At 68.1% G+C, this 115343-nt stretch carries 88 protein-coding genes (2 of these 88 cut by a window edge); 50 read left to right on the top strand and 38 right to left on the bottom strand.

Annotated features, from left to right (window positions below):
* On the top strand, positions 1-371 hold the end of the coding sequence (locus AC1RQG_RS15795) for a GGDEF domain-containing protein (protein WP_493132962.1). It extends 706 nt beyond the left edge of the window; 371 of the gene's 1077 nt are visible here — the last part of the coding sequence; its start codon lies beyond the left edge, outside the window; the stop codon is at positions 369-371.
* Between the two features lie 21 nt (positions 372-392).
* On the opposite strand, the gene AC1RQG_RS15790 is transcribed toward AC1RQG_RS15795, so the two are convergent.
* The 13 genes from AC1RQG_RS15790 to AC1RQG_RS15730 all read right to left on the bottom strand — a co-directional run bounded on the left by AC1RQG_RS15790 (position 393) and on the right by AC1RQG_RS15730 (position 19356).
* Positions 393-1310: a diguanylate cyclase gene (locus AC1RQG_RS15790; RefSeq protein ID WP_493132961.1), complete on the bottom strand. Its 918-nt coding sequence runs from the start codon at positions 1308-1310 to the stop codon at positions 393-395.
* On the bottom strand, positions 1291-5268 hold the full coding sequence (locus AC1RQG_RS15785; protein WP_493132960.1) for a PAS domain S-box protein: 3978 nt from the start codon (positions 5266-5268) through the stop codon (positions 1291-1293). The genes AC1RQG_RS15790 and AC1RQG_RS15785 overlap by 20 nt, the downstream gene beginning before the upstream one ends.
* A gap of 133 nt (positions 5269-5401) precedes the next feature.
* Positions 5402-6031 carry an Hpt domain-containing protein gene (locus AC1RQG_RS15780; RefSeq protein ID WP_493132959.1) on the bottom strand — a complete coding sequence of 210 codons (630 nt, stop codon included), beginning with the start codon at positions 6029-6031 and terminating at the stop codon, positions 5402-5404.
* 13 nt (positions 6032-6044) lie between these two features.
* The gene (locus AC1RQG_RS15775; protein ID WP_493132958.1) at positions 6045-6980 is read right to left on the bottom strand and encodes a diguanylate cyclase domain-containing protein; all 936 of its coding nucleotides are present in this window, start codon (positions 6978-6980) and stop codon (positions 6045-6047) included.
* The gene (locus tag AC1RQG_RS15770; protein WP_493132957.1) at positions 6977-10621 is read right to left on the bottom strand and encodes a response regulator; all 3645 of its coding nucleotides are present in this window, start codon (positions 10619-10621) and stop codon (positions 6977-6979) included. The genes AC1RQG_RS15775 and AC1RQG_RS15770 overlap by 4 nt, the downstream gene beginning before the upstream one ends.
* Entirely contained in the window at positions 10618-12009 is a 1392-nt protein-coding gene (locus tag AC1RQG_RS15765; RefSeq protein WP_493132956.1) for an oxygenase MpaB family protein, read from the bottom strand. Before AC1RQG_RS15765 ends, AC1RQG_RS15770 begins: the two co-directional genes overlap by 4 nt.
* Positions 12006-12854, bottom strand: a complete 849-nt coding sequence (locus AC1RQG_RS15760; protein WP_493132955.1) for a carotenoid biosynthesis protein — start codon at positions 12852-12854, stop codon at positions 12006-12008. Before AC1RQG_RS15760 ends, AC1RQG_RS15765 begins: the two co-directional genes overlap by 4 nt.
* Before the next feature lie 105 nt (positions 12855-12959).
* Positions 12960-15215 carry a TonB-dependent receptor gene (locus tag AC1RQG_RS15755; RefSeq protein ID WP_493132954.1) on the bottom strand — a complete coding sequence of 752 codons (2256 nt, stop codon included), beginning with the start codon at positions 15213-15215 and terminating at the stop codon, positions 12960-12962.
* A 216-nt stretch (positions 15216-15431) separates the two neighbouring features.
* A complete protein-coding gene (locus tag AC1RQG_RS15750; protein WP_493132953.1) occupies positions 15432-16283 on the bottom strand; it encodes a hypothetical protein in 852 nt (283 codons plus the stop codon).
* Between the two features lie 28 nt (positions 16284-16311).
* Entirely contained in the window at positions 16312-16716 is a 405-nt protein-coding gene (locus AC1RQG_RS15745; protein WP_493132952.1) for a type II toxin-antitoxin system VapC family toxin, read from the bottom strand.
* A complete protein-coding gene (locus tag AC1RQG_RS15740; protein ID WP_493132951.1) occupies positions 16716-16952 on the bottom strand; it encodes an antitoxin in 237 nt (78 codons plus the stop codon). The genes AC1RQG_RS15745 and AC1RQG_RS15740 overlap by 1 nt, the downstream gene beginning before the upstream one ends.
* A 143-nt stretch (positions 16953-17095) precedes the next feature.
* Positions 17096-18289: an E22 family MetX-like putative esterase gene (locus tag AC1RQG_RS15735; protein WP_493132950.1), complete on the bottom strand. Its 1194-nt coding sequence runs from the start codon at positions 18287-18289 to the stop codon at positions 17096-17098.
* Between the two features lie 80 nt (positions 18290-18369).
* Entirely contained in the window at positions 18370-19356 is a 987-nt protein-coding gene (locus tag AC1RQG_RS15730; RefSeq protein ID WP_493132949.1) for a porin, read from the bottom strand.
* On the opposite strand from AC1RQG_RS15730, the gene fabG reads away from it, so the two are divergent.
* Together fabG and AC1RQG_RS15720 are read left to right on the top strand one after the other, a co-directional pair.
* The gene (gene fabG / locus AC1RQG_RS15725; protein ID WP_493132948.1) at positions 19355-20092 is read left to right on the top strand and encodes a 3-oxoacyl-ACP reductase FabG; all 738 of its coding nucleotides are present in this window, start codon (positions 19355-19357) and stop codon (positions 20090-20092) included. The two genes, AC1RQG_RS15730 and fabG, sit on opposite strands and share 2 nt — an antisense overlap.
* A gap of 39 nt (positions 20093-20131) precedes the next feature.
* Positions 20132-21610 (top strand): AMP-binding protein, encoded by a 1479-nt coding sequence (locus AC1RQG_RS15720; RefSeq protein ID WP_493132947.1) that lies wholly within the window; start codon positions 20132-20134, stop codon positions 21608-21610.
* 18 nt (positions 21611-21628) lie between these two features.
* Here the strand turns inward: AC1RQG_RS15720 and AC1RQG_RS15715 are convergent, their stop codons facing one another.
* On the bottom strand, positions 21629-22576 hold the full coding sequence (locus AC1RQG_RS15715; protein ID WP_493132946.1) for a LysR family transcriptional regulator: 948 nt from the start codon (positions 22574-22576) through the stop codon (positions 21629-21631).
* A 133-nt stretch (positions 22577-22709) separates the two neighbouring features.
* Between AC1RQG_RS15715 and AC1RQG_RS15710 the strand changes: the two genes are divergently transcribed.
* The 8 genes from AC1RQG_RS15710 (at position 22710) to AC1RQG_RS15675 (ending at position 35769) form a co-directional block, all read left to right on the top strand.
* On the top strand, positions 22710-24350 hold the full coding sequence (locus tag AC1RQG_RS15710) for a GMC family oxidoreductase (RefSeq protein ID WP_493132945.1): 1641 nt from the start codon (positions 22710-22712) through the stop codon (positions 24348-24350).
* A gap of 28 nt (positions 24351-24378) precedes the next feature.
* Positions 24379-26331, top strand: a complete 1953-nt coding sequence (locus AC1RQG_RS15705) for an alkyl/aryl-sulfatase (RefSeq protein WP_493132944.1) — start codon at positions 24379-24381, stop codon at positions 26329-26331.
* 68 nt (positions 26332-26399) lie between these two features.
* Positions 26400-28391, top strand: coding sequence for a DUF1302 domain-containing protein (locus AC1RQG_RS15700; protein WP_493132943.1), 1992 nt, complete (start codon positions 26400-26402; stop codon positions 28389-28391).
* Positions 28392-28401: 10 nt separating this feature from the next.
* Positions 28402-29742, top strand: coding sequence for a DUF1329 domain-containing protein (locus tag AC1RQG_RS15695; RefSeq protein ID WP_493132942.1), 1341 nt, complete (start codon positions 28402-28404; stop codon positions 29740-29742).
* A gap of 134 nt (positions 29743-29876) precedes the next feature.
* Positions 29877-31040 (top strand): WD40/YVTN/BNR-like repeat-containing protein, encoded by a 1164-nt coding sequence (locus tag AC1RQG_RS15690; RefSeq protein WP_493132941.1) that lies wholly within the window; start codon positions 29877-29879, stop codon positions 31038-31040.
* A 5-nt stretch (positions 31041-31045) separates the two neighbouring features.
* Positions 31046-33460 (top strand): efflux RND transporter permease subunit, encoded by a 2415-nt coding sequence (locus AC1RQG_RS15685; protein WP_493132940.1) that lies wholly within the window; start codon positions 31046-31048, stop codon positions 33458-33460.
* Positions 33453-33677, top strand: coding sequence for a hypothetical protein (locus tag AC1RQG_RS15680; protein ID WP_493132939.1), 225 nt, complete (start codon positions 33453-33455; stop codon positions 33675-33677). The genes AC1RQG_RS15685 and AC1RQG_RS15680 overlap by 8 nt, the downstream gene beginning before the upstream one ends.
* 379 nt (positions 33678-34056) lie before the next feature.
* A complete protein-coding gene (locus tag AC1RQG_RS15675; RefSeq protein ID WP_493132938.1) occupies positions 34057-35769 on the top strand; it encodes an AMP-binding protein in 1713 nt (570 codons plus the stop codon).
* 75 nt (positions 35770-35844) lie between these two features.
* Here the strand turns inward: AC1RQG_RS15675 and AC1RQG_RS15670 are convergent, their stop codons facing one another.
* Positions 35845-37206, bottom strand: coding sequence for an amino acid permease (locus tag AC1RQG_RS15670; RefSeq protein ID WP_493132937.1), 1362 nt, complete (start codon positions 37204-37206; stop codon positions 35845-35847).
* Positions 37207-37452: 246 nt separating this feature from the next.
* Here AC1RQG_RS15670 and AC1RQG_RS15665 point away from each other — a divergent pair, with 246 nt between their 5' ends.
* On the top strand, positions 37453-39525 hold the full coding sequence (locus AC1RQG_RS15665) for a sensor histidine kinase (RefSeq protein WP_493132936.1): 2073 nt from the start codon (positions 37453-37455) through the stop codon (positions 39523-39525).
* 27 nt (positions 39526-39552) lie between these two features.
* Here AC1RQG_RS15665 and AC1RQG_RS15660 read toward each other — a convergent pair whose 3' ends face one another.
* Positions 39553-40260, bottom strand: coding sequence for a glutathione S-transferase C-terminal domain-containing protein (locus tag AC1RQG_RS15660; protein WP_493132935.1), 708 nt, complete (start codon positions 40258-40260; stop codon positions 39553-39555).
* A gap of 176 nt (positions 40261-40436) precedes the next feature.
* On the opposite strand from AC1RQG_RS15660, the gene AC1RQG_RS15655 reads away from it, so the two are divergent.
* Positions 40437-41210 carry a hypothetical protein gene (locus AC1RQG_RS15655; RefSeq protein WP_493132934.1) on the top strand — a complete coding sequence of 258 codons (774 nt, stop codon included), beginning with the start codon at positions 40437-40439 and terminating at the stop codon, positions 41208-41210.
* Between the two features lie 51 nt (positions 41211-41261).
* Positions 41262-42035 (top strand): hypothetical protein, encoded by a 774-nt coding sequence (locus tag AC1RQG_RS15650; RefSeq protein WP_493132933.1) that lies wholly within the window; start codon positions 41262-41264, stop codon positions 42033-42035.
* A gap of 15 nt (positions 42036-42050) precedes the next feature.
* Here AC1RQG_RS15650 and AC1RQG_RS15645 read toward each other — a convergent pair whose 3' ends face one another.
* From AC1RQG_RS15645 to AC1RQG_RS15620, 6 genes are all read right to left on the bottom strand, one after another.
* Positions 42051-43400, bottom strand: coding sequence for a carbohydrate porin (locus AC1RQG_RS15645; protein ID WP_493132932.1), 1350 nt, complete (start codon positions 43398-43400; stop codon positions 42051-42053).
* Between the two features lie 18 nt (positions 43401-43418).
* On the bottom strand, positions 43419-44735 hold the full coding sequence (locus tag AC1RQG_RS15640; protein ID WP_493132931.1) for an NRAMP family divalent metal transporter: 1317 nt from the start codon (positions 44733-44735) through the stop codon (positions 43419-43421).
* Between the two features lie 438 nt (positions 44736-45173).
* Entirely contained in the window at positions 45174-48854 is a 3681-nt protein-coding gene (locus AC1RQG_RS15635; RefSeq protein WP_493132975.1) for a DUF748 domain-containing protein, read from the bottom strand.
* A 90-nt stretch (positions 48855-48944) separates the two neighbouring features.
* Complete coding sequence (locus tag AC1RQG_RS15630) at positions 48945-50792, bottom strand: DUF885 domain-containing protein (RefSeq protein ID WP_493132930.1); 1848 nt, start codon at positions 50790-50792, stop codon at positions 48945-48947.
* A 136-nt stretch (positions 50793-50928) separates the two neighbouring features.
* Positions 50929-51591 carry a dienelactone hydrolase family protein gene (locus AC1RQG_RS15625; protein ID WP_493132929.1) on the bottom strand — a complete coding sequence of 221 codons (663 nt, stop codon included), beginning with the start codon at positions 51589-51591 and terminating at the stop codon, positions 50929-50931.
* A complete protein-coding gene (locus tag AC1RQG_RS15620) occupies positions 51572-52249 on the bottom strand; it encodes a phosphoribosyltransferase (protein WP_493132928.1) in 678 nt (225 codons plus the stop codon). The genes AC1RQG_RS15625 and AC1RQG_RS15620 overlap by 20 nt, the downstream gene beginning before the upstream one ends.
* Positions 52250-52544: 295 nt before the next feature.
* On the opposite strand from AC1RQG_RS15620, the gene acsA reads away from it, so the two are divergent.
* From acsA to AC1RQG_RS15580, 8 genes are all read left to right on the top strand, one after another.
* The gene (acsA, locus tag AC1RQG_RS15615) at positions 52545-54311 is read left to right on the top strand and encodes an acetate--CoA ligase (RefSeq protein WP_493132927.1); all 1767 of its coding nucleotides are present in this window, start codon (positions 52545-52547) and stop codon (positions 54309-54311) included.
* The gene (gene pdhA / locus AC1RQG_RS15610; protein WP_493132926.1) at positions 54308-55288 is read left to right on the top strand and encodes a pyruvate dehydrogenase (acetyl-transferring) E1 component subunit alpha; all 981 of its coding nucleotides are present in this window, start codon (positions 54308-54310) and stop codon (positions 55286-55288) included. The genes acsA and pdhA overlap by 4 nt, the downstream gene beginning before the upstream one ends.
* On the top strand, positions 55285-56268 hold the full coding sequence (locus AC1RQG_RS15605; protein ID WP_493132925.1) for an alpha-ketoacid dehydrogenase subunit beta: 984 nt from the start codon (positions 55285-55287) through the stop codon (positions 56266-56268). Before pdhA ends, AC1RQG_RS15605 begins: the two co-directional genes overlap by 4 nt.
* Positions 56265-57497, top strand: coding sequence for a dihydrolipoamide acetyltransferase family protein (locus AC1RQG_RS15600; RefSeq protein ID WP_493132924.1), 1233 nt, complete (start codon positions 56265-56267; stop codon positions 57495-57497). Before AC1RQG_RS15605 ends, AC1RQG_RS15600 begins: the two co-directional genes overlap by 4 nt.
* 14 nt (positions 57498-57511) lie before the next feature.
* A complete protein-coding gene (locus AC1RQG_RS15595) occupies positions 57512-57757 on the top strand; it encodes an acyl carrier protein (RefSeq protein WP_493132923.1) in 246 nt (81 codons plus the stop codon).
* 108 nt (positions 57758-57865) lie between these two features.
* Complete coding sequence (locus tag AC1RQG_RS15590; protein WP_493132922.1) at positions 57866-59371, top strand: efflux transporter outer membrane subunit; 1506 nt, start codon at positions 57866-57868, stop codon at positions 59369-59371.
* Between the two features lie 30 nt (positions 59372-59401).
* Positions 59402-60541 carry an efflux RND transporter periplasmic adaptor subunit gene (locus tag AC1RQG_RS15585; protein WP_493132921.1) on the top strand — a complete coding sequence of 380 codons (1140 nt, stop codon included), beginning with the start codon at positions 59402-59404 and terminating at the stop codon, positions 60539-60541.
* Between the two features lie 10 nt (positions 60542-60551).
* Entirely contained in the window at positions 60552-63638 is a 3087-nt protein-coding gene (locus tag AC1RQG_RS15580; protein ID WP_493132920.1) for an efflux RND transporter permease subunit, read from the top strand.
* Positions 63639-63764: 126 nt separating this feature from the next.
* Here AC1RQG_RS15580 and AC1RQG_RS15575 read toward each other — a convergent pair whose 3' ends face one another.
* Positions 63765-65210, bottom strand: coding sequence for a wax ester/triacylglycerol synthase family O-acyltransferase (locus AC1RQG_RS15575; RefSeq protein WP_493132919.1), 1446 nt, complete (start codon positions 65208-65210; stop codon positions 63765-63767).
* 84 nt (positions 65211-65294) lie between these two features.
* A complete protein-coding gene (locus AC1RQG_RS15570) occupies positions 65295-66851 on the bottom strand; it encodes a fatty acyl-CoA reductase (RefSeq protein WP_493132918.1) in 1557 nt (518 codons plus the stop codon).
* Between the two features lie 547 nt (positions 66852-67398).
* Between AC1RQG_RS15570 and AC1RQG_RS15565 the strand changes: the two genes are divergently transcribed.
* Positions 67399-69588 (top strand): putative bifunctional diguanylate cyclase/phosphodiesterase, encoded by a 2190-nt coding sequence (locus AC1RQG_RS15565; RefSeq protein WP_493132917.1) that lies wholly within the window; start codon positions 67399-67401, stop codon positions 69586-69588.
* Between the two features lie 37 nt (positions 69589-69625).
* Here AC1RQG_RS15565 and AC1RQG_RS15560 read toward each other — a convergent pair whose 3' ends face one another.
* On the bottom strand, positions 69626-72343 hold the full coding sequence (locus AC1RQG_RS15560; protein ID WP_493132916.1) for a winged helix-turn-helix domain-containing protein: 2718 nt from the start codon (positions 72341-72343) through the stop codon (positions 69626-69628).
* A gap of 138 nt (positions 72344-72481) precedes the next feature.
* Here AC1RQG_RS15560 and AC1RQG_RS15555 point away from each other — a divergent pair, with 138 nt between their 5' ends.
* From AC1RQG_RS15555 to AC1RQG_RS15515, 9 genes are all read left to right on the top strand, one after another.
* The gene (locus AC1RQG_RS15555) at positions 72482-73618 is read left to right on the top strand and encodes an acyl-CoA dehydrogenase family protein (RefSeq protein WP_493132915.1); all 1137 of its coding nucleotides are present in this window, start codon (positions 72482-72484) and stop codon (positions 73616-73618) included.
* Positions 73619-73640: 22 nt separating this feature from the next.
* The gene (locus AC1RQG_RS15550; protein WP_493132914.1) at positions 73641-74846 is read left to right on the top strand and encodes an acetyl-CoA C-acetyltransferase; all 1206 of its coding nucleotides are present in this window, start codon (positions 73641-73643) and stop codon (positions 74844-74846) included.
* A 10-nt stretch (positions 74847-74856) separates the two neighbouring features.
* The gene (locus AC1RQG_RS15545; RefSeq protein WP_493132913.1) at positions 74857-76980 is read left to right on the top strand and encodes a 3-hydroxyacyl-CoA dehydrogenase NAD-binding domain-containing protein; all 2124 of its coding nucleotides are present in this window, start codon (positions 74857-74859) and stop codon (positions 76978-76980) included.
* 276 nt (positions 76981-77256) lie between these two features.
* A complete protein-coding gene (locus AC1RQG_RS15540) occupies positions 77257-78126 on the top strand; it encodes a beta-keto acid cleavage family enzyme (protein WP_493132912.1) in 870 nt (289 codons plus the stop codon).
* Positions 78127-78147: 21 nt separating this feature from the next.
* Positions 78148-79002 (top strand): SDR family oxidoreductase, encoded by an 855-nt coding sequence (locus AC1RQG_RS15535; RefSeq protein ID WP_493132911.1) that lies wholly within the window; start codon positions 78148-78150, stop codon positions 79000-79002.
* Between the two features lie 54 nt (positions 79003-79056).
* Positions 79057-80226: an acyl-CoA dehydrogenase family protein gene (locus AC1RQG_RS15530; RefSeq protein ID WP_493132910.1), complete on the top strand. Its 1170-nt coding sequence runs from the start codon at positions 79057-79059 to the stop codon at positions 80224-80226.
* A gap of 1 nt (position 80227) precedes the next feature.
* Positions 80228-81853, top strand: coding sequence for an acyl-CoA carboxylase subunit beta (locus tag AC1RQG_RS15525; RefSeq protein WP_493132909.1), 1626 nt, complete (start codon positions 80228-80230; stop codon positions 81851-81853).
* Between the two features lie 9 nt (positions 81854-81862).
* Positions 81863-82705: an enoyl-CoA hydratase/isomerase family protein gene (locus AC1RQG_RS15520; protein ID WP_493132908.1), complete on the top strand. Its 843-nt coding sequence runs from the start codon at positions 81863-81865 to the stop codon at positions 82703-82705.
* Positions 82695-84722: an acetyl/propionyl/methylcrotonyl-CoA carboxylase subunit alpha gene (locus AC1RQG_RS15515; protein WP_493132974.1), complete on the top strand. Its 2028-nt coding sequence runs from the start codon at positions 82695-82697 to the stop codon at positions 84720-84722. Before AC1RQG_RS15520 ends, AC1RQG_RS15515 begins: the two co-directional genes overlap by 11 nt.
* Before the next feature lie 65 nt (positions 84723-84787).
* On the opposite strand, the gene AC1RQG_RS15510 is transcribed toward AC1RQG_RS15515, so the two are convergent.
* Positions 84788-85669 carry a LysR substrate-binding domain-containing protein gene (locus AC1RQG_RS15510; protein ID WP_493132907.1) on the bottom strand — a complete coding sequence of 294 codons (882 nt, stop codon included), beginning with the start codon at positions 85667-85669 and terminating at the stop codon, positions 84788-84790.
* A 105-nt stretch (positions 85670-85774) separates the two neighbouring features.
* On the opposite strand from AC1RQG_RS15510, the gene AC1RQG_RS15505 reads away from it, so the two are divergent.
* From AC1RQG_RS15505 to AC1RQG_RS15480, 6 genes are all read left to right on the top strand, one after another.
* Complete coding sequence (locus AC1RQG_RS15505) at positions 85775-86086, top strand: carboxymuconolactone decarboxylase family protein (protein ID WP_493132906.1); 312 nt, start codon at positions 85775-85777, stop codon at positions 86084-86086.
* Positions 86087-86097: 11 nt separating this feature from the next.
* The gene (locus AC1RQG_RS15500) at positions 86098-86517 is read left to right on the top strand and encodes a tautomerase family protein (protein WP_493132905.1); all 420 of its coding nucleotides are present in this window, start codon (positions 86098-86100) and stop codon (positions 86515-86517) included.
* Positions 86514-87068, top strand: a complete 555-nt coding sequence (locus AC1RQG_RS15495) for a DUF4865 family protein (protein ID WP_493132904.1) — start codon at positions 86514-86516, stop codon at positions 87066-87068. Before AC1RQG_RS15500 ends, AC1RQG_RS15495 begins: the two co-directional genes overlap by 4 nt.
* A gap of 109 nt (positions 87069-87177) precedes the next feature.
* On the top strand, positions 87178-88035 hold the full coding sequence (locus tag AC1RQG_RS15490; RefSeq protein ID WP_493132903.1) for a FecR family protein: 858 nt from the start codon (positions 87178-87180) through the stop codon (positions 88033-88035).
* 41 nt (positions 88036-88076) lie between these two features.
* The gene (locus AC1RQG_RS15485; RefSeq protein ID WP_493132901.1) at positions 88077-88955 is read left to right on the top strand and encodes a c-type heme family protein; all 879 of its coding nucleotides are present in this window, start codon (positions 88077-88079) and stop codon (positions 88953-88955) included.
* A gap of 15 nt (positions 88956-88970) precedes the next feature.
* Positions 88971-90455 (top strand): serine/threonine-protein kinase, encoded by a 1485-nt coding sequence (locus AC1RQG_RS15480; RefSeq protein WP_493132898.1) that lies wholly within the window; start codon positions 88971-88973, stop codon positions 90453-90455.
* On the opposite strand, the gene AC1RQG_RS15475 is transcribed toward AC1RQG_RS15480, so the two are convergent.
* Together AC1RQG_RS15475 and AC1RQG_RS15470 are read right to left on the bottom strand one after the other, a co-directional pair.
* Positions 90436-90858, bottom strand: a complete 423-nt coding sequence (locus tag AC1RQG_RS15475) for a VOC family protein (RefSeq protein ID WP_493132896.1) — start codon at positions 90856-90858, stop codon at positions 90436-90438. The two genes, AC1RQG_RS15480 and AC1RQG_RS15475, sit on opposite strands and share 20 nt — an antisense overlap.
* A 24-nt stretch (positions 90859-90882) precedes the next feature.
* The gene (locus AC1RQG_RS15470; protein ID WP_493132894.1) at positions 90883-91230 is read right to left on the bottom strand and encodes a GFA family protein; all 348 of its coding nucleotides are present in this window, start codon (positions 91228-91230) and stop codon (positions 90883-90885) included.
* Between the two features lie 214 nt (positions 91231-91444).
* On the opposite strand from AC1RQG_RS15470, the gene AC1RQG_RS15465 reads away from it, so the two are divergent.
* Positions 91445-92125, top strand: a complete 681-nt coding sequence (locus tag AC1RQG_RS15465) for a Crp/Fnr family transcriptional regulator (RefSeq protein WP_493132892.1) — start codon at positions 91445-91447, stop codon at positions 92123-92125.
* Between the two features lie 24 nt (positions 92126-92149).
* Here AC1RQG_RS15465 and AC1RQG_RS15460 read toward each other — a convergent pair whose 3' ends face one another.
* On the bottom strand, positions 92150-92611 hold the full coding sequence (locus tag AC1RQG_RS15460; RefSeq protein WP_493132890.1) for a hemerythrin domain-containing protein: 462 nt from the start codon (positions 92609-92611) through the stop codon (positions 92150-92152).
* Between the two features lie 115 nt (positions 92612-92726).
* On the bottom strand, positions 92727-93890 hold the full coding sequence (locus AC1RQG_RS15455) for an acyl-CoA dehydrogenase family protein (protein ID WP_493132887.1): 1164 nt from the start codon (positions 93888-93890) through the stop codon (positions 92727-92729).
* A gap of 201 nt (positions 93891-94091) precedes the next feature.
* On the opposite strand from AC1RQG_RS15455, the gene AC1RQG_RS15450 reads away from it, so the two are divergent.
* Positions 94092-94751 carry a TetR/AcrR family transcriptional regulator gene (locus AC1RQG_RS15450; RefSeq protein WP_493132885.1) on the top strand — a complete coding sequence of 220 codons (660 nt, stop codon included), beginning with the start codon at positions 94092-94094 and terminating at the stop codon, positions 94749-94751.
* Here the strand turns inward: AC1RQG_RS15450 and AC1RQG_RS15445 are convergent.
* Complete coding sequence (locus AC1RQG_RS15445; protein WP_493132883.1) at positions 94741-96189, bottom strand: coniferyl aldehyde dehydrogenase; 1449 nt, start codon at positions 96187-96189, stop codon at positions 94741-94743. The two genes, AC1RQG_RS15450 and AC1RQG_RS15445, sit on opposite strands and share 11 nt — an antisense overlap.
* Before the next feature lie 24 nt (positions 96190-96213).
* Positions 96214-97830 (bottom strand): AMP-binding protein, encoded by a 1617-nt coding sequence (locus tag AC1RQG_RS15440; protein WP_493132880.1) that lies wholly within the window; start codon positions 97828-97830, stop codon positions 96214-96216.
* Positions 97831-97968: 138 nt separating this feature from the next.
* Between AC1RQG_RS15440 and AC1RQG_RS15435 the strand changes: the two genes are divergently transcribed.
* The 3 genes from AC1RQG_RS15435 to AC1RQG_RS15425 all read left to right on the top strand — a co-directional run bounded on the left by AC1RQG_RS15435 (position 97969) and on the right by AC1RQG_RS15425 (position 102204).
* On the top strand, positions 97969-99054 hold the full coding sequence (locus tag AC1RQG_RS15435; protein WP_493132878.1) for a helix-turn-helix transcriptional regulator: 1086 nt from the start codon (positions 97969-97971) through the stop codon (positions 99052-99054).
* A gap of 304 nt (positions 99055-99358) precedes the next feature.
* Positions 99359-100714, top strand: a complete 1356-nt coding sequence (locus AC1RQG_RS15430) for a nucleobase:cation symporter-2 family protein (protein WP_493132875.1) — start codon at positions 99359-99361, stop codon at positions 100712-100714.
* Between the two features lie 125 nt (positions 100715-100839).
* Positions 100840-102204: an 8-oxoguanine deaminase gene (locus AC1RQG_RS15425; protein WP_493132873.1), complete on the top strand. Its 1365-nt coding sequence runs from the start codon at positions 100840-100842 to the stop codon at positions 102202-102204.
* 31 nt (positions 102205-102235) lie between these two features.
* On the opposite strand, the gene AC1RQG_RS15420 is transcribed toward AC1RQG_RS15425, so the two are convergent.
* The 6 genes from AC1RQG_RS15420 to AC1RQG_RS15395 form a co-directional block, all read right to left on the bottom strand.
* Positions 102236-102976, bottom strand: a complete 741-nt coding sequence (locus AC1RQG_RS15420; protein ID WP_493132870.1) for a GntR family transcriptional regulator — start codon at positions 102974-102976, stop codon at positions 102236-102238.
* Between the two features lie 20 nt (positions 102977-102996).
* A complete protein-coding gene (locus tag AC1RQG_RS15415) occupies positions 102997-103326 on the bottom strand; it encodes a DUF2288 domain-containing protein (protein WP_493132868.1) in 330 nt (109 codons plus the stop codon).
* A 102-nt stretch (positions 103327-103428) separates the two neighbouring features.
* Complete coding sequence (locus AC1RQG_RS15410; RefSeq protein WP_493132866.1) at positions 103429-104148, bottom strand: RES family NAD+ phosphorylase; 720 nt, start codon at positions 104146-104148, stop codon at positions 103429-103431.
* Entirely contained in the window at positions 104149-104586 is a 438-nt protein-coding gene (locus tag AC1RQG_RS15405; RefSeq protein ID WP_493132863.1) for an antitoxin Xre-like helix-turn-helix domain-containing protein, read from the bottom strand.
* Positions 104587-104723: 137 nt separating this feature from the next.
* The gene (recJ, locus tag AC1RQG_RS15400; protein ID WP_493132861.1) at positions 104724-106418 is read right to left on the bottom strand and encodes a single-stranded-DNA-specific exonuclease RecJ; all 1695 of its coding nucleotides are present in this window, start codon (positions 106416-106418) and stop codon (positions 104724-104726) included.
* Positions 106415-107470 (bottom strand): hypothetical protein, encoded by a 1056-nt coding sequence (locus tag AC1RQG_RS15395; RefSeq protein WP_493132858.1) that lies wholly within the window; start codon positions 107468-107470, stop codon positions 106415-106417. Before AC1RQG_RS15395 ends, recJ begins: the two co-directional genes overlap by 4 nt.
* Before the next feature lie 253 nt (positions 107471-107723).
* Here AC1RQG_RS15395 and AC1RQG_RS15390 point away from each other — a divergent pair, with 253 nt between their 5' ends.
* From AC1RQG_RS15390 to dcd, 7 genes are all read left to right on the top strand, one after another.
* On the top strand, positions 107724-108446 hold the full coding sequence (locus AC1RQG_RS15390) for an FxDxF family PEP-CTERM protein (protein ID WP_493132856.1): 723 nt from the start codon (positions 107724-107726) through the stop codon (positions 108444-108446).
* Between the two features lie 144 nt (positions 108447-108590).
* Complete coding sequence (locus tag AC1RQG_RS15385) at positions 108591-109856, top strand: lipoprotein-releasing ABC transporter permease subunit (protein WP_493132854.1); 1266 nt, start codon at positions 108591-108593, stop codon at positions 109854-109856.
* Positions 109849-110556, top strand: a complete 708-nt coding sequence (gene lolD, locus AC1RQG_RS15380; RefSeq protein ID WP_493132851.1) for a lipoprotein-releasing ABC transporter ATP-binding protein LolD — start codon at positions 109849-109851, stop codon at positions 110554-110556. Before AC1RQG_RS15385 ends, lolD begins: the two co-directional genes overlap by 8 nt.
* 2 nt (positions 110557-110558) lie before the next feature.
* Entirely contained in the window at positions 110559-111356 is a 798-nt protein-coding gene (locus tag AC1RQG_RS15375) for a TatD family hydrolase (protein ID WP_493132848.1), read from the top strand.
* Positions 111357-111462: 106 nt separating this feature from the next.
* A complete protein-coding gene (locus tag AC1RQG_RS15370) occupies positions 111463-113916 on the top strand; it encodes a DNA internalization-related competence protein ComEC/Rec2 (RefSeq protein ID WP_493132846.1) in 2454 nt (817 codons plus the stop codon).
* Positions 113917-114034: 118 nt separating this feature from the next.
* On the top strand, positions 114035-114874 hold the full coding sequence (locus AC1RQG_RS15365; RefSeq protein ID WP_493132844.1) for an alpha/beta fold hydrolase: 840 nt from the start codon (positions 114035-114037) through the stop codon (positions 114872-114874).
* 107 nt (positions 114875-114981) lie between these two features.
* A protein-coding gene (dcd, locus tag AC1RQG_RS15360; protein WP_493132842.1) for a dCTP deaminase crosses the window boundary here: on the top strand, positions 114982-115343 show its 5' portion. Its footprint extends 205 nt past the window's final position; only the first 362 of its 567 coding nucleotides appear in the window; its start codon is at positions 114982-114984; its stop codon lies off the right edge, out of view.

Genomic DNA, 115343 nt, shown 5'->3' with positions numbered 1-115343 from the left:
ACGAGATCCTGCTGTTGACGGCGCGCCTGCTGGAAGGCGCGTTCCGCCGCTCCGACCTGCTGTACCGCTACGGCGGCGAGGAATTCATCGTGATCGTGGCCGCCCACGACGTGGCCACGGCCACCCAGATCTTCGAGCGGGCGCGCCAGGCCGTGGCCCATTTCATCTTCCCCCAGGTGGGGCGGCTGTCGATCAGCGGTGGCTTCAGCATGGCCGACCCCACGGTGCTGCCGCAGACCATCATCAACCGCGCCGACCGCGCCCTGTACGAGGCCAAGGCCGATGGCCGCAACCGCATCTATTTCTACGATGAGCTGATCCGCAGCGGCCGCCTCGAGGAAGTGCGCTCGGGCACCATCGACCTGTTCTGAGCGCGCCGCGCAGGCCGGCCCTCAGCTGGCCAGGCGGCAGCGGTCGCGTCCCTCGTTCTTGGCCAGGTACAGGGCCTGGTCGGCCAGCAGCAGCAAGGCGGTGCTGTCGCCGTCGGGGACGGGCCGCAGCACGGCCACCCCCACGCTGATGGTGACGTGGGCGGCGACCGGGCTGTCCGCGTGCGCGATGGCCAGCGCCGCCACGGCCCGCCGCAGTTCCTCGGCGATGGCCAGCGCGCCCGCTTCGTCCGTGTCCGGCAGCATGCAGGCGAACTCCTCGCCGCCGTAGCGGGCCACCAGGTCGTAGGGCCGCTTCAGGTGCTCCTTGAGCGTGAGCGCGACCCGCTTCAGGCATTCGTCGCCGGCCTGGTGGCCGTAGTGGTCGTTGTAGCGCTTGAAGAAATCGACGTCGATCATCAGCATGGCCAGCGGCTCGCCGCTGCGCCCGCAGCGCCGGAACTCGGCGCTCAATGTGTCGTCGAACAGGCGCCGGTTGGCCACGCCCGTCAGACCGTCGGCGAACGCCATCGCCTGCAGCGCGTCCATGTGCAGCTTGAACTGGAGGTGGGCCAGCACCCGGTTGCGCAGCGTGAGCGGGTTGACGGGCTTGGACACGAAATCGGCCCCGCCCGCGCTCCAGCAGGCATTCTCCTCCTCGGCCAGGGTGCCGGCCGTGACGAAGATGACGGGGATGGCCCGCGTGTCCTGGTCCTGCTTGAGGCGGCGGCACACGGCCAGGCCGTCCATGCCCGGCATCACCACGTCCAGCAGGATCAGGTCCGGCTTGTTGTTGCGGCAGAATTCGAGCGCCTGTTCGCCGCTGGTGGCGGCGAACACCTCGAATTCCCCGGCCAGCACGGCGTGCAGCATGCGGATGTTGATCGGCTGGTCGTCGACCACCAGCACCCGGCCGCGGCGTTCAGGGGAGAGCTTGTGCATGGTCACTTTCCTGCCTTCCAGATTGAGGGGTGGGTTCCAGCCGCTGCGCGATGGCCTGGCAGATGGCGGCCGCCCGCGCCAGGTCGAAGCTTTCCATGGCCGCCTCCAGGCTGGCCGCTTCCGGCTCCAGGGCGGCCCGCTGCTCGCGCAGCAGGCGCTCGAACAGCGGCAGCGCGTCCAGACTGGAGGCCTCGAGCAGGCGCCGCAGCCGGCCCAGCTCCCGCGGCAGGGCGCCGGCGTCGGCGCGGGCGCCATCGTCGGCCGCGCCCGTGAAGGCGGCCAGGTGCTGGGCCATGCCGGTCGCCAGTTCGGCGGCGGCCGAGGCGGCGCGCCTGGCTTCGGCGATCAGCCGGGCGTGCTCCATCTGCCATTCCATCGGGCCGGCCTGGCTGCGCAGCAGCAGTTCCATCGACTGGGCCAGCGCCGCCAGCGGATCCGCGCCGACGGTGGCGGCCAGGCCCTTGAGGCTGTGCAGCTGGCGCGCCGCCGCGCCTATGGTGGCGGAGCTGTCCAGCGTTTCGGGCACCTGGGCCGCCAGCGGGCCGCAGTCGGCGGCGAAGCGTTGCAGCGCGCGCTGGTAGACGGAGGCGTTGCCGTTGAAGCGCGCCAGCGCGGCCGCACCGTTGATGCCCAGCGCCGGCGGCACGTGCAGCGGCGCCAGCGCGGCCGGCGTGGCGTGGGCGGCGTCGGCGCCGGCGGCGGTGCGGCCCGTGTGGTGGGCGATCACGGCCAGCAGGCGGGGCAGGTCGAAGGGCTTGCCCACGTGGTCGTTCATGCCGGCCTCGAACGCCAGCTCGCGGTCCGACTGCATGGCGTTGGCCGTCATGGCGATGATCGGCAGTCGGGCCATGCCCGGCTGGGCGCGGATCCGGCGCGTGGCCTCGTAGCCGTCCATGCGCGGCATTTGCACATCCATCAGTACGCAGTCGTAGCGCGGGCCGGCCGCCAGCGCTTCGAGCGCGGCCTGCCCATGGTCGGCCACGTCCACGGTGGCGCCGGCGTGGCGCAGCAGTTCGCCGGCCACCTGCTGGTTGATGAGGTTGTCCTCGACCAGCAGCAGGCGCAGGCCGGCCAGCGGGGCGGTCGCGGCGGCCCCGGCGTCGGCGTCGGCGTCGGCGCCGGCGGCCGTGGCCGTGGCCGTGGCCGTGGCCGGCGTACCGGCCGGCGCGCCCAGTGCCGGGGCCGGGGCCGCGCCCCGTTGCAGCGGCAGCACGAAGCTGAAGGTGCTGCCGGCGCCGGGCGTGCTTTCCACGGCGAGCGTGCCGCCCATCATCTGCACCAGCCGGCGGCAGATGGCCAGGCCCAGCCCGGAGCCGCCGTAGCGGCGCGCGGTGGACGCCTCGGCCTGCGAGAAGCCGTCGAAGATGTGCTCGAACTGCTCGGGCGCGATGCCGATGCCGGTGTCGCGCACGGCGAAGCGCAGCGCCAGCGGGGCCGGCCGGTCGGTGCCGGCCACGCCGGCCAGCTCGCCGCCGCCGTCCCCGGGCGCGGGCGCGGACGGCGCGGCCAGCACCGCGACCGAGATCGCCACTTCGCCCTCGTGGGTGAATTTGATGGCGTTGCCGCCCAGGTTGAGCAGCACCTGGCGCAGCCGCAGCGCGTCGCCCACCACCCACGGCGGCAGGTCGTCGGCCAGCTCGTAATGCAGCGCGATGGCGCGCGGGCCCACGTTGGCGCTGAGGATGATGTCGACCTCGTGCAGCAGCTCGCGGATGCTGAACGTGTGCGGGTCGAGTGCCAGCTTGCCCGCCTCCACGCGCGAGAAGTCGAGGATGTCGTTGAGGATGCCCAGCAGGGCGCGGCCGGCCCCCTCGCACTTGTCCGTGTAGTCGCGCTGGCGCGCGTCCAGCGTGGTTTGCTTGAGCAGGGCCAGCATGCCCAGCACGGCGTTCAGCGGCGAGCGGATCTCGTGGCTCATGTTGGCCAGGAACTCCGACTTGGCCCGGCTGGCCGCGTCGGCCGCCGCCATGGCGGCCCGCAAGGCCTGTTCCGCCTCGTGCTCGGGCGTGATGTCGCGGTTGATGCCCAGCACCCGCACCACGTGGCCCTGGCGGTCCCGTTCCTGCGACGTGACGGCCTGCATGTGGCGCAGCGTGCCGTCCCGGCAGACGATGCGGAAGGTGGTGTGCTGGCGCGCCGTGCCGGCGGCGGTGGCGCGCAGGCCGGCCAGCACGCGCAGCCGGTCCTCCGGGTGCAGGCGCTCCTGCCACGGCGCGTAGAACGGGCCGCCGCGCTCCTGCTCGGGCACGTCGTAGAAGTCGAACATGCGCTCGTTCCATTCCGCCGCGCCGCTGCCCGGCTCCCAGGTCCAGATCCCCAGTTCGGCCACGCGCGAGGCGTTCAGCAGCTGGTCGCGCGCGGCCACCAGCGTGCGCCGGTCCTGCTCGCGCGCGGAGATGTCGGAGGCCATGCCGAGGAAGCCGATGATGGCGCCGCTGTCCTCGCGCAGCGCGCTCACCGACAGCAGGGCGGGGAAGGTGCTGCCATCCTTGCGCACATAGGTGTAGGCGCACTCGTTGTGCATGCCCAGCCTGGCCTTGGCCACGAACACCTCGAAGCCGGGCGCGATCTCGCGCCCCAGTTCCTGCGACAGGGCGGCGGCGCGGGCCGCCACCTCGCCGTGCTCGTGCAGCATCTCCGGGGTGCGCTTGCCCAGCAGTTCGGCCGCCTCGTAGCCCAGCATGCGCTCGGCGGCCGGATTGAACAGGCGGATGACGCCGTCCGTGTCGGTGGCGATGATGGAGTACGAGGCGTGGGCCAGGATGGCGCGCTGCAGGATGGTGACCGACTCGATCTGGCGCGTGCGTTCGCGCACCTGCTGTTCCAGCGACACGTTCAGTTCCTTGATGCGGGCGGTGGCGGCGGCCCGGTATTCGTCCAGCCGGCGGCGCTGGCGCCGCAGCGTGTAGCCGGCGCCGCCCACCACCAGGCCGCCGCACAGCATGGCCGCCAGCAGCATGAGCTGGGCCATGCGGCCGGCCCCGATGGCGGGGGCCAGCGGGGCGGCCAGGGTCAGCGTGAGGTCGCGTTCCGGGTGGCGCGGGTCGATGCCGACGCGGCGCGCGGCTACGAGGACCGGGCCGTCCGGCCCGTCGTAGCGGGCCAGCGGCGCACGCGTGCCGTCGTCGCGCAGACGGAATTCATCCTGCCAGCGCAGCGGCCGGCCCCGTTCGAAGCCGAAGGCGCGGCCCGGCTGCGGATGCAGCAGGAAGTCGCCGCGGCCATTGGTCAGGTAGGCGTTCAGGTCCGGCGGCAGGTTGGCGGCCGGCGGCGTCAGGATGGCGCGCGCGTCGTAGTCGATGACGATCACGGCGAATTGCCGGTTCCGTTCGTCCAGCACGGCGGTGGCGGCCAGCAGGACGGGCGTGGCCGGCGTGGCGGTGCGCCCGCCGTCCCGTTCGTAGCCGATGTCGGACACGTAGACCTGGCCCGGGGCCAGGCGCAGCGCCGCTTGCACGTGGGGTTCCTGCGCCGCCTGGCGCAACTGGCCGGGGTCGGCCGCGGCGATGGCCGCGCCGCTGCGGTTGATGCGCACCAGCTCGCGGCCCTGGCCGTCGAGGCTGATCAGGCTGACCTGCAGGATGTCGGGATTGGTGGCGGTGTAGGCCTTGAAGATGCTCGTCAGACGCCGTTGCCACAGTCCCATGGTCGTGGCATCCGGCGCGTCGTAGCCGCCGTTGGCGGCGGCGCGCGCGATGCCGCCCAGCGGCGGCAGGCTGGACAGGAACAGGGCGTCCCGCTCCAGCGTGCCGATCTGCTGCGCCAGCAGGTTGGCGTTGGCGGCGCTGCGGCCCAGCAGGCGGCTCTCCAGGCCGGCGATGGCGCGCTGCTCCTCGCGCTGGCCGACCCACCAGGTGGCCGCGCCCAGCGCGCCGGCCAGCAGCAGCGCCGCGCCGGCCCGGCGCCAGGTGGCGTACCGCTTGAGGTAGGGCGCGATCGCGCTGGTCTTGTCCCGCATTGTCTTTTTCTAAATGGGCCCGCAAGGGCGCGCGCCTCCGGCCCGCCGCCCGGGCGGGATCTTGAATTGTACCGCCTCGTATAGGACAACTGGCGAAAAAAGTGGCGCCGCGGTGACGGCGCGGGGGCATTTTTCAGTCCAGCGCGACGCCCAGCCGTTCGGCCTGCAGCGCCGCCTGTTCCGTCTCCAGATCGTCGAACTGCTGGCGGATCGACGCCAGCAGGGCGCTGTGGGCGCTGCCGGCCAGCAGGCCGTCGAGCTGGTCGAGCAGGGCGGCGGCCGCATAGTCGCCGTCGCGCAGCAGCGGCGCCAGATGCCGCGCCAGCCGGGCCGCCGCCGCGCGCCGCGCCGGGTCGGCGTCGGCCGACGGCGCGGCGCTCGGCGTGGCCCGCGGGTCCGGCACGGGCGCGTCCGGCGTCAAGTCACGCACGGCGGCCAGCGCCGCTTCGAGTTCGGCGCCGAAGGCGCGGATCCGGGCGGTCAGGGGGGCCGGGTCGCCCGCGCGCAGCGCCTGCTCGAGGGCGGCGGCGGCGGCGCCCAGGCGGTAGGCGCCCAGCAGCGTGGCCGCGCCCTTGATGCGGTGCGCGGCCTGCCCCAGCGCGGCCAGCTCGCCGGCCGCCAGCTGGGCGTCGAGCTGCGGCGCCAGGTCGCCGTAGGCGTGCGCGAACGCGCGCGCGGCGCTCAGCAGCAACGGGCGCTGCACGCCGTTGCGGGCACTGGCGTCCTCGAGGTCCAGGATGGGCGGGACGGCGTCGTCGTTCATGGCCCCCACCGTCTCAACCATGCTCCGGGGGCGTGGCCGGCTCGGCGCGCCAGATGATGCGGTTGCGGCCGGCCTGCTTGGCCTGGTACAGGTGGCGGTCGACCGCCGCCAGCAGGTCCTGCGCGCTCTCGCCGTCGGCCTGGCGCAAGGTGGCGCCGCCGGCGCTGAGGGTGAGCAGCGGGGCGGCGCTGGAGGCGGCGTGGGCGATGGCCAGTTGCGCCACGTCGGCGCACACGGCCTGCACCAGTTGCAGGGCCTGCGGCGCGTCCGTGTCGGGCATCAGCAGCACCAGTTCCTCGCCGCCGTAGCGGGCCGCCAGATCGGCCGGACGGCGCATGTGGCCGGCGGCCGCCCGCGCCACGGCGCGCAGCGCGCGGTCGCCGGCCGGGTGGCCGTAATGGTCGTTGTATTGCTTGAAGCAGTCGATGTCGAGCATGGCCAGCGACAGCGGCCGGCCGTGGCGCTGGGTGCGCAGCCACTCGTTGGCGTACACCTCGTCGTAGCGGCGGCGGTTGGCCAGTTCCGTCAGGCCGTCCACGTGGGCCAGGTGTTCCAGCATGCGCCGCTGGCGCACCATCTGCAGGTGCAGGGCCACGCGCGCCAGCACCACGGTGGCGTTGAACGGCTTGGCGATGTAGTCGGCCACGCCCATCTTGAGGCCGTTGGCCTCGTCCTCGGGCCGGTCCAGGCCGGAGATGAAGATGACGGCGATGCCGGCCGTCTGCGGGTCGGCCCGCAACTGGCGCAGCACTTCGTAGCCGTCCATGTCGGGCATCATCACGTCGAGCAGGATCAGGTCGGGCGCGTGGCGCGTGGCCCGCTCCAGGGCCTGGGCGCCGTTTTTGGCCAGCAGCACCGTGTAGTCGGGCTTGAGCAGCTCGGCCAGCACCTGGCGGTTGATGGCGTCGTCGTCGGCCACCAGTACTTTTTGCATTCCGGACAAATTCATGCGCTCATTTCCAAATTCAGATTCAGGGCGCGCGCCAATTCGGCCAGCGGTGCCAATGCGACATCATATTCGATCTCGTCCACCGCTTGCTGGATTGCCGCCAGCAGGGCGCCGTGGCGGGCCGCGCCGGGCAGGGCCTGCAGCGCGTGCACGGCGTCCTCGGCGCGCGCGTCGTCGTGGCGCAGGAACGTCTCAAGCTGGCGGATCAGGGGCCCGGCGCCGGGCATGTCGGGCTCCGGCGCATGGGCGGCGGCCGTGGGCGGGACGGGCGTCGCGGCTGGCCCCGCGGGCGCGGCCGACGGCGTCCGGACGGTGGCCAGGCCGGCCAGCACGATGTCGAGCGTGTCCGCCAGTTCCGAGGCCAGCGCCGCGCAGCGCTCGTGCTGGCCCGAGCGCAGCGCCTGTTCGACGGCGTTGGCCTGGGCCGACAGCTCGGCCGCGCCCAGGTAGGCCGCGCTCGACTTGAGGGTGTGGGCCAGGCTTTGCAGGGCCGTGTGGTGGCCGGCCCGCAGCGCCTCGCGCACCACCTGCGGCCCGCCCTGGTACTCCAGCAGGAAGCTGGCGATGCGCTTGTGCAGGCGCTGGCGCTGCTGGCACGCGCTGTCGAGCGCCTGTTGCCAGATGATGCCGGGCACGGGCGGCAGCGGTTCCCGCGCGTGCGCGCCGCCGCCGCTGGCCGGGCCGGGCGTGGCCGGCGGCTGGCGGCCGGCCAGCCGTGCCGGGTCTATCCACTTGTGCAGGGCGCGGAACAGCAGTTCCGGGTTGATCGGCTTGGTCACATGGTCGTTCATGCCGGCCGCCAGGCTCTTCTCGCGGTCGCCCGCCATGGCGTGCGCCGTCATGGCGATGATCGGCAGGTCGCGCAGGCCGGGCAGGGCGCGGATCTGCAGGGTGGCCGTCAGTCCGTCCACCTCCTGCATCTGGATATCCATCAGCACCAGGTCGTAGTCGCGCTGCTGCACCATGCGCACCGCCTCGCCGCCGTGCACGGCCACATCGACCTCGACGCGCGCCATGGCGAGGAAGTCCTGCGCCACTTCGCGGTTGTTGGCGTTGTCGTCCACCAGCAGGATGCGGGCGCCGGACAGGCGCGCCAGGTCGGGCGCGCCCATGCCGGGGCCGGCGGGGTTGCCGGGGCCGGCCAGGTCGGGGCGCAGCACCTGCAGCAGGCTGTGATAGAGCAGGGCCGGGCCGACCGGCTTGGTGAGGAAGCCGTGCAGCTGGAACTGGCCCTCCTGCTGCTGCACCGTCTCGCGGGTGCAGGCGCTGACCATGAGGATGGCCGGCGGCGCGGCCAGGCGTGGATCGGCGTGGATGCGGCGTATGGTCTCCACCCCGTCCCAGCCCGGCATCATGTAGTCCATCAGCACCACCTGGTAGGGCGCGCCCTCGTCGGCGGCGCGCGCCAGCAGGTACAGCGATTCCTCGCCGGAGCTGGCGCCATGGGCCGTGACCCCGTACGAGGCCAGCATCTCGACCAGCGCCTCGCGCGCCGTGGCGCTGTCGTCCACCACCATCACGCGCACCTGGCGCAGGGCCTCGGCCGGCGGCGCCACGGGGGCGCTGGCCGGATCGGCCACCCCCAGCGCGACGGTGAAGCTGAAGCGGCTGCCCACGCCGGGCGTGCTGCTGACGCGGATGGCGCCGCCCATCAGCTCGACCAGCTGCTTGGAGATGGACAGGCCCAGGCCCGTGCCGCCGTAGCGGCGCGTGATGGAGCCGTCGGCCTGGCTGAACGACTGGAACAGGCGCACCAGCTGTTCCTCGTTCATGCCGATGCCCGTGTCGCTGACGCTGAAGCGCAGCGTCACCTGCTCGCCCTTGCGCTCGGCCACGTCGACCGCCACCACGATCTCGCCGCGGTCGGTGAACTTGACGGCGTTGTTGGTCAGGTTGATGAGGATCTGGCCGACCCGCAGCGGGTCGCCCACCAGCCGCGCCGGCACGCCGCGCTCGACGCGGAACACCAGCTCCACGCGCCGGTCGTCGGTCTTGATGGCCGTCAGGCTGGCCAGGTGTTCGAGCAGGTCGTCGAGCGCGAACGGCACCGATTCGAGCGTCAGCTTGCCGGCCTCGATCTTGGAGAAGTCGAGGATGTCGTTGATGATGCCCAGCAGGTGCTGGCCGGCGCCCTCGATCTTGCTCACGTAATTGCGCAGCCGCGGGCTCGGTTCGGTCATCATGGCCAGCTGGCTCATGCCGATGATGGCGTTGAGCGGGGTGCGGATCTCGTGGCTCATGTTGGCCAGGAAGTCCGATTTCATGCGCGTGGCCGCCTCGGCCCGCAGCATGGCGCTCTGCATGGCCTTGGTGCGCAGGCCGAGGATGCGCATGAACACCAGCATGTCGAACATGTTGCCGAACTGGAGCGCGTGCATGGTCCAGAAATTGGCGGCCACGGCGCCGTTGATGACGCGCGACAGCAGCACCGAGGACATGAAGCTGACGGCCCAGCCGATCAGGAAGTAGATGCCGACGGCGTCGCCGCGGCGCGCGCGCAGGAAGGCGCCGGGCAGGCCGAGCAGCATCGGCATCAGGCCCAGCGTGCTGACGATGGCCACCAGCGTCTGCACGCCGATCAGGTCGGTGGCGTAGGCGGCGGCGCTGAGCACGGCCAGCGCGGCGCCGGCGTGCATCAGGCGGCTGAACACGCGGTCCATGCCGGGGCGGGCCAGCGCCTGCTCCACGAACAGGTAGGCGCCGCACGAGGCCATCAGCGCGAACAGGCCGCCGGCGTGCATGGTCATCCACGCCTGGTTGCCCCACAGGTATTGGGTGCCCAGGCCGAAGAACTCGACCGAGAACATGGTGGTGCCGGCTGTGAGCAGCGCGTATTTGCCGAACAGCGGTTCGCGCAGGTTGAGCCACTGGGCCAGGCTGTAGAGCAGCAGGCACAGGCTCAGGCCGATCAGCAAGCCTTGCAGCATCTGCTCGTTGAGGGCGGCCGCGTGGAAGGCGGCCGGGGTGGACAGGCGGATCGGCAGGATCATCGAACCCGTGTTCTGCACCCGCAGCCACAGCACCTGGCCGGCGCCGGGCGCCAGCTTGAGGGCCACGGCCGGGGCCCGTCCGCGCGCGCCGGCCTGGGAACGCGGCAGCAGGTTGCCCATGGCCGCGTGGCGCACGATGGCGCCGTTGGCGCTCACGTAGACGTCGACCCGGTTGAGGGCCGCGTAGTCGATGTTGAGGATCCAGTCGCCGTCGCCGCCGGGCGCCACGGCCACGGGAATGCGCAGCCACAGCACGTCGCGGTGCACGCCGAGGGTGGCGTAGGCGGAGTCGGGGACGGTGAAGCGGGCGGCGGCGGCGCGCGCGCCGTCCACATCGAGTTTGCCGCCGGGGTCCGACAGCACGGTCAGGGCGGGCCAGGCGTCGACCTGGCCCATGGCGTCGGCCAGCAGCAGCGGGGCCGGGGCGGAGGCGGGGGCGGCCCGGGCGACGCCGGGCAGCAGCAACAGCAACGACAGCAATGCGGCCAGCGATGCTGTCAGCAGGGCGGCCAGCAAGGCCGGCGGCGGCGATGCCCACCGCAGCGGCGGCCATGCCGCCAGTCGCGCATGCCATGGCCGGCCCGCGCCCACCGCGCCCACCGCGCCCGACGCGCCCAACGCGCGCGACGCCAACGACGGCGCGCCGGTCATGGTTGCGGCCCGGTGGGGATCAGGCGCTTGCGGCGGCCCGTCAGGCGGGTCTCCAGCGCGTTGATCCAGCGCGGCGCCTGGCGGTCCTGGTCCCAGCCGGCCGTGACGGCGCCAACCTGGTTGAGCAGCGCTTGCGGCAGCTTCAGGGGCCGGGTCTGGTCCATCAGCAGCTTGACGGTGAACTGGTAGCCGACCACGCGCGTGACGAGGCGCGACAGCGAGAACTGCGGCCAGATCAGGCGTGCCGTCGCGTCGATCAGGCGGATGGTGCCCATCGAGAGGGCGAACAGGGCGCGCGACGGCAGCGACACGCGCTGCGTCAAGCCGAGGTCGCGCGCGGCGGCCGGGCCGCACAGGTGGCGCGTGAGCAGCACGGGGAAGGGCTTGAGCACGCGCAGCGGCAGTTCCTTCTCCATGGTCTGCATCAGGGCCGCGCCGAGCGCCGGACGGGCGTCGGGCACATAGGGATGGGCGCGGCCGCCGGCCTGCATGCGGTTGAACAGCGCCTCGGCCTGTTCCATCGTGTCGGCCATCATGGCGCGCTCGATGCCGAGCACGTGGCCGACCACGTTCCAGGTGTGCAGGTAGGCGTGTTCATCCTCGGCCGGCAGCCCCAGGCCCAGCTTGCGCAGCGCGCGCAGGAACACGTAGCTGAAGGTGAGCAGCGTGTAGGCCAGTTCCTCCTGGTTGCACGGCAGGCCATCGCGCTCCACGTTCCAGCCGTGGGCGTACAAGGTGCCCTGCATGCTGCGCGACTGGCCGGCCAGCGCGGCCAGCGGCGGCACCATGGCCGGCGCCTCGGGGCGCGCGGCGTCGGACGGATTGCCGCGCAGGATAAGGTGGCGGATGGTGGCGTGGATCAGTCTTACCTTGAGCGTTTGCGCCACGCCGCCGCCGCTGGCATCCGTCAGGCCGCCGCGCATCAGGACCGGGAACAGCATGGCGGCCGTGGAACGGATGCGGTAATCGGTGTGCTGCTCGAGCTGGCCGGCCGCGTGCAGCACGCCGGCCAGGTCGGGAATCACATAGCATTCGGGCAGGCTGGCGCAGAACAGCAGGGTGCACGAGAGCATGCTCATGTCCATGAACAGCGCCTCGGCGCGGGCGATCTTGGCCGGCTCGGCCCAGTCGGGCAGGCGCAGCCCGGCCTGGATGTAGCTTTCCAGCGCGGCGGCGATGGCCGGCGGCACGCCGTCGCTGGCGCGCCAGCCGGGCAGCGCGCCGTTGGTCTGCCACTGCGTGAGCTGGTCGTTGATGGTGGCGATGGCTTGCCACTGGGCCGCGTTGTCGCCATGCTTGTCCCACGGGCCGAGCACGCGGGCGATGGTGTCGTCGGCCAGCGGGTCGGCGCGCAGGGTGCTGGAGCGGGAGATGGTGTCGCGCATCATGCCCTCGCCGCGTGTGGGGCCGCCACGCCGGCCGGCGCGCTGGCCTCGGCGGGCTGCCGCCAGCGCTCAAAGCCGCACACGGCCACCAGCAGCGGGAGGCCCATCGCGAACAGGGCGATGGTGCGGGTCTCGACCGGCGTGCCTTGCGCCACCTGGAACGCCATGCTGCCGCCGTAGATCAGCAGCGGCACCATGGCGTGGCGGCGCGCCACCGGTAGGGCGGCCACGGGCGCGCGCTGGCGCAGCGTGAGGCGGAACAGGAACACGATGGTGAACGACACCAGCATCCAGCCCACGAAGCCTTGCAGGGTTTCACCGAACCACCAGCCATCGGTCTTGGTCATGATCCAGGCCTTGATGCCATACACCATGTAGGGATCGGCGCCCAGGTCGTAGGCCGTCACGATCATGGCCGCCAGCAGCGACATGACCAGCGTCTGGCGCAGCGCCGGCGCGCCGTCGGTGGGCGACTGCCACACCATCAGGTTGCCGATCACGTAGGCCACGTAGCACAGCGCGAACCACATGAGCGGAATGATGACAGGCACGTCGCCCAATCGCGGGCCGAGCACCTCGGTGTAGGTGTAGCTGCCGAAGAACCAGCCGTAGCTGGAACCCAGTTGTTCGGCGAGCCAGCCCAGCACCACGCCGATGACGACGAAGTTGCGGGCCGCGCGCGCGCCCAGCAGGTGGGCGGCGCTGCTCCAGCAGCAGGCGAACATGATGAGCGAACTGACGATCAACAGCTTGGTCGTGTCGCCATAGCCGCGCGACAGCGTGGCGGCCAGGAAGGCGATCAACAGGACGTTGGTCAAACGAGGCAGGTGGTGCAGGGCAGACTTCATGAGCGGTTTTTTCGGGTCATAGAGTTGACGGGCGCCGCGCGGGCGCGGCGGACTGGCTGCGGGCTTTCACGGACGGGCTTCAACAACGGACTTCAACAACGGACTTCAATAACGGTAATCGAAACGCACGGCGACGGTTCTCGGGTCGCTGGGCACCACCATGCCGAAGCTGTCGATGGCGATCGGTTGCACCTTGTTCTCCATGTTGCGGACCTGGGCCTGCACGCTCCATGGCGCGCCGGCCGGCTGGTAGCGCACGGTGGCGTCGCTGGCCGTGCGGGCCGGGATGGTGTAGCGCAGCTGCTGGGTCGGCACGCCGATGATGTAGGCGGCGCTGCGGCGCGACACGATGCCGGCCCACAGCTGGCCGGCGGCCAGGCGGAAGCGGTGCTCGTAGCCGGCCGTGACGGTGTTGGCGGGGGCGCGGTCGAGCTTGGTGCCGGCCCACGAGTGCACCCCGTCCGGCGTGTAGGACACGTAATGCGCGTCGAGCAGGGTCAGGCCGTAGCTGACGCGGTCGTCGGCCGTGGGGTGGATCTGGCCGTCCGCCTCCAGGCCCTTGACGCTGGCCACGCCGGCGTTGGTGGTCACGTACTGCGGCGCGCCGCGCACGATGGCCGCGCCGGACAACTGCAGGTTGCGGTAGTCGTAGTCGAACACGGCCAGGTTCAGGCTGGCGCGCTTGTCCCAGAAGCGGGTCTTGACCCCCGCTTCGCGCGAGGTCAGCGTTTCGGGCTGGTAGTACAGCGTGCTGGCGGGGACGGCCACGGCGGCCGGGCAGTGGATGCCGAGCGCGCTGGTGCCGGCCAGGCAGCCGTCGTTGAAGCCGCCCGCCTTGTAGCCGGTCGACAGGGTGGCGTAGACAAAGGTGGCGGGCGTGACATCGTAGTCGAGGCCCAGGCGCCAGGTGTTCCTGTGGGTGTCGATTTCGGCCGCGTTGAGCAGTCTGAGGTCGGTGGCCGGGTTGAACACGGGGCCCTGCTGGAAGTTGGTGGAACCCACGCGCGACTTGTCGTCGTCGGTGTAGCGCACGCCGGCCGTGGCGCGCAGGCGGTCCGTCACGCGCCACGTGGCCTGGCCGAACACGGCCTTGCTGCGCGCGGTGGTGGGGCCGATCGGGAACGCGTAGTACGGCGGCAGGCCAAGCAGGGTCAGGTCGCGGAAGGTGTACAGCGTGTTGGTCTCTTCACGGAAGTAGTACAGCCCGGCCTGCGCGCTGATTGGGCCGGCGCCGTTGGTGGCCACGCGCAGCTCGTGCGAATCCTGCGTGTTCACGCCGTCGAAGTTCTGGTGCACGCCGATGGCGAAGCCTGGTTGCAGACGGTAGTAGTAGTTGAACAGGATGTGGTTGTCGAAGCGGCGGTGGGCGCCCAGCCAGGTCACGGTGGCCGGGCCCAGGTTCCACCCCAGCTCGGCCGACAGGCCGGTGGTGGTCTTGTGGTCGTAGCCCTGTTCGGGACGGGTGTTGGGCGGCACGAAGCCGTTGGTCAGGCGCTGGTCGGTGCCGGCGTCGTACCAGGTGGGCTGGCCGCTGGCCACGCCGCGGTAGAAATTGGTGTCGGGGACGATGCGGTCGCTGTTGTCGCGCACCGAGCTGTGGTCGACCCGCAGCAGCAGCGAGGCGGCGGGGCTCAGCGCGAGTTTGGCCGACAGGCGGCCGGACACGTCGTCGCGGTCCAGGCCCAGCGTGTAGGGCGTGCCCTGGCCGTTGATCAGATAGCTGTCGTGGCGGTTCGCGGCCACGGCCGCGCGCAGCGCCAGCGCGTCGTTGACGGGCACGTTGAGCATGGCGTTGACTTTGCGGCTGGCGTAGTCGCCCAGTTCCACGCCGACGGCGCCCTCCAGCTGGCGGCCGGGCGCGTTGGTGATCACGTTGATGGCGCCGGCCGTCGTGTTGCGGCCGTACAGCGTGCCTTGCGGACCGCGCAGCACTTCGATGCGGTCCACGTCGTAGAAGCTCAGGTTCTGCTGCGTGGGACGGGCCAGGTAGACGCCATCGACCATGAAGGCGGCCGACGGGTCGCCTTTTTCCGTGGTGTCGGCGTTGGTCACGCCGCGGATGGTGATTTTCAGCGCGGCGGCGGCGCCGTCCAGGTGCACATTGGGCAGGCGGGCGGCCAGCGCGGCGGGCTGGTCGAGGCCGGCCTGGCGCAGTTGCTCGCCCGTCAGCACGGACATGGCCACCGGCGTGCGCGATTCGAGCGAGGCCGTGCGCTGCGCGGTGACGACGATTTCCTGCACCTGGCCGTCGGCGTTGTCGGGCGTGGGCTGCCCGGCTTGCGCGTGCGCCATGCCGTGCAATGCGGCCGACACGGATGCGGCCAGCAGCGCCGGCTGCCAGCGCGCTTTGTTGTTGATCATGGAACCATTCCCCAGTCTGGTCGTGTTACCCCACCCCCGGCCCGGCCACGGAATGTTAGTCTCACCACACATGTAATTATTTGATAATGATGTTGTCTTGTGCTGCAACGTCTGTGAGTCTAACAGGTCGTGATGCTGGGAAATAGTCCCTCGCTTGGGCATGAGGGTAAAAACGGACACTTGTGAAAGCAAGTGCACCTGGCTGCGTGCCCTTGATCACCTTGCTTCTTGCGCTTTGAAATACAAGTTGCGCCGATAGAGCGTCGATGGATGAAATATTTTTGAAGGGTGGGCGCCCCAGCAAATGATATCGTCCGGCGCGAAACCCGCAGCGCGCAGCATCCTGGCCGCCGCCTGGTTGGTGCAATGGGCGCGCATCGGGCCTGCGGACAGCTCCCTTAACATACTGAGATCGTCGATAATGCAATGCTTGATGGCTTCCTTGCGCAATTCTTGTTGTGGCCAGTTAATCGCGGTGCTACCCATATAGGCGGGGCGCAAATAGGGAATCAGATTGTGAAAAATGAACGCGCCGCCATCGGCTTGAACGAAGGAGGCAGCGTCGCTGCGTTGTATCGTTTGTTCCCATACTGGGTATTTCTTGCCAGTATCAACGGTCTTGTGCATGATCCATGCCCAAAGCCTATGCCAGAACAGGTCCCGATCTCCGAATGGGTTTTGCAGATAGCTTGTCCAGTCGCCCACCTTGGCCAGATCGGCAACACTGTAAAAATCAAGTCCAAGGAATAGGTAAGTGTGACGTGGCTTTTGCCTCAGGATAGACATTGACCAATCAGTATATGGGTTTAATCCGTGGCATAACCCGCGCTGTGGATGCTTGAACGCTAGCTTGAATTCCGTTTGTCCATTTCTTCTCGCGTTGGCGGCCGCGATCAACTGTTCGCCGGACTCTACCGGGTTAAACAGGCCCAGTTCTCCCGCAGTGAGTGCGATCTCGCCATGCGCGTCCGCGTACCGGCCTGGTGCTCGAACTTGTGCGAGCAGCCCGCTGAGATTGGCTTTGCGGTAGCCGTGCGCGACCCGTTCGGCATAGTCCTTGGCGTCCATGCCTACTTCCCGTGCGTGTTTCTCTGTCTTACTGGTCATTCAGCCAGTTCTCGATGCGCAGGCCGGGATAAGCCACAAAGTCATGCTCGTTATTCGTTACCAGCGTTACACGCAGAGCAACAGCATGTGAAGCGATCAGCTTATCGAGCTGGTCTCTCTTCCGTTCTCGCGTGGCGTGCCGGATAGGCCCATAGGACAACGCCGCCGCCGCATCGAATGGCACAACCGGGATGTCTTCAATGAGCGCGGCCAGATGACGGCCCTCCCGCGCACTGTCTTGCGCAACAGTCACCCCATACTGCAACTCGGCATAGGTGATGGCGGACATCACCACATCCCCGGCGTAACATTGGGCGAAACGGCGGGCGACCTGCTCTGGCTGGTGGCGCATCAAGTAGATGCACATGTTGGTGTCGAGCATGTACATCGGCATCACAAAGGATCCCGCTCGCCTTGTTCCTGGTCGCCACGGCCCTCAGCCATGAAGTCCGGTCCGAACCGGGCGAATTTTTTCATGACATCCGTCAAAGGCCGGCGCGCCGGACGTATTCTGATTTCTTCGCCTACCCGCTCGATTTCCAGCTCGATGTCCATCCGATCGAAGGCGATTTCGGCCGGAATGCGCACGGCCTGCGAGTTACCGTTCTTGAATACGCGCGTGGTTCGCATGTGGTCCATCCTTGTGTGTACTTGGATGTACTTTAGCACGAATTTTGAGGTGCGCGCGCGAGCGCAGGCGCGTGCCGCTTGGGCCAGGAATGCTGTCGCTGACCCAAGCGTAGCCAACAAGTGCTTTTTTTCCTTACTTGCGCTTACTTGCTCAGAAAAGCACGAATCGCCGGGCCGGCCTGCATGATCTGGAAGATGCCGTCCAGATGCCCGCCGTCGCCATGCAGCTCGAACAACTCGGCCTGCTTGCCCTGCGCGCGCAGCTGGGCCATCGCTTGCCGGCTGTAGTCGGGGAACAGCAGCAGGTCGGAGTCGGCCGGGATGAACAGCACGCGGGCCCTGATCCGCTGCAGGCCCTGTTGCAGGTCCGCCGCCTGGTACACGCTGTACAGCTGATTGGCCTTGATGGTGTATAGCAGCGAGTTGGCGTCCGTGCGCTTGGCGGCGGCGGCCGCGCCGGCGTTGAAGGTGGCTTCGATCGCGTACAGGTTATCCCAGCCGTCGATCGGCTCGTGGCCGGGCTGGGCGGGCTTGCGGCCGAACGTGCGCTCGGCCCAGCCGTAGTGGCGCGACGACAGGCTGACCATCTTCATCGCCTCGGCCACGCCCTGCAGCGGTTCCTCCTTGCCGTAATAGTCGCCGTGGTTCCATTTCGGATCGTTGGTGACGGCGGCGGCCCACACGCTGGCCACCTCCACCGCATACGGATTGAAGGCGAGGCCGCCCGGGATCACGGGAATGGCCCGTTCCACCAGCTCGGGATAGGAGGCGGCCCATTCCATCGTCAGCATCGAGCCGCCCGAGGCGCCGATCACCGCTTGCAGGTGCTTGACGCCCAGCGCGTCCACCAGCGCCTTGTGGACGTTGACGGAATCGCGGAAGGTCACGATGGGGAAGCGCATGCCATAGGGTTTGCCCGTGTCCGGGTCGATGCTGGCCGGGCCGGTGGTGACGACGTGCGGGTCCTTCACGTTCAGGTTGACCAGGTTGTCGGCCGAGACGATGAAGTATTTGTCCGTGTCGAGCGGCTTACCGGGGCCGATCAGGGCGTCCCAGTAGCCGGGCGCCGGGTCGGTGGCGGCGTATTTGCCGGCCGCGTGCGAGGTGCCGGAGAAGTAGTGGGGGATGAAGATGGCGTTGCTGCCGTCGGCGTTCAGGGTGCCGTAGGTTTCATAGCCGACCTTGACCTGCTTGATGGTCTTGCCGCCCACCGTGGTCAGCGAGGGCAGGGTGAAGGTCTTCTTTTCCACCAGCTGGTCGTAGGACCACGCCGGCCGGGCGCCGCATAAGCCGGCCACGGCCAGCGCGAATACCGCCAGGCGATTCAATGTACGCATAGGATGTCCAGAAAAAGGGGAAGGGAGGGGCGGGAACGGCCGGAGCCGGCCGTTCCGCTTAGCGACAGTCTTGCGTCGGCTTAGAACCAGTAGTTGAGGTCGAGCGAGAACTGGCGGAAGCCTTCACCCGTCTTGGGCGCCGAGCCGCCCAGCGCGCTGCCGCTCAGGAACGGCGAGTAGCTGCCGTTGCTGTCGTTCTTCAACTGGGTGAAGAACACGCCGAGGAAGGTGTTCTTCGCCAGCGCGTAGTCGTAACCCAGGTTCAGCTGCTTGGCGCCGCTGTTGTCCAGGTTGCTGGTGCTGCCGGCCCGGGTGTAGGTGAAGTAGGCGGCGTGCTTGTCCCACATGTAGCTGACGGGGATAGAGAACACGCCGCGCTTGGCGTCGCCGGTGGCGCCGGGGATGCCGTTGTGGACGTTGGTGTTGTCGTACACCAGACCCACTTTCAGGTTGGTCGGGAAGGTGTAGGCGACGCCGGCGCGGTAGCCGGTCTTGTCCAGCGGGCCCAGGTAGGGCGCGGTGACGACGGCGCCCTGCACCTTGGTGTGGAACACGCTCATCGAGGCGGTGAGGGGGCCGTCGTTGTAGCGCACACGGCCGTACCAGGTGCCGCCCGCCTCATAGTCGGTGGCGCAGCCGGCGCAGCCGAAGTGGTTCTCGTCGCCGGAAGCGTTCTTGGTGTAGGCCAGGCTGCCGTCGAAGCCCTTGACAGTGGGGGTATCCCAGCGCACCACGTTCTGCGAGCGGGTGATGCCCAGCGTGGTCAGCACGCCGCCCTTGGTGCCCACCTGGCTCAGCAGGTTGAAGGTGCTCAGGCCGTTGCCGTCCCAGATGCGGTACGACTCGCCCGCGCCCTTGATGCCCAGGTTGGGGATGGCCATGGTGTCGGCGTAGTACAGCGTGGACTTGCCGAAGTAGACGCTGCCGAAGTCGCCCGCCAGACCGGCCCAGGTGTCGCCGTCGGCCCAGCCGGTGGCGGCGCCCACGTTGGTGGTGGAGCCGGGCACCAGCGGGGTGCTGGGGCGGGTGTCGGCCGTGAAGCGGCTTTCCAGGCGGAAGAATGGCATGGATTTGACGAATAAGGTGATCGTGGTGACGGGCGGCGCGCAGGGCATCGGCCTCGCCATCACCGAGCGTTGCGCGGCGCAGGGCGCGGCCGTGGCCGTGTGGGACGTGCGGGCCGAGGCGGTGGCCGACGCGGTCGGGCGCCTGCGCGCGACGGGCGCGCGCGCGGCCGGCTGCGTGGTGGACGTGGCCGATGGCGCGTCCGTGCAGGCCGCGCTGGCGGCCACGTTGGCAGAGCTGGGCCGCCTCGACGGGCTGGTGAACAACGCGGGCGTGGTGGCCGACGCCCAACTGGCCAGGATGAGCGAGGCCCAGTGGGACCGCGTGATCGACATCAATCTGAAGGGCGTGTTCCACTGCACGCGCGCGTGCGTGGCGGCGCTGATCGAGCAGGGCGGCGCCATCGTCAACATCTCGTCCATCGTGGGCCTGAGCGGCAATTTCGGACAGACCAATTACGCGGCCGCCAAGGCCGGCGTGCTGGCCATGACCAAGACCTGGGCCCGCGAGCTGGGCCCCAAGGGCGTGCGCAGCAACGCCGTCTGCCCCGGCTTCGTGGCCACCTCCATCGTGCAGGACATTCCGCCGGCCGCCATGCAGGAGATGGTGGCCCGGATACCGCAGCGGCGCACGGGCCAGCCGGCCGAGATCGCGGCCGCCGTCGTGTTCCTGCTGTCGGCCGAGGCCAGCTACGTCAACGGCGCCACGCTCGAAGTGAGCGGCGGCCTGACCCTGTAGGCGGCACCCAATTTATTGACTACTCAAGGAGTTTTGCGCATGCATCCCCAACCCTGGCTCGCCACCTACCGCGAGTATGGCATCCCTGAACAGATAGACACGGCCGGCTGCGAGAACGTGGTGCAGTTGCTGGAGGCGGCCATGCGGCGCCACGCGCAACGCCCGGCCTTCCACGCCTACGGCCACACGCTCAGCTACGCCGACGTGGACCGCCTGTCCGGCGCGTTCGCCGCCTGGCTGCAGCACGCGCTGGGTGTGCGCAAGGGCGACCGCGTGGCGCTGATGCTGCCCAACGTGCTGGCGTTCCCGCTGGCCTGCCTGGGCCTGGCGCGGGCCGGCGCCGTGCAGGTCAACGTCAACCCCCTGTACACGGCGCGCGAACTGGCGCACCAGCTCAACGACGCCGGCTGCGAGAGCATCATCGTGTTCGACGCCGCCACGGCCACGCTGGCCGATGCGATGGCCGGCACCGGCATCCGGACGGTGGTGACGGTGGGCCTGACCGATGGCGCGCCGTCGGGCGAATCCGCGCCGGCCGTCGATGCGCGGCTGGGCCGCACGCATCGCTTCACGGACGCGCTGCGGGCCGGGGCGACATTGGCGCGCCTGCCCGTGGCGCTGGGGCCGGACGATCTGCTGTTCCTGCAGTACACGGGCGGCACCACCGGCCTGTCCAAGGGCGCGGCGCTGTCGCACGGGAACCTGGTGGCCAATACGGCGCAGTTCCGGGCCCAGATGACGGGCACGCTGAAGGAGGGCGAGGTGTCGGTGGTGACGGCCATCCCGCTCGGGCTGGCGCGCCATCCGCGCATCGGCGAGGTGGACTTCTCGCGGTTGCGGCTGGCCGTGGGCGGCGGCGCCCCCGTGTTGCAGGCCACCTCCGAACAGTGGCAGGCCCTGACGGGGCACCCCATCTGCCAGGGTTACGGCTTGTCGGAGACCTCGCCCGTGGTGTCGTTCAACCCGCTGGCCATGAGCGATTTCAACGGCACCACCGGCCTGCCCGTGCCCGGCACCGACGTGCAGCTGCGCGACGACGACGGCGCGCCCGTGGCGCCGGGCCAGCCGGGCGAAATCTGCGTGAAGGGGCCGCAGGTGATGCGCGGCTACTGGCGGCAGCCGGAAGCCAACGCCGCCGCGTTCACGCGCGACGGCTACTTCCGCACCGGCGACATGGGCAGCATCGACGCGCGCGGCCTGCTGCGCATCGTCGACCGCAAGAAGGACATGGTGCTGGTGTCGGGCTTTAACGTCTTCCCCGGCGAGATCGAGGCGGTGGCGGCGGGGCTGGCCGGGGTGGCCGAATGCGCGTGCATCGGCGTGCCGGACGAGCGCACGGGCGAGGCGGTCAAGCTGTTCGTGGTGGCGGTGCCGGGCATGCAGCTGAGCGCGGAGGCGGTGATCGCCCATTGCCGCACCCAGCTCACGGCCTACAAGGTGCCCCGCGCGGTGCAGTTCGTGGACGCGCTGCCCAAGTCGAACGTGGGCAAGATCCTGCGCCGCGCCTTGCGCGCGTAGCACGCGGGCGGTGGCCGTTCACGCGGCGGGCTGGTAGCGGCCGTCGCGGAACACGGTGGTGCCGGGCGCCGTGGCCGCGATGGCGTGCAGCCGGTCCAGCACCAGGCGCGCGGCCGGCGACAGCGTGCGGCCGGCCAGCTGGACCGCGCTGATCTCCGCGTACATGGGCGGCAGGTCCGGAATCTCCAGCGCCGCCAGCGTGCCGGCCGCGATCTCGCTGGCCACGGCCGCCTCGGTCGCCAGCAGGATGATGTCGTCGTCGCGCGCCATGTCCTTCAGGATGTGCATGTTGTCGCATTCGAAGGTCACCGGCAGCGGCGCATCGGGGGCCAGGCCCAGCACGCGGCGGAACAGCGCCTTCATCTCCAGCGGCAGCAACAGCGAGGCGAAGCCGAAGGGCAGGGTGTCGGCCGCGCCGCATCCGGGCCGGGCCAGCAGCGGGTGGCCGGCGCGCGCCATGAAGCGGCCATGCTGGCGGCAGATGGGCGTGATGGCCAGGTCCGGATCGGGCGCGATGTCGCGCGCGTCGGCGATGAAGAACTCGATCTGCTCGGCCTTCAGGTTCACCAGCAGGTTGCGCCAGTTGTTGCTGGCGATCTGCAGCGACAGGCCGGGGCGCGTCTGGCGCACATGGCGCACCAGCTCTGGCAGCATGGAGGCGGTGGGCAGCGGCCCCACGCCGAACGCCACCTGGCCCATCTCCCCGTTGCGGATCAAGCCCATGTCGCGCTCCAGGTTGCGCATCTGGAAGGTCAGCTTGCGGGCCCGCTCGAGGAACACGGCGCCGGCCGTGGTCAGCTTGACGTTGCGGTTGTCGCGGTCGAACAGGGGCAGGCCCAGTTCCTCCTCCAGCGTCTGGATGCTGCGGCTCAGCGCAGGCTGCGACAGGTGCACGCGCTCGGCGGCGCGCGCGAAATTCAGTTCTTCAGCCAGGGCGATGGCGTAACGCAGCCGTTTGAGGTCCATGGTGTCGTCCAATTCATGCGGTGGATGCATTATAACGATCAAAATCATGCATTGGACAGCAAAAATCGTCCCCCCTACACTGGGCTCCAACATGACGCTGGGCAAAAGAACCGGCGCAACAACGGAGACAGGAATGGACAAGCAATATTTCGACTACGTCATCGTCGGCGCGGGTTCGGCCGGCTGCGTGCTGGCGGCACGGCTGACGCAAGACCCCGACGTGACGGTGTGCCTGCTCGAAGCGGGCGGCCCCGACAGCAGCGTGTTGATCCACGCGCCGGCCGGGCTGGTGGCGATGGTGCCGACCAAGATCAACAACTACGCTTATCAAACCGTGCCCCAGCCGGGCCTGAACGGCCGCCGCGGCTACCAGCCGCGCGGCAAGACGCTGGGCGGCAGCAGCTCGATCAACGCCATGCTCTACGTGCGCGGCCACCGCTGGGACTACGATCACTGGCGCGCGCTGGGCAACCAGGGCTGGTCGTACGACGACGTGCTGCCTTTCTTTAAACAGGCCGAGAACCACGAACTGGGCGAGGGCTACGACCAGTGGCACGGACGCGGCGGCCCGCTCAATGTGTGCTACCCGCGCCATGCGAGCCCGCTCAACCAGATGTTCATCGACGCCGCCGCGACCCAGGGCATCGCCTACACGGCCGACTACAACGGCGCCGAGCAGGATGGCGCGTTCATGTACCAGGCCACCCACCGCGACGGCGAACGCTGCAGCGCGGCCAAGGGCTACCTGACGCCGAACCTGTCGCGCCCCAACCTGACCGTGATCACCCACGCCGTCTCGTCGCGCATCCTGTGCGAAGGGCGGGCGGCCAAGGGCGTGGCCTACATCCGCGACAACGTGCTGCATGAAGCCCATGCGCGGCGCGAGGTGGTCGTGTCGGCCGGCGCGTTCGGCTCGCCGCAGTTGCTGATGTTGTCCGGCATCGGCCCCGCCGCCCACTGCGCATCGCACGGCATCGCCGTGGTGAACGACCTGCCGGGCGTGGGCTGCAACCTGCAGGACCATATCGACTACGTGCAGGGCTGGCGTCTGCCCAGCGATACCGAGAGCTTCGGCGTCTCGCTGCGCGGCACCGCCAAGCTGGCGGCCGCCATGCTCGAATGGCGCCGTCACCGCAAGGGCATGGTGGCCAGCATGATCGCGGAGGCGGGCGCGTTCTTCCGCTCCAGCCCCGAGCTGCCGGCGCCGGACCTGCAGCTGGTGTTCGTGCTGGCCATGGTGGACGACCATGCGCGCAAGACCCACCTCGGCCATGGCATGTCGTGCCACGTGGACGTGCTGCGTCCCCACAGCCGCGGCAGCGTCACCTTGCGTGACAACGATCCCCGTTCGGCGCCCGTGATCGACCCGCGCTTCCTGTCCGACCCGCGCGACCTGGAGGTGCTGGTCAAGGGCGCCAGGGTGCAGCAGGCCATCATGGAGTCGGCGCCGTTCGACGCGGTGCGCGGCGCGATGCTGTACCCGGTGGCCGCCGGCGACACGGCGGCGCTGATCGCCGACATCCGCGCCCGCGCCGACACCCAATACCACCCGGTGGGCACCTGCAAGATGGGGCCGGCCGACGACGACATGGCCGTCGTGGACGCGCGCCTGCGGGTGCGCGGCATGGCCGGCCTGCGTGTGGTCGACGCCTCCATCATGCCCACCGTCATAGGCGGTAACACCAATGCGCCCACCATCATGATCGCGGAAAAAGCGGCGCAGATGATCATCGCCGACGCCCATGTCCACGCCGGCACCCGCAACGCAGCCTGATTCCCCCCCAACCGAAGGAAGACCCACCATGGCATACACCGCCCGCCTCACGGCGCTGGCGCTGGCCGTCTGCACCCTGCAGGCCAGCGCAACGACCCCACCGCAACCGGCCAGCCGCATCACGGCCGCCGCCAACCAGGCCTTTGGCGCCGGCCTGCCGCTGGCCGACCGCCAGGATTTCGAGGAAGCCACGCGCGGCCTGGTGGCCGCCATGCCCGACGCGCCGTACAAGGACGCCAACGGCAACGTGATCTGGCAGCCGCATGAATTCGACTTCATCCAGGGCGCGGCCCCGGCCAGCGTCAATCCCAGCCTGTGGCGCATGGAGACGCTCAACAACGCGCACGGCCTGTACAAGGTCAGCGACGGCATCTACCAATTGCGCGGCTTCGACATCTCCAACATGACCCTGATCGAAGGGAAGACCGGCTGGATCATCGTCGACCCGCTGGTGAGCGCGGAGATGGCGCGCGCCGGCCTGGAGTTCGCGCAGCAGAAGCTGGGCCGCCGCCCCGTGGCCGCCGTCATCTACACCCACGGCCACGCCGACCACTTCGGCGGCGTGCGCGGTGTGCTCAGCGAGGCCGATCTTGCGGCCGGCAAGGCGCGCCTGATCGCGCCGGACGGCTTCATGGAAACGGCCGTGGCCGAGAACGTCCTGGCCGGCAACGCCATGGCGCGCCGCGCCCACTACCATTTCGGCATGCCGCTGGACGCCGGCCCGCTGGGCAACGTGGGCACGGGTCTGGGCAAGAAGGTCTCGACCGGCACCATCGGCCTGATCGCGCCCACCGACACGGTGAGCAGGACGGGGCAGACCATGGATATCGACGGCGTGCGCTTCGTGTTCCAGCTGGCGAACGGCTCCGAGGCGCCGGCCGAGATGACGTTCTATCTGCCCGAGCGCCACGCGCTGTGCCTGGCCGAGGTGGTCACGGCCAATATGCACAACATCTACACGCCGCGCGGGGCCCGCATGCGCGACGCGCTGGGCTGGAGCAAGTACATCAACCAGATGCTGGACCTGTTCCCTGACGCGGAAGTGGGCTTCCGCAGCCACCACTGGCCCGTGTGGGGCAAGGACCGCCTGCGCCAGCAACTGGCCAACCACCGCGACATGTACCGCTTCCTCAACGACCAGGCGCTGAACCTGGCCAACCGCGGCGTGCCGTTCGACGAGATCGGCGACGCCGGCTTCTTCCCCAAGGGCTTGAAGACGGATTTCTCCACCCATGGCTACTACGGCACCCTGAGCCACAACCTGCGCGCCGTGGTCGATTACTACCTGGGCTGGTATGACGGCAATCCGGCCACGCTGAATCCATTGACGGGCAAGACCCGCGCGCAGCACTACGTGGCGGCGATGGGCGGCGCGGCGGCGGTGCTCAAGCAGGCCAGGGCCGGCTACGCGGCCGGCGACTACCGCTGGGTGGCCGAGATGCTCAACCACCTGGTGAAGGCCGACCCGGAGAACAAGGCTGCCCGCCTGCTGCAAGCTTCCACGCTGGAGCAACTGGGCTACCAGTCCGAATCGGCGATCTGGCGCAATGAGTACCTGACGGGCGCACAGGAACTGCGCAATGGCCTCAAGCCGCTGCACGTGTCCACCCAGGGGCCGGACCTCACGCGCTCCATGTCGGTCGAGATGATCTTCGACTTCCTGGCCGTGCGCCTGAACCATGAGAAGGCCGACGGCCTGCGCCTGGGCGTCAACATCGCCTTCACGGACACCAAGGAGAACTACGCGCTGGAGCTGTCGAACTCCGTGCTCAACAACACCCGTGGCCGCGTGCTGGCCCAGCCCGACGCCGCGCTCACGCTGAGCCGGGACGCGTTGTTCAAGATGCTGTTGGCGAAAGTGCCGCTGGCGCAGCTGGTGCAGGCGGGCGAGGTCAAGCTGGAAGGGGACCCGAAGGCGCTGGCCCGGTTGTTCGGCAATTTCGACCAGTTCGACCCGCTGTTCCCCATCGTCACGCGCTGACGGGTGTCGCAGCGATGCCCGCCGCCAGGGCGGGCACTTGATTCCAATAACAACATCAGGGAGACAAGATGCACAAGCAGCAAAAGAGAAGATCCACGGCGCGCCCCACGGCGCTGGCCGTCGCCTGCCGCGCGGCGCTGGCCACGATGGCGCTGGCGGCCGCGCACGGCGCGCGGGCGGACAGCTTCACGCTCGATAACGGGGTGGAAGGGCGCTGGTCGCTCAACGCCAGCATGGGCGCGAGCTGGCGCGCCGCCGGCCGCGATCCGGCGCTGGTGTCGGGCGCCAACGGCGGCGCGCCCGGCGTGGGCAACGGCCATGACGACGGCAACCTGAATTTCAACAAGGGCACGGCGTATGCGAGCGGCCCCAAGGCGATCGGCGAATTGCAGCTCAAGCGCGACAACCTGGGCCTGTTCGTGCGGGCCAACGCCTGGTACGACTACACCCTCAGCGAAAAGGGCGTGGCGCACGGCAGTTTCAACAACGGCTATGTGCCGGGCGCGAAGCTGAGCGACCAGGGCTTCTACGCCAACACGGGCTTCTCCGGCGCCGCGCTGGCCGACGCCTATGTGTTCGGTGAGTTCGATGTGGGCGGCAAGCCGCTCAACGTCAAATTGGGCAACCAGGTGGTGAACTGGGGCGAGAGCGCCTTCATCCCCGGCATCAACGCCATGGGCGCGTTCGACCTGACGGCCGCGCACCGGCCCGGCGCCCAGGTCAAGGAGATCCTGCGGCCGCTGCCGCAGGTGACGGCCAACCTCGGGCTGGGCGATGGCGTGTCGGTCGAGGCGTTCTACCAGCTCAAATGGGAGCACACCATATTCGACGGCTGCGGCACCTACTGGTCGCTGGTCGATTCGCTCAACTGCCCCGGCGGCGCCGTGGTGTTCGGCGATGCGCTCGGCAACGACCAGAGGCAGTACAACGGCGTGCCCGTGCTGGCCGCCCTGCCGCCGGCGCTGCTGAACGCCGTTGGCGCCGGCGGGCTGGCCACCGTGCCGTTCAACTTCAGGCTGGGCCGCGCGCCCGATGCGACGCCGAAGAACAGCGGCCAGTTCGGCCTGTCCTCGCACGTGTTCGTCGACGCCGTGAGCACCGATTTCGGCTTCTACTTCGCCAACTACCATGCGCGCACGCCGGTGCTGTCGGCGTCCCACACGCCGTCGCCGGCACCGTCGCTGTATTCGGGCCAGTACGCGGCGCAACTGACGGCGCTGTCCAAGGTGTTGGGCGGCATGGGGCAGGCCGCCGCCGCGAAGCAGATCGGCATGCTGGGCGCGTTCCCCGGCGTGGAGCTGGCATGGGACTACAGCGCCACCAACATCCAGTCGCTGGCCGTGTCGGCCGCGACGGAGCTGGGCGGCGTCTCCGTGTTCGGCGAGGCCAGCCACACGCATGGTGTGCCGGTACAGATCAACGCGCCCGATCTGGTGGTGGGCAGTGTCCTGGGGATCGGCCCGCAGGCCGCGCTGGCGCGCTGGGCGCGGGACCCCGCCGTCGCGCAGGGCAGCATCGCCCATGGCTACGATTTGAAGAACAAGGACCAGATCCAGGTGTCGGCCTTGAAGCTGTTCGGACCCGTGCTGGGCGCCAGCAGCGCCAGCGTGCTGGGCGAGATCGGCTTCCAGCACTGGAGCGGCATCGGCGACCCGGCCACCTCCACCCGCTACGGGCGCGGCTTCCTGTACGGCTTCGGCCCGACGGCGGCGCTCGGCGGCACCTGCGCCGGCCTGAACGGCTACGCGCCGTACTGCGAGAACCAGGGCTACGCGACCACCAGCGCCTGGGGCTACCGGCTGCAGGGCGAGCTGACCTTCAGCGACGTGTACGCGGGCATCAACCTCAAGCCCAAGCTGTTCTGGTCGCACGACGTGAAGGGCTACTCGGCCGACGGCACCTTCGTCCAGGACCGCCAGGCGCTGGGCGCCACGCTGCGCGCCGACTACAACAACCGCTATTACGCGGAACTGGGCTACACGCGCTACAACAAGAACGCCAAATACGACCTGCTGCACGACCGGGACAATTATTCCGTCGTCGTCGGCGTCAATTTCTAAGGGAGACAGCATGAGAACGATGAACAAACTGGCGCTCGCGGCCGCCGTGGCGCTGGCGGCCAACGCCTGGGCCGGCATGCCGGCGGCCGACGTGGCGCGGTTGGGCAAGGACCTGACCCCGATGGGCGCGGAGAAGGCGGGCAGCAAGGACGGCCTGATTCCGGCATGGGATGGCGGCCTGGTGAAGGCGCCGGCCGGCTTCGACGCCAAGGCCGGCTATCTCGATCCCTATGCGAACGAGAAGCCGCTGTACACCGTCACGGCCGCCAACGTGGAGCACTATCAGGACAAGCTGGCGCCGGGCCAGATGGCGATGCTCAAGCGCTTCCCCGGCTACAAACTCAACGTCTACCCCAGCCACCGCACGGCCGGCTATCCGCAGGCCGTGTACGACAGCATCAAGGCCGAAGCGGCCAAGGCGGAACTGGCGCCGGGCGGCAACGGGGTGCTCAACGTGGCCCGTTCGACCGTGCCGTTCCCGCAACCGAAGACAGGCGTGGAAGTGGTGTGGAACCACATCATGCGCTACCGGGGCGGCAGCGTGCAGCGCTACAGCGCCGAGTTCCCCGTGCAGGCCAGCGGCGCCTTCACGCCCGTGACCCGCACCGAGACGCTGGCCTTCGCCAACGCCATGGACAAGCCGGAGCCGAACCGCCTGCTGTACTACATGGGCGCCATCACCGGCCCCTCCAGCGTGGCGGGCGAGGCGCTGCTGGTGGTCGACCCCATCGACCAGGTGAAGGAATCGCGTCTCGCGTGGATGTACAACCCCGGCCAGCGCCGCGTGCTGCGCGCGCCCGACGTGGCCTACGACACGCCCGGCTCCGGCTCCGACGGCCTGCGCACGACCGACGATTATGACGGCTTCAACGGCTCGCCCGACCGCTACGACTGGAAGCTGATCGGCAAGAAGGAGATGATCGTCTCCTACAACAACTTCAAGCTGACCAGCAAGAGCCTGAAGTACAGCGACATCGTGCGCCCCGGCCACCTGAACCAGGACCTGGTGCGCTACGAGCCGCACCGCGTGTGGGTGGTGGAGGCCACGCTCAAGCCGGGCAAGCGCCACGTGTACGCCAAGCGCGTGTTCTACATCGACGAGGACAGCTGGCAGATCGCCCACGCCGACGCCTACGATGGCAGGGGCGAACTGTGGCGCGTGCACGAGATCGACGCGATCCAGTTCTACGACGCGCCCACGCCATGGTTCGCGGCCGAGGTGTTCTACGACCTGCAGGCGCGCCGCTATCTGGTCACGGGACTGGGCAACCAGGAGAAGCCGGCCCGGTTCGGCGCCCGACTGGGTGCCGGCAACTTCACGCCCGACACGCTGCGCCGCAGTAGCAACTAAACAAGCAATCAACGTCAGCGCCACGCGCACACGGAACTCGCAGCGAGTCTCCTTACGCCCGCCTCCGCCGCCAGTGGGAGTCGGGCGTCTTTTTGCCCGGCGCGGCACCACCGCAACACAAGAAGGACAGTCCAATGAAGCAGCATCTGCGCAATCTCTGGCGCGCCGCCCCGCCGGCCATGCGCGTCGTCGCGCCCACGGCCCTCTGCCTGGCCGCCGTATTCGTCGTCCCGCTGGCCGCGCCGGCGCTGGCCGATCCCCTGGCCACGCCCGCGCGCAGCTCCGCGCTCGCGGCCCACTCGCTGATGCTGGCGCTGGCCCCGGCCGGCGCGCGGCTGGTGGCGGCCGGCGAACGGGGCATCGTGATCGTCTCGGACGACGACGGCGTCACCTGGCGCCAGGCCAGGGTGCCGGTGGGCGTGACGCTGACGGCCATGGACTTCGCCGACAGCGAGCATGGCGTGGCCGTCGGCCATGACGGTGTGCTGCTGACCACGCGCGACGCCGGCCTGAGCTGGGAGAAGCGCCTCGATGGCAGCCAGATCAACGCCATGATGCAGGCCGACGCCGAGCAGGCCGCCGCGCGCGCCCGCGCGGCGCTGGCGGGCGCGCGCGCGGACCGGACCAAGGCCGCGCAGGCGGCCGTCGAACAGGCCGACAACGCCGTGCAGGACGCGCGCGAGGCGGCCAAATCCGGCCCCTCGCGCCCGCTGCTGGCGGTGTGGTTCAAGACCCCCACGCTGGGCTGGGCCGTCGGCTCCTACGGCCAGGCCTTGCGCACGCGCGACGGCGGCGCCCACTGGGAGTCGATCGCCGGCCGCATCCCCAATCCGGAAGGGCTGCACTACAACGCCATCGGTCACGGCGCCGACGGCAGCCTGTATCTGGCGGGGGAGGGCGGCAAGGTCTATCGCTCAAGCGACGATGGCGATAGCTGGCGTGTGGCGGACAGTGGCTACAAGGGCCAGTTGTACGGCGTGGCCGAGACGGCGCCCGGCACGCTGCTGGCCTACGGTTTCGGTGGCCACGTGCTGCGCAGCGCCGACGCCGGCGCCACCTGGCAGGAACTGCCCCGCCTGGGCGACAAGAGCCTGATCGGCGCGGCGCAGGACAACGGCGCGCTGCTGCTGGCGGCGCGCGACGGCACGCTGTACCGCAGCGCGGATCAGGGCCGCAGCTTCGCCATGCAGGCGCCGGCGCGCGGCCTGGAACTGGCCGCCGTCGCGCTGCGCGGCCGCACCCTGGCGCTGGCCGGCATGGGCGGCGTCCACCTGTCCGCCTACCCCAATTCGAAGTGAAGACCATGAACCTGAACGACAAATCCTCCCCGGCCGCCGGCGACGAAACCGGCGGCCACGACCAGCCCGGCATGCTGGAACGCACCCTCGAACGGCGCCTGTTCGCCTGGCGCCTGCCCATCCTGATCCTGTTCCTGCTGGCGAGCGTGCTGTTCGGCTGGCAGGCGTCCCGGCTGAAGCCGGACGCCAGTTTCCAGAAGATGGTGCCGGCCTCGCATCCCTTCATCGCCAACTACCTGAAATACGAGGCCGAGTTGCGCCCGCTCGGCAACGTGGTGCGCATCGCGGTCGAGACGCAGGGCAAGGACATCTACAGCCGCGAATATCTGGAGACCCTGCGCCGCATCACCGACGAGGTGTTCTACATCCCCGGCGTGGACCGGGGCAACCTGAAGTCGCTGTGGACACCCAACGTGCTGTGGATGGAGGTCACGGAGGCCGGCATGGTGGGCGGCCAGATCATCCCGCAGGGCTTCGACGGCTCGCCCGAAAAAATCGCCGAGGTGCGCACCAACGTGGCCCGCTCCGGCCGCATCGGCAGCCTGGTGGCGGCCGACCAGCGTTCCAGCATCGTGCTGGTGCCGCTGCTGGAGAAGGACCCGGACACCGGCGCCAAGCTCGATTACGGCCAGTTGTCGCAGCGGCTGGAGAAGCTGGTGCGCGACAAGTACGGCAAGGATGGCGTGCGCGTCCACATCACCGGCTTCGCGAAGGTGGTCGGTGACCTTATCGATGGGGCGCGCGCCATCGGCCTGTTCTTCGCCATCACCTTCGCGCTCACGGTGGTGCTGCTGCTGTGGTATTCGCGCTGCTGGCGCAGCACGCTGGCCACCGTGTTCTGTTGCGGCCTGGCCGTGCTGTGGCAACTCGGCATCGTGCACCTGATCGGTTTCGGGCTCGATCCGTATTCGATCCTGGTGCCGTTCCTCACGTTCGCCATCGGCGTCTCGCACGCGGTCCAGAACATCAACACCATGGCCGTCGCGCGCCTGTCGGGCGCCTCCAACATGGAGACCGCCCGGCTCACGTTCCGCCAGCTGTTCATTCCGGGCAGCGTGGCCCTGCTGTGCGACGCGGTCGGCTTCTCGACCCTGCTCGTGATCGACATCGGCGTGATCCGGGAACTGGCCATCTCGGCCTCCATCGGCGTGGGCGTCATCATCCTCACCAAGATGTTCCTGCTGCCGATACTGATGTCCTACGTGGGCGTGTCCGACGCCTGCCTGCGCCACCAGGCCCGCAAGCAGGCCGGCAAGCACCGTATCGCCCGCGCTCTGGCCCGCTGCGCCGAGCCGCGCTTCGCCCGTATGGCCGTCGCCTTCGCGCTGCTGGTGCTGGGCGTGGCGTGGACCATGAGCCGCGACCTGAAGATCGGCGACCTCGATCCGGGCGCGCCCGAGCTGCGCGCCGAGTCGCGCTACAACCGCGACAGCGCCTACATCAGCGGCCATTACGCCACCAGCGCCGACGTGTTCGTGGTGATGGTGAAGACGGCCCCCGGCGAATGCGGCTCCTATCCGGTGGCCGACAAGGTGGACCGCTTCCAGTGGGAGATGGAGAACCTGCCGGGGGTGGAGTCCACCACCTCGCTGTTCAGCGGCATGAAGAAGATCATCGCCGGCTCCAACGGCGGCGATCTGCGCTGGCACGCGCTGTCGCGCAACCGCTACGTGTCGAACGCGGCCCAGCGCGTGCTGCCGTCCGAGTTGTATTCCAACGACTGCTCGATGGTTCCGGTGATGGTCTTCCTGGCCGACCACAAGGCCGAAACGCTGGCCCGCGTGGTGCAGGCGGCCCAGTCGTTCGCGGCCGCCAACGACGACCAGACGGCCCGCTTCACGCTGGCCGGCGGCAATGCCGGGATCGACGCTGCCACCAATATCGTCATCGCGCAGGCGCAGACCGAGATGCTGGTGCTGGTGTACGCGATCGTCGCGCTGCTGGTGTGGTGGGAGTTCCGCTCGTGGCGGGTGGCCGTGTGCATCATGCTGCCGTTGTATATCACGTCGGCGCTGTGCGAGGCCATCATGGCCCGGCTGGGATTGGGCGTCAAGGTGGCCACGCTGCCGGTGATCGCGCTGGGCATCGGCATCGGCGTGGACTACGGCATCTACATCTACAACCGGCTGCAGCATTTCCTGGACCGGGGGCTGGACCTGAAGGCGGCCTATTTCGAGACGCTCAAGGGCACCGGCGCCGCCGTGGCGTTGACCGGCGTGACGCTGGCGCTGGGCGTGTTGACCTGGGTCTGGTCCGACATCAAGTTCCAGGCCGACATGGGCTTGCTGCTCACCTTCATGTTCCTGTGGAATATGGTGGGCGCCATCATCATGATTCCCGCGTTGGCGGCATTGATTGTGCGGCCGGCCGGCAGGCAGCCGGCGGCCAAGCCGGCGGCGCGGGCGCGCGGCCATGGCTAGCGGCGGCGCCAGCGGCGCGCGGCCGGGCCGCGCCCCGGGCCCGGTCAAAGGCATCGATCTGACCGTGCTGCGCATGATGGCCGCGCTGCGGTCGGGCGGCCAGACGTTCCACCGCATCGCCGCTTGCCTCAACGGCTGCGGCGTCGTCTCGCCACTGGGCGGGCGCTGGTACGCCGCCAGCGTGCGCCAGGTGCTGATGCGCAATCTGGCGCTATAAGGGGCGGCTTGGCCGGTGCCGGCCCCGTGTGGATTCCCTTCGATTTCCGCTTCTGCTTTCTTCTATTTTCTTCGGCAAGGGCCGGTTTTCCAGAATCCGGGCAAAGCAGGAAAAAGCAGAGAAAAATAGAAGGCAAAGCAGAAGGTTCCCCACATGGGGCTGCAGCGGGCCACGGCATCCCTACCTCCCTCCCGCCGTGCCGCTACGGCCGCTTGCCGTTTCGCCGATGTTGTTTCCGGCTGTTGTTTTCTAACTCCCCTCCAAGTCATGATCGCCGCAAAAAGTGCGCCGCGCCGGCCGCCGATTGCGGTATCTTTACATAAATAAATTAAATGCTCTGATTCAAAAATGATCAAAAGTGCAATGACAGGAGACTTAGATGACGCAGTACCAGATCGAACAAAGCTATGCCCGCGGCCACACCGACAAGCCGCTGATCGAGCAAACCATCGGTGATTATTTCGACACCATCGTAGCGCGCCATCCTGACGCCGAGGCGCTGGTCAGCCTGCACCAGCAGCGCCGCTACACCTACCGCGAATTGCAGACCGAAGTGAACCGGCTGGCCAGCGCGTTGCTGGACGCCGGGCTGGCCACGGGCGACCGCGTCGCCATCTGGTCGCACAACAACGTGGAATGGGTGCTGATGCAGCTGGCCACGGCGCGCCTGGGCCTGATCCTCGTGAACATCAACCCGGCCTACCGCGTGGCGGAGCTGGAATATGCGCTCAACAAGGTGGGCTGCAAGGCGCTGGTCAGCATGGCGCGCTTCAAGACCAGCGACTACCTGGCCATGATCCGCGAGCTGGCGCCCGAACTGGCCGGCGCCGCGCCGGGCGCGCTGCGTTGCGCGCGCCTGCCGGACCTGCGCACCGTGGCTTGGATAGACGAGGAGGGCGCCGGCGCCGAGGAACCGGGCATGCTGCGCTTTTCCGCGCTGCTGGCGCGCGGCCAGGCGGACGACGCGCGCGTGCGCGAGGCCGCGGCCGGCGTGCGGCCGACGCAAGCGATCAACATCCAGTTCACCAGCGGCACCACGGGCTTCCCGAAGGGCGCCACGCTGACCCACCGCAACATCCTCAACAACGGCTTCTTCGTCGGCGAGGCGATGAAGCTGACGGAGCGCGACCGCCTGTGCATCCCGGTGCCGCTGTACCATTGCTTCGGCATGGTGCTGGGCAACCTGGCCAGCCTCACGCATGGCGCCTGCATCGTCTATCCGAGCAGCGGTTTTGAACCGCTGGCCGTGCTGCAGGCCGTGCAGGACGAGCGCTGCACGGTGCTGCACGGCGTGCCCACCATGTTCATCGCCGAACTCGATCATCCGCGCTTTGGCGAGTTCGACCTGTCCACGCTGCGCACCGGCATCATGGCCGGCTCGCCGTGCCCGGTCGAGGTGATGAAGCGGGTGGTGGGCGACATGCACATGACCGAGGTGACGATCGCCTACGGCATGACGGAGACCAGCCCGGTGAGCTGCCAGAGCGGCACCGACACGCCGCTGGCGATGCGCGTGTCCACGGTGGGCATGGTGCGCGACCATCTGGAGGTGCAGATCGTGGATCCGGACACGGGCGCCGTCACGGCGCGCAACCAGCCGGGCGAATTGTGCACGCGCGGCTACTCGGTGATGCAGGGCTACTGGGGCGACGAGGCCCAGACCCGCGAAGCCATCGACGCCGACGGCTGGATGCACACTGGCGACCTGGCCACCATGAACGAGGAAGGCTACGTCAACATCGTGGGCCGCATCAAGGACATGGTGATCCGCGGCGGCGAGAACATCTACCCGCGCGAGATCGAGGAATTCCTGTATCGCCACCCGGCCGTGCAGGATGTGCAGGTGGTGGGCGTGCCGGACACGAAATACGGCGAGGAGCTGTGCGCCTGGATCATCGTCAAGCCCGGCCAGAGCCTGACGGAGGAGGGCGTGCGCAAGTTCTGCGAAGGGCAGATCGCCTACCACAAGGTGCCGCGCCACATCCGCTTCGTCGAGGAGTTCCCGATGACGATCACGGGCAAGATCCAGAAGTTCAAGATCCGCGACCTGATGAAGCAGGAACTGGGCGTGCAGGAGGCCAAGACCGCCTGACCCATAAGGGGAGCTCGAAAAACCACAAATTTGTCGTTCCCGCCTGCGCGGGAACGACGGTATTTTGAGGTTCTCTTATGCAGCGACTACCGGGGCGTTCTTCGGCCGCAAGCGGTAGCCGATGGCCAGCGCGATCAGCCACACGGGCAGCAGATACACGGACAGCCGCAGGTCCGGCGTCAGATACATCACCACCAGGATGGCGGCCAGGAAGGCCAGGCACAGGTAGTTGGTGAGCGGGTAGCCCAGGCTGCGGAACGCGGTCGCCTGGCCGGCCACGCGCTTCTGCGCGCGGAAGCGCAGGTGGATCCAGCTGATCATGCCCCAGTTGATGATCAGCGCCGACACCACCAGTCCCATCAGCACTCCGAACGCCTTGCCCGGCATGAAGTAGTTGACGGCCACGCAGGCGCCCGTGGCCATGGCCGACACGCCCAGCGCGGCCAGCGGCACGCCGCGCCGGTTCACCTTGAGCAGCATGCGCGGCGCGTTGCCTTGCTGGGCCAGACCGTACAGCATGCGGGTGTTGCAGTACACGCCGCTGTTGTACACCGACAGCGCGGCCGTCAGCACCACGGCGTTGAGCGCGTCGGCCACCAGGTTGCTGTTCAGCGCGTGGAAGATCAGCACGAACGGGCTGCCGCCGCTCACCACCTTCTGCCACGGGTACAGCGACAGCAGGATGCCGAGCGCGCCGATATAGAAGATCAGGATGCGGTAGATGGCCTGGTTGGTGGCCCTGGGGATGGTGACGGACGGGTTGTCCGCCTCGGCCGCCGTGATGCCCACCAGTTCCAGCCCGCCGAACGAGAACATGATGACGGCCATGGCCATCACCAGCCCGCCCACGCCGTTGGGGAGGAAGCCGCCGTGCCGCCACAGGTTGGCCACGCTGGCCTCGGGGCCGGCGCCGCCCGACAGCAGCAGCCAGCCGCCGTAGCCTATCATGCCGACGATGGCCGCCACCTTGATGATGGCGAACCAGAATTCCATCTCGCCGAACGCCTTCACGTTGCTCAGGCTGATCGCATTGATGATCAGGAAGAAGGCCAGCGCCGACACCCACGTGGGGATGCCCGGCCACCAGTACTGCACGTAGATGCCCACGGCCGACAGCTCGGCCATGCTGACCAGCACATACAGCACCCAGTAATTCCAGCCCGACATGAAGCCGGCCTGGTGGCCGCAGTATTTGTCGGCGAAATAGCTGAACGAGCCGGCCACCGGCTCGTCTACCACCATCTCGCCCAGCTGGCGCATGATGAGGAAGGCGATGAAGCCGGCGACGGCGTAACCGAGCAGCACGGACGGCCCGGCCATCTTGATGGTCTGCGCGATGCCCAGGAACAGCCCGGTGCCTATCGCCCCGCCCAGCGCGATCAGCTGGATGTGGCGGCTCTTCAATCCGCGTTTGAGTTCGTTCTGCTCACCTGACATCTTCTCTCCTGGTGTCGTTGCGCGGCCGGAAGCCGGCGGGTTGCCGGCCGGGCCGCAAAACCCGACGATTCTCGCACAGCCGGCCATTGCTCGCAAAGCAAGAACTACGGGGCCGGGCCGGACCGCGCCTGGGCGCGTGCCGTCGCTTGTAGTTCACTAGCAACATCGTGGCCGCGCGGCCAGCGTTCGTGGGATACTGCGACTGAGTGCACCGGCATGGCCGCAGCGGCCGGGATGGGGAGCGCCATGGCTGTATCCAACACGTCCGCCGACATCGCCGCGCAGAACGACAGGGCGCAGGGCGAAGCCTTGCTGCGCGAAGTGCGCGCCAGTCTGACGGGATTCGAACTGGCCCACGCGCCGGCCGCGCTGGAACGGCTGGCCGCGCTGCGGCTCGCGCCGGCGCAGGCGCTGGAATTGCAGGCGTTCCGGATCCTCGTCGATTCGCTGGGCGAACAGGCCAGGCCCGACGACTTGCTGATGCATGCCAAGCGCCTGCAGGTGCAGGCCCAGACGGAGAACCATCCGATGGCGCAGGCGGCCGCCTGGCGCGCGCTGCAATGGATACAGGGCCGCATGCGGCTGCACCATGCGGCGCTCGACAGCGTGGCCCGCGCCGGCGAACTGTATCAGCGCTGCGGCCAGGAGCAACTGGCGCTGCAGATGCAGGCCATCCGCTGCACTGTGCTGTTTGGCTCGGAGATGTACCTGGAGCTGCGCCTGTCCTGCGCCGAACTGCTGGCCCGTCCGGCCGAGCTGACCCCGCCCGTCCACAACCTGCTGCTCAACTACGCCGCCTCCGCCGCCTACTATCTGGCGCTGGAGGAGGATGACGCCGGCAAGGCCGCGCCGTACTGGCGCGATTGCCTGGCCCAGCGCGAATTGGCGTTGCAGGTCGCCCGCCGCCACCAGCTCCACTATCAGGAAGGGCTGGCGCTGCTCAACCTGGCCGTGGTGAAGGCCACGCTGGGCCAGGCCGGCGATTGCCGCGACTATCTGGCCCAGTTCCAGCGCAGCACCGGCGAAGGCGGCGTGCAGCCGTACTGGCGACTGGCGCTGCGCCTGTGCGACGTGCTGCTGCTGTGCGTCGAGGGCGGACGCCCCGACGCATGGCGGGCGTTGCTCGCGTTCGACGCCGAGCTGGCCGGGGAGCCGCCGCACAGCACCGGCTCGCGCGAGATCGTCGCCTATGCGATCCGCCATTACGGCCGCCAGTGGGGCTATTTCGAGGAGACGTTGCAAGCTTGCCTGCGCCAGGTGCAGGTGGAGCGGCGCCACAAGCGCGAACTGGCCACGGCGCTGGGCGCCACCATCAACGCCGTCATGGAGCGGCCGCAGTTGCTGCGCCAGAACGCGCAGCTGGCGCAGCACGGCACGGCGCTGGAGCATTCGCTGGTGCAGCGCAACGCGGAACTGAGCGAGGCGCTGGCCAGGCTGCGGCGCGAGATGACGGAGCGCGAGGCGGCCGAGGCGGCCCTGCGGCGCGCGCACGATGAGCTGGAGCACCAGGTGCGCGAGCGCACGGCCACGCTGGAGCAGGCCATGCGCTCGCTGATGGCGCAGGAAAAGCAGCTCGGCCTGTCGCGCATGGTGGTGGGCATGGCGCACGAGTTGAACACGCCGGTCGGCAATGCCCGCATGGCGGCCAGCGCCATCGCCGCGCAAGCCGAGGAACTCCAGCGCAGCCTGGATGGCGGCAGTTTGCGGCGCAGCCAGTTGCAGGCGCTGCTCGCCCATCTGCTGCAGGGCGGGCAGTTGCTGGAGCGCGCCATCCTGCAGATCAACCGGCTGGTGGAACGCTTCAAGGGCTTGTCCAGCCACCCCGAACAGGAACCGCTGTGCCGCTTCGACCTGTGCGCGCTGCTGCGCGCCAGCGCCACCGGCTGGCAACCGCGCCTGGCGGCGCAGGGCGTGACGCTGGCGTTCACCCTGCCAGCGCATTTATGGATGAGCGGCTATCCCGGCGCCTGCGGCCTGGTCTTCCAGCAGCTGCTGGACAACAGCCTGTTCCACGGCTTCCGTGACGGCGGCGGCGTCATCGCCATCGAGGTGGCCATGGACGATGGCGCCGTGCTGATACGCTGGCGCGACGACGGCTGCGGCATCGCGCCCGAGCATTTGCCCAGGGTGTTCGAACCGTTCTTCACCACGCAACTGGGCAGCAGCGGCACCGGGTTGGGACTGGCCAGCGTGCACAGTCTGGTCGTCGATCTGATGCAGGGCACGGTGGACATCGCCAGCACGCCCGGCGCCGGCACCGCGGTGGTGCTGCGGCTGCCGTTGGGCGGCATGGAGGCGGCCGGCGCGGGCGAGGGCTGAGCGGCCCGGCCCTGGAAAAGCGGGAACTCAGGCGGGACGCGCCGGGATGTTCAGCCCGCGCGCCACGGCGGGCCGCGCGAGGAAGGCGGCCAGCACGCGCTGCACGTTGGGGAAACGCTCGATCTGCACCAGGTCGCCGGCCTCGTAGAAGCCGATCAGGTTGCGCACCCACGGGAACACGGCGATGTCGGCGATCGTGTATTGCGACCCCATGATCCAGTCGCGGCCGGCCAGCCGCTGTTCGAGCACGCCCAGCAGGCGGACCGCTTCGGCCACGTAGCGGTCGCGCGGGCGCTTGTCCTCGTACTCGCGGCCGGCGAACTTGTGGAAGAAGCCGACCTGGCCGAACATGGGGCCGATGCCGCCCATCTGGAACATCAGCCACTGGATGGTCTCGTAACGGCCGGCCGCGTCCTCGGGCAGCAGCTGGCCCGTCTTCTCGGCCAGGTAGAGCAGGATGGCGCCGGACTCGAACAGGGCCAGCGGCTTGCCGTCCGGGCCGTTGGGGTCGATGATGGCCGGGATCTTGTTGTTCGGGTTCAGCGACAGGAACGCGGGCGACAGTTGATCGTTGCTGTCGAAACTGACCAGATGCGGCTCGTAGGGCAGTCCCGTTTCCTCCAGCGCGATGGAGACCTTGACGCCGTTGGGCGTGGTCAGCGAATACAGTTGCAGGCGGTCGGGATGGCTGGCGGGCCATTTGGCGGTGATGGGGAAGTTGGCGAGAGCGGTCATGTCTGGTTGTGCGCGAAGTAAGAATGGCCTTTTATTATCGTCCTATTTCGCCGCGCGTGCAGTGCACCGGCGCGCAATCGATCGCCGGCCCGGTTCGTCGTCTGGCTGAATGTTGACCGTGGGGGTGGGACGCTATACTCTGGGGCACATTGGGGCAATCACATATCGGGGAGTGCATGGGACGTTACGCTTGCGCGGCATGGCTGGCGGCGGGGACGCTGGCCGCAAGCGGCTGGGCCCACGGCGCGGAAACCCCGCTGCGGCTGTGCGTGGACGCGCGCCCCCATCCGCCCTTCGTGTTGCTCGACCGTGACGGCACGGCCCAGGTCCTCGTGCGCATGGCGGCCGCCAGGACCGGCTTGCAGGTCGAGTATTACCATGCGCCGGCGGCGCGCTGCGCCGAGGAGGTCCGGCTCAACCTGGCCCAGGGTTATCCGACCGCCGGCTATTCGTCGAGGGCGACCGCGTTCTGCGCCTTTCCCATGGTAGGCGAGGAGCCGGATCCGAAACGGGCCACGGGACTGCTGCGGCTGATGTTGTACCGGCGCGTGGGCGAGGCCGTCGACTGGGACGGCAAACGACTGCTGCACACGACGGCCAAGGTGCTGTCCTCGCGCGGCGCGGTCCTGATGCGCGAGCGCCTGAGGGTGTTGGGCATCGACACGGACGATGGCGCATCCGACCTGGAGACCAATTTCGCCAAGCTGCTGGCACGGCGTGGCGACCTGGCGCTCGGTTACGACACCGATGGCCAGCGCCTGCTGGCGCGGGCGCCGTTCGCCGGCAGGATCGAAGCGCTGCCGCTGGCGTTCTCGCAGGAGTACCACTACCTGTGCCTGTCGCACCAGTTCCGCGACGCGCATCCGGAACGGGCGGCGGCCTTGTGGAACGCCATTGCCCGGACGGCCGCCTCGCCCGAGTACCGGGCCGCCATCAAAGGCATCAAATAGCGCCACGCTATAATCAGGTTCACCTTTTGAGCAGTCTTCGTTGGGGCGTCCATGGTTCGATTCGCGAAGTGGGGATGGTTGGGGGCGTGGGCGCTGGCCGCGAGCGGCTGGGCGCAGGACGCGCCGGCGCCGCTGCGGCTGTGCGTGGACGCGCGCCCCCACCCGCCCATTGTGCTGGCGGGGCACGAGGGCACGGCCCAGATCCTGGTGCGGATGGCGGCGGCCCGGGTGGGCTTGCAGGTCGAGTACCACTATGCCCCCGTGGCCCGCTGCGCGGAGGAGGTCAGGCTCAATCTGGCGCATGGTTATCCGGCCGCCGGCTACACACCGGAGGTGGCTGCCATGTGCGCCTTCACCCCCGATGACAGGGAACCCGATCCGCAACGCGCGACCGCGCTGGCGCGCGTGTCGTTGTTCCGGCGCACGGGCGATCCGGCCGACTGGGATGGCAAGCGGCTGTTGCATACCAAGGCCAGGGTGCTGTCTTCGCATGGCGCGCGGGTCATGCGCGAGCGGCTACGGGGGCTGGGGATAGAGACGGACGACGGCGGCGCCGACCTGGAAACCAATTTCGCCAAGCTGCTGGCGCGGCGTGGCGACCTGGCGCTTGGTTTCGAGGGCGACGCCCAGTCGTTGATGGAGCGGGCGCCGTTCGCGGGCAAAATCGAAGCGCTGCCCGTGCTGTTCTCGCTGGAGCGTTACTACCTGTGCCTGTCGCACCAGTTCCGCGATGCGAACCCGGAACTGGCGGCGGCCCTGTGGGAAGCCATCCCCCGGGCGGCCGCCTCGCCCGAATACCGGGCCGCCATCAAGGGCCTCAAATAGCGGGCGGCCCGGCCGTCAGAACTCCGCGTGCACGCGCGCGGCCGCCAGGTGGACCGGGCCGCGGCTGCGGTTGTAGGCCGGGTTGTTCACTTCCTGCAGGTCCAGCGTCAGGCCCAGGTGCTTGCCCAGGTGCGCCGCGTAGTAGGCTTCCGCGATCTTCTCCGTCCCATATCGCAGGCCGCCGTCGCCGATCAGGATGCCGATGCCGCCCTGGGCGAAATAGGCGCGCGCGTCGCCGGACAGGCCGTTGACGACGGCCGCCACGCCCACCGTGTCGTCCGGCCGGCCCCAGGCCGCGCCCTTGAGGGCCACGCCGCCCGACAGCGATCGGTTGATCTCCGTGAATTCATAGGCTTCCTTGGTGCCGTCGTTGACGCTGGCGCGTGCGAACAGGCCCATGTCGGCCGTCAGCTCCTGCTCCACGTTGACGGCCAGCCCGGTGCGCCACGCCCTGCGGCGCACCCCGGCCACGTCGGGCACAGTGCTCACATTGGTGCCGCCGGCCGCCGCCTGGCGCATGGCGTCCGCGTAGCGCGCCATGCTGGCGTGGTTGGCGAAGCCGAGCAGCTTGAGCTTGCCGCCATGGCCGTCCCACTGGTAGCGCTGCTCCAGTTCCGCCACCAGCATGTATTGGCTGAATCTGGGGCGGATGATCTTGCCGTTCGGCTCGGCCGACAGCTGGAACACGCCGGCGCGCGCCGTGCGGCTGCCCTGGTTCCATTCCAGCGCCGCGCCATAGGTGAAGCCCCAGGCGTCGGCCGCGTAGTCGAAGGCGCCGGCGTCGATCAGCGACCAGTTGAGGAAGTCGCCGCGCGGATCGTGGGCGTAGCTGTTGGTGTCGAACACGTCGGTGACGGAGAATTTACCGGCCGTCAGCACCACGTTGTCCTGCGCGCGCGCGCCGCCCAGCTGATTGGGCGCCGCCTCCACGGCCTCCTGCGGGCCGCCCAGCGCGAACGTGTGGCGCACGAAGGCGCGCGGCAGGCGCAGGTAGGGCGTGTCCGCGCCCACCTTGTAGGCCTCGCCGCTGGGGAAGCCGGCCATGCCCACCGTGTTGCTGAGGCCGAAGCCCTGGTCGATCTCGGGGTTCAGCCACAGCTCCGTGCCGGCGGGCAGGCGCACGCCCGCGTAGACGGTGATGTCGCTGGTTTCCTCGGTGCGGCCGGCCGCGTCCATGCTGTTCTGGCCCTGGTAGGGCGAGGTGAAACGGCGGTGGCCCTGGGTGACGTTGGTGAACTGGCCGCGCACGGCCCACGATTCGGGCGCCGCGTTCTGGTCGGACGCGCCGTTGTCGGCGTGGGCCTGGGCCAGCGCCAGCAGGCAGAGTGGGGCGGCCATCAGGCGGCGGATGTCTTTTTTCTTCATGCGGATGGCTTCCTTATTTCAGGACAGGTCGAGCGTGAGGAACATGGCCACCACGGCCACGGCCATCGCGGCCGTGGCCAGCCAGCCCAGCCACTTGAGTTTGCGGGTGACGACGAAACGCCCCATCACTTTGCTGTTGGAGCCCATCACCATCATCACGCCCATGATGGGCACCGAGATCACGCCGTTGATGACGGCGCTCCAGTACAGCGCCTTGATCGGGTCGATCGGCGTGAAGCCCAGCGCCACCCCCACCAGCGTGGACACGGCGATGATGCCGTAGAAGCCCTTGGCGTCGAACAGCTTGTGCTCCAGGCCCTTCTTCCACTCGAACGCGCCGGCGATGGCGTAGGCGGCCGAGCCGGCCAGCACGGGCACGGCCAGCAGGCCGGTGCCGATGATGCCGGCCGCGAACAGCAGGAAGGCGAATTCGCCGGCGATCGGACGCAGCGCGGTGGCCGCCTCGGCCGAGGTCTGGATGGTGGTGATGCCCTGCATGTGCAGCGTGACGGCCGTGGTCAGCATGATGAAGAACGCCACCAGGTTGGAAAAGCCCATGCCCAGATAGGTGTCGATCTTGATGCGGCGGAAGCTGGGGCGCGCCTGTTCGGGGGCCTCCAGCAGGGGCCGGCGCTTGGGATCGGCCTCCATGTCCTCCACCTCCTGCGAGGCCTGCCAGAAGAACAGGTAGGGGCTGATGGTGGTGCCGAATACGGCCACGATGGTGGTGATGGTGGCCGCGCTCCATTCCAGTTTGGGCGCCACCAGCGACAGCGCCACCTGGCCCCACGCGATGTGGACGGCGAACACCACGCCCACGTAGGCCAGCAGGGCCATCGTCATCCACTTGAGCACGCGCACGTAGCGCGAATACGGCACCACGATCTGCAGCACCAGCGACACCACGCCGAAGCAGGCCGCGTACAGGCGCGACGAACCGCCGATCAGCAGGTCGAGCGCCTCGCCCATGGCCGACACGTCGGCCGCGATGTTGATGGTGTTGGCCACCAGCAGCAGGCTGACGATCGCATACAGCAGCCAGCGCGGGAAGTGGGCGCGGATATTGCCGGCCAGCCCGATGCCGGTGACGCGGCCGATGCGCGCGCTCACCACCTGGATCCCCACCATCAGCGGATAGGTGAAGAACATGGTCCACAGCAGGTTGGGGCCGAACTGGGCGCCGGCCTGCGAATAGGTGGCGATGCCGCTCGGGTCGTCGTCGGCCGCGCCCGTGATCAGGCCGGGGCCGAGTTTTCTCAGCCAGCTTTGCAGGCGCGGCTTGGACGTTGGGGCCGGCCGTGCTGCGCCGGTGGTGTCGATGTGTTGGTTCTTCATTCAAATTCTCGCTACAAGGGAGCGCGCGCGGCGCATCCGGTCGTGACCTGGCGCCGTCCGGCGCGGACGGCATGACGATAAAACTTGTGGCGTAATGTGACGGGGGCCCACCCCTGGCCGCACGGGCACGCGCGCACGGCGCGCAGTGGCGCGGCCGGTGGCAAGGGGAATGGTACATCGGAAGGCGAACCGGGGTCGGCCTGGAGATACCGTCATCCGCGAGCGGCGAGATGACGGCGGGAGATTATCCTGCGTTATCTTGCTCTGGCGGCGTCAGCGCGACGCTGACCACTACAATCACCTGAACAACTGCCCATGACGGGGCTCCATAAAATGAAAACCCCGCGAATGTAATGGTTTGTGGCTACAAAGTCAACCAGCAATGCAAGCAGTCATACGCGGGGCGGATCAGTGCGCGGAAGCGGTGCGCTGCAGTGCTTATTTTGCCGACAGCCCCAGTTTGAGGTTGACCGGCTGGCCCACCTCGGCCGGCACCGCTTCCGGCGCGGTGGCGCGGGTGCTGGCCGGATTGACGCCGCCCTCGGTCAGCGCGGCCACGATGGCGCCGGCGCGCTGCGTGCCGAGGCGGGTGAGGGCGTCGGCCGGCAGGGCCTGGCGCTGTTCGAGTTTCGTCTGCAGCGTGCGATAGAAGGCGCTGGCGTCGGCCACTTGCGGCTCGCCCTGGATCAGCTTGCCGAGCTTCTGCCACATGGCCAGCTTCTTCTGCGCGGCGGCCGGCTTGCTTGCGCTGGAGGCGCCGGCTGCTGCGGAGGCGCTGGCTGTGGCGGGGGCTGCCGCAGCCGCCTCGGCCGCCTTCTTCTCCTTGTCCAGTTCGGCCGAACCGAAGCGTTCGCCGTACAGGCCGCGCAGCGCGCTGCGCACCGCGCTGTCGGCCAGATCCAGCGGGCCCGGTTCCTCGCCCGCTTCGAGCTTGATGCCGGCCCGTTTGGCGATCTCGCGCCGCACGGCGCGCGCGCGCAGGGCGGCACCGTCCGACTGCTCGCTGTACTGGCCCGGCACGGACAGGGTCAACTGGCCGCGCTTGGCCAGGATCTGCGCCACCTGCGCCAGCTTGGCCCGCTCGGGCGGCAGCAGGGCATCGCTGCCGGGATCGAAGCTGATCGCCTCCAGCTTGTCGCCGCTGATGCCGAACAGGTTGCCCAGCGCGCGGAACGGCGCCGTCACGATCTTGGTCAGCACGTTGCCCACGGCCTTCCAGATCACGGCGCCGTAGCTGAACTGCGGATCGTTCATGTCGCCCGCCACGGGCAGGCCCAGGTCGATGCGGCCGTCGCTGTCCTTGAGGATGGCCAGCGCCAGTTCCAGCGGCAGCTTGAGCGCGTCCGGGCTGTCGATGCGTTCGCCCAGGGTGAGCTGGTCGAGCACGATGTGGTTGTTGCCCTCCAGCTGGTTCTGGCGCACCTTGTATTCGAGGTCGAGCGAGATTTTTCCCTGCGCGATCTTGTAGCCGGCGAACTTCATCGTGTACGGCGAGGCCGACACCATGTCCACGTTCTTGAACACCACGTTCAGGTCCGTGTTCTCGCTGGCGGCGAAGGGATTGAGCTGGCCGCGCACGCGCGCCATCCCGAACTCGTCGACGCGGCCGTCCAGTTCCACCTGGCTGCGCGCATCGCGCTTCGACGACAGGCCGGTGATCACGCCGCCCAGCTCATAAATCTTGGCGCTGAATTGCGGACGCAGGCTCAAGTCGGTGAAATCGAGCTTGGCGTTCTGCAGCCGCACCCGCTGGACGCGGATGGGGAAGGGCTGGCTGGCCGGCGCCGCCGGTTTGCCAGCGGCCGCGATGGCCGGCTTGGCCGCCGTGGCGACGGGCTTGGCGGCGGGGCTGGCGGCATTGCTTGCGGTGGCTGGCGCTGCCGGGGCGTCGGCCGGCTTGACCAGCAGGCGCGCGGCGTTGAAGCTGCGGTCGTTCTCGATGATCAGCTTGGCGTTCGGCTCGACGATGCGCAGTTCAGGAATATCGAGCAGGTCCGGCGCCAGACTCAGGGTCAGCTTATCTGTGCGCACCGTCTTCCAGGAGGCGAAGCGGTCGCCGTCGTCCTCGTTCAACGCCAGCCCGGACACGTCGAACGCGCCCACGTAGCGCACGCTGGTGCGGTTGGCGGGGCCGGGCTTGGTGCTCAACTTGCCGCGCGCGGAGACGGTGCCGCCGGCCAGCTTCAGTTTCACGAACTTGCCCAGCAGCGGCTGCACGGGCGCCAGCGCCAGTTGCCTGACTTCGACGGCGGTATCGACGGCGCCCGTGGCCGGCACCACCGAACCTTGGGCCGTCAGCCTGCCGCCCTCGCGCACGGCCAGACCGGCCTGGAATTTGACGGCCTGCTTGAGGTCATTGCTGACGTCATCGAGCTTGAGGTTGAAGTCCTGCACGTTGGCCTTGATGCCCGTGCTCTGGTCCGCGTACGCGGCGCCGAATTTGTTCAGTTCCACGCTCTTGGCGTTCACCTGCCACGGCGTGCCGGCCGGTTCCGGTGCGGCCGCCGGCGCCGCTTTGGACGCGGCAGCAAGCTTGGCGCCGGTCGCGGGCGCAGGCTTGCCGCTGCCCGGCAGATGGCCCAGCATGGCCAGTTGACCCTTGCGGTCGAACGCCAGTTGCAACTGGCCGCCGTCCGCATACAGGCGGCCGAACGAGGCGCGGTGGCCGGCCAGGTCGATGCTGCCGTCGGTGAAGCCCAGCTCACCCAGTTTGAACGGCGTTTGCGCGCCGCTGGCGAGGGTCAGGTCGGTCAGCGAGAAGTTCACGCCGTCGAGGTTGAGCTTGACGCCGGCGGGCGCTTGCTCCGCCTGCAGGCGCAAATGCAGTTGGGCCTTGTCCACGCCGACCTTGAGCGGCGGGCTGGCCGTTTCGTCGATGGCGTCGAACGCGAGGCGGTCGAAGTCCAGTTGCTTGAGTTGCAGCTTCCATGGCGGCGGTGGCGCGGCCGGCTTGGCCGGCGCTGGCGTCGCGCTTGCGTTCGCCGACGCCGATGATGCGCTCGCATTCGCATTCGCATTCGCCGACGCTGATGATGCGCTGGCGACCTTGGTTGGCGCCGGCGTCGCCACGGCGGGCGCCGCCGGCGCTGCCGGTTTTGCCGCCGCCGCGGTGGCGGCATTCGGTGCCGCGGGCGCGCCAAGTTGGGCCAGATCCAGTTCGCCGCTGGCGTTGCTGCGCAGCGAGAACTTGCCGTCCGCCGCGTTCAGCCGTTCGATGGTGGCCGAGCGCGTGGCCAGGTCGGCTTGCACGCCTGTCAGCTCGAACGTCTTCAATGCGGCGAAGGTGGCCGCTGGCGCACCCTGGGCCACCGCCAGATCATGCAGGCCGAGCGCGGCGCCATCGAGGCCGGCGTCGAATCTGCCGTCCTTGTAGCTGAAGTGGTAGGGCAGTTTGGCCGACAGCAGGCCCGCCGTCACGCTGGCGCGCGTGTAGGGTTTGAGGTAGGCGGCCAGGCCGGGCAGCGCCACCTTGTCGAGTACCAGCTCGCCCTTGCCGCCGATGGGGTTGAGGCTGGCGTCGCCGCGCCAGCGCAGCGTGCCGCCGCCGGTGGCGTCGGCGCTGAAGGTGTAGCTGCCGTTCTGGTCGGGCAGGGTGCTCAGGTTGGAGAGCTTGAAGTCGATCGGCGTGTATTGATCGGTATAACCGGCGCGCTGGTCGCGCAGCGTCAGCTTGCCCTGTTCGAGCACGAAGCTGGCGATGGACAGGCGCGGCATGCCGCTGCTTTCCTCGTGCGGACGGCGGTTCAGCGTATCCATCAACTGGGCGATGTTGAACGTGCCGTCCGGCCCGATGGCCAGCAGCGCCTGCGGCGCCGTCAGGCGCACTTCGGCCAGCGTCCACGCGCGGCGCAACAACGAGCCCCATTCCAGGTCCACCGTCAACTGGCCGGCCGAGAACAGGGGCGCGCCGTCCGCCTCGGCCAGCCGGAAGTCCTGCACTTCCAGCCGCAGCGTGTAGGGGTTGAAGCGCACGTCGCCCACGGACATCTGCCGTTCCAGCACGGATTGTCCGATCTTGGGCACCTGACTCTTGATGACTTGCGGCAACAACCAGAAACCCGCGCCCGCATACACGGCCATCACGCCCGCCCCACCTGCCACCCACCGCTTCCAGCGCATTACCATTTGACTCACGTCCCTATAATTTCGGTTACAGACGAGAGTATGCCCCCTTAGCGACTGAACCGCAAAGGGGGCGGTGGCGGCGAGTTACCCCCGGGCGCGGGCGATGTAGCGGTCGATCACGGTCGGCAGCACGGTCAGCGGCACGCCGGCGCTGCTGACGATGGCGTCGTTGAAACCGGGCAGGTCGAAGCGCCCGCCCAGCGCCTGGCGCGCGCGCTCGCGCTGGCGCAGGATCTCGTTGTGGCCCATCTTGTAGCCGCAGGCCTGGCCCGGCGACACCGTGTAGCGGTCCACTTCACTGGTCATGGCCGCCACGCCGCGGCCGCAATTCTCGACCAGGAAACGGATCGCCTGCTGGCGCGTCCAGCGTTTGGCGTGCAGGCCCGTGTCCACCACCAGCCGGCAGGCGCGGAACATCTGCCCCTGCAGGTAGCCGATCTGGCTGAACGGGTCGTTGACGTACAGGCCGAATTCGTCCATCAACTGCTCGGCGTACAGGGCCCAGCCTTCGATGAAGGCGTTGAAGCCCATCAGCGACGTGATCAACGGCAGTTCCGCGTGGTGCTCGGCCAGGAAGGCGCCTTGCCACGCGTGGCCGGGGATGCCCTCATGCGCCGTCAGCGAGGTCAGTTCCGACTTCGGCCACAGGTGGGTGGACTTGAGGTTGATGTAGTAGATGGCGGGGCGCGAGCCGTCCAGCGCCGCGAAGTTCATGTAGCCGAGCGGCGCGCCGGCCTCGATGTCGGACGGCACGCGCTTGATCACCAGCGGCACCTTCAGGTCCAGGTGCGAGATTTTGGGCATCAGTGCGCGGGCCGCGTTGACCTTCTCGTTGCAGAAGGCGATCAGTTGCTCGCGCCCGGCCGCGTCGTCGGGGTAGAAGCGCGATGGGTCTTTGGTCAATCCTTGCAGGCGCTGGCCCACCGTGCCCTGCGTGATGCCCTGGGCGTTGAGGATGGTGGCGATGCGCGCCTGCAGCATGCGCGTCTGTTCCAGCCCGATGGCGTGGATTTCGTCCGGGCTGCTGGTGGTCGTGGTGCCCAGCTTCAGGGCCCAGGCGTAGTAGGCGTCGCCGTCGGGCAGGCGGTGCACGCCGGCCACGTCGGTGGCGCGGGCCGTGGCTTTGGCGTAGGCGGCGATCTGGCGGTCCAGCGCCGGGTAGACCTGCGTCTCCACCAGCTTGATGGCGCGTGCTTCCCAGTCGCCGGTCAGGCCCAGCGCCTTGGTGCGGCCGGCGATGGACGTGACCAGCTTCTGGCGCGCGATGGCGGTCTTGCGGTAGTCGCGCAACTGGCCCAGCGCCTTGTGGGCGATGAAATTGGGCGGCATCACGCCATGGGCCGCCTGCGCCTTGATGCGGTCCGTCTCCTGGTCCAGCACGCGGGCCATGCCGGCCACGCGGGCCAGGTAGGCCTCGGCGTCGGCCGCGTCGGTGATGCGGTGCTGGGAATCGAGGAATTCGGGCAGGCGGGTGAGCGCGCCGTCCTGCTGGGTGACGGGGAAGGGCGCGGTGCCGCCGTTGAAACCGCTGGCGGCGCCGCCGAACGGGAAGCGCAGCCCGTCCACGCCTTCGCCGGCCGCGTAGCGCACGCAGTCGTAGCGGATCTGCGCGTCGTCGCCCAACTGGTCGCGGGGGATGGCGTCGAGGCGGGACAGCATGGATTTGACCTGCTCCGCCCAGCGCGCGTCGCCGGCCGGCGAGGCGTCTTCCAGTTGCGAACGCAGCGCGGCGCGGGCGCCCGTGTCGAGACCGAGCTGGGTGGCCGTGGTCGGCGACAGGCGCAGGATTTCTTCGGCGAAGTCGGACAGCAGGGCGTGCAGGCGGGCGTCCGCTGGCGCCTGGGCGTGCGCCAGGTTGGGCAGGGCGCAGACGGCGGCGCCCGACAAGGCGGTGCGCAGCATGTCGCGGCGGGTGAACAGGGCAGAGGTCATGGGGGGCCTTTTGATTGTTTGGGGAATGGAATCAAAACGCCGCAGACCTTAGCGCGAGTGGCGCGCAAGTGTCAATCATTTGTGTTCATTTTGCCGTTTTGCTAACGCTTTGCGGGAACGGCGCACGCCGACTGGTTCAGTTGCAGGTGGGCGGCCCCAGATGGCCGGCGAACCACGCCGTGGCCAGCCGCGCCACTTCCTCCAGCGCCCCTGCCTCCTCGAACAGGTGGGTGGCGTGCGGCACGATGGACAGCGACTTTTCGCAATGGAGCTGGGCGTAGGCGGCGCGGTTCAGTTCCAGCACCACGTCGTCGGCGCCGCCGACGATGAGCAGGGTGGGCGAGGCCACCCGTTGCAAGGCCTCGGCGCTGGCCATGTCGGGCCGCCCGCCGCGCGAGACGACGGCGCCAACGGCGCCATTGCGCGCGCCGGCGGCCACCCGCAGGGCCGCCGCCGCGCCGGTGCTGGCGCCGAACAGGCCAAGCGGCAGGTGGGCGGTGGACGGATGGCGGCGCAGCCAGGCGGCGGCCGTGGCCAGGCGGTCCGTCAGCAGGGCGATGTCGAAGCGGGCGTTGGTGTCCTGGTCTTCCTCGGGGCTGAGCAGGTCGATCAGCAGGCTGGCCATGCCGGCCCGCCGCAGTTCAGTCGCCACATAGCCGTTGCGGGGGCTGAAGCGGCTGCTGCCGCTGCCATGGGCGAACAGCACCACGGCGAACGGTTCGGCCGGCAGTTCCAGCATGCCTTCCATGTCCACGGAACCGGCCGGGATCCGCACCAGTTCATGGCGTGGGGTGGGCATGGCCGTCTCCGTGGCGTTGGGCGGCGTCGGCGCGGCGCGCGGCGTCGGCCCGCCGCAGCAGGTCGATCACTTCCGCGTCGCTGGTCTGCTCGAAATCGTCGTACCAGATGCCGATGGCGAAGAACGGCTCGGGCACCGTGAGGCACACCAGTCGATCGACCAGCGGCCGCAGCGTGTGCACGGCTTCGCTGGACGCCACCGGCACCGCCACCACCACCCGCGCCAGGCCGGCCGCGTGCAGCGCCTTCACGGCCGCCTCCATGGTGGCGCCGGTGGCGATGCCGTCATCGACCAGGATGGCGACCCGTCCGGCCAGCGCGACGGGCGGGCGGCCGCCGTGGAACAACTCGTCGCGCTGCGCCACCTCGGCCAGCTTGCGGGCCGCCAGCGCCTCCACGTATTCCTTGGGGACGCCCAGTTCCGCCACCATGTCGTGGTGGATGACGCGGATGCCGCCGCTGGCGACGGCGCCGATGGCCAGTTCCTCCTGGCCGGGCGCACCCAGCTTGCGCACCACCAGCACGTCGAGGTCCACGTCCAGCTCGCGGGCGACGGCGTAACCGACCGGGACCCCGCCACGCGGCAGCGCCAGCACCACCACGTCGGCCCGGCCGGCGTAGGCGTCCAGCGCGTGGGCCAGCAATTTACCCGCATGCACGCGGTCTTTGAATCTGCTTGCGCTGCCCATCTCCGCCTCCCGCTTGTCCGTCCATGCGCTGCCGGCACGTATATTCTCCAATGTAGTCGGTATTTTGCGCCACGTCAGGAAAGCTCGCTGATTCGCGTCAATCCGTGTCGCCTTTGTGCCGATTCCGGCCCGGAGCGCTGTTGGCCACCGCATCCCCAATTCGGCCGCTAGTTGATGTAGATCAAATCGGGCCGGTGACAGGGAAAATGAAGCCTCCTACATTGGAACGGTAGCGCCGATGTGACGATCCCGAAAGGGGGCTGCTGTGGACAGACCTGGCATCATCAAGCACCGTGCGGCGGCCTTGCATCCGGCGCCGAACTGGACCGACTACGGGGCCGGGCGTGCCGCCTTCTCCTGGGACAGCGTGCGTGCCGCGCTCGATTACCTGCCCTGCGGCGGCCTCAATATCGCCCACGAGGCCGTTGAGCGCCACTCCCGTGGCGAGCATGGCGACCGGCTGGCGTTCCGCTTCCTCGGGGAGCACGGGCAGCGCACGCTGACCTACGCTGAACTATCGTACGCCACCAACCGCTTCGCCAACGTGCTGGCCGGGCTGGGCGTGGGGCGCGGCGAGCGGCTGTTCGTGCTGGCCGGGCGCTTGCCGGAGCTGTACGTCGCCGTGCTGGGCAGCCTGAAATGCGGCGCCGTGGTCTGCCCGCTGTTCTCCGCCTTCGGCCCCGAACCGATCGCCACCCGTATGTCGCTGGGCGACGCGCGGGTGCTGGTCACGACCCCAGCCCTGTACCGGCGCAAAGTGGAAGCCCTGCGCGGCCGCTTGCCGGGCCTGCGCCACGTGCTGCTGGTGCGCGCGCCGGGCGAGGCGCGCCAGGACATACCGGATACGCTGGACTGGGAGGACGCGATGGCCGAGGCGTCCCAACTGTTCGAGATCGTGCCCACCAGCGCGGACGACTACGCGCTGCTGCACTTCACCAGCGGCACCACGGGCACGCCCAAGGGGGCGCTGCACGTGCATGGCGCCGCGCTCACCCACTGGATGACGGGCAAATACGCGCTCGATCTGCATCGGGGCGACATTTACTGGTGCACGGCCGATCCGGGCTGGGTGACGGGCACCTCGTACGGCATCATCGCGCCGCTGCTGCACGGCGTGACCTCCATCATCGACGAGGCCGAATTCGACGCCGAGCGCTGGTACCGCATCCTGCAGGAGCAGGCCGTGACGGTCTGGTACACGGCGCCCACGGCGATCCGCATGCTGATGCGGGCCGGCCCGGCGCTGGCCGGCAAGTTCGCGTTCCCCGCGCTGCGCATGGTGGCCAGCGTGGGCGAACCGCTCAACCCGGAAGCCGTGTGGTGGGGCGAGGAAGTGCTGGGCCACCCGATCCACGACAACTGGTGGCAGACGGAGACGGGCGGCATCATGATCGCCAATACGCCCGGTTTCGACATCAAGCCCGGCTCCATGGGCCGCCCGCTGCCGGGCGTGGACGCCTGCATCGTGACGCGCGACGCGGACGGCGCCGCGCACGTGGCCACGGCGCCGGACACGGTCGGCGAACTGGCGCTCAAGCGCGGCTGGCCGGCCATGTGGCGCGGCTACCTGAACGAGGAGGCGCGCTACCGCAAGTGCTTCGACGGCGACCTTTACCTGACGGGCGACCTGGCCCGCTGCGATGCGGACGGCTATTACTGGTTCGTGGGCCGCTCGGACGACGTGATCAAATCGTCGGGCCACCTGATCGGCCCATTCGAGGTGGAGAGCGCGCTGCTCGAACATCCGGCCGTGGCCGAGGCGGGCGTGATCGGCAAGCCCGATCCCACGGTGGGCGAAATGATCAAGGCCTTCGTCTCGCTCAAACCCGGTTACGAAGGCACGCAAGCGCTGCGCACGGAGCTGCTGGGCCATGCGCGCAAGCGGCTGGGCGCGGCCGTGGCGCCCAAGGAGATCGACTTCCTGCCGGCCCTGCCGCGCACGCGCAGCGGCAAGATCCTGCGGCGCCTGCTCAAGGCGCGCGAGCTGGGCCTGCCCGAAGGCGACACGTCCACCCTGGAGGCCGGCGCATGACCGCCAAACCCGCCACGAAGCAGCGGCTTGCACTGCTGGCCGACATGCTGCGCATCCGCCGCATGGAGGAAGCGTCGGCCCGGTTGTACGGCGAAGGGAAGATCCGTGGCTTCCTGCACCTGTACGTGGGCGAGGAGGCGGTGGCCGTGGGCGTGCTGCACGCGCTGGCCGCCGGGGACCGCGTGGTGGCCACCTATCGCGAACACGCGCATGCGCTGGTGCGCGGGGTGGCGATGGACGCCATTATGGCCGAGATGTTCGGCAAGGCGGCCGGCTGCTCGCATGGCCGGGGTGGCTCCATGCACCTGTTCGACCGCGCGCATGGCTTCTACGGCGGTAACGCCATCGTCGGCGGCGGGCTGGCGCTGGCCGTCGGATTGGCGCTGGCCGATCATCTGCGGCAGGACAAGCGCGTCAACGCCTGCTTCTTCGGCGAAGGGGCGATGGCCGAGGGCGCGTTCCATGAGTCGCTCAATCTGGCCGCGTTGTGGAAGCTGCCCGTGCTGTTCATCTGCGAAAACAATCTGTACGCGATGGGCACGGCGCTGGAACGCTCCGAATCGCAGGTGGACCTGTGCGCCAAGGCGGCCAGCTACGCGGTGCACACCGCCAGCGTGGACGGCATGGACGTGGAAGCCGTGCTGGCCGCCGCAAGTGCCGCCGCCCGCCATGTGCGCGAGGGGCACGGCCCGTTCTTCCTCGAATGCCGCACCTACCGCTTCCGCGCCCATTCCATGTTCGATCCGGAACTGTACCGCGACAAGGCCGAAGTGGAGCAATGGAAGCAGCGCGGCCCGATCCACAGTTATTCCGCGCGCCTGAAGGAGCAGGGCGTGTTGACGGAGGCGGATTTCCTGGCGCTGGACGCGCAGGCCGACAAGGAATTGTGTGCCGCCGTCGCCTTCGCCGAAGCTGCGCCTTGGGAAAGCGCGGCGTCGTTGCTCGACGGCGTGTCCGCGCCGGAGGCCGCGCCATGAAGATCAGCTACCGCGAAGCCATGCGCGAGGCGATCCGGGAAGCCATGCGCGCCGATCCGCGCGTGTTCCTGATGGGCGAGGATGTGGGCCGCTACGGCGGCTCGTACGCCGTCTCCAAGGGCTTGCTGGAGGAATTCGGGCCGGAACGCATCCGCGACACGCCGTTGTCCGAACTGGGCTTCGTGGGCGCGGGCATCGGCGCGGCCTTGGGCGGCATGCTGCCCATCGTGGAGATCATGACCGTCAATTTCAGCCTGCTGGCGCTGGACCAGATCGTCAACACGGCGGCCGCCATGCGCCATATGTCCGGCGGCCAGTTCAACGTGCCGCTGGTGATCCGCATGGCCACCGGCGCCGGCCGACAACTGGCGGCGCAGCACTCGCACAGCCTCGAATGCTGGTATGCCCATGTGCCGGGCCTGACGGTGCTGGCCCCGGCCACGGTGGCCGATGCACGCGCCATGCTGGCGCCCGCGCTGGCCGATCCCGACCCGGTCGTCATCTTCGAGCACGCGCAGCTGTACAACATGGAGGAGGAAGTGGACGGCGCGGCCTGGCCGCCCGTGTGTGATCTGCGCCATGCCGCCGTGCGCCGTCCCGGCACGCAATTGACGATGATCGCGTATGGCGGCTGCCTGCCCAAGGCCATGCAGGCGGCGCAACAGCTGGCCGCGCAAGGGGTGGACGCGGAAGTGCTGGACTTGCGCGTACTGCGGCCGCTCGATACGGCCGCCATCATGGCGTCCGTGCGCAAGACCCATCGGGTGCTGGTGGTGGACGAGGGCTGGAAAACCGGCAGTCTCGCGGGCGAGATCATGGCGCGCGTGGTGGAAGAAGCGTTCTACGAACTCGACGCGCCGCCCGCCCGGGTGTGCAGCGCGGAGGTGCCGATTCCGTACGCGGCCCACATGGAGCAGGCGGCATTGCCACAGGTGGCAACCATCGTCGAAGCCGCACTGCGGATGGTGGGGGCCACATGAAGGAGTTCAAACTGCCGTCGCTCGGTTCGGACATGGACGAGGGCAAGCTGCTGGCCTGGCACATCCAGCCGGGCGACACCGTCAAGCGCGGACAGGTGGTGGCCGTGGTCGATACGTCCAAGGCCGCCGTGGACGTGGAGATCTGGCAGGATGGAACGGTCGCCGAGTTGCTCGTGCAGCCCGGCGAGACGGTCCCGGTGGGCACGGTGCTGGCGACTTTGCTGGAGGAGGGCGACGATGCCGGTGCGGTGGCGGCGCGCAAGACTGCGGGCGCCTCGCCCGCGCCGGCAACAGCGGTGTCCGCGCAAGCCGCACCGGCAGCCGCATTGGCAGTGCATGCGCTCGCCCTCGCGCCCGCACCCGGACCCGCCCTCGCGCGCGTGCCCGCCCTCGCGCCCGCGTCCGCGCGGCGCCGCGTTTCGCCGGCCGCCCGCAAAAAGGCCGCCGAATGTGGTGTCGAGCTCGAAGCCTTGACCGGCACCGGCACGGACGGCGCCATCACCCTGCAGGACGTGGAAGCCGCCGCGCAAGCCACCAAGGCCGCCAAGGCCGCGCCGGTGGACCGCCAGGCTGAGATGCGCAAGGCCATCGCCGCCGCCATGAGCCGCAGCAAGCGCGAAATTCCGCACTATTATTTGAGCGAGCCGGTACCCATGCGCGCCGCGCTGGACTGGCTGGCGGCGGCGAACGCCGAACGCCCGGTCACCGACCGTCTGCTGCTGGCCGTGCTGCAATTGAAGGCGGTGGCGCTGGCGTTGCGCGCCTTCCCCGATATGAACGGCTATTACCGGGACGGCGCGTTCCAGCCCGTGCAGGCTGCCCATGTGGGCGTCGCGATCGCGCTGCGCCAGGGCGGTCTGGTGGCGCCTGCGTTGCTCGACGCGGCGAACAAGCCGCTCGACCAGTTGATGCGCGAGCTGTCCGACCTCGTGCGCCGCGCGCGCGCAGGTTCGTTGCGCAGTTCGGAGATGGGCGACGCCACCATCACCGTCACCAATCTGGGCGAACAGGGCGTGGAGATGGTGTCGGGCGTAATTTATCCGCCGCAGGTGGCGCTGGTCGGTTTCGGCCGCCTGACGGACCGGCCATGGGTGCGCGATGGCGGCCTGTGTGCGATGCCGGTGGTGACGGCCAGTCTGGCGGCCGATCACCGTGTATCCGACGGCCACCGGGGCGCGCTGTTCCTGGCGGCGATCCGCGAACTGCTGCAAAACCCGTCCGCGCTTTGAAACGGAGATGAACCATGGAACGCGAACAATTGATGGCCGCCGTGATCGCGACGCTGCAAACCATCGCGCCCGAGGTCAGTGCGGCCGACCTGGCGGCGGGCGAGGCGCTGCGCTCCCAGGTGGACCTGGATTCGATGGACTGGCTGAATTTCCTGATTGGGCTGCACACGTCCTTGCAAGTGGACATACCGGAGTCCGATTATGGCCGTCTGCGCACCTTGAATGAGCTGGTCGACTATCTTGCCGCGCGGATGGCCTGACGCGGCTTGCAGTGCGATAGTCCAGTCCGCACCGTAGAATATATTGTCTTTTATTTCAGGTTTTTCCCTATAATCGACCCTGCATTCGATAATTGCGGGGGGCTGTGCGTGAAGAACCTGAACTTCAAGCCGTTTCCATTGGGCGGGCGTCGCCGCGCCCTGATCGCCTTGTTCGCCGTGGCGGCGAGCGGCTGCGCGGTCGGCCCGGATTACCGCCCGCCCGCGCAGCCGCCCGGCTTGCGCGACGACAGCTACACGCCCACCGCCATGCCGTCCGACACGGCCGCAGCGCCCGTGCCCGGCGGCGCATCGCAACATCTGACGCCGGGGCAGGACATACCGGCCCAGTGGTGGACCGTGTTCCACTCGCCGGAACTGGACCGGCTCGTGCGCGACGCGCTGGCCCACAATCCCACCCTGGCGGCGGCCGAAGCGGCCTTGCGGCAGGCGCAGGAGAACTACAACGCCGAACGCGGCAGCCTCGTTTTTCCGGCCGTGAACGCCCAATTGGGCGCGGCCCGCGAACACCTGGCGGACCAGGGCAAGACCGTCAACGGCGTCTTTTCCCTGTATAACGCCTCCGTCAACGTCAGTTACGCGCCGGATGCGTTCGGGGGCACGCGGCGCGCGCTCGAAGGCGCCCAGGCCGCCATCGACTACCAGCGCTACCAGCTCGAAGCGGCGCAACTGACGCTGACGGCCAATGTGGTGACGGCCGCGATACGCGAGGCGTCGTTGCGGGCGCAGGTGCAGGCGACGACGGAAGTGCTGGCGGCCCAACGCCAGCAGCTGGACGTGATCGACAAACAATTGAAGGCCGGCGCCGTGGCCCGCGCCGTGCTGCTGACCCAGCGCAGCCAGGTGGCCCAGACGGCGGCCACCTTGCCGCCACTGGAAAAGGCGCTGGCCCAGAGCCGCCATGCCTTGTCCGTGCTGGCCGGCCAGTTGCCGAGCGTGCCGGACTTGCCCCAGTTCGAGCTGGCGTCGCTGGCCTTGCCCGAGCAACTGCCGGTGTCGCTGCCATCGGCCCTGGCGCGGCAGCGGCCCGACATCCGCGCCAGCGAAGCGCAGCTGCACCAGGCCAGCGCGCAGGTCGGCGTGGCCACGGCCAACCTGTACCCGCAATTCACGCTGAGCGCCAGCTACGGCGCCGCCGGGGCCAGCCCGCATCAGCTTTTCAAGGCCGACAACGTGTTCTGGAATCTGGCCGCCGGTCTGACCCAGCCGCTGTTCAACGGCGGTGCGCTGACGGCCAGGCGCCGCGCCGCCGAAGCGGCCTACGACGCGGCGGCGGCCCAGTACCGCGCCACCGTGCTGGCCGCGTTCCAGAACGTGGCCGACAGCCTGCGGGCGCTGGAGTACGACGCCAACGCCCTGCAGGCGCAGGCCGACGCCGAAGCGCTGGCGGCGGAGACGCTGGCGCTGGCCAGACGCCAGTACGAGCTGGGCGCCATCAGCTACCTGGCGCTGCTCGATGCGCAGCGCAGCTACCAGCAAACGCACGTCGCGCTGGTGCAGGCGCAGGCCGCCCGTTACGCCGACACGGCCGCGCTGTTCCAGGCGCTCGGCGGCGGCTGGTGGAACCGCGCGCCGGCCGGCGCCGCCGCACCGTAGTTTTTCTTTATTCGTTGAGCTGAGGGTGACATGACCAAGCGTATGTTCATCATGGTGGGCTGTGTGGTGCTGCTGGTTGCGGCGCTCGCACTGGGCAAATTCCTGCAGATCCGGCAGATGATCGCCAGCTCGCCCAAGCCCGGGCCGCAGACCGTCACGGCGGTCAAGGTGCAGGCGCTGGAATGGCAGCCGGCGCTCAGTTCCGTGGGCACGCTGGTGGCCGTGCGTGGCGTCGATATCAGCAGCGAGATCGCCGGCATGGTGCGCGAGGTGCGCTTCCGCTCGGGCGACGAGGTCAAGTCCGGCCAGGTGCTGTTCGCGCTGAACGCCGATGCCGACCTGGCCCAGCTCCACGCGCTGCAGGCCTCGGCCGAACTGGCGGCCACGGTGCTGCGGCGCGACGAGGCGCAGTTCGCGGCCCAGGCCATCAGCCAGGCCCAGTTGGACAACGACCGCGCGGAACTGAAAAGCCGCCGCGCGCTGGCGGCCCAGCAGCAGGCGCTGGTGGACAAGAAGACGATACGGGCGCCGTTTTCGGGCAAGCTGGGGATCACGGCCATCAACCCCGGCCAGTTCGTCAATCCCGGCGACAAGCTGGTGACGCTGCAGACGATGGACCCCGTGTACGTGGACTTCTATGTGCCGCAGAAGCAGCTGGCCGGCCTGGCGGTGGGCCAGAAACTGAGCCTGGCCAGCGACGCGTGGCCGGGCGCGGCCTTTCCCGCGCGGTTGACGGCCATCAGTCCCAAGGTCGATCCGGCCACCCGCAACGTGCTGGTGGAGGCGACGGTGGCCAACGGCAAACGCCAGCTGGTGCCGGGCATGTTCGCCAACGTGAGCCTGGAGCAGGGCGACAAGCAGCGCCACCTGACCTTGCCGCAGACGGCCATCACCTACAACCCCTATGGCTCGACCGTGTTCGTGCTGGCGCCGGGGCAGGGCAAGGACGCGCCCAAGGATGACAAGGGCCAGCCGCGGCTGGTGGCGCAGCAGGTGTTCGTGACCACGGGCGCCACGCGCGGCGACCAGGTGGCCGTGCTCACGGGTCTCAAGGAAGGGCAGACGGTGGTCACCAGCGGCCAGCTCAAACTGAAGAACGGCACCCCGGTGGTGATCGACAACAAGGTGCAGCCGGCCGACAGCCCGGCGCCAACGCCGCAGGAACACTGAGGGCGCTCCCATGAAATTCACCGACATCTTCATCCGGCGGCCCGTGCTGGCCAGCGTCATCAGCCTGCTGATCGTGGTGCTGGGCCTGCGTTCGCTGTTCAGCCTGCCCATCAACCAGTATCCGCGCACGCAGAACGCGGTGGTCACCATCTCCACCACCTACTACGGCGCGCCCGCGCAGACGGTGGCCGGCTTCATCACCCAGCCGCTGGAGTCGGCCATCGCGCAGGCGCAGGGCATCGACTACCTGTCCTCGTCCAGCAACAGCGGGGTGTCCGTCATCACGGCCACGCTGCGGCTCAACTACGACGCCAACCGCGCGCTCACCGAGATCACCACCCAGGTCAACTCCGTCAAGAACCAGCTGCCGGCCCAGGCCCAGACGCCCGTGCTGACGGTGCAGACCGGCCAGACGACGGACGCCATGTACATGGGCTTTTACAGCAACACGCTGCCGACCAATAACGTGACCGACTTCCTGGCGCGCGTGGTCAAGCCCAAGCTCGACGCCATCGAGGGCGTGCAGACGGCCGAACTGCTGGGCGCGCGCCAGTTCGCGCTGCGGGCCTGGCTCAACGCCGATCAGATGGCGGCCCACGGCGTGACGGCGGCCGACGTGAGCGCGGCGCTGGCGGCCAACAACTACCTGACGGGGCTCGGTTCGTCCAAGGGCCAGATGGTGAGCGTGCCGCTGACGGCCGGCACCGACCTGCACACGGTGGAGGAATTCAAGCGCCTGGCCATCCGCCAGAGCGGCGGCGCCATCGTGCACCTGGAGGACGTGGCCAACGTCACGCTGGGTTCGGAGAATTATGACTTCAACGTGGCCTTCAGCGGTGTGCGCTCGGTGTTCATCGGCATCAAGGTGGCGCCCGAGGCCAACATCCTGGACGTGGCCAAGCGCGTGCGCGAAGCCTTCCCGCCCATCCGCGAACAACTGCCCAACGGGCTGACGGGGGAGATCGTCTACGACTCCACGGACTTCATCAACACCTCCATCCATGAAGTGGTCAAGACGCTGGTGGAGGCGCTGATCATCGTCACCATCGTCATCTATCTGTTCCTGGGCAGCCTGCGGGCCGTGGTGGTGCCGGTGATCGCCATGCCGCTGTCGCTGATCGGCACCTTCTTCGTGATGCTGATGCTCGGCTATTCGATCAACCTGCTCACGCTGCTGGCCATCGTGCTGGCCATCGGACTGGTGGTGGACGACGCCATCATCGTCGTCGAAAACGTGGACCGCCACATGAAGCAGGGCATGGCGCCGTTCGACGCGGCGCTGGTGGCGGCCCGTGAGCTGGGTAGTCCCATCATCGCCATGACGGTGGTGCTGGTGGCGGTCTACGTGCCGATCGGCTTCCAGGGCGGGCTGACGGGCGCGCTGTTCACGGAGTTCGCGTTCACGCTGGCGGGCGCGGTGGCCGTGTCGGGCATCGTGGCGCTCACGCTGTCGCCCATGATGTGCGGGCGCTTCTTCCGCGCCAGCCAGGATGAGGGCCGCTTCGTCAAAGCCATCGACCGCGTATTCGACCGCGTGCACGGGCGCTACCTGCGCATCCTCCACAGCCTGCTCGACACGTGGCCGGTGCTGATCGTGATGGGCGTGATCCTGAGCGTGCTGCTGGCGCTGATGTTCAAGATGTCGCAATCGGAACTGGCGCCGGAGGAGGACCAGGGTATCGTGCTGTCGCAGGTGGTGGGCGCGCCCACGGCCACCTCGGACCAGATGCAGACCTACGCGCAGCAGATTTTCGCGATCGGCAAGGCTATCCCTGAATACGAGCAGATGTTCCAGATCACGGGCGTGCCGACCGTCAATTCGGGCTTCGGCGGCGTGCTGTTCAAGCCGTGGGACCGGCGCACCCGCTCCGCCCACGAGATCCAGCAGGAGTTGCAGCAGAAATGGAACACCATCGCGGGCGCGCGCGTGGCGGCCTTCCAGTTCCCCGCCTTGCCCGGCAGTTCCGGCCTGCCCGTGCAATTCGTGGTGACCACCACGGAGCCGTTCGAGAACCTCAACACGGTGGCCGAGCAGATGCTGGAGAAGATCAGGGCGGCCAACAAATTCTACTTCGTGGACGTGGACCTGAAGGTCGATACGCCGCAGGCGACGGTGGTGGTGGACCGCGACAAGCTCACCTCGCTGGGCATGACGCAGCAGGACTTCGGCAACGGGCTGGGCGCGGCGCTGGGCGGCGGTTACGTCAATTATTTCTCCATCGCGGGCCGTTCGTACAAGGTCATTCCGCAGGTGCGCCAGGTGGACCGGCTCAACCCCGCCAACGTGCTCGATTTCCAGATCAAGACGCCGGACGGCGCCATGATCCCGGCCAGCACGGTGGCCAGCCTCAAATACAGCGTGGAGCCGGAATCGATCACGCGCTTCCAGCAGTTGAACGCCGTGACCTTCGCCGGCGTGACCGGGGAATCGCAGGGTGACATCCTGCAGTTCATGCGCGACACGCTGAAGCAGGTGGCGCCGACCGGCTACACGGTCGATTATTCCGGCCAGTCGCGCCAGTACGTGCAGGAGTCGGGCGGCTTCCTCGTCACGATGGGGTTCGCCGTCATCATCGTGTTCCTCACGCTGGCGGCCCAGTTCGAGAGCTTCCGCGACCCCATCGTGATCCTGGTCTCGGTGCCGCTGGCACTGTTCGGGGCCATGATCTTCATCTTCCTCGGCTTCGCCTCGGTCAACATCTACACGGAGGTGGGGTTGGTGACGCTGATGGGCCTCATCTCCAAGCACGGCATCCTGATCGTGGAGGTGGCCAACCATTTGCGCGCGGCCGGCAAGGATAAGCGCGCGGCGATCGAGGAAGCGGCCGGCACCCGGCTGCGCCCGATCCTGATGACGACGGCGGCCATGGTGTTCGGCGTGGTGCCGCTGGTGATCGCGTCCGGCGCCGGGGCGGCGGGGCGGCATGCGATGGGGCTGGTGATCTTCACCGGGCTGGCCATCGGCACCTTGTTCACCTTGTTCGTGGTGCCGGCCATGTATATGTTCCTGGCCGGGAAGCACGTGGCGGTGGCGCCGCAGCCGGATGCGGCTGCGGATGGCGAGACGGGGAGCGTGCCGGCCGCGCCCGCGCATTAGGGCATGCGCGTCAGGGGGGGACCTGCGGGGATTACCCAGGCAGTATGCGGTGGTGCGCGTGGCCCTGACTTGGCACCGGCGACAAACCAGGGTCTGACCCGAGGGTCAGACCCTTAGGCTGGCGGATCAAGCCGCGCGGGCGGACGCCAGCGGCACGGCGGGCACGCCGTCGGCGGCCGGCGCCGGCGCCGTCTCCATCATGGCGCGGGTGGCCGTCTCCAGCTCCGCGAACGCCTCCACGGTGAGTGTCATCAGGCGGTCCGGATCGGGCACCTGGTCGGTGTCGACGAACAGGGCCAGCTGGATCTGGCCCGCGTACGAGATGAACGCCAGGCCCACGCCCAGTTTGCCCGCCTGCGGCACCCAGCAGATCAGGTCCGTCATGCGTGAGCCGGCCAGGTAGCGGCGGCTGCCCGGGCCTTCGATATTGGTCAGCACCACCGAGCCCTTGGACGTGAACAGGTTCAGGGCGAAGTGCTGGAGCGCAGTCGGCAGGCAGCCGGCGATGGACAGGAAGGTCATCGTGGCGCGCGGTTGGTGCGAGCGCTTGATGGCCGTCATGCGCGCGCTGGACTGGCGCAGGCGCTGGCACGGATCGTCCACGTTGGTGGGCAGTTCCACGGCCACCAGCCCGAATTCGTTCCCCAACTGGAAAGCGTTGGCCTTTTCGCGCAGGTTGAAGGTGACGGCGGCCCGCAGCGCGCGCCCGTCCACCGGCTCGCCGTTGGACGACAGGTAGGCGCGCAGCGCGCCCGACACGGCGGCCACCCACACGTCGTTGAGCGTCACGCCCATGCGCTTGGACAGGGTGCGCACGCGGTCCATCTCCAGCGGCGGCAGCCAGACCAGCTGTTTTTCGCCATGCAGCGGCGCTTTCAGGCGGGTGCGCGCGTCCGGCCACAGCACGGACAGGCGCGTGACGTGGAAGGCGATCTTCAGCCACGAGACGGCGCGCGCCAGGTTGAAGCACACCGGGTTGCCGGTGACGGCGGCGCGGTGCGGGTGGCCGACGGGCGAGGGGGCGCGGCCGTGCAGGCCGTGGTCGTCGGTCAGGTGGTTGAGCACGTGGACCAGCCCCAGGCCGTCCGTGATGCAGTGGTGGACCCGGAACACGATGGCGTGGCCGCCGTTGACGCGGTCCAGCACCGTCATGTGCCACATCGGGCGGTCCGTCTGCAGCGGCAGGTGGGCGATGCGGGTCAGGTGGTGCTGCAGCTCGGCGCGGCTCACTTCCTCCACCATGCGCTCGTGCTTGATGTGGTCGAGGATGTTGAACTCCTCGTCCTCCACCCAGTGCGCGCGGCCCCAGCGGCTCACCACCTTCTGCGTGAAGCGCGGGTAGTTGGGCAGCCGGTGCGCGATGGTCGACACCAGCCGTTCCATGTCCACCTCGCCCTCGAACAGCAGGATGCTGTTGATGACCATCAGGTTCTTGTTGGTGTCCATGCGGTGCCAGGCGTAGTCGCGCCGGGTCATGCGCGAACGGGCCGCGCCGGCCGGGCGGGCCGGTTCGGCGCCTTGCTGCTCCGGCTCCTGGTGCGCGTGCGCGCGCGATGCGGAAGTGTGGTTCATGTGCTGCTGTCTCCTCTTGCCGCGCCGTTGTAGTTATAGTGGCGTCGGCCTATTGTCGATGCGGTGCGTTGCTGGCTGGCCTGGTCAGCCGCCGATGCTGGCCTCCTGGCAGGTGGCCGGCGCGGCGGCCGTCGCTGCCGCCGCCGCCTTCGACACGCCGCGTGGCCGCAGCGCGTAGCGGTTCAAGCCGCCCATGTGGACGCGGCACAGGTAGTCGGTCCAGTTGATCTGCGCCGGATCGACGGGGAAGCGGGCCGCGTCCTCGGCGCCGAAGCGGCGCGCCAGCGCCATCAGCCGGTTGTTGTGGAAGCGGTAGCGCGGCGCCGTGTAGAACGAGAACGTCACGGCCAGGGTCTGGGTGGTGCGCAGCGCCTCGATGGCGGGCGACTCGCCCGCGCCCAGCAGGCGGCGCAGGCCGTTCCAGGCACCCGTGCCGGCGCGCATGGCGCGCAGCATCAGCAGGAAGGTCGGACGGCTCACCACCTGGAAGTCGCGCTTGGGCGCGTTGTAGAACAGCCGGTCGTACTGGCGCCAGTTGCGCTTGGCCTCGGTCTGGAACAGGTCGATCACCTTGCCCAGCTTGATCGGGTTGCCCGAGCCCGTGCACGCCTGGTAGATGCGGCGGGCCGGCGCCTCGGTCAGCGCCTCGGCGCTGGCCAGCAGGATGCTGTTGGCCACCAGGTCGGCCGGCACGATGTCGATCACCTCGTCCGGGCGAGCTGGGAAGAAGCTGGTCTTGCCGCGCGCGTAGGCCAGGATGATGGCGTCGGCCACCTTCACGCCTTCGATCCAGCCCGGCACCGGCTCCTGCAGCGTGCTTTCGATGATGGACGGGCGCACGATGGTCAGCGCGCGGCCCTGCATGGCGCGCATGGCCAGCTGCTCGCCCATCCACTTGGTGAAGGTGTAGGTGTCGTTCCAGCCGTGGTAGTTGGCCTCGGCGATGCCCAGTTCCGTCAGTCGCGTGGCCAGTTGTTCGGGATCCGCCACCTCCGACTTGACCTGGCCGATGCGGTGGTTCAGGTAGTCGAGCAGGTTGGACAGGTCGTAATAGCCGTCCGCGTGGCGCGCGATGCTGGCGCGGGCCGGGCGCACGATCTCCTCCTGCATGGCGCCGCGCTGGTAGCCGTTCACGTAGCAGGTGGAGACCTGGATCAGCGGCGCGTTGGCGGCGCGCGCCAGGGTGGCCAGGTTGGCGATCGAGAGCGCGTTGATGGCCAGCGCCTGGTCCAGCGCTTCGCGGAAGTTGACGCTGGCGGCGGCGTTGATCACCAGGTCCACCCGGCGGGTGAGGGCGTAGAACTCGGCCGGATCGAGGCCGAAGCTCGGCTCCGTCACCTCGCCCGTCACGCATTCGAGCTTCTCGGCGAAGAATTGTTCGAGGTGGCGCGGCCGTTCGGCGCGCAGCTTGTCGAACACGGAGGAGGCGGCGATCTCGCGCTCGAAGCGGGCGCGGGCCGTCATGCCGTTGCGGCCGCCGCGGATCAGCAGGATCACGCCGCCCACATCGGGCACGGCGCGGATCAGTTTTTCCAGCACCACCTTGGCCAGGAAGCCCGTGGTGCCCGTGATGAAGACGCGCTTGCCGGCCAGCGCCGGTCCGACACCCAGGGTGGGCCCGGCGTTCAAAACATTGTTCATATTCTTCTCAGTCTCTTTAGTTGCTTGCAACCTTCGTTCGGTACGGCCGGAGGAACGCCTCCCGCCGTGTTTGTACTTTTACGGCTTGCCGCGCCGTCGAGGTTTGCTCCACATTCTTTGTGAGAAGTTTGCTGCGCCGCGCGGGAGGCGGTGGCCGGCCCGCGCGCTTGCCCGGAGAAAACGTATCAATACTGCAATAGACTCCGGTTCCGATCTTAATGCGAAACAGTGGCGTGGCAGGCCATTTTGCCTAGTCCCGGCGAGCCAAACGCATGGCGCGGGGAGTCACGCGCCGCCGGCGCCGGGCACGCCAGAGAGGGAAAAGCGGAGCGGAACGGGGGCGCCGGTTCGTGTTGCGTTTTGTCTATATTGTTGTCAGATTCATACAGATAAAAGCTGCTTATGAGCAATATTCCCCCAACTGCTGTCCGGGACAGCGTTGTTTCGACTATCATGCAAGTCTGATATTCGAACTTAAACCAGTGTTTCACGGCCTGGCAGGATGGAGGCCGTGGCGCGCAGCCATGTCCGTCACATGCCCAGAACCGTGTTGATCGAACCTGCCCCGTTGACGTCCCCGATCGCCGTCGCGCCGCGCGCGCGCGTGACGCCCGGCGGCGTGCTGTTCGGCGGCTTGGCGTCGCTGCTGGTGCTGGTCTGGCTGTGCCCGTGGACGGAGCCGCTCAAGCAAAGCGAATTGCTGTTCTCGGCCGCCGCCCATACCATTTCCGAATTGTTCGCCGTGGTGGTGGCGGCCCTCATCTTCGCCGTGTCGTGGAACGCCTATCAGTGCGAACGGGCCGGCAACACCATGATCCTGGCCTGCGGTTTCCTGGCCGTGGGCCTGATCGACCTGGCCCATCTGCTGTCCTACAAGGGCATGCCCGATTTCGTCACGCCGGCCGCGCCGCAAAAGGCCATCGCGTTCTGGCTGTGCGCGCGCTACACGGCCGCGTTCACGCTGCTGGTGGTGGCGCTGCGGCCCTGGACCCGCTTCCGCAGCGACGTGACGCGCTACCTGATGCTGGGCGCGGCCCTGTTGCTGACGGGCGCCGTGTACGGCCTGCAGCTGTATGCGCCGCAGCTGTGGCCCGTCATGTTCGTGCCGGGCCAGGGGCTGACCCCCATCAAGCTGGCGGCCGAATATGGCATCGTCGTCATCCTGCTGGTGCCGCTGCTGCTGTTCTGGCGCGCGCCGGCGCCGGAGGCCACGCCGCTGCTGCGGGCCACGGCCATCACCATCCTGAGCGAATTGTGCTTCACGCTGTACGCCAACGTGAACGACATCTTCAGCCTGCTGGGCCACCTGTACAAGGTGGTCGCCTACGGCTACATCTACCAGGCCGTGTTCGTATCGAGCGTGCGCGAGCCGTTCCTGCGGCTGTCGGCCGCCATGCGCCAGCAGCGCGCGGCCGAGGACCGGCTGCACTTCCTCGCCTACCACGACCCGTTGACGGAGCTGCCCAACCGGCTCATGGCCCGCGCCAGCTTCCGCGACGCCGTGTCGCGCCACCACGGTGGCCGGGTGGCGCTGGTGTTCCTCGACCTCGACAACTTCAAGCAGATCAACGACAGCCTCGGCCACTTGCAGGGCGACCTGGTGCTGCAGGAGATGGCGAACCGCTTGCGCGCGCTGGCGCCGCCCGGCGCCACCGTCAGCCGCCAGGGCGGCGACGAATTCCTGCTGGTGTGGAGCGGCCTGCCCGACGCGGCGGCGCTGGCGCCGGTGCTGGACATGCTGCTGCATCGCCTGCAGGAGCCGATCATGCTGGCCGGGCAGGAGCTGGCCACCACCGTCTCGGCCGGGGTCGCGCTGTCGCCCGACGACGGCGCCGATTTCGACACGCTGCTGCAAAAGGCCGATACGGCCATGTACCACGCCAAGCACCAGGGCCGCAACACGTGGTGCGGCTTCGCGCCGCGCATGCTGTCGGACGCGGCCGAGCGGCTCGATATCCGCAACGGCCTGGCGCAGGCGCTGCAACGCGATGAATTGCTGCTCTACTACCAGCCCCAGCTCGACCTGGCCAGCGGCCGCATGATCGGCGTGGAAGCGCTGATCCGCTGGCAGCGCCCCGGTCACGGCCTGGTGTCGCCGGCGCGCTTCATCCCGGTGGCCGAGGAGTGCGGCCTGATCGTGCCGATCGGCGCCTGGGTGCTGCGCACGGCCTGCCGTCAGATGGCCGAGTGGCGCGCGGCGGGCGCGCCGCACATGGTGGTGGCGGTCAACCTGTCGGCGCTGCAGTTCGGACGCGGCGACCTGGAACAGGATGTGCGCGCCGCGCTGGAACAGGCGGCGCTGCCGGCCGACTGGCTGGAGCTGGAACTGACGGAATCGATCCTGCTGCAGAATCCCGAGCAGGTGCTGGCCGTGGTGCAGGGGTTGCGCAAGCTGGGGGTGAGCCTGTCGGTGGACGATTTCGGCACCGGCTATTCCAGCCTGGCCTACCTCAAGCAGTTCGCCGTCGACAAGCTCAAGATCGACCAGTCGTTCGTGCGCGCCATCGACGCCCATCCGGAAGACACGGCCATCGTGCGGGCCATCGTCCAGATGGCCCACAGCCTCGGACTGACCACCATCGCCGAGGGCGTGGAGAACGCGGCCGTGCTGGAACTGCTGCGCAAGCTCGGTTGCGACGAGGTGCAAGGCTACCACTACGCCAGGCCGCTGCCTGCGGATGAGGCGCTACCCTTCATCCTGGCCGCGCAACAAGGCCTGGGGCCGGCCACGGCGTGAGCGGCCGGCCGGCCAGCCGGCCAGCCAGCCGCCGCGCTCAGGCGATGATGCCCAGCTTGCGGGCGATGGCCACCGCCTGCGTGCGGCTTTGCGCGTGCAACTTGGTGTTGATATTGCGCAGATGGGTGCGCACCGTGCTGTCCGAGACAAACAGCTTTTCCGCCAGCGCGCTGTTCGAGTAGCCGTCGGCCAACAGGGCCAGGATGCGCGTCTCTTTCTGGGTCAAGGGCTCGGCCAGGGCGGCGCCGGCGCCCGCTTCGGGCAGCGCTTCCGCATCCGCTTCCGCCTCGGCCGGCGGGAAGGCTTGCGCCAGCCGCAGCAGATAGTCGCTGAACATGGGATCGGGCCGGGCCGCCGTGTCGGCCCGCTGGCTGTCCTGTAGCCGCCGCACCAGCAGACCCGCCACCGGGCCTTCGTCCACGATCAGCCGCACAAAGCCTTCGCCGCTGGCCGCGCGCAGCGCCTGCTGCATGGCCGTTTGCGCGGCGCGCGCCTGGCCCGCATGGTGCAGGGCGATGGCGCGCAGCAGTTGCAGCTTGAGCTGGCGCCGCACGCGGCCCTCGGCCGCCGCTTCCGCCAGCGCGGCGTCGATCTGCTCCAGCGCGGTATTGTCCGGGGCGCCCTGGCCGAAGTGCGCTTCCCAGCGCAGCCGTCCCAGGTCGAAGTGCTCCACGTCGTGCGCCAGCAGGCGCAGCGCGCGCACGCGGGCCCACACGGCCGTGTCGTTGGCGCGCTCCAGTTCCTCGCGCGCCGCCACGCGGTTGCCTTGCAGGAGCAGCATGCGCGCCCGTTCCAGCTTCGCGCTGGCCACCACGCGCGGCAACTGGCGCTGGTAGCCCGTGTATTCGAGTTCGCTCAGGTATTGCAGCATCATGTCGATGTCGCCGCGCGTGAAGGCGATGCGGGCCAGCCGCGTGTAGCCGATGATCATGTGGTCGGCCAGCGCCACGTCCTTGGCCAGCGGCACGTACACGTTGAACAGGTGGGCCGCCGCGCGCAGGTCGTTGACCTCGTACAGCGCGTCCGCGTACAGCACGCCGGCGAAGGCGTTGCCGTGGGTGTAGGTGTAGGACGGCGCGTGCGTGGCGTTGACGGCCAGCCGCAGGCGCGCGCTGGCCTGGCGCAGGCGGCCGCCCTCCAGGTCCAGGATGCCTTCGATCGATTCCGAGTACATGCGGCTGAACAGGCCGACGCCGTCGCCCTGTTTGCGGCGCGCCGCGTCGAGCATCTGGTGCGACTGCTGGTACTGGCCCAGTGAACACAGGATCAGCGCCATGCCGTTGATCAGCATACTCTCCGCGAACGGCTTGCTGAGCGGGAGCTGCGCCAGCGCGTCCATGCCGGCCACGCTGGCCTCCTCGATGCGGTCCATCATCGTCAGCAGCGACGGGCGCAGGGCCAGCAGGTGGGCGCGCACGTCGGGATCGGTGGAGTCGGCGCAGCCGGACGCCTCCAGCACGGCCATCGCCTCGCGCGGTCCCCGGCTCAGGGCCAGCGCCCATGTCTTGACCACCACCAGCATCGGCGCCTGCGCCAGCGCGGCGGCGGGGATGGCGCCGAACCAGCGCGTGAGCAGGTGCATGCGGCCTTCCTCCAGCAGCGCCTCCGCGTGCTGCTGCAGCAGCCGCAGCGCCGGTTCCAGGTTGCCGCCGTCGAGCGCGTGGTCGATGGCGGGCACGATGCCGCCCTGGGCCTGGTACCAGTCCGACGCGGCGCGGTGCAGCCGTTGCTCCTCGCCCGGCATGGTGATGCGCAGTTGCTGGCGCAGGAAGCCGGCGAACAGGCTGTGGTAGCGGTAGGTGCCCGGTTCGCCCTCGATCGGCTGGATGAACAGGTTGGCCTGCTCCAGCGCGGCCAGCAGCTGGGCGCTGTCGTCGCGTCCCAGCAGGGCGTCGCACAGCGAGGCGTTCAGGTGGCGCAGGATGGAGGTGCGCAGCAGGAAGTCGCGCACGGTGCCGCTCTGGCGGGCCAGCACGTCGTCGGCCAGATAATCGGCCACGGCGTCGTTGGAGCCGGAGAAGCGGGCGATGAAGTCGGCCCGGCCTTCCTGCCGTTCGAGCGACATCGAGGCCAGCCACAGGGCGGCGGCCCAGCCTTCCGTCTTGCGGTACAGGGCCGCCAGGTCGGCCTCGCCCAGCGCGATGTGGCGCTGGCCGGTGATGAATTCGGCCGCCTCGCCGGCCGAGAAGCGCAGCTGGGTGGTGTCGATCTCCAGCAACTGGCCGCGCGCGCGCAGCCGGCCCAGGCCCAGGTCCGGCCGGCTGCGCGCGCCGATCACGAGCTGGCCACGGCGCGGCAGGTTGGCGATCAGTTCGCGCACCAGGTCCAGCACCGTGGGGTCGGTCACGTGTTCGAAATCGTCGAAGAACAGGGCGAACGGGCTGGGATGGGCGGCCAGACGCTCCATGATGTCGAGCGCGCCGTCGCTGGCGCCGGCCTGCTCGCCGTGCAGCTGGGCCACGGCCGCCGCCAGGCAGGCCAGGAAGCGGGCCGGGTCGTTGTCGCTGCGGTCCAGCGTCAGCCACAGGGTTTCCACGCCGTCGGCCTCGAACTGGGCGCGGCATTGCAGCATGGTGGTGGTCTTGCCGAATCCGGCCGGCGCCCGCACCAGCACCAGGCGCACCGACTGGGCCGCGCGCACGGCCTCCGCCACGGCCTTGCGCTGCACTTGCGCGGCTGGCGGCGAGGGGGGATTGAGCTTGGCGGCGAGCCGGTTGGGCGCGACGCTGGGGGCTGCGCTGGTGGCTGAATTCATGGAAACGGCTTGGTTGCGGGAGCCGCAATCTTACCGTTTCCGGGGGCGCGAGCGCAATTCGTCGCTTCCGACGATGCGGAGGCGGGCCGGCCCTGCCTACAATACTTGCATACTCAACTAAATTGGAGACCCTGTCCCATGATCCCACGCACCCTGTACAGCCAAGACCACGAAATGTTCCGCGACGCGGCCCGCCGCTTCATCGAAGGCGAGATCGTGCCCCACCACGCGCGCTGGGAGGAGCAGGGCCACGTGGACCGCAACGTGTGGAACAAGGCCGGCGAGTCGGGGCTGCTGTGCACCAGCATGCCGGAACAGTACGGCGGCGCCGGCGTGGACCTGCTGTACAGCGCCGTCTACATGGAGGAGCAGGCGCGCGTGGGCGCCACCGGCGTGGGCTTCTTCCTGCACTCGGAAATCGTGGCGCCCTACATCCTGCACCACGGCAGCGACTACCTGAAATCGACCTACCTGCCCAAGATGGCCACCGGCGAGATGGTGGGCGCCATCGCCATGACGGAACCGGGCGCCGGCTCCGACCTGCAAGGCATCAAGACCTCCGCCGTGCGCGACGGCGACCATTACATCCTGAACGGCTCCAAGACCTTCATCACCAACGGCTGGCTGTGCGACCTGGTGATCGTGGTGGCCAAGACCGATCCCTCGGCCGGCTCTAAGGGCATCAGCCTGTTCGTGGTCGACACCACCATGCCCGGTTTCAGCAAGGGCAAGCGCCTGCACAAGATGGGCATGAGCGCGCAGGACACGTCGGAACTGTTCTTCGACAACGTGCGCGTCCCGGCCCGCAACCTGCTGGGCGAGGAAGGCTGCGGCTTCTACTACCTGATGAAGGAACTGCCATGGGAGCGCCTGCAGATCGCCGTGACCGGCATCGCCGCCGCCCAGGCCGCGCTGGACTGGACCATCGCCTACACCAAGGAGCGCAAGGCGTTCGGCAAGTGCATCGGCGACTTCCAGACCGTGGCCCACAAGCTGGCCGAGATGAAGACGGAAATCGCGGTCGGCCAGGTGTTCGTGGACCGCTGCCTGGAGCTGATGGCGGCCGGTAAGCTGGACGCGGAAACGGCGTCCATGGCCAAGTACAATATCTCGGACCTGCAGTTCAGCGTGATGGACCGCTGTGTGCAGCTGTTCGGCGGCTACGGCTACATGCACGAATACCCGATCGCCCGCGCATGGGCCGACGCGCGCGTGCAGCGCATCTACGGCGGCACCAACGAGATCATGAAAGAACTGATCAGCCGCACCCTCTAAACGAACCGCAAGGACCGACGACATGGAAGCATACATCTACGACGCCGTGCGCACCCCGCGCGGCAAGGGCAAGAAGGACGGCTCGCTGCACGGCACCACGCCGGTGGAACTGGCGGCGACGGCGCTGCGCGCGCTGCGCGACCGCAATGAACTCGACACGGCCAACGTCGACGACGTGCTGCTGGGCTGCGTGACGCCCGTGGGCGAGCAGGGCGCCTGCATCGGCCGCGTGGCCGCGCTGGCTGCCGGCTACGACCAGAGCGTGTCGGGCGTGCAGGTCAACCGCTTCTGCGCCTCCGGGCTGGAAGCATGCAATATGGCGGCCGCGCTGGTCATGTCCGGCCAGGCCGACATGGCCGTGGGCGGTGGCGTGGAGGGCATGTCGCGCGTACCCATGGGCGCCGACGGTGGCGCCTGGGCCGTGGACCCGCGCTGCGCCATGCCCGGCTACTTCGTCCCGCAAGGCATTTCGGCCGACGTGATCGCCACCCTGTGGGGTTACTCGCGCACCGACCTCGATGCCTACGCGGTCGAGAGCCACCGCCGCGCCCAGCGCGCCGTGGACGCGGGCTGGTTCGCCGGCTCCATCGCACCAGTGCGCGACCTGAACGGCCTGCTGGTGCTGGACCGCGACGAGACCATCCGTCCGCAGACCAGCATCGAATCGCTGGCGGCGCTCAAGCCGGCGTTCGCCGACATGGGCGAGAAATATGGTTTCGACTCGGTGATCCGCCAGCGCTACCCTGAACTGGAGCGCATCAACCACGTGCACCACGCCGGCAACAGCTCGGGCATCGTGGACGGCGCGGCCGCCGTGCTGTTCGGCAGCGCCGAAGCGGGCGCCCGTTCCGGCCTCAAGCCGCGCGCCCGCATCCGCTCGTTCGCCACCATCGGCTCTGAGCCGTCCATCATGCTGACCGGCCCGAGCTACGCGGCCGAGAAGGCGCTCAAGCGCGCCGGCATGCAGGCGTCCGACATCGACCTGTTCGAATTGAACGAGGCGTTCGCCGCCGTCGTGCTGCGCTTCATGCAGGTGATGAACGTGTCGCACGACCGCATCAACGTCAATGGCGGCGCGATCGCCATGGGCCACCCGCTGGGCGCCACCGGCGCCATGATCCTCGGCATCCTGCTCGACGAACTGGAGCGGCGCGACCTCAACACCGGCCTCGCCACCCTGTGCGTGGGCGCGGGCATGGGCATCGCCACCATCATTGAACGGATTTAAGGAGAGCGGCATGATCAATTTTGAACTCGACGCCCAGGGCATCGCCACGCTGAGCTGGGACATGCCAGGGCGCAGCCAGAACGTCATCAACGGCGAAAGCTGCGCCGCGCTGTTCGCCGCCATCGAGCGCGCCGTCAGCGACCCGGCCGTGAAAGGCATCCTGATGACGTCGGCCAAGGCCGACTTCATCGCCGGCGGCGACCTCGAATGGCTGCAATCGGCCGACGCGGCGCCGGAACTGTTCGCCCGCACCACGGCCCTGCACAAAGCCTTGCGCCAGCTGGAAACGTGCGGCAAGCCGGTGGCCATGGCGCTGCCCGGCACCACGCTGGGCGGTGGCCTGGAAGTGGCGCTGTGCGGCCATTACCGCGTGGCGGCCGATAAGCCGTCGGCCCGTTTCGGCCTGCCCGAAGTGACCCTCGGCCTGCTGCCGGGCGGCGGCGGCACCCAGCGCCTGCCGCGTTTGATCGGCGTGCAGAACGCGCTGCCGCTGCTGCTGGAAGGGAAGCGCCTGAAAGCGGCCGACGCGCTCAAGCTGGGCATCCTGAACGCCGTGGTGGCGGCTGGTACGGAAGTGCAGGCGGCGCGCGACTGGCTGCTGGCCCAGACCGGCCCCGTGCAGCAGCCGTGGGACGCCAAAGGCTACAAGATCCCCGGTGGCGCCATTAGCAGCCCGGCCGTGCAGCAGCTGATCATGGCCGCCAACGCCATGCTGCGCGCCAAGACCTATGGCAATTATCCAGCGCCTGAACACATCCTGTCGTGCGTTTACGAAGGCTTGATCACCGACCTCGATACGGGCTTGAAGACGGAAGCGCGCTACTTCGTGCACGCCGTTTTGAGCCCGCAGGCCAAGAACATGATCCGTAGCCTGTTCTTCGGCATGAACGAGGCCAACAAGCTTGCCGCGCGTCCAGCCGGTGTGGACAAGCAGCGCTATAGCCGCGTGGGCATCCTGGGCGCGGGCATGATGGGCGCCGGCATCGCCTACGTGACGGCCAAGGCGGGCATCACCGCCGTGCTGCTCGACACGTCGCTGGAAGCGGCCGAGCGGGGCAAGGACTACAGCCGCAAGCTGCTGGAAAAGCAGGCCGCGCGCGGCCAGATCACGGCGGAGAAAGCGGCCGCGCTACTGGAACGTATCGTGCCGACCGCCGACTACGCGGCGCTGGATGGCGCCGAGATGGTGATCGAAGCCGTATTTGAAGACCGCGCCATCAAGGCCGACGTGACCCGCAAGAGCGAAGCCGTGCTGGCGCCGGACGCCATTTTCGCGTCCAACACCTCGACCCTGCCGATCACCGGCCTGGCCGAAGCGAGCGCCCGTCCGGCCAACTTCATCGGGCTGCACTTCTTCTCGCCGGTTGACAAGATGCCGCTGGTGGAAGTCATCCTCGGCAAGGGCACCAGCGATGCCACGCTGGCCCGCTCGCTCGACTACATCGCCGCCGTCGGCATGACGCCCATCGTGGTCAACGACGCGCGCGGCTTCTACACCAGCCGCGTGTTCTCGACCTACGTGATGGAAGGCTTGCAGATGCTGAAGGAGGGCGTGCGTCCCGCGTTGATCGAGAACGCGGGCCTGCAAGCCGGCATGCCCGTCGGCCCGCTGGCGCTAACGGACGAAGTCTCGGCCGAACTGCTGGTGAAGATCGAAAAGCAGACGGCGACGGATCTGGGCGACGCCTACCGCCCGCGTCCTGGACTGGAAGTGGCGCAGCGCGTCGTGGCGCTGGGTCGCATCGGTAAGAAGGCCGGACAGGGCTTCTACGACTATCCCGAGGGCGGCAAGAAGTCCTTGTGGCAGGGCTTGGCCGAGCTGTTCCCGCCGGCCGCCGAGCAACCGGACGTCAATGTGCTGGTGCAGCGCCTGATCGCCGTGCAGTCGGTGGAGACGGTGCGCTGCATGGAGGAGGGTGTGCTGACGACGGCGCGCGACGCCGACATCGGCGCCATCCTCGGCTGGGGCTTCCCACCGTTCCGGGGCGGCACCATCGGCCATATCCACAGTACTGGCATCGCCGCGTTCATCGGTCAGTGCGAAACGCTGGCGCAGCAATTCGGTGAACGCTTCCAGCCGCCAGCACTGTTGCGGACGATGGCCGACAACGGCCGCACGTTCTACAGCCGTTAAACCCCACAAGCGCTTGAGCAGCAGGGTCTGACCCTTGGGTCTGACCCTGGTTTGGCGCGTCGTGCGGTTTCACCGCCCAACAACCCAACGAAAAGGGTGAGGGTCAGACCCTCTTTGCTTTGTAAGGGGCCGCCATTGTGCGGCCCTTTGTTGTTTTCGTGCCAATCATTTCATGGCTGGACGACAAATCTAGACACACTGTCTATTCGTGTGTACTATCGTTCGCAGATGGTGCCGCGTGGCGCCTTGATCGCTTTCGCAAGGAGTGGTGTACCGATGAACAAAGCAATCGTGACCTGCAGCCTGACCGGCGTGCTGACCGATCCCAAACAGCACCCGGTGCCCGTGACGGCGGACGAAATGGCGCGTTCCGCGCGGGACGCCTTCAACGCCGGCGCCTCCATCATGCACGTCCATTTCCGCAATCAGCAGCCGGGCAAAGGCCACCTGCCGACGTGGGAGCCCGACGTCGTCGAGCACATCGCCCAAGCGATCCGTGACGCCTGCCCCGGCGTGATCCTCAACTTCTCCACCGGCGTGGTGGGGCGCGACATCGCCGGCCCCGTGGCCTGTCTGGAGCGCTGCAAGCCCGAGATGGCGGCCATGAACGCGGGCAGCCTCAATTATCTGAAGACCACCTCGTCGGGCGCCTGGGCCTGGCCGCCCATGCTGTTCGATAACCCGGTCGAGAAGATCGCCGCCTACCTCAAGGTGATGCACGAGAACGGCGTGATCCCCGAATGCGAATGCTTCGACGTGGGCATCCTGCGCTCGATCGCCATGCTGCGTTCAGCCGGCCTGCTGCGCGACCCGCTGCACGTGTCGCTGGTGATGGGCGTCGCTTCCGGCATGCCGGCCGACGCCGACCTGTTGCAAGTGCTGATGAAATACATGCCATCGGGCGCGCAGTGGCAGGGCATCGTGATCGGACGCGAGGAGGTGTGGCCGCTGCATCGCCGCATCGCGGAACTGGGCGGCCATCTGCGCACCGGCGTTGAAGACACGTTCTACCTGCCCGACGGCGCCAAGGCCGCCGGCAACGGACAACTGATCGAGGCGCTGGTGGCCACGGCCCGCGCCGCCGGCCGTGAGATCGCCACGCCGGCCGAGGCGCGCGCCATGCTGGCCGCCCATTCATCCACATAAGTGACGCGAGAGGAAACAGCCATGACCTTGAAAGGCAAGACCCTGTTCATCACCGGCGCCTCGCGCGGCATTGGCCTGGCGCTGGCGCTGCGCGCCGCGCGCGACGGCGCCAACGTGGCCGTGGTGGCCAAGACCACCGAACCCCATCCCACGCTGCCCGGCACCATCCACACGGCGGCCGAGGAAATCGAACAAGCAGGCGGACGCGCGCTGGCCATAGCGTGCGATATCCGCGACGAAGAACAGATAGCAGCCGCCGTAGAACAGACGGTGGACCGCTTTGGCGGTATCGATATCTGTGTGAACAACGCGTCGGCCATCAGCCTGGCGCGGACGCTGGCGCTTGATCCCAAGCGCTATGATTTGATGCATGACATCAATGCGCGCGGCACCTACATGGTCAGCCGCGCGTGCGTGCCCCATTTGCGCGAATCGGACAATCCCCATGTGCTCAACATGTCGCCCCCGCTCAATCTGGTGCCCGCGTGGTTCGCCCCGTATCCCGCCTACGCCATGGCCAAGTACGCGATGAGCATGTACGCGATGGCGATGGCCGAGGAATTCCGCGAGGACGGCATCGCCTTCAACACGCTGTGGCCGCGCACGATGATCTTCACGGCGGCGGTGCGCAACCTGCTGTCGCCGAGCGGCGCGGCGCGCAGCCGCAAGCCCGAGATCATGGCCGACGCGGCCTGGCATATCCTCACCCAGCCTGCCCGCAGCACCACGGGCCGCCACTTCATCGACGACGAAGTGCTGATTTCCCACGGCGTGACGGACCTGCGCCAATACCGCACGGTGGAGGGCGACGGCGTCCTGCAGGCCGACCTGTTCGTGCCCGAGGACTGGACTCCCCCGGCCGGCGTGCTGGTTTGATCCGACCCATTCCAACGATGCACAGTCCAATAATCGAATTCGAGGAGACGCTCCATGTTTGACAGCAGAGAACACGCCGACTTGCGCCAGACCGTGGCCAGATTCGTCGATCAGGAAATCAATCCGCATGTGAGCGAGTGGGAAGCGGAGAAGATCTTCCCCGCCCGCGCGCTGTTCAAGAAGCTGGGCGCGCTCGGCCTGTTGGGCATCACCAAGCCGGTCGAATTCGGCGGCATGGGGCTCGACTACAGCTACGCCATCGCCTTCGCCGAGGAACTGGGCCGCATCGACTGCGGCGGCGTGCCGATGGCGATCGGCGTCCAGACCGACATGGCCACGCCCGCGCTGGCCCGCTTCGGCTCGGACGAACTGCGGCGCGAATTCCTGGCGCCGTCCATCGCCGGCGAACTGGTGGCGTCCATCGGCGTGAGCGAGCCGGGCGCCGGTTCGGACGTCTCGGGCGTGAAGACCACGGCCCGCAAGGATGGCGGCGACTACATCATCAACGGCACCAAGATGTGGATCACCAACGGCATGCAGTCGGACTGGATTTGCCTGCTGGCCAACACATCGGACGGCGCGCCGCACAAGAACAAGTCGCTGATCGTGGTGCCCATGAACACGCCGGGTGTGCAGCGGGCCAGGAAGATCGATAAGCTGGGCATGTGGTCGTCCGACACGGCGCAGCTGTTCTTCGATGACGTGCGCGTGCCGCAGCGCTATCTGATCGGCATCGAGGGCGCTGGCTTCCAGATGCAGATGCAGCAGTTCCAGGAGGAGCGCATGTTCGGCGCCGCCATGTGCGTGAAGGGGCTGGAAAAGCTGGTGCAGACCACCATCGAGTACACGCGCGAGCGCAAGGCGTTCGGCGCGTCGCTGCTCGACAACCAGGTGATCCACTTCCGTTTGGGCGAGCTGCAGACAGAGATCGAGGCCCTGCGCGCGCTGATCTACCGCACCGGCACGCTGTACCACGCCAATCCGGACAGCCTGGAAGTGGTCAAGCTGGCCTCCATGTGCAAGCTGAAGGCGGGCCGCCTGTCGCGCGAAGTGACGGACGCATGCCTGCAATACTGGGGCGGCATGGGCTACACGTGGGAGTCGCTGCCATCGCGCCTGTACCGCGACTATCGCCTGACTTCCATCGGCGGCGGCGCGGACGAGGTCATGCTGGGCATTATCGCCAAGCTGATGGGCACCTTGCCGGGTAAGCGCGGAGCCTGACATGGCCATCATCGCATCACAGCTCGACGCCGGGTCCGAAGGCTACGCGCGCCAGCGCGAGGAAATGCTGGCGGCGCTGGCCGAAGTGCGCGCGGCGGAGGACATGGTGCGCGCCACCGAGGCGGCGCGCCAGCCGCAGTTCCACCAGCGCGGCCAGTTGACGCCGCGCGAGCGCATCAACCTGATGCTCGACCGAGGTTCGCCGTTCCTGGAAATCGCCTCGCTGGCCGGACTGCGCCAGCACGACGACAAGGATGGCTCGCTCGCGGGCGGCAATACCATCTGCGGTATCGGCTACGTGGGCGGCGCGCGCGTGATGCTGAACGCATCCAACAGCGCCATCAAGGGCGGCACCGTCACGCCGTGGGGCATGCGCAAGACCTTGCGCATGCAGGAGATCGCGCTGGCCCAGAAGCTGCCGTTGATCTCCATGATCGAATCGGGCGGCGCCAACCTGCTTTATCAGGCTGAGATCTTTACGGATGGCGGGCGCATTTTCGCCAACCAGGCGCGCTTGTCGGCGGCCGGCATCCCGCAGATCACGGTGGTGCATGGTTCGAGCACGGCCGGCGGCGCCTACATGCCGGGCCTGTCCGATTACGTGGTCATGGTGCGCATGCGCGCCAAGGTGTTCCTGGCCGGTCCGCCGCTGCTGCTGGCGGCCACCGGCGAGGTGGCGAAGGACGAAGACCTGGGCGGCGCCGAGATGCATTGTCAGGTGGCCGGCACCAGCGAATTTCTGGCCGAGGACGACGCGGACGCGATCCGCATCGCGCGCGACATCGTGCGCAGCCTGGACTGGAACAAGGACCGGCCGGCTGTACCTGCGCCCGATGTGCGCAAGCCGCTGTACGACGCCGAGGAGTTGTGCGGGCTGGTGCCCGTCGATTACCGCAAGCCTTACGATTGCCGGGAGGTGATCGCGCGGTTGGTCGATGGCAGCGACTTCCTCGACTTCAAAGACGAATACGATGCCCACACGGTGTGCGGGCGCGCCACCATCCATGGCATGGCGGTCGGCATCATCGGCAATAACGGCCCCATCACGGCCCATGGCGCGGCCAAGGCCGGGCAGTTCATGCAGCTGTGCGACCAGGCGGACATTCCACTGGTGTTCCTGATGAACACGACCGGTTTCATGGTCGGCAGCGAGAGCGAGCAGGGCGGCATCGTCAAGCATGGCTCGAAGATGATCCAGGCCGTGGCCAATATTCGCGTGCCGCGCATCACGGTGGTGATCGGCGCCTCGTTCGGTGCGGGCAATTACGGCATGTCGGGGCGCGGCTTCGACCCCGATTTCATCTTCGCCTGGCCCAACGCGCGCACGGCCGTCATGGGCGGCGAGCAGGCGGCCAAGGTACTGTCCATCGTCACGCGCGACAAGTGGCGCAAGGAGGGGCGGCCCGTGTCGGAGGCCGAGGAAACCCAGTTGGCCAAGATGGAAACGGGCGTGGTGCGGCAGTTCGAGGCCGAATCGCACAGTCTGGCCGGCACCGCGCGGTTGTACGACGACGGCCTGATCGATCCGCGCGACACGCGCCGCGTGCTCGCTTACACGCTGTCCATCTGCCGCGAGGCCAGACAGCGCACGCTGCGGACCAGTAGTTTCGGCGTGGCCCGATTCTAGGAGCATCGCATGCACACTATCGACAATGCCGTGCTGCTGGCACGCCGCGAGGGCGCCGTGCTGCACCTGACGATCAACCGTCCGGAAGCGCGCAACGCCATGAACGCGCAGCTGCTGGAAGAACTGATCGACACGTTTGAAGCGGTCGCCGCTTGCCCCGATGTGCGGGCCGTCGTCTTGCGCGGCGCCGGCGGCAATTTCTGCGCTGGCGGCGACGTGAAGGATTTCGCCCGCCTGCGCCGGCAGGAAGCCGCGCCGGGCACAGACCCGGTGGCCGCGTTCAACCGCCGCTTCGGCGCGCTGCTGGAACTGGTCAACGGCGTGCCGCAAGCGGTCATCGTCGTGGCCGAGGGGGCGGTGCTGGGCGGCGGTTTCGGCTTGGCGTGCGTGGCCGACGTGACGATCACGCGCAATGACGCCAGCTTTGGCTTGCCCGAAACGAGCCTTGGTGTGGTCCCGGCCCAGATCGCGCCGTTTGTGGTGCAGCGCATCGGGCTGTCGCACGCGCGCCGGCTTGGCGTGTGCGGAGGGCGCTTCAATGGCGCCGAAGCGTATCGCATGGGACTGGCCCATTTTGTCGAGCACAGCGACGCCGGCCTGGCCGCGCGCGAGGCGCAGGTGCTGGCGCAGGTGATGCGCTGCGCGCCGGGCGCCAACGCACTGACCAAGCAGATCATGCTGGCCGTGGGCAGCGAGCCGCTGGGACAGGTGCTGGACCGGGCCGCCGCGCTGTTTTCGGCCGCGCTGCGCGGCCCGGAAGCGGCGGAAGGTACGCAAGCTTTCGTGGAAAAACGGTTGCCGCAATGGGCAGCGGCCGGCAACGTGGAGACGGGTGACGCTGATGTTCGATAAAGTCCTGGTGGCCAATCGCGGCGAGATCGCGCTGCGCGTGATCCGCGCCTGCAAGAAGCTTGGTTATGGAACGGTGGCTGTCTATTCGGAGGCGGACCGCGATGCCTTGCACGTGATTGAGGCCGATGAAGCGGTGGCCATCGGCCCGGCGCCGGCAGCGCAGTCCTATCTGGTGATCGACAAGCTGGTGCAGGCGGCGCTCGACACGGGCTGCGGCGCCGTCCACCCCGGTTATGGCTTCCTGTCCGAGAGCGCCGATTTCGCACGGGCGGTGCAGGCGGCGGGCCTGGTGTTCATCGGGCCGGACCCGGAGGCGATTGCCGCGATGGGCAACAAGAGCAACGCCAAAGCCCTGATGCTGGAAGCGGGCGTGCCGTGCGTGCCCGGCTACCAGGGGAGCGAGCAGGAGGATGCGCAGCTGACCGCGCAGGCGTTGAAGATCGGACTGCCCGTGATGGTCAAGGCGGCGGCCGGCGGCGGCGGGCGCGGCATGCGGCTGGTGCGCGAGGAGGCGCATTTGGCCGCCGCCATCGCGTCCGCACGCAGCGAGGCGGCCAATGCGTTCGGCGACGGTCAACTGCTGATCGAAAAGGCCGTGCTCAACGCGCGCCACGTGGAGATACAGGTGTTCGGCGACCGGCACGGCAATGTGGTCCACATCGGTGAACGCGATTGCACGGTCCAGCGCCGGCACCAGAAAGTGGTGGAGGAGTGCCCGAGTCCCGCCGTGGACGACGTGCTGCGCATGCGCATGGGCGCGGCCGCCGTCGCCGCCGCGCGCGCGGTGCGCTACGTGGGCGCGGGCACGGTGGAATTCATGCTGGCCGAAGATGGCCAGTTTTATTTCCTCGAGATGAATACCCGGCTGCAGGTCGAACATCCCGTCACCGAGATCGTGTACGGCCTCGATCTGGTCGAATGGCAGTTGCGCGTGGCGCAGGGTGAAGCCTTGCCGTTGGCGCAGGACGCGATCCTGGCGAGGCGCAAGGGTTGGGCCATCGAGGTGCGGCTGTGCACGGAGGACCCCGCGCAGGGATTCCTGCCGCAGACGGGAACACTGCTGGCATGGCGTCCAGCGGCCGGGCCCCGAATGCGGTTCGATCATGGCTTGCGGGAGGGTGGCGTCATCGCGCCGAACTACGATTCCATGCAGGGCAAGTTGATCGCCAGCGGCGCTGACCGTGAGCAGGCCCGCCGTACCTTGTTGCGGATGCTGGAAGAGACGGTGCTGCTGGGCGTGGCGAGCAACCGCGATTTCCTGCGCCAGGTGGTCGCGCATTCCGCGTTCGCCTCGGGCCGGTTCTCGACGGATTTCATCGCCGAGCATTTCCCGGCGGGCGCGTTGGCCGCCGGGCTGGCGGGTGATAGCGTGCACCGCGCGCTGGCCGCGTTGCTGTTCTACCGGCAGGATGCCGACGCGTTGGCGCGTCGCGCGGGCGTGGCGGGTGAGCTGATGGAGTGGCAAAGCTCCGCGGCGGCTGCGGTGTCGGTGCGGCTCAAGTGTGGCGACAACGAAGTCAAGACCAGCGTGCGGCCATGTGGGGGCGGGCGCTACGAGGTACAGTCGGCCGAGGGCTGCATCGTGCTGGAATTGGAAATCGCGGCTCCCGTGGTGCGCTTCATCCTTGACGGTGTGGCGCAAACGGCGTACGTGGCGCGCGTCGGGGCGACGCTGTGGTTGAGCTGCCGTGGCGCGACACTGGCGTATGAGGACGTGACGCTGGCGCCGGCGGCCCGCAGCGATGCCGCCGGCGATGGCCGGCTGCTGGCGCCAATGGACGGCAAGATCATCGCCGTGCTGGTGGAATCTGGCGCGGCCGTCGTCAAGGGCCAGCCGCTGGCCGTGCTGGAGGCGATGAAGATGGAGTTTTCCGTGACCAGTCAGGCGGATGGTGTGATCGACACCCTGTCGTGCAAGGTTGGCCAGCAGGTCAAAGCACGTCAGCTGCTGATGACGGTGCGCGGCGGCTCCTCAGAAGCAGACCAGAATGCCGCTATGCCAAGGCCCGGAACCTGAAAACGTCGTTCCCGCCTTCGCGGGTACGACGAGCTCAATTTAGCGTAATTAGGGTACGCCACTGGTCATTTCGGCGCGTGTTGGGCGACCGTTTCCAGCACCACATCGCGCAGCCGTCCGACGACCGGGCCGGGGTCCGCTGCGCCGAACAGCAGATCCAGTCCGACTTTCGGCAGCGGGGACAGGGCGGGCGTATCGAGCGTCCGCAGCCGCGATGGTAATCCGACCTCCGTCCGCACAGTCACACCAAGCCCCGCCGCCACGGCGGCCCACACGCCGCCCAGACTGGGGCTGGTGAACGCCACGCGCCATGCGATGCCGGCCTTGTCGAGCGCATTGGTGGCGGCCGTGCGCATCAGGCAGGGCGCGTCGAACAGCACCAGCGGCACCGGCTCCGGGCCGGCGATCAGCGATTGCGGATCGCAGTCATGCGTGCCTATCCAGCGCATGCGCGTTTCACCCACCGCTTCCGCATGTGGACGCGCGGCGCCGGCGTTCCATGCCAGCGCCAGGTCCAGTTGCCCCGCCGCGATCTGCTCCGTCAGCACCGCATTGCGCGCCACCCGCGCCTCGATCCGCAGCTTCGGATGGGCGCGGGCAAAGCGGCCCAGCACATCGGTCAGTATATGTTCGCCAAAATCCTCCTGCATGCCGAGCCGGATGCTGCCGGCCAGCTCCACGCCGCGCACGGCCGTCGCCGCCTCGTCGTTCAGTTCCAGCAGGCGGCGCGCGTAGCCGAGCAGCGATTCGCCGGCCGCCGTGGTGGCCATGCCGCGCCCCGCCTTGCGCAGCACGGGCGTGCCCAGTTGATCCTCCAGCTTCTTGAGCTGGGCGCTGACGGCCGACGTGGAGCGGCCCAGCCGGTCCGCCGCCTTGGCGAAGCTGCCCAGATCGACGCCCGTGACGAAGCTGCGCAGGATGTCGAGATCGAAGGTGATTCTGCGCATGATTGTCCTGATTTTTGGGATTGTTAATTCAATTATTCCTGCTTTTCAGGATAAAGATAGTCGCGTATCGTGTCTCTGTCAAATCAACGCATGGAGATCACACCGATGACGACAGGTTCCACCGCAGGACAACAGAGCATGGGCGCCATCGCCCCGAAACTGGCCGAGCTGACCGACAAGGTGCTGTTCGACGACGTGTGGCAGCGGCCCGGCCTGTCGCTGCGCGACCGCAGCATGGTGACGGTGGCCGCGCTGGTGGCCATGTACCGCATCGAACAGTTGCCGTTCCATCTGGCGCGGGCGCTGGAGAACGGCGTCACGCGCGACGAGCTGGTGGAGCTCATCACCCACCTCGCTTTCTATTCCGGCTGGCCCACGGCGGCGTCGGCCATCAACCTGCTGAAGCAAATTCACTGAAGGAGCACATCATGCCTATGAGCCGCATTTCGCTGTTGAAGGGGAAGTCGCCCGATTATCTGCGGGCCGTGTCGGACAGTCTGCACCGGGCGCTGGTGGACACGTTCGGCGTGCCGGCCGACGACCGTTTCCAGGTCATCCACCAGCATGAGCCGTATGAAATGAGCTTCGACCGTCATTACCTGGGCGGCCCGCGCTCGGACGACTACATGCTGATCAACGTTACGGCGGGCCGCGCCCGCAGCGCCGCCGTCAAGCAGGCGTTCTACCAGCGGCTGGTGGGCCTGCTGGCCGAGTCGCCGGGCGTGCGGCCGCAGGATGTGATGGTCGTCATCACCACCACCGCAGCTGAGGACTGGTCGTTCAGCGGCGGCGAATTGTATGCGCCGGGGGCCAGCTGGCAGAACGCGATGGCGGAGACGCAGCCATGATGGCGATGCAGTACAGTTTTGTGCTGCCGGCCGACTACGACATGGACATCATCCGCCATCGCATCGCCAGCAAAGGCCACATGCTCGACGATTTTCCGGGGCTGGCGTTCAAGGCTTACCTGAGCGCTGACAAGCGCCGTGGCGCGACGGCGGAGAATCTGTACGCGCCGTTCTATTTGTGGCGCGAGCCCGAGGCCATGCATGCCTTCATCAGCGGACCAGGCTTCGCGGGCGTGGCGCAGGCCTTCGGCTGGCCCTCGATCAAGACGTGGACGGTGTGGCACAACTGGCTGGCGGAAGATGTGGCGCAAGCCCGGCACGCGCGCCGCATCGTCAAGCCGATCGCGCCTTACTCGGCGCTGGCGGCGCTGCGGGAGCAGGAGCAGGCCGAGGCGGGCGCCTTGCGCGACAGCGGCGCGCTGGCCGTGGTGGTGGCGTTTGAGCCGGTCAGCTGGACGCTGGTGCAGTTCTCGCTGTGGCGCGACGCGGTCGACACGCCGCCGCTGCCGCAGGAACAGCGCTACGAGGTGGGGCATATGTCTGTTCCATAGCAGCAGTGCTGCTGCTTTGCCTGCGCCGGTGTTAAAAAAATTGGACGGCGATGCCAAAATCCCATGTTATTCTCATGGCGAGACAACGGCACCGGACCCCGACAACGTCATGGCGAAGCACTCATCCATTTTTCCCACCGCAGCCGCGCTCGCGTTGCTGCTGACTTTCTGCGCGCCGGCCTGGGCGGCACCAGCGGCTCGCCTGGCGCTGGCCGAGCAGCCGGTGCGCGTGATCCGCGCGGCCGATGTGTACCAGGCCGTCAACGGCACGCCGCTGGAGCAGGACGATATCGTCGAGACGGGCGCCGGCGGGGCGCAGATTGAACTGGACAGCGGCACCATCGTGGCCGTCGGTCCCCAAACCCGGCTCTACCTGTCGGCCCTGGGCGCTGCGCCGAAGGGCACGGCCGAGGTGGCGCTGCTGCAAGGATGGATCAAGGTGCAGACTGGCGCCGGCCGTGCCGTCATCGCCGCCGAAGCGCTGCAGGCCAGCGTGGGCGCCGGCGCGGCCGTGGTGTTCAGCCGGCCGGGGCGCGACGCCTTGTTCGCGGATTCGGGCGAGCAGTTGGCGGCGCCCGTCACCGGACCGGGCAAGGCCGGTCCCATGCAAAAAGTGGCCGCCGAAAGCTACGTGCAGGCCGATGCCGGCAAACCCCTGGTGATGCTGCCCCGCGCCGATCCGCAGTTCCTGCGCGAGATGCCGGCGCCATTCCGCGACCGCCTGGCGCCCGCGCCGCAGCCGGCCAAGCCGGCCAAACCACCCGCCCAACGCCAGCGCGCCGCCGATTTCGCCGACGTCGAAGGTTGGCTGCGGTGTAACCTGGCCGTGCGCAGGCACTTCGTGGCCCGCTTCCGCGCGCGGCTGCAGGATCCCCGTTTCCGCCAGCAGCTGAACCAGGCACTGGGCCATGGCAGCGAATGGCAGGCCGTGCTCCATCCCGTCGTCAAACATCCGTCCACGCCGTAACGCCGGCGCCACGACCTTCATCCACCCTCGCAGGAGTCCACATGAAGTTGTCCATCGCAAGCAAGTTCAATCTGGTGTTCGTGACCATCTTCGCCGTCGGTTTCGTGGCCGCCGGCTTCATCGCCGACAGCCTGCTCAAGCAGAGCGCGCGCGAGGAGACCTTGCAAAATGCCCGCTTGCTGCTGGAGGCGGCCAAGAGCGTGCGCGGCTACACGGCCAAGCAGATCCAGCCGCTGCTGGCCAACCAGATGAAGTACGAGTTCCATCCGCAGTCGGTGCCGTCGTATTCGGCGGTGGAGAACCTGAACGTGATCCTCAAGGCCTATCCCGATTTCTCGTACAAGGAAGCGACGCTGAACCCGACCAACCTGCGCGACAAGGCCACTGACTGGGAGGTCGATATCGTGCAGAAGCTGCGCAAATCGCCGGACCTGAAGGAGTATTCGGGCGAGCGCGAGACTGCCACCGGCCGCAGCCTGTACATCGCGCGGCCGTTGCAGATCAAGGACGGCGCCTGCCTGGCCTGCCACAGCACGGCCGCCAACGCGCCCAAGACCATGGTCGACATCTATGGCCCCAACAACGGCTTCGCGTGGCAGCTCAACGAGATCGTCGGCGCGCAGGTCATCTCGGTGCCGATGGCGGTGCCGCTGCAGCGCGCCAACGCCATCTTCCGCACCTTCATGCTGTCGCTGCTGGGCGTGTTCGTGGTGGTGCTGATCGCGCTGAACGTGATGGTGCACTTGCTGGTCACGCGCCGCATCACCCATCTGGCCCACGTTGCCGACCAGGTCAGCATGGGCAAGTTCGACGCCGAGGAATTCCAGGTCAAGGGCGGCGATGAACTGAGCGCGCTGGCGCAGTCCTTCACGCGCATGCGCACCAGCCTGGCCAGCGCGTTGAAAATGCTCGATGAATAAGCAACCAGGAATCCGATGACAGAAAAGATAGGCAAGTACCGGATCGACGGCAAGCTCGGTAGCGGCGCCATGGGCGTGGTCTACCGGGCTTACGACGACAACATCGCGCGGGTGGTGGCGCTCAAGACCATCCGCCTCGAACTGCTCGACGGCCATTCGGGCGCCGAGCTGGTGGCGCGCTTCCGCAACGAGGCGCAGGCGTCGGGCCGGCTGGTGCATCCGAACATCGTGGCCGTCTACGATTACGGCGAGGCCGATGGCGTGACCTACATCGCCATGGAATATGTGGACGGCCGGCCGCTCAACGATTTCCTCACGCCCGATGTGCCGATGGACCTGAGCGCGTGCGTGGCCTGCATGTCGCAGCTGCTGGCGGCGCTGGACTACGCGCACGCGCGCGGCGTCGTGCATCGCGATATCAAACCGGCCAACCTGCTGATCACGCCCACCGCCCAGGTCAAGATCACCGACTTCGGCGTGGCCAAGATCGAGACGTCCACCCTGACCCAGGTGGGCGACGTGATCGGCACGCCAAGCTATATGTCGCCCGAACAGTTCCGGGGCGAGCGGGTGGACGGGCGGTCCGACATTTTCGCCGCCGGCATCCTGCTGTACCAGATGCTGACCGGCGCGCGGCCCTTCACCGGCGCCGCCTCGGTGGTGATGCACCAGATCCTCAACACCATGCCGACCCCGCCCAGCGAACGGCACGCCGGCCTGCATCCGGCCTTCGACGCCGTGCTGGCGCGGGCGCTGGCCAAGCGGGTCGAGGACCGTTTCCAGACGGCGCGCGCCTTCCTCGCCGCGCTGACGGACGCCCAGTTGCAGCACACGGGCGGCGTGCCGCCCGGCGAGGAGGACAACGAGCGCACGGTGCTGGCGTTCAGCCGGCCGGCGCCGCGTCCGGCGCCCCCGCCGCACACGGGCACGGGCGGCCAGCACCAGAGCGCGGCCGGGGCCAGCGGCGGCGCCGGCAGCGTCGGGCACACGGCGTCGTTGTCGGCATCGGCGCCGCAGTGGCTGGTGGAAGTGGCGCCCGAGCTGCAAATGGCGCTGTCGCTGCAGATCGGGCCGATGGCCAAGCTGCTGCTGAAGAAGGAGGCGCACGACGCGGCCGACCTCGATACGCTGTGCCGACGCCTGCAGACGCACATCACGACCGAGACGGGACGGGAGGCTTTCCAGGCCAGCGTCCAGAGCATCAGGCGCAAGATGGGGTTGGGCACGGCCGGCACCTCGTCACAGGCCCGCAGCGGCGCGGGCCTGCCGCCGTCGCAACTGAGCCAGGTGGCCAGCGGCGGCACGGCGCTGCAACTGAGCCCCGAGGTGATGGAGCACGCGCATCAGAAACTGCTGCCTTACGTGGGGCCGATCGCCAAGGTGCTGGTCAAGCGCTTCGCCAAGGTGACGGGCGACCCGGCGGAATTCCACCGGCTGCTGGCCGAGCAGCTGCCGAATGAACAGGACCGGGCCAGATTCCTCAGGGAGATGGGGCTGTGAGATCGCTTTCCGGGGCGGCGTCGTGGCAGACGACGCCAAGTTTATTGCCGTCCGGGTCGCGGAAATAGGCGCCGTAATAATCGGGATGATAGTGAGGCCGTGGACCCGGCGGGCCTTCGCACATGCCGCCCTGTTCCAGGGCGCTGGCGTGCGCGCGCCGGACCGCCTCGCGCGAAGGGGCCAGCAGGGCCACCATCTGGCCATTGCCGACCGTTGCCTGCTCGCCGTTGAATGGGACGCCGATCAGGAACAGGGGCCGTGGCTGGCCCGGCTTCATCCAGCCCGCCCAAGGGCGCGCCGCATCGGCAAATTTGAGCTGCAGGCCAAGTTGCTCCATGACTGCCGAGTAGAAGCGCAAGCTGCGGGGGAAATCCGCGATACCGACGAATGTATGGGAGATCAAATCGGCCTCTGAGTCAGCGGTGGGTTAAATATCGCGCCCGTTGTAGTGCTGAACGGGGATCGTATCGAGGTCGATGCCTTCGATGCAGCGGATGTTGATGGCGGCCACCTCGTTGCCCTGCGGGTCCACGCCTTCTCCATAGGGATGGATGCCGCAGACGGGGCAGAAGCGGTGCTTGATCACGTGTTTGTGGAACGTGTAGGTGCTGGCCGCCTCGTCCGGCGTGCGCAGTTTCAGGTCGGCCTTCGGCACGAACCACAGCAACGAGCCTTTGCGCTGGCAGATCGAGCAGTTGCATGCAAGCGCGCCTTTGATGTCGCCTTCGACGTCGAACGCCACTCTGCCGCAGTGGCAGCTACCTTGGTATTTCATGGGGCACACTCCTGACGATGGTGGACGGGTTGTTGCGTTGCCAATTGTTCCATAATTTTAAAAAAACCGCCACACGGCGCGAGAAAAGCGTCTGTCCAATACATCCACGGAATTCCCATCCTGCAATTCACATCTGTTTGATTCACATCAAGAAATTTCCGCTAACACATCGTTACTATAAGCGCTTTGATCTTGGGCAAAGAAGGCGGGCATCATGCGTAACGATGGCGCGAAAGTAAAAAGTATCATTGCCAACGCGTCGCTGTACCGCATGCTGACGCCGCAGCAGGTCGAGCGGGTCGCCCAGCACACCTCCGTGGTGCGGGCGGTGGCCAACACGGCCGTGGTCCAACAGGGCGATCAGGCGCTGGGCACGTATTGGGTGGTGTATGGCCAGGTCCATATCGGCATCCACAGCAAGCAGGGCGCGGTGCGCAATCTGGCCATCCTTGGCGGCAGCAAGTGCTTCGGCCTCGGTGAGATGGTGATGGGGCAGGCCCACCAGACCTGCGTGAAGACGACGGCCGACACCATGCTGCTGCATACGGAGCGCGAGGTCATCTTCGAGATCGCGGACGAGAATCCCGCCTTCGCGCGCGAGGTGATGACTTGCCTGGGCCGCCAGTTCTGCGGCCTGGTGCGCGACATCGGCAGCACCACGCTGAGCGCGCACCAGCGCGTGGCCGATTACCTGGCGCGGCAGGTGGCCGAACGTCTGCCCAACGTGGAGATCGCGCTGGTGGCCAACAAGGGCGCCATCGCGGCGCGCCTGAGCCTGACGCCGGAGACGCTGTCGCGCGTGTTCCGCGATCTGAGCCAGGACGGCATCATCGAGGTGAACAAGCGCCGCATCACGGTGCTCGACTGGGCCCGCATCGAGGCGTTGCTGGCCTGATCGCCGCCCGCCGCGGCGGAGAACTCAGTCGTTGTGACGGTTGTGCTCGCGGCGCATCCCGTCCATCGCCTGCACCAGTTCCTCGTAGCGGGGCCGCAGCAGCTTGTCGAACATCGGGAACAGGATGCCTTCCTCCTTCAGGTTATGCTGCTCGGTGGTGAGCCGGAAGGTGTCGGCGTGGTCGGAGAATTCAATCACGTCGCGCCGCTTGATGGCCATGCTCATGCGGTACATGATCTCGCACAGCAGCTGGTGTTCGGCGTGCAGCGACTGGGTGGGCGCCGCCGTGTCGGCCAGCAGCTTCTCGAACGCGGGGTAGATGATCCGCTCCTCGATTTCCACATGGCGCCGCATCGCTTCGGCGAATTCGAGAAAGGACACGGCCGCCATTTCCCAGTTGTGCGAGGCCACGAGGGCGACGGCATCGGCGTACAGGCCGTCGCAGCGGTCGTGGTCGTGCGCGAGGTAATTGCTGACCTTTTGCATGTGTGCATTTCTCCTATCTTCGGTACAAGAAAAATTATCCTCCCACTTTATCCGTCGTGACCTTGACTTATGATAAAGAAATTATAAATGGATGTGCATGTCTGCGCCGGCCCCGTCACAGACCGAGCTGGCGCGCCGCCAGTTCCTTCATGATCTCCTCGGCGCCGCCGCCGATCATGGCCACCTTCACCTCGCGGTAGATCCGCTCGCTGGCCATGCCGCGCATAAAGCCCATGCCGCCCAGCGTCTGCACGGCCTGGTCGGCGCAGAACTGCATGGTCTGCGTGGCGTGGTTCTTCAGCATGCACACGTCGGCCACCCAGTCCGGGCCCGTCTGCCCGCGGTCGGCCCGCTCGGCCACGGCGTTGAGCCAGGCGCGCGTCGACTCGATCCGCATCTTCATGTCCACCAGCTTGTGGCGCACCACCTGGTGGTTGACCAGCGCCGCGCCGAAGGTCTTGCGTTCGCGGGCCCAGGACAGCGCCTCGTCGTAGCAGCATTCGGCCATGCCCAGCGCCATGGCGGCCAGCGACATGCGCTCGCCGTTGAAATTGGCCATGATGATCTTGATCCCTTTGCCTTCCTCGCCGATCAGGTTGGCGGCGGGGACGCGCACGCCGTCGAAGCGCAGGTGGGCCGTGTCCGAGCACAGCCAGCCCATCTTCTTCAGGCGCGCGCGCGACAGGCCGGGCGCGTCGCCCGGCACGGCCAGCAGCGAGATGGCGCCCGCGCCGCCATCGTCCGCGCCCGTGCGCACGGCCACCGTGATCCAGTCGGCCCGCATGCCGGAGGTGATGAACACCTTCTCGCCGTCGATCACGTAGCTGTCGCCGTCGCGCCGCGCCGTGGTGCGCAGGGCGGCCACGTCCGAGCCGCCACCCGGTTCCGTGATGGCCAGCGCGGCGATCTTGCGCCCGGCCAGCACGTCGGGGATGATGCGCTGGCGTAGCGCGGCGCCGCCGTGGTGGAGGATGGGCGGCAGGCCGATGGAGTGGCTGAACGCGCCGGCCATCACGCCGCCGCTGCCCGTGTGGCGCGACAGCGTGACCGACAGCGCGATGCGCAGCGCCCACGGGGCCGGCGTGCCGCCCAGCTCCTCGGGATAGCCCATGCCCAGCCAGCCCAGTTCGGCCAGCTTGCCGTACAGGGCGCGCGGGAATTCGCCGGCTTCCTCCCAGTCCTCCAGGTAGGGCCGCACTTCGCTGGCGGCGAAGCGGCGCGCCGCGTCCTCGATGACGGCGATGTCGGCGGAGGTGATGCCGGGTTGGGGGCCACTCATGTGCTTCCTTGTGCAGTTGTTGATAAATTGCCATGCTAACGGAAGATGGTGGCTGGGTCTAGACATCCTGTCCATAACTGTGGCGTAATGGGCGCATCGGCGCCGATGGTCATGGCACGCGGGGCCGGGGCGCTACAATGGCGCCTGTCCCGGCCGCTGGATGCGCGGCGGCCGCCATGCAATCCGAGAAAGAACAGCCAGATGCGATCCGTCACCCTCCGTCCGCGCAACGATGGCGCCGACAAGCCTTCCGCCACCATCGCCAGCGTGATCAGCGCCTGCGAACGCTTGCTGAACAAGGGCGAGAGCTTCACCACGCTGTCGATCGAACAGCTGGCCAGGGAGGCGGGCATCGCGCGCGCCACGTTCTATCTGCACTTCCGCAACAAGGGCGAGATCGTGCGCCACCTGATGGCGCAGGTGGGGCGCGAGGTGCGCCACGCGGCCAAGGCCAAGCTGGCCAACCTGGACCAGTTCGGCCGCGCCGAGTTCCTGTCGTTCATGGAGGATGCGGTCGACATCCAGTACCGGCACCGGGCCGCCATGCGGGCCACGGTGGAGCTGTCGGCCTACGATCCCGAGGTGGCCGGGATCTACCGCAGCTTCGTGGACGAGGTGGTGCACGACTTCCGCCGCATCATCGTCAAGCTGGAGGCGGCCGGCGGCGCCCATCCGGACGTGCGGCCCGAGGTGGCCGACATCCTGAGCTGGGCCACCGAGCGCAGCTGCGCCCAGATGCTGCGCGACGACGACACCCCCGAGCGCCGCCAAGAACTGGCGGAACTGCTCACGCATGTGGTGTGGAGCGCCATCGCCCGGCCTGTGGGAGCGCCGGGCGTTCAGGACGCGCTCAGGTCTTGATCTTGATGAGCAGGTTGATGAGCTTCATCGCGCGTCCCGTGTAAGGCGGCTGGAACAGCATCTGGATCGCCGACACCGGACCCTGGTAGAACACGGGCCGCAGCTTGGAGAAGGTGTTGAAGCCTTCGCGCGAATGGTAGTGGCCCATGCCGCTGGGGCCCACGCCGCCGAACGGCAGGTCGTGCTGGGCCACGTGCAGCAGCGCCTCGTTGACCGACACCCCGCCCGACATCACGTGGCTGATGTAGAACTGCGCCAGCGCCTTGTCGTTGGTGTACGGGTAGATGGCCAGCGGCCGGTCGCGGCGGTTGATGTAATCGGCCACCTCGCGCGCGTCGCGGTAGGTGCGCACCGGCAGGATGGGGCCGAAGATCTCGCGCTGCGACAGCAGCATTTCCGGCGTCGGATTGAGCACGATGTGCGGCGCGAACTTGCGCAGCGCGGCGTTGGGCTGCTGGTCGCCGGCCAGGTTGACCAGGCGGGCGCCCTTGGCGCGCGCGTCCTCCAGCGTGTGCGTCAGGCGCTCGTAGGAGCGCTGGTCGATGATGGAGGTGAAGTCGGCGCCGTTGATGTCGGGGTAGCGCTCCGCGAACAGGCGCTTGCAGTGGCCGACGAACTCCTCCACCGCCGCCTCGGGGATGAAGACGTAGTCGATGGTGGTGCAGATCTGGCCCGCGTTGAACAGCTTGACCCACAGGATGCGCTCGGCCGCCGTCTTGATCGAATAGTCGGGCCCCACGATGGCCGGCGACTTGCCGCCCAGTTCCAGCGTGACGGGCGTCAGGTTGCGGGCCGCGTTGGCCATCACGGCGCGGCCGGTGGCGCCGGAGCCGGTGAACAGCAGGTGGTCGAACGGGATCGACGAGAAGGCCGGGCCGCGGCCGCTGCCGTCCTCGAAGAACTTGAGCTTATCCTCGGGGAAGTAGTTGGGGCTGATGCGCATCAGCAGTTCGGCCAGCTGCTGCGAGTTCTCCGACATCTTGACCATGGCGCGGTTGCCGGCCGCGAAAATCGACGCCAGCGGGCAGAAGGTCAGGTTGAGCGGGAAGTTCCACGGCACGATCACGCCCACCACGCCCAGGGGCTGCGGAATCACGCGGTTGCTGGCCAGCGGATGCACCATGAAGTCGATCTTGCGGCGCTGGGGACGCATCCAGCTTTTCAGGTCCTTGATGGAATCCTTGATCGTTTCGAGCACGACGAAGAACTCCGCGAACAGGGTCTCGAATTCGGAGCGGTTGCCGTAGTCGCGGTTGATGGCCGCGACCAGGTCGTCGCGGTTTTCCTTGAGCATGCGCGCCAGTTGCAGCAGGTCGCGCTTGCGCTCGGCGTAGCTTGGCTCGGGCTGGGCGAGATAGGCGGCGCGCTGGCGTTCGAAGCAGGCCTGGAATTCGGCCGGGATCTGGACCTGCTCCAGGTGGGCGGTGGGTGCGTTCATGGTGGTTCCTTCCTGGTTGAGGGGTCAGGCGTGGCTGCGCAGTTCGCGGCGCAGGATTTTTCCAACGGCGGATTTGGGCAGCGCGTCGACGAAGGCGATCTGGCGCGGCACCTTGTAGGCGGTCAGTTCCTTGCGGCAGAACTCGGCCAACTCGGCCTCCGTCAGCTGCGCTTGTGGCGCGCGCACCACGTACAGCTTCACGGCCTCGCCGGTTTTCTCGTCCGGCACGCCCACGCACGCGCATTCCTGCAGGCCGGGGCAGGACGATGCCACCGCCTCGATCTCGTTGGGGAACACATTAAAGCCCGACACGATGATCATATCCTTTTTGCGGTCCACGATCTTCAGGAACCCGCGCTCGTCGAACAGGCCCACGTCGCCGGTGCGGAAATAGCCGTCGGCGGTGAAGGCGGCGGCATTGGCCTGCGGCTGCTGCCAGTAGCCGCGCATGACCTGCGGACCCTTGACGCACACTTCGCCGGCGGCGCCGGGCGCCGCTTCGTTGCCGTCGTCGTCGAGCAGCTTGATGTGGGTGTCCGGCAGCGGCAGGCCGGTGGTGCCGGTGAAGGAGGTGATGTCGCCCGGCGTGAAGGTGACGATGGGGCTGGTCTCGGACAGGCCATAACCTTCGCGGATGAAGCGGCCGGTGATGGCCATCCAGCGCGCGGACGTCGCCTCGATGACGGCCGCGCCGCCGCCGGCCGCGAGACGCAGGCGCGAGAAGTCCACCTCGCCGATGCGCGGGTGCGCCACCAGTCCGGCGTACAGGGTGTTCACGCCGGTGAAGGCGGTGGGGCGGGCTGCCTTCATCACGTCGATGAAGCCGTCCATGTCGCGCGGGTTGGGCACCAGCCAGTTGTGCGCGCCCACCGTGAAGAAGCTGAGGAAGTTCACCGTCAGCGCGAAGATGTGGTACAGCGGCAGCGCCGTGACGATGGTTTCCTCGCCCGGTATCACGCAGTCGGCGACGATGGCCTTGAACTGCAGGATGTTGGCGACCACGTTGCGGTGCGACAGGGCCGCGCCCTTGGACAGGCCGGTGGTGCCGCCCGTGTACTGGAGGAACAGCAGGTCGTCGCCGGTTAGCGCGACGGGCTCGAACGGCAGGCTGGCGCCGGTTTGCAGCGCGTCGGCCAGCATGACGGCGGACGTGAGGCGCGCGTCGACTGGCGGGCTGGGAAGCTTGACGGCCGTGCCGTCGCCGGGCGTGGCGATGATGACGGTCTTGAGGCTGGTGCGGGGCAGCACCTCGGCCACCGTGGCCGAGATGCCGCTGAAGGCGACGATGGTCTCAACACCCGCGTCGTTCAGCTGGTGTTCGAGTTCGCGCGGCGTGTACATGGGGTTGACGTTGACCTGCACGGCCCCGGCGCGCGCGATGCCGAGGAAGGCGATGGCGAAGGCCAGCAGGTTGGGCGACATGACGGCGATGCGCTCGCCCTTCTTCACGCCCAGCGGGCCTTGCAGATAGGCGGCGAAAGCGCGCGACTGGCGCTCGATGTCGGCGTAGCTCAGGGTCTGGCCCAGGCAGGTGAAGGCCGGCTGGCCGGCATAGCGCGCCATCGCTTCCTCCAGCATGGCGGTGACGGACGGGGTGGAATCGGGGGCGATATGGTCGGGCAGGGCGGTGCGGTGGTGCATGGTGTGCTATCCGGTCGTTGTGGTTGTTGTGGGTGTTGCGTTTGCGTGGCACGTGTCTCCGTGAGTGGATGATTGTGGGGCACAAGGGGGCGGCGCACCAGTGTTGAACGCGCCAAAAATTTGTCTTAAAATGCCACAATGAGCCGCCCACCCACCCCTCCAGCCAGTTCGCCGACCGCGCGCGCGGCCCATGCCGCGCCGGTGACGCAGCCGCCTGGCAGCGTGCTGCCGTCCGCCTGGTTCGAACCGTGCATCCATTCGGCCTACGTGCAGATCCTCGCGAAATTCCTGCATGCGCGCGGGCTGGCCTTGCCATGGCCGCAGCCAAGCCAGAGCAGGCTGTTGCCGTTCCTCGACGTGCTGCCGCTGCTCGATGCCGTGCAGGCGGCCTCGTTTCCGGACTTCGGCATCGAACTGGGCATGGCCATCCCGGCCGCCGCCCACGGCTTGAAGGGGATGGCGGCCATGTCCAGCCCCACCTTGTGGGTGGCGATGGAAACCTTTGTGCGCTACGCCCGCATCCGCGACCACCTGTTCCAGTACCGCTGCCTGCGCAGCGGCGGCCATGCGACGCTGGAGTTGCATCCGCGCGTGCCGCTGCACCAGTACACGCGCTTCCTGCAAGGGGCGACGGTGCACGCGACGTTCAATATCTTCCGCGCCATCGCGGACGAGGCGGCGCTGCGGCAGGCCACCGTGGTCCTGCCCTGGGATGCGCCCGCCGCGCCGCAGGAGGCGCCCGCCACGGCCTGGCGGACGGAATATGGCGGCAAGGTGCCGGCCATCCGCTTTCCGGTCGCCATCGCGGACGAGCCGTCGCAGACCGCCGATGCCGACCTGCACGCGCGCATGTGCAAGGCCGGCGACGAGGAACTGACCCGGCTGGCCGGCAGCATCGGCGCGCGCGTGCGCCACCTGATGCACCAGGGGCAGCCGGCATGGCCCACGCTGGCCGACATCGCCGACCGGCTGGCGCTGTCGCCGCGCACGCTGGTGCGCCGGCTCGAATCGGAAGACCTCAGCTACCAGCAACTGCTGGACGAAGTGCGCAACGAGCTGGCGTGCTGGTATCTGCGCCAGTCGGCCCTGCCGATGAGCGACATCGCCGAGCGCACGGGTTTCAGCGACCAGGCCAACTTCACCCGCGCGTTCGGACGCTGGCAGGGGCAGACGCCCCGCGAATACCGCCGCCGCTTCCAGGTGGACGGTCAGGCCGCCCAATAACCGCCTCCCGTGGCGCCCGCGCCACCGCCTGTCGCTGTTGTTTTACGTCCCAAAATTGTATACAAAAACTGTTGACAGTGAATCCACTCGGGCGCAATATCGTTGACAACAGGGCTGTCCATACCCCGGCCCATCCCTGAGTACGTCGATCGCGATCCGGTCCCGTCAGTCGCGGCGCATGCCGCGGCGCCGCATCAGTAAAACCACATTCATAAAACGCGCGCGGCCACGGGCATGCCGTGCGCGCGGCCGGTGGTCACGGCAGCCAGTATCGCCCTACATAAAAATGATGGAGACATAGTTCATGAATGACTTGCTGTTTCAGGTCGAGGATCGGCCGCCTGTTTTGACGACATTCCTGCTGGCCGCTCAGCACATGCTGGCTGCGCTGGGCGGCATCATCGCGGTACCGCTGGTGGTGGGGGCCGCCCTCAAGCTGCCGGCCGACCAGATCATCACCCTCATCAACGCCGCCTTGCTCGGCTCCGGCATCGTCACGCTGATCCAGTGCAAGGGCGTGGGGCCGATCGGCATCCGCCTGCCTTGCGTGATGGGCACCAGCTTCGCCTTCGTGGGCGCGGCCATCAGCGTGGGCCTGGAGCACGGCGTGTCCGGCATCCTCGGCTCCTCGCTGGCCGGTTCGCTCGTGATGATCGTGGGCAGCTGCTTCATGCCCCAGATCCGCAAGTTGTTCCCCCATGCCGTCACGGGCGTGGTGGTGACCATGATCGGCCTGTCGCTGGTGCCGGTGGCGGTGGACTGGGCCGCCGGCGGCTTCGCGCCGGGCGCCGTGTATGGCGCGCCGCTCAACCTCGGCATCGCCGCCTTTGTGCTGGTCACCGTGATCATGCTGGTGCAGTTCGGCAAGGGCATCATTTCCGCCGCCGCCGTGGTGATCGGCATGTTCGTCGGCTATCTGCTGTGCGTGGGCCTCGGCCTGATCGACTTCGCCAAGGTGGCGAACGCGCAGGTGTTCGCGTTGCCGCAGCCGCTGCATTACGGGATGACCTTCCCCGTGGCCGGCATCGTGGCCATGGCGGTGGCCTTCCTGGTGACGATGGTGGAAACCACGGGCACCTTCATGGCCCTGGGCGCGGCCACCAACACCAAAATGCGCGGCAAGACGCTGGCGCGCGGCATCCTGTGCGACGGCGTGGGCTCGGCCTTCGCGGCGCTGCTGTCCAGCCCTCCCGTGTCCACCTTCGCGCAGAACGTGGGCGTGGTGTCGCTGACGGGCGTGGCCAGCCGCCACGTGGTGGCGCTGACCGGCGTGATGCTGTTCCTGGCCGGCCTGTTCCCGGTGCTGGGCGCCATCGTCGTCACCATCCCCCAGCCGGTGCTGGGCGGCGCGGGCCTGATGATGTTCGCCATGATCATCTCGGCCGGCGTGCAGTTGCTGAGCAAGGTCGAGAACACCAAGCGCAACGGCATCATCATGGCCGTTTCCATCGGCTGCGGCCTGGCGGTGACGGTGCGGCCGGACCTGCTGTCGAAGCTGCCGGCCTTCGTCAAGGAAGTCTTCGGCTCCGGCATCACGGTCGGCGCGCTGGTGGCCGTGGCGCTGAACCTGGTGCTGCCCGAGCGTCCCGTGGAACTGGACGAGGACGAGGAGGAGGAGGTGCCGCAAGCTTTTTTGGCGCCGGAACCCGAAGCAGCTTAAACTAGCGATCCGCAGTATCCCCGAAGCCGGCGCGCGATCGCCGGCTTCGGTCATTCACATTGTTTCCGCAGTGCGCGTGCGCTGTTTCCGCAGTGTTTTTTTCATTCCTCTTTTTTTGGTAAAAAATGACTAAGACTCTCTTGATCAAGAACGCCCGCGTCGTGGTGACCATGGATGACGAACGGCGCGAGATCGCCGGCGGCGCTGTCTACATCCGCGACAATGTGATCATGCAGGTCGGCCCCACGGCCGAATTGCCGCAGGAAGCCGACGAAGTGATCGACGCCGCCAACCACGTGGTGTTGCCGGGCCTGATCAACACCCACCACCACATGTACCAGAGCCTCACGCGCGTGATCCCGGCCGCGCAGAACGGCGAGTTGTTCAACTGGCTGACCAATCTGTACCCGATCTGGGCCAACCTGACGGCCGACATGGTGCATGTGTCGACGCTGACGGCCATGTCGGAACTGATCCTGTCCGGCTGCACCACCAGCAGCGACCACCTGTACATCTACCCCAACGACTGCCGGCTCGACGACAGCATCGCGGCGGCCCGCAAGATCGGCATGCGATTCCATGCCGCGCGTGGATCGATGAGCGTGGGCCAGTCCAAGGGCGGCCTGCCGCCCGACCGCGTGGTCGAAGAGGAGGGTGCGATCCTCAAGGACACCCAGCGCCTGATCGAGACCTACCACGACGCCGGCCGCTACGCGATGGAGCGCATCGTGGTGGCGCCATGCTCGCCGTTCTCCGTGTCGCGCGACCTGATGAAGGAGGCGGCGGCCATGGCCCGCAGCTACGGCGTGTCGCTGCATACCCATCTGGCGGAGAACACCAACGACATCGCCTACAGCCGCGAGAAATTCAACATGACGCCGGCCGAATACGCCGAGGATTGCGGCTGGGTGGGGCGCGACGTGTGGCACGCCCACTGCGTGCAGCTCGACGACGATGGCATCTACATGTTCGGCCGCACCGGCACCGGCATCGCGCACTGCCCGTGTTCGAACATGCGGTTGGCGTCCGGCATCGCGCCGATCCGCAAGATGCTGGACCAGGGCGTGCCCGTGGGGCTGGGGGTGGACGGTTGCGCCTCCAACGATTCCGGCCATATGCTCGGCGAGGTGCGCCAGGCCATGCTGCTGCAGCGCGTGGGCTACGGGCCGGACGCGATGACGGCGCGCCAGGCGCTGGAAGTGGCCACGCTGGGCGGGGCCAAGGTACTCAACCGCGACGACATCGGCGCGCTCAAGCCCGGCATGGCGGCCGACATCGTGCTGTTCAAGCTGGACCAGATCGGTTTCGCCGGCGCGCTGCACGACCCGGTGGCGGCGCTGGTGTTCTGCACCCCGTCCAACGTCTCGTACAGCATCATCAACGGCAAGGTGGTGGTGCGCGACGGCGTGCTGGCCACCATCGACCTGCCGGTGGTGATCGAGCGCCACAACGTGCTGGCGCGCGAGCTGGCGCTGGCCACCGGCGCCTGAAAACCATTGGCGCGCCGGCCAGGCCCGCCGCCTACATCAGCAGGGCGGTGACCAGGTCGCGCCGTCCCTCGGCGGCGCTGCCGTCGAAGCGCAGGGCCGCTTCCACGTGGCTCAGGTGATGCAGCATCAGGCTGGCGGCGCGCTCGGCGTCGCCGGCCTTGGCCGCCTCCAGGAAGGTGGCGTGTTCGTCGGACGAGCAGACCGCGTCGCGGTCGGACTGGTACAGCATGGTGATCAGGGTGCTGCGGGCCACCAGTTCACGCAGGATCTCCTTCAGCACGTGATTGCCCACCACGTCGGCCAGCAGCACGTGGAAGTCGCCCAGCAGCTGCGAACGCTGCTTGGAGCTCTGGTCGCCGGCCACCGCCTTGCGTTCCGCCTTCAGGTGCTGCTCCAGCATGCGGTAGTCGGCCGGCCGGGCCTTGGCCACGAACTCGCGCGCCAGCGCCCCTTCGATCAGGCGGCGGGTGGCGAAGATGTCGTGCGATTCCTGTTCGCTGGGCTGGCTGACGAACGCCCCCTTGTCGGGCACGATCTGGATCAGCTTATCCTTCGACAGGCTCAGTAGCGCGGCGCGGATCTTGGTGCGGCTGACCGAATACAGCCGGCACAGCGCTTCCTCGCGCAGCTTGGTCCCCGGCGGCAGCTTGCGGGCCGCGATGGCCTCGGCGATATGGTTGGCGATGTCGCCGGAACTGGCGGCGCCGCTCTGGATGGCCCCCGTGGCCGCTGGTGCCGCTGGTGCCGTTGGTGCCGCTGGTACGTTGCTCATACGGTGCGCTCAGCCAACGGTCAATGGACGCGCTGGGCGGTGGGCTTTTCCTGCTGCACGAGGATGAAGGGGCTGACCACCACGGCCCACAGTTCCGCGTCCGCTTCCAGCCAGCTTTGGGCCTGCTGGTCCGACACCTTGGCCAACAGGCCGGCGTTCATCCACTTGCTGATGTTGGCCTTGTCGTCGTGCGAGACGCGCACGGCCACGTCCACCAGGTCCAGCGAATTGGCCACCCACACCACGTTGCCGGCGGCGAAGTGCTTGAGCAGTTCGGTCCACGGCAGGCGGGCGGTTTCGCGGTTCACTTTGTGGCGCAGGTCGGTGTCGTTTTCGGGTTTGGTTTGCATACGTTGTTCGGTAAAGGGTGTGGCCGGTGGCCTTCAATGGCAACCATGTTAACCGATCGCCCTCCGGTTGGCGATATCCGGGCTGCGAAGATTGTTGATTACTCAACCATCCGTGGCGCTCGCCACGCGTTCGATGTGCGCTTCGGGCGTGCCGTGCCAGCTCAGGCGATACACGTCGCCCTTGCGCACGTTGCCCACCAGCGCGGGGCGGAAGCAGGCCAGGTTGGTGCCTTGCGGCCGCCGGGTGCTCGGATAGATCACACCCATCGAGCCGCCGTCCAGCAGGCGCGCCGCCAGTTGCTGCGATTCGATGTAGCTGCCCGGATCCAGGCAGTCTTCGTAACGCGGTTGCGCGCGCAGGTCGTGGAAGGTGGCCGTGAAGTCGGCCAGCATGGTCTGGTAGTTCACGGCATCGTCGAAGCGGTTGATCTCCATGTATTCCACCGTCTTGTGGAAGCAGACCTCGGCCAGCGCCGTCTCGACGTCGAACGCGCAGTACCATGCGCCGCGCAGGCCGTCGTTGAAGCGGCTGCCTTCCGGCCGGGCGTAGGTGAAGGCCGCGTTGATGATGCGGAAGTTGGGCACGCCGAACACCAGTTCATCCATGCTGATGCCGGCCGCGCCGCCATGCTGCGCCACCAGGCGCGCGTTGGTGGCGTTATCGAGGTCGAACAGATCGTGCAGGTGGTCGTCGCTGTCGGCCAGCGGCGCCAGCACCGAATCCTCCACGTCGGCGAAGCGCGACGGCAGCAGGCGGCAGGTGTCGAACTGGCGCAGCGTGGTCAGGGGCGGGGTGAGGCGCGGGATCAGGCTGACCGGCACTTACAGACCTCCGCGGCGGGCGTCGAGCAACTGGCGCGTGGTCTGCATGGCCAGCAGGCCGCCGCCGAGCATGTGGGCCAGCGGCGTGCGGCCGCCGAAAATCTGGTTGGTGTTGGGCAGGCCGACCCACTCGTCGGCCAGCTTGTCGCCGTACAGGATGTGCAGCGCCTTGTAGATGCCCAGCAGGTAGGAGATGCGCGTGATGCGGTCCACCTCCAGCAGCCGTTCCGGGTTCTTTTTCCATTCGTAGTAGGCGCTGGATGACAGGCCGCCCAGCAGCTCACGGGCGTCGTCGTCGCGCAGGTGCCAAGCCGCGGCCAGCCGGAAGAAGCCCTTCAGGGCGGACTTGGAGAGGCGCTCGCGCTCGGCTTTGGCGTTCAGGTCGACCAGCACCGTGGGTTCGAAGCGGCTCTTGGGGTAGGCGTAGGTGGGATGCATATATCCTCCGTTTATGGATTCTTTATACTCCACTTCAGGATGATTTGCAATCGTGCGCATGGTTTCCCCCCCCCGAGCGCCCATGATGGGATACGGCCGCACGGGGGAGTTGACGTGGCGCAATACCTTGCCCGGCCTTATGCCGGTTCCGCGTGCTCCACCAGCAGTTGCACCTTGGTGACGCCGTTGTACTCGTTGGCGTCGAGCCGGAACGCGACCCGCGCCCGGTCGCCCAGCGCGTCCACGTGGCCGAACCAGATCGCGTCGTAGCGGGTGCCGTTCTTCTCCAGCAGCAGCTTGAGGTGGCGTTCCTTCAGGATGCGCTGGCTGACGACGCGGAATTCGTCGCAGAACACGGGCGGCGCGAAGCCCTGGCCCCACACCTGGCCATCCATCAGCGCGATGAAATTGGTGGTGTAGCAGTCGTCCTCCAGCGGGCCGTCCGTCTCGATCACCCGTTCCAGCTGCTGCTCGGTGAGCCAGGCGCGGCCCACTTCCTCGAACGCGGCCGAGAAGGCGTCGAACGCCTCGGCGCGGATGGTGAGGCCGGCCGCCATGGCGTGGCCGCCGAACTTGTCGATCAGGCTGGGCGCGCGCTTGGACACCAGGTCCAGCGCGTCGCGCAGGTGGAAACCGGGGATGGACCGGCCCGAGCCCTTGAGCCAGCCGTCGGCGCCGGGCGCGAAGGTGATGGTGGGGCGATAGAACTTCTCCTTCAGGCGCGAGGCCACGATGCCGATCACGCCCTGGTGCCAGCTGTCGTCGAACACGCTGATGGTGCTGCTGTTGGCCGGCTCGAACTGGTCGAGATGGAGCAGGGCCGTGTCCTGCATGTCGGCCTCGATCTCGCGGCGCTTGAGGTTGATCTCGTTGAGCTGCTGGGCCAGTTCCCAGGCGCGGCCCTCGTCGTCCGTGATCAGGCATTCGATCCCCAGCGACATGTCCTCCAGCCGGCCGGCCGCGTTCAGGCGCGGGCCCAGCGCGAAGCCAAGGTCGAACGGATTGGCGCTGCGCGGATCGCGTCCGGCCACGCGGAACAGCGCCGCCACGCCCGCGTGCATGCGGCCGGCGCGCATGCGCTTGAGGCCTTGCGCCACCAGGATGCGGTTGTTCGGGTCCAGCCGCACCACGTCGGCCACGGTGCCCAGCGCCACCAGGTCCAGCAGGCTGTCCAGCTTGGGCTGGGTCTGGGCGTCGAACACGGCGCGCCGGCGCAGTTCCGCGCGCAGGGCCAGCAGCACATAGAACACCACGCCCACGCCGGCCAGGTGCTTGCTGGGGAAGCCGCAGGCAGGCTGGTTCGGATTGACGATCACGCGCGCCTCGGGCAGCGTGTCGGCCGGCAGGTGGTGGTCGGTCACGACCACTTCGATGCCGCGCCGGTTGGCCTCGGCCACGCCGTCGATGCTGGCGATGCCGTTGTCCACGGTGATGATGATGTCGGGCTGCTTCTCGCGCGCCGTCAGCGCCACGATCTCGGGCGTGAGACCGTAGCCGTACTCGAAGCGGTTGGGCACGATGAAGTCCACCACCGCGCCCATGGCCCGCAGGCCGCGCAGGGCGGTGGCGCAGGCGGTGGCGCCGTCGCAATCGTAGTCGGCCACGATCACCATGCGCTTGCCGGCGGCGATGGCGTCGGCAAGGAACACTGCCGCAGCGTCCACGTGCAGCAGGCCGGATGGCGGGATCATGGATGCCAGTTCACTCGACAGCTCGCGCACGTCGGTCAGGCCGCGCGCCGCGTACAGGCGCGCCAGCACGGGGTGGACGCCGCCCTGGCGCAGCATCTCGGAGGTGCGGAACGAGCAGGGGCGGGTGGCGATACGGGTCATGTCGATAACTTGGTCAGGGTGGGCTTGCGCCAGAATTTGTGTTGCGCCAGTTTGCTGGTGGTGTAGCTGGCGCTGGTGTGGCGGTGGCTGAGCACCAGCGTGGCGCGGCTGATGCGGCCATCGCGCAGGGCCGCCAGCAGTGGCGCGAACCATTGCTGTTCCAGCGCGCGCATGTGGTCGAGCCAGGCCGCCCACTCGCCGGCGATGGCCGGTTCGATCAACTGGCCCAGCACGGCCATCGGATGCGATTCGCCTTGGGCCAGCAGCGTGTCGAAGGTGGCGTCGCGCAGCGCCGGCGGGCAGAGTGCGCGCAGCCAGGGCTGGCCGGCGATGACGGCGGGTGCGGACGACGGCTGGCCGGCCGATGCGCCGCCCCACAGCCAGAACGAGTTGACCGGCGGCAGACCGCGCGCCTGGCGGGCTTCGTTGACGGGGTGCTCGTACCACAGCATCTGGATTTCATTCTGCAGCTTGCGGGCCGAGACGGCGTGCTCGCCCTCCGGCATCCAGTCGCTCAGATTCATGCCGGTGACGCAGTCGGGGGAGGCCGTGCGCAAGCCCTGCCAATGGTCGGCGCGCATGAACCAGGTGGTGGCGTCGCCGTAGACCAGCGGCTGGCCCAGTTCCTCGAAATAAGGGCGGGCCGATTCGTACAACGCGCGCGATTCCGCCTCCTCCAGCCGCAACTGGCGCGGATCGGCCAGCGTCAGGTGGGTGCGCGCCATCTGCACATGGACGGGGTGGACGATGAACCAGTGGCCATCGGCCGGCGTCGTCCCAAAACCGGCCAGCGCGGCGGCGGCCAGCGGCGCGCCCCGCTCGGTCGGCGGCGTGCCTGGCGTGGCCGGTCCCGCGTGGTTCAGGCCAAGCGTGTGCGCCAGCCAGGTCTCGTAGGGCAACGCGCGGGCGCCCGTGTCTATCGTCTCCCGGCGCTCGGCGGCGGTGCGCGATAGCAGGGCGGCGAGGGCGGGTAGCTCAAGGGCGCGGTGCAGGTCGGGGGCGAGTTCGGACGGGGGCAGGGCGAACGGCAGGGCGAGGGTAATCTGGGTCATGCGGCATTGTAATTTATCTGGGCGACGGGAGGGAGGCTAGCCGGGATGGTCACATGCTTCTTGCAAGTAAGTAATATTGAGAAAAATCAAGAAAGTTGTTGCGTTAGTTGAAAATAAAAGTATAATTCGACAACAGGTGATGTTTATTTGACATTAACTTTCATTTGATAAGTCTGCCAGGGTGAATGACTTTTTGGGCAGGCGATGGCGGCGATTCGTTTGAATTGCCACAACAACAACCTAGGGAGTCCCCATGAAGTTCAACAAAATGCTTGCCGCAGCCGCGCTGTTCGGCGCCACCGTACCGGCGTTCGCCGCTGTCACCGTCTTCGATTTCTCCAACCTCGAATATGTGAGCGGCCACAATACCGGCCTGCTGCCTTCGGAATCGCTCAACAGCGGCTACTGGAGCTGCACCGGCGGCGACATCTGCAGCTCGAACATCGACGGTCGTGGCCACAGTCTGGGCGGCGATCTGGTCTACACCGTGGGCGGCATCAGCGCCACGGCCACCGCCCAGTACCAGAAGCACTCGCATTGGCAGGACGCCACCGTGGTGCAGGACCATGAAAACGGCTACAGCGCCGCCGGTAAGATCGGCGCCGGCCTGGGCGTCTACCATGTGGCCGGCGACAGCGGTGACGACAACATCACCAGCGGCGAGAAACTGACGCTGACCTTCGCCGGCCCGGTCCAGCTCAGCAACGTGATGCTGCGTTCGGACGGCCATGACACGAGCTGGGACCGCAATGCCACCTTCCTGCTGAACGGCACCTCGTACAAACTGGCCGACACCATCTCGCCCGCGCTGACCGGCTCCGTGTTCACCTTCCAGTTCGGCGGCGCCAAGCCGGATCAGTTCTATCTCGGTGGCGTGACCGTGTCGGCCGTGCCGGAGCCTTCGAGCTACGCGATGCTGCTGGCCGGTGTGGGCCTGCTGGGCTTCATGGCCCGTCGCCGCAAGCCGCAAGCTTAAGAGCGCATTAAATCCCCTGATCGCCCCGCCTCCCAGCAGGCGGGGTTTTGGTTTTTGGCTTCGAAAACGGCCCGCCGCGCCCCATGGCCGGCGGTTTATATGGCACACTGCGGGCTCGCAAACATTCCACCGTTTTGGGACCCCATGAGCATCATGCAGAAACTGCCGTTTGAGTGGCTGGTCGGGCTGCGCTACACGCGCGCCGGCAAGCGCAGCGGCCGTAACAGTTTTATCTCCTTTATCTCGCTCATCTCCATGGCCGGCATCGGCCTGGGCGTGGCCGCGCTGATCGTCGTGCTGTCCGTGATGAACGGCTTCCAGAAGGAAGTGACGGACCGCATGCTGTCGGTGCTGGCCCACGTTGAGATCTTCGACGCGCGCGGCTCCATGCCCGACTGGCAGTTCGAGGCCGCCGAGGCGCGCAAGAATCCGGAAGTGATCGGCGCCGCGCCGTTCGTGGAAACGCAGGGCATGTTGATCCGCGACGATGAGCTGCGCCCGGCCGTGATCCGCGGCGTGCTGCCGGAACAGGAACCGACCGTGTCCGACGTGTCGCGCCAGATCAAGCGCGGCAGCTTCGCGGCGCTGGAGGCGGGGGCCTACAACATCGTGCTCGGCATCGAACTGGCGCGCGCGCTGCACGTGGGGCTGGGCGAGAAGGTGACGCTGGCGCTGGCCCAGGGCCAGGCCACGCCGGCCGGCGTGTTGCCGCGCCTGCGCTCGTTCACGGTGGTGGGCATCTTCGAGGCCGGCCACAACGAATTCGACTCCGGCCTGGCCTTCGTCCACATCACGGACGCGCAAAAACTGCTGCGCCTGGACGCGCCGTCCGGCCTGCGTCTGCGCCTGTCCGACATGCACCGCGCGCCCCAGGTGGCGCTGGACCTCAAGCGCAGCATGCATCCGGACCTCATCATGCGCGACTGGTCCAAGCTGAACGCCAACTGGTTCGCTGCCGTACAGACGGAAAAGCGCATGATGTTCATCATCCTCACACTGATCATCGCGGTGGCCGCGTTCAACCTCGTCTCCACGCTGGTGATGACGGTGACGGACAAGCAGGCCGACATCGCCATCCTGCGCACGCTGGGCGCCTCGCCGCGCTCGATCATGAAGATTTTCATGATCCAGGGCGCGCTGGTGGGCATCCTGGGCACCGCCATCGGCATCACCTTGGGCGTGACGGTGGCGCTCAACGTGGACGTGATCGTGCCGTTTATCGAACATTTATTGGGAGTGCAGTTCTTGTCGAAGGATATTTACTACATCAGCACGGTGCCGTCCGACCTGCGCTGGCCGGACGTGTACAAGATCGGCGGCGTGGCCGTGGTGCTGGCGTTCCTCGCCACGCTCTATCCGAGCTGGTGGGCGGCCCGCGTGAAACCTGCGGAGGCGCTGCGCTATGAGTAATCACGACATCCACAACGGCGCGCCGGTGCTGTCCTGCCGTGGGCTGGGCAAGACTTTCACGCAAGGCGCCTATTCGGTGCAGGTGCTGAACGGGATCGACATCGAGGTGCGGCGCGGCGAGCGGGTCGCCATCGTGGGCGCGTCCGGCTCCGGCAAATCGACGCTGCTGCACCTGCTGGGCGGGCTCGATACGCCCACGCGCGGCAGCGTGACCCTGCTGGGCAAGGACTTCGCGAGCATGAGCGAAAAGGCGCGCGGCGACCTGCGCAACGCGTCGCTGGGCTTCGTCTACCAGTTCCACCACCTGCTGCCGGAATTCTCGGCGCTCGACAACGTGGCCATGCCACTGATGATACGGCGCACCAAGCGCAGCGAAGCGCTCGACGCCGCGCAGCAGATACTCACCCGCGTCAACCTGGCCAAGCGGGTGACCCACGTGCCGGGCGAACTGTCCGGCGGCGAACGGCAGCGCGTGGCGCTGGCGCGCGCGCTGGTCACGCAACCGGCCTGCGTGCTGGCCGACGAACCGACCGGCAACCTCGATCACGCCACGGCCCAGCAGATTTTCGATCTGATGCTGGAACTGTCGCGCACCTTGGGCACGGCCTTCGTCATCGTCACCCACGATATCGAACTGGCGCGGCGCTGCGACCGCATCCTGCGCCTGACGGATGAGGGCTTGAAGCCAGCCGAGGACTGATCATGTGGATCGACACCCACTGCCACCTGGACGCGCACGAATTTGGGGCCGAATCGGCCGCCATCGCGGCGCGCGCGCGGGAGCAGGGGGTGTCCATGATCGTGATTCCGGCGGTGGAGCGGGCCAACTTTGGCGTCGTGGCGGCGCTGGCGGGACAGGTGGACAACGCCTGCTACGCGCTGGGTATCCATCCGATCTACGTGCCCCAGGCCGGCGAGGACGACCTCCGCATCCTGCGCGAACAGGTCGCCGCCAGCATGGGCGACGAACGCATGGTGGCCATCGGCGAGATCGGTCTGGACTTCTTCATCCCCATGCTGACCGAGCCGGCCATGCGGGAAAAGCAGGTGTACTTCTTCCGCGAACAGCTCAAGATCGCCCGCGAATTTAAGCTGCCGGTGCTGATGCATGTGCGTCGTTCGCAGGACGTGGTGCTCAAGCACGCACGCCAGATCCAGCCCGCCGGCGGCATCGCGCACGCGTTCAACGGCAGTGCGCAGCAGGCGCGAGGCTATATCGACCTCGGTTTCAAGCTGGGCTTCGGCGGCGCCATGACCTTCACGCGCGCCCTGCAGATACGCCGGCTGGCCGCCGAACTGCCGTTATCGTCCATTGTGCTGGAGACGGACGCGCCGGACATTTCCCCCAGCTGGATCCATCCGGGCCGCAACGCGCCCGAGCATTTACCGCGCATCGGCGCTGTGCTGGCCGAACTGCGCGGCATCAGCGTGGAAGAAGCGGCGGCCGCCACCACCGCCAACGCGCGCGCCGTATTGCCGCGCATTCCACTGATTCCCTGAGCAGCATCAATAGCACGTCGGGCCGGGGCGTGAATTAGCGCCGCGCTTTGGCTACCATTTGCCGGATCGACCCATGCGGCAGCGGGTGACAGGCGGCGGGCAAGCGATGCGGACAACGATACTCGGATTCGCGGTGGGGGCCGCGTTGCTGCAAATGCAGCCGGCTTTGCCGGAATGGCCCGTTATCGAAGTGGGCTTGTTGCTGGCGCTGGCCGGCTATCGGCTGCGTGGCGGCTGGCTGCGCACGGCATTGGTGTTTGGCGCGGGCCTGCTGCTCGGTTTCGGCTGGGCCGCCATGCAGGCGCGCAGTGCGCTGGCCGATCAGCTGGAGAAGGCCGATGAAGGACGCGATATCGTCTTGGTTGGCACCGTCGCCAATCTGCCATTTCGATTCGGCGATGGCGTGCGGTTCAATTTCGCCGTCGAACGGGTGATGGGCGCAGCCATCCACGTGCCGGCCAACCTGTCGCTGGCGTGGTACGCCAACCGCCGTGGTGCAGTAGCCGATGCGCCCGACGCGACTCGCCAATCTGCGTATGGCACGGTCGCGTTTTCGGACGGCGTCGCGTTTGGCGACGTGCAGCCGGGCGAACGCTGGCAACTGGCCGTGCGTCTGCAACGGCCGCACGGCAATGCCAATCCCTATGGATTCGACTACGAGGTGTGGTTGCTGGAGCAGGGGCTGCGCGCCACCGGCTACGTGCGGCCATCGGCGGCGAACCGGCGGCTCGATAGTTTCGTGCTCAGTTTCGGCCATGTGGTGGAACACTGCCGCGCCGTGCTGCGCGACCGGATCCAGCGCGCGTTGCCGGGTAAGGAATACGCGGGCGTCATCGTGGCGCTGGTGGTGGGCGACCAGCGCGGCATCGCGCAATCGGACTGGAAAGTGTTCAACCGCACAGGGATCGGGCACCTCATTTCCATCTCCGGCTTGCATATCACGATGGTGGCGGGGCTGTTCTCGCTGGCCGTCTCCGCGCTCTGGCGTCGCTCGTTCTTCACGCGCTGGCAACTGCCGCTGATCCTGCCCGCACAAAAAGTGGCGGCGCTGACCGGCGCCGGCGTGGCGCTGTTGTACGTGCTGCTGGCCGGCTTCGGCGTGCCAGCCCAGCGCACGCTGTACATGCTGGTGGTGGTGGCCACGGCGCTGTGGCTGGACCGGATCGCCTGCGTGTCCTACGTGCTTTGCGCCGCGCTCGGTGTGGTGGTGGTGCTTGATCCCTGGGCCGTGCTGTGGCCCGGCTTCTGGCTCTCGTTCGGCGCGGTGGCCGTGATCCTGTACGCGACGGTGGGCCGCACCGTCGTCCGTTCGACCAAGGACGCGCCGTTGCCGCGCCATCGGCGGCTGTGGGAGGTCTTGCGGCTGGGCGCGAACACGCAATATGCGGTGACGATGGGCCTGGTGCCATTGTCGATGCTGCTGTTCGCGCAGGTCTCGATCGTCAGTCCGCTGGCCAATGCGGTGGCGATACCGCTGGTCAGTCTGGTCGTCACGCCGCTGTCGCTGGTGGGCAGCGTGCTGCCCATGGCGCTCGCGGTTCCCGTGCTGGGACTGGCGCACCTCATCGTACAGGTGCTGGCGGCTTGTTTGCAGTGGTTCAGTGGCCTGCCGCTCGCCGTCTGGAACGCGCCCACGCCGCCGTTCTGGCTGTTCTGCTGGGCCCTGTTCGGCACCGTGTGGATGCTGGCGCCGCGCGGCTGGCCCGTGCGCTGGCTGGGATTGGCGACCTGGATACCGCTGCTGGCCGCCACGCCCACGCACCCGCGCGCAGGCGCCATGCGCGTAACGGCGTTCGACGTGGGGCAGGGCATGGCGCTGCTGATCGAGACCAGCGGCCACCGCCTGTTGTACGACACAGGGCCGCTGTACTCGGACGTGTCGAACGGCGGCAACCGGGTCATCCTGCCATATCTGGGTGCGCGCGGCATATCGAGGCTGGATGGCATGATCGTCACCCACAGCGACAGCGATCATTCCGGCGGCGCGCTGGCCGTGCTGGCGGCGCTGCCCGTGGGTTGGGTGCTATCGTCGCTGCCACCCGACCATGCCATCGTGCGCGCCGCCCGCCAGCATCGGCACTGCGAGGCTGGACAGCGCTGGGAATGGGATGGCGTACGCTTTGAGATGTTGCATCCGTTGCAAGTCAGTTACGCCGATTCCACGCTCAAGCCCAACGCGCGCGGCTGCACGCTGAAGATCAGCGCCGCTGGCAAATCACTGCTGCTGGCCGCCGACATTGAAGCGCCCCAGGAAGCGGCTTTGTTGCAGCGTGCCGGCGCCGTCCTGGGCGCCGACGTGCTGCTCGCACCGCATCACGGCAGCGGCACCTCGTCCACGCCGGCTTTCCTGTCGGCGGTTCATCCCCGGTTCGCACTGTTCCAGGTCGGTTACCGCAACCGTTATCACCATCCCAAACCTGAGGTGTATGCGCGCTATGGGGCGTTGGGCATACAACGATTGCGGACCGATGAATCGGGCGCGGTAACCTTGACGTTCAGTGACGGCGTGTATGTGGAAGGGTTTCGGGACGCGCACAGGCGTTACTGGTACGGCCGCTGACAGAGGATGGGCGAAATTTAGAGCACCTCCACCAACACCCCCGCCGCGCCTCCATTACAATGAAATGATCACCACCGCACGGAGACCGCCTTGTACCGCAAGGCGTTAGCATAAAAACATGAGCAAGCCCCAGCTGCATTTCGCCCACGCCAATAGTTACCCGGCCGGCACCTACCGCCAGTTTTTTGAACACTTGGGCAAAGAATTCGATATCCAGGCGCTCGACATGCACGCCCATAATCCGCTATATCCCGTCACCGATTGCTGGGATGCGCTGGTGGACGAATACATCGCCGAACTGACGGCGCGCTACCAGGAACCCGTCATCCTGCTCGGCCATTCGCTGGGTGGAATGCTCAGTCTCATGGTGGCCCACAAGCGCCCGGACCTGGTGCGCTGCGTCGTCATGCTCGACTCGCCCGTGGTGGCCGGCTGGCGCGCCTTGTTCTGGCGCGTGATGAAGCTGACCAAGGGCGCGGACAAGTATTCGCCGGCCCGGTTCTCGGCCCGCCGCCGCTTCGTGTGGCCGGACGCGGAGGCGGCCTACCAGCACTTCGTGAGCAAAGACCTGTTCGCGGCCTGGGCGCCCGGCGTGCTGCGCGACTACATGGAGCATGGCCTGAAACCGCACCCGGAGGGCGTGCAATTGCGCTTCACCCGCGAAATCGAGACGGCCGTCTACCGCAGCCTGCCGCACCACCTGGGTGCGATGATGCGTGGCCGCTTCCCCGTGCCGATCGGTTTCATCGGCGGTACGGATTCGTGGGAGACCAGCCAGTCGGGCCTCGACCACACCCAGGCGCTGGTGGGCGAGCATTTCCGCCTGCTGCCGGGCGGGCACCTGTTCCCCATGGAGTCGCCCGAGCTGGCGGCCAAGGCCACGTCCGAGATGATCAAGGCGCTGCTGGCGGACCAACGCCGTGTGCGTCCCCAAAAAAGGCTGCCAGCGCATGCTTGAGCCCATCAAAACCTTCAGCTGAGTGCCCGTTTCGCGTAAAATCGCGTGCAAAAGCGCCGCGCCGGCCCGCGCGGACCAGCCGTTCCCACTTTTGAGGTACCTTTGCAATGACGATTAAGAGCGATAAATGGATACGCCGGATGGCGGAGCAGCACAATATGATCGAGCCGTTCGAGCCCGGCCAGGTGCGCGCGCAGGACGGCCGCAAGGTCATCTCCTACGGCACCTCGTCCTATGGTTACGATATCCGCTGCGCCGACGAATTCAAGATTTTCACGAACATCAACAGCACCATCGTCGATCCGAAGAACTTCGATTCGAACTCGTTCGTGGACGTCAAGAGCGACGTTTGCATCATCCCGCCCAACTCGTTCGCGCTGGCGCGCACCATCGAGTACTTCCGCATTCCGCGCAACGTGCTGACGGTCTGCCTGGGTAAATCGACCTACGCCCGCTGCGGCATCATCGT

It is taken from the genome of Rugamonas sp. GW822-FHT03B10 (assembly GCF_058801745.1).
Note: the sequence above shows the minus strand (reverse complement) of the source record. Positions and strands in the feature narration are given on the sequence as shown.

Excerpts from the sequence above, each read along its gene's own strand:
- AC1RQG_RS15790 (WP_493132961.1), bottom strand. The coding sequence starts at position 1,310 with ATGCACAAGCTCTCCCCTGAACGCCGCGGCCGGGTGCTGGTGGTCGAC.
- AC1RQG_RS15785 (WP_493132960.1), bottom strand. The coding sequence starts at position 5,268 with ATGCGGGACAAGACCAGCGCGATCGCGCCCTACCTCAAGCGGTACGCC.
- AC1RQG_RS15780 (WP_493132959.1), bottom strand. The coding sequence starts at position 6,031 with ATGAACGACGACGCCGTCCCGCCCATCCTGGACCTCGAGGACGCCAGT.
- AC1RQG_RS15775 (WP_493132958.1), bottom strand. The coding sequence starts at position 6,980 with ATGAATTTGTCCGGAATGCAAAAAGTACTGGTGGCCGACGACGACGCC.
- AC1RQG_RS15770 (WP_493132957.1), bottom strand. The coding sequence starts at position 10,621 with ATGACCGGCGCGCCGTCGTTGGCGTCGCGCGCGTTGGGCGCGTCGGGC.
- AC1RQG_RS15765 (WP_493132956.1), bottom strand. The coding sequence starts at position 12,009 with ATGATGCGCGACACCATCTCCCGCTCCAGCACCCTGCGCGCCGACCCG.
- AC1RQG_RS15760 (WP_493132955.1), bottom strand. The coding sequence starts at position 12,854 with ATGAAGTCTGCCCTGCACCACCTGCCTCGTTTGACCAACGTCCTGTTG.
- AC1RQG_RS15755 (WP_493132954.1), bottom strand. The coding sequence starts at position 15,215 with ATGATCAACAACAAAGCGCGCTGGCAGCCGGCGCTGCTGGCCGCATCC.
- AC1RQG_RS15750 (WP_493132953.1), bottom strand. The coding sequence starts at position 16,283 with ATGGACGCCAAGGACTATGCCGAACGGGTCGCGCACGGCTACCGCAAA.
- AC1RQG_RS15745 (WP_493132952.1), bottom strand. The coding sequence starts at position 16,716 with ATGCCGATGTACATGCTCGACACCAACATGTGCATCTACTTGATGCGC.
- AC1RQG_RS15740 (WP_493132951.1), bottom strand. The coding sequence starts at position 16,952 with ATGCGAACCACGCGCGTATTCAAGAACGGTAACTCGCAGGCCGTGCGC.
- AC1RQG_RS15735 (WP_493132950.1), bottom strand. The coding sequence starts at position 18,289 with ATGCGTACATTGAATCGCCTGGCGGTATTCGCGCTGGCCGTGGCCGGC.
- fabG (WP_493132948.1), top strand. The coding sequence starts at position 19,355 with ATGGATTTGACGAATAAGGTGATCGTGGTGACGGGCGGCGCGCAGGGC.
- AC1RQG_RS15730 (WP_493132949.1), bottom strand. The coding sequence starts at position 19,356 with ATGCCATTCTTCCGCCTGGAAAGCCGCTTCACGGCCGACACCCGCCCC.
- AC1RQG_RS15720 (WP_493132947.1), top strand. The coding sequence starts at position 20,132 with ATGCATCCCCAACCCTGGCTCGCCACCTACCGCGAGTATGGCATCCCT.
- AC1RQG_RS15715 (WP_493132946.1), bottom strand. The coding sequence starts at position 22,576 with ATGGACCTCAAACGGCTGCGTTACGCCATCGCCCTGGCTGAAGAACTG.
- AC1RQG_RS15710 (WP_493132945.1), top strand. The coding sequence starts at position 22,710 with ATGGACAAGCAATATTTCGACTACGTCATCGTCGGCGCGGGTTCGGCC.
- AC1RQG_RS15705 (WP_493132944.1), top strand. The coding sequence starts at position 24,379 with ATGGCATACACCGCCCGCCTCACGGCGCTGGCGCTGGCCGTCTGCACC.
- AC1RQG_RS15700 (WP_493132943.1), top strand. The coding sequence starts at position 26,400 with ATGCACAAGCAGCAAAAGAGAAGATCCACGGCGCGCCCCACGGCGCTG.
- AC1RQG_RS15695 (WP_493132942.1), top strand. The coding sequence starts at position 28,402 with ATGAGAACGATGAACAAACTGGCGCTCGCGGCCGCCGTGGCGCTGGCG.
- AC1RQG_RS15690 (WP_493132941.1), top strand. The coding sequence starts at position 29,877 with ATGAAGCAGCATCTGCGCAATCTCTGGCGCGCCGCCCCGCCGGCCATG.
- AC1RQG_RS15685 (WP_493132940.1), top strand. The coding sequence starts at position 31,046 with ATGAACCTGAACGACAAATCCTCCCCGGCCGCCGGCGACGAAACCGGC.
- AC1RQG_RS15680 (WP_493132939.1), top strand. The coding sequence starts at position 33,453 with ATGGCTAGCGGCGGCGCCAGCGGCGCGCGGCCGGGCCGCGCCCCGGGC.
- AC1RQG_RS15675 (WP_493132938.1), top strand. The coding sequence starts at position 34,057 with ATGACGCAGTACCAGATCGAACAAAGCTATGCCCGCGGCCACACCGAC.
- AC1RQG_RS15670 (WP_493132937.1), bottom strand. The coding sequence starts at position 37,206 with ATGTCAGGTGAGCAGAACGAACTCAAACGCGGATTGAAGAGCCGCCAC.
- AC1RQG_RS15665 (WP_493132936.1), top strand. The coding sequence starts at position 37,453 with ATGGCTGTATCCAACACGTCCGCCGACATCGCCGCGCAGAACGACAGG.
- AC1RQG_RS15660 (WP_493132935.1), bottom strand. The coding sequence starts at position 40,260 with ATGACCGCTCTCGCCAACTTCCCCATCACCGCCAAATGGCCCGCCAGC.
- AC1RQG_RS15655 (WP_493132934.1), top strand. The coding sequence starts at position 40,437 with ATGGGACGTTACGCTTGCGCGGCATGGCTGGCGGCGGGGACGCTGGCC.
- AC1RQG_RS15650 (WP_493132933.1), top strand. The coding sequence starts at position 41,262 with ATGGTTCGATTCGCGAAGTGGGGATGGTTGGGGGCGTGGGCGCTGGCC.
- AC1RQG_RS15645 (WP_493132932.1), bottom strand. The coding sequence starts at position 43,400 with ATGAAGAAAAAAGACATCCGCCGCCTGATGGCCGCCCCACTCTGCCTG.
- AC1RQG_RS15640 (WP_493132931.1), bottom strand. The coding sequence starts at position 44,735 with ATGAAGAACCAACACATCGACACCACCGGCGCAGCACGGCCGGCCCCA.
- AC1RQG_RS15635 (WP_493132975.1), bottom strand. The coding sequence starts at position 48,854 with ATGCGCTGGAAGCGGTGGGTGGCAGGTGGGGCGGGCGTGATGGCCGTG.
- AC1RQG_RS15630 (WP_493132930.1), bottom strand. The coding sequence starts at position 50,792 with ATGACCTCTGCCCTGTTCACCCGCCGCGACATGCTGCGCACCGCCTTG.
- AC1RQG_RS15625 (WP_493132929.1), bottom strand. The coding sequence starts at position 51,591 with ATGCCCACCCCACGCCATGAACTGGTGCGGATCCCGGCCGGTTCCGTG.
- pdhA (WP_493132926.1), top strand. The coding sequence starts at position 54,308 with ATGACCGCCAAACCCGCCACGAAGCAGCGGCTTGCACTGCTGGCCGAC.
- AC1RQG_RS15605 (WP_493132925.1), top strand. The coding sequence starts at position 55,285 with ATGAAGATCAGCTACCGCGAAGCCATGCGCGAGGCGATCCGGGAAGCC.
- AC1RQG_RS15600 (WP_493132924.1), top strand. The coding sequence starts at position 56,265 with ATGAAGGAGTTCAAACTGCCGTCGCTCGGTTCGGACATGGACGAGGGC.
- AC1RQG_RS15595 (WP_493132923.1), top strand. The coding sequence starts at position 57,512 with ATGGAACGCGAACAATTGATGGCCGCCGTGATCGCGACGCTGCAAACC.
- AC1RQG_RS15585 (WP_493132921.1), top strand. The coding sequence starts at position 59,402 with ATGACCAAGCGTATGTTCATCATGGTGGGCTGTGTGGTGCTGCTGGTT.
- AC1RQG_RS15580 (WP_493132920.1), top strand. The coding sequence starts at position 60,552 with ATGAAATTCACCGACATCTTCATCCGGCGGCCCGTGCTGGCCAGCGTC.
- AC1RQG_RS15575 (WP_493132919.1), bottom strand. The coding sequence starts at position 65,210 with ATGAACCACACTTCCGCATCGCGCGCGCACGCGCACCAGGAGCCGGAG.
- AC1RQG_RS15570 (WP_493132918.1), bottom strand. The coding sequence starts at position 66,851 with ATGAACAATGTTTTGAACGCCGGGCCCACCCTGGGTGTCGGACCGGCG.
- AC1RQG_RS15560 (WP_493132916.1), bottom strand. The coding sequence starts at position 72,343 with ATGAATTCAGCCACCAGCGCAGCCCCCAGCGTCGCGCCCAACCGGCTC.
- AC1RQG_RS15555 (WP_493132915.1), top strand. The coding sequence starts at position 72,482 with ATGATCCCACGCACCCTGTACAGCCAAGACCACGAAATGTTCCGCGAC.
- AC1RQG_RS15550 (WP_493132914.1), top strand. The coding sequence starts at position 73,641 with ATGGAAGCATACATCTACGACGCCGTGCGCACCCCGCGCGGCAAGGGC.
- AC1RQG_RS15545 (WP_493132913.1), top strand. The coding sequence starts at position 74,857 with ATGATCAATTTTGAACTCGACGCCCAGGGCATCGCCACGCTGAGCTGG.
- AC1RQG_RS15540 (WP_493132912.1), top strand. The coding sequence starts at position 77,257 with ATGAACAAAGCAATCGTGACCTGCAGCCTGACCGGCGTGCTGACCGAT.
- AC1RQG_RS15535 (WP_493132911.1), top strand. The coding sequence starts at position 78,148 with ATGACCTTGAAAGGCAAGACCCTGTTCATCACCGGCGCCTCGCGCGGC.
- AC1RQG_RS15530 (WP_493132910.1), top strand. The coding sequence starts at position 79,057 with ATGTTTGACAGCAGAGAACACGCCGACTTGCGCCAGACCGTGGCCAGA.
- AC1RQG_RS15525 (WP_493132909.1), top strand. The coding sequence starts at position 80,228 with ATGGCCATCATCGCATCACAGCTCGACGCCGGGTCCGAAGGCTACGCG.
- AC1RQG_RS15520 (WP_493132908.1), top strand. The coding sequence starts at position 81,863 with ATGCACACTATCGACAATGCCGTGCTGCTGGCACGCCGCGAGGGCGCC.
- AC1RQG_RS15515 (WP_493132974.1), top strand. The coding sequence starts at position 82,695 with ATGTTCGATAAAGTCCTGGTGGCCAATCGCGGCGAGATCGCGCTGCGC.
- AC1RQG_RS15510 (WP_493132907.1), bottom strand. The coding sequence starts at position 85,669 with ATGCGCAGAATCACCTTCGATCTCGACATCCTGCGCAGCTTCGTCACG.
- AC1RQG_RS15505 (WP_493132906.1), top strand. The coding sequence starts at position 85,775 with ATGACGACAGGTTCCACCGCAGGACAACAGAGCATGGGCGCCATCGCC.
- AC1RQG_RS15500 (WP_493132905.1), top strand. The coding sequence starts at position 86,098 with ATGCCTATGAGCCGCATTTCGCTGTTGAAGGGGAAGTCGCCCGATTAT.
- AC1RQG_RS15495 (WP_493132904.1), top strand. The coding sequence starts at position 86,514 with ATGATGGCGATGCAGTACAGTTTTGTGCTGCCGGCCGACTACGACATG.
- AC1RQG_RS15490 (WP_493132903.1), top strand. The coding sequence starts at position 87,178 with ATGGCGAAGCACTCATCCATTTTTCCCACCGCAGCCGCGCTCGCGTTG.
- AC1RQG_RS15485 (WP_493132901.1), top strand. The coding sequence starts at position 88,077 with ATGAAGTTGTCCATCGCAAGCAAGTTCAATCTGGTGTTCGTGACCATC.
- AC1RQG_RS15480 (WP_493132898.1), top strand. The coding sequence starts at position 88,971 with ATGACAGAAAAGATAGGCAAGTACCGGATCGACGGCAAGCTCGGTAGC.
- AC1RQG_RS15470 (WP_493132894.1), bottom strand. The coding sequence starts at position 91,230 with ATGAAATACCAAGGTAGCTGCCACTGCGGCAGAGTGGCGTTCGACGTC.
- AC1RQG_RS15465 (WP_493132892.1), top strand. The coding sequence starts at position 91,445 with ATGCGTAACGATGGCGCGAAAGTAAAAAGTATCATTGCCAACGCGTCG.
- AC1RQG_RS15460 (WP_493132890.1), bottom strand. The coding sequence starts at position 92,611 with ATGCAAAAGGTCAGCAATTACCTCGCGCACGACCACGACCGCTGCGAC.
- AC1RQG_RS15455 (WP_493132887.1), bottom strand. The coding sequence starts at position 93,890 with ATGAGTGGCCCCCAACCCGGCATCACCTCCGCCGACATCGCCGTCATC.
- AC1RQG_RS15450 (WP_493132885.1), top strand. The coding sequence starts at position 94,092 with ATGCGATCCGTCACCCTCCGTCCGCGCAACGATGGCGCCGACAAGCCT.
- AC1RQG_RS15445 (WP_493132883.1), bottom strand. The coding sequence starts at position 96,189 with ATGAACGCACCCACCGCCCACCTGGAGCAGGTCCAGATCCCGGCCGAA.
- AC1RQG_RS15440 (WP_493132880.1), bottom strand. The coding sequence starts at position 97,830 with ATGCACCACCGCACCGCCCTGCCCGACCATATCGCCCCCGATTCCACC.
- AC1RQG_RS15435 (WP_493132878.1), top strand. The coding sequence starts at position 97,969 with ATGAGCCGCCCACCCACCCCTCCAGCCAGTTCGCCGACCGCGCGCGCG.
- AC1RQG_RS15430 (WP_493132875.1), top strand. The coding sequence starts at position 99,359 with ATGAATGACTTGCTGTTTCAGGTCGAGGATCGGCCGCCTGTTTTGACG.
- AC1RQG_RS15425 (WP_493132873.1), top strand. The coding sequence starts at position 100,840 with ATGACTAAGACTCTCTTGATCAAGAACGCCCGCGTCGTGGTGACCATG.
- AC1RQG_RS15420 (WP_493132870.1), bottom strand. The coding sequence starts at position 102,976 with ATGAGCAACGTACCAGCGGCACCAACGGCACCAGCGGCACCAGCGGCC.
- AC1RQG_RS15415 (WP_493132868.1), bottom strand. The coding sequence starts at position 103,326 with ATGCAAACCAAACCCGAAAACGACACCGACCTGCGCCACAAAGTGAAC.
- AC1RQG_RS15405 (WP_493132863.1), bottom strand. The coding sequence starts at position 104,586 with ATGCATCCCACCTACGCCTACCCCAAGAGCCGCTTCGAACCCACGGTG.
- recJ (WP_493132861.1), bottom strand. The coding sequence starts at position 106,418 with ATGACCCGTATCGCCACCCGCCCCTGCTCGTTCCGCACCTCCGAGATG.
- AC1RQG_RS15395 (WP_493132858.1), bottom strand. The coding sequence starts at position 107,470 with ATGACCCAGATTACCCTCGCCCTGCCGTTCGCCCTGCCCCCGTCCGAA.
- AC1RQG_RS15390 (WP_493132856.1), top strand. The coding sequence starts at position 107,724 with ATGAAGTTCAACAAAATGCTTGCCGCAGCCGCGCTGTTCGGCGCCACC.
- AC1RQG_RS15385 (WP_493132854.1), top strand. The coding sequence starts at position 108,591 with ATGAGCATCATGCAGAAACTGCCGTTTGAGTGGCTGGTCGGGCTGCGC.
- lolD (WP_493132851.1), top strand. The coding sequence starts at position 109,849 with ATGAGTAATCACGACATCCACAACGGCGCGCCGGTGCTGTCCTGCCGT.
- AC1RQG_RS15375 (WP_493132848.1), top strand. The coding sequence starts at position 110,559 with ATGTGGATCGACACCCACTGCCACCTGGACGCGCACGAATTTGGGGCC.
- AC1RQG_RS15370 (WP_493132846.1), top strand. The coding sequence starts at position 111,463 with ATGCGGACAACGATACTCGGATTCGCGGTGGGGGCCGCGTTGCTGCAA.
- AC1RQG_RS15365 (WP_493132844.1), top strand. The coding sequence starts at position 114,035 with ATGAGCAAGCCCCAGCTGCATTTCGCCCACGCCAATAGTTACCCGGCC.